The organism is Amycolatopsis sp. NBC_00345, assembly GCF_036116635.1.
Classification (GTDB): Bacteria; Actinomycetota; Actinomycetes; order Mycobacteriales; family Pseudonocardiaceae; genus Amycolatopsis.
Map to the genome: position 1 here is coordinate 9190027 of NZ_CP107995.1, position 112845 is coordinate 9302871.

Genomic DNA, 112845 nt, shown 5'->3' on the forward strand with positions numbered 1-112845 from the left:
CACGGGCTGCACCCGTACCGCGTACGGCACCTGCTCGACCGTTACGGCTCGCTGGTGCACGAGGTGCTGGCGCTCGCCAACGGCAGGCCGGAGCTGCTCAAGCCGATCGAGTCGGCGCCGGACTACCTCGGCGTCGAGGTCGTGTACGCGGCCACCCACGAGGGCGCGCTGCACCTCGAGGACGTGCTCGCCCGCCGGACGCGCATCTCCATCGAGTACGCCCACCGCGGCGTCGACTGCGCGAAGCAGGTCGCGCAGCTGGTCGGCGAGGTGCTCGGCTGGTCGGCGGAGACGATCGACCGCGAGGTCGAGGTCTACTCGGCCCGGGTGCAGGCGGAGAAGGAGTCGCAGTCGCAGGCCACGGACGACCTGGCCGACGCCCTGCGCGCCGCCGCGCCCGAGGCCAGGGCGGGCATCATCGAGCCCGTCAGCTGACGTCGTTCTCAGGCCCGCGGGGCCGCTGTCGTCCAGGTCCCTGAAGGCCACCTTCAGGGACCTGGATGCCCTCATGGTGGCCTTCAGGGACATCGGCGGTGCCGCGTCAGGCCTTGCGGATCCAGCGGATCAGGGGCTCGCCGGACGGCGACGGGTCGCGTTCCGGCCCGACGAGCGTGAAGCCGCACCGGGCCGCGACGGCCGCGGAGACGGCGTTGCTCTCCTCGTGCCGGTAGCTGATTTCCTGCAGGCCGAGCCCGCCGAACCCGTAGCGCAGGGCCGAGGCGAGCGCCGTCGCCGCGATGCCCTTGCCGCGCTCGGCGGGGTGCGTCCACACAGCCGCCTCGGCGGTGTCGAAGGTGAGGTCCAGCTCGCGCAGCCCGACTTCGCCGAGCAGCCGCCCCGTCGGCGGCTCCGCGACGGCCCACGAGCACCGCTCGTCGCACGCCCACTGCGCGGCGCGTAACGCGATGTACTCGGTGGCTTCGTCGAGCGTCCGCAGCCGGTAGTTCAGCAAGTACCGGCGGTGCGCCGGATCGGCGAACGCCTCCATCAGCGCGGCCCGGTCATCGAGGTGCCGGTCCGCCCGCAGCTGGCGCAGGTAGTACGCGCCCGCGTTGATTTCCACGGGTTCCACCCCACGAGCGTAACCGCGCGCGGCGGGTCAGAGGAGGCCTCGCCGGTAGGCCTCGGCCACAGCGGCCGCCCGGTCGTTCACGCCAAGCTTCGCGTAGAGGTGCAGCAGGTGCGTTTTCACGCTCGCCTCGCTGATGAACAGCCGTCGCGCGGCCGCCGCGTTGGTCGAGCCCTCCGCGACGAGGCGCAGGACTTCCCGCTCCCGCGGCGTAAGTTCACCCGCCGGGGTAAGGCGCAGCGGGGCCATCAGCCGGGCCGCGACGCTCGGCGCGAGCACGGACTCGCCGCGGGCGGCCGCGCGGACGGCGCGCAGCAGGTCCGCCACCGGCGCGTCCTTGAGCAGGTAACCGGTCGCGCCGGCCTCGATGGCGGGCAGCACGTCGGAATCGGAGTCGTACGTCGTGAGCACCAGCACCCGCACCGCCGGGTGCTCGACGGCCAGCCGCCGGATCGCGCCGACGCCGTCCAGCTCCGGCATCCGCAGGTCCATCAGGACGACGTCGGGGTGGTGGCGCGCGACGAAGGCCAGCGCCTCGGCGCCGGTCGCGGCCTCGCCGGCCACCTCGATGTCGGGCTCGCCTTCGAGCGCGCCGCGCAGGCCGTCGCGGACCACGGGGTGGTCGTCGGTGAGCAGGACGCGGATCACGAGTCCGCCGCCAGGGCGATCGCCGGGACCTGCACGTTCACCGCGGTGCCCTCTCCCGGCGCGGACTCGATCGCCAGCGTGCCCGCGACCCGGTGCACGCGCTGTCGCATCGCCTGCAGGCCGAAGCCCGTGCCGTCGCCGCGGGCGGGTTCGCCGGGGGTGAAGCCGGCGCCGTCGTCGCGGACGTCGAGCAGCACCACGTCGTCGGCGTAGGTCAGCGTGACGCCGATCCGCGACGCCCGCGCGTGCTTTTCCGCGTTCGCCAACGCTTCCTGCGCGACGCGGTACAGCGTCACTTCCAGCTCCGGCAACAGCTGCCGCGCTTCGCCGGAAGTCTCCGCTGACACGGCGACGCCGGACGTACCCGTGACGCGCCGCGCCAGGTCCGCCAGCGCCTCCGGCAGCCGCGAGTCCGTGAGGGGTTCGGGCCGCAGCGCCTGCACGGCGCGGCGCGCCTCGGTGAGACTGTCCTTCGCCAGCGTGTGGACCTGCGTCAGGTGCCGTTCTCGGGAGGCTTCGGAGGTGGCGCGGTCGGCGGCCTGCAGCTGCGTGACGATGCCGGTGAGGCCCTGCGCCAGCGTGTCGTGGATTTCGCGCGCCATGCGCTGGCGCTCGTCGAGCACCCCGGCTTCACGCGCCTGCGCCAGCAGCTGGGCCTGGAGCCCGGCGTTCTCCCCCAGCGCGGTCTCCAGCCGGGCGTTGGACTCGGCCAGTTCGGCGTTGGCGCGCTTGCGTTTGTCGTTCTCCACCCCCACGAACCAGGCGACGAAGAGCATCGGGCCGATCACCGACACCACGACCACCCAGGCCGGGGCGGTGGCGTCCGCGCTCCAGCCGCTGTGGACCACCACCGGGACCACCGCCGTCGCGGCGACCGCGAAGATGCTCCACCGGGCGCTGAAGAGCGAGAAGGCGATCGGGTAGCCGACGGACGCGAAGGCGGTGAACGTCTCCACCCGCGCGCCCAGTACCGCCGAACCGGCGAGCAGGCCGAGGAAGAAGACCACCGCGAGCCACGGCCGCCGATGCCGCCGCGGGAACACCGGGACAATTCCCAGGATCCACGCGGCGGTGACCGCGACGAACACCAGCGTGAGCCGCCACTGGGCGGGTTCGCCGTGCGGCAGCGAGGCGGCGATGGTCGTGCAGATGCCGAGTCCGACCAGGCCCACCCCGGCGAGGATCCGCCCGCCGAGCCGTTCGGCCCGCGGGTCGACCTCACCCGGCCGCAGACCCATCACGGGGAGATTCTTGCAGTCCGGGCTGCGCAGGGGAGTCCGTCGATCGACCGCGGCATCCACCGATCGGTGGATCAGCGCCGCCGCCAGCCCGTGATGAGCAGAACGGCCAGCGGCAGCGCGAAGACCAGGATCAGCCGCCCGCGCGAGAGCACGAAGACCGCGATGGCCAGCACCACGGCGATCGGCACCGCGCTGCGCATCGCCCACCGCGTCAACGGGCTCTCACCCACGGGCCGGCCCGGTGCGCGCGGCACCGGCGCGCCGTTGTCCCGTGTCGCGGTCAGCAGCGCGCTCGGCCGCGGCGACGGCAGGTCGTCGAACAGGGGGAACAGATCGCTGACATGTTTCGCGGCCGTCACCTTCGCCGAGCGGGTGCCGTACTCGTCGACGTCGAGCCGCCCGGTGCGGACGTGCTCGGTGAGGACGTCGAGGGCGTCCTGCCGCTCGTCGTCGCTCAGCCGCATGTCGGTCACGGCGGTCCTCAGCGGTCGAAACGGCGCTGGCGACGGAACTCGTCGCGCATCTCGCGACGCCGGTCACGGTGGTCGAGCCGGTGCTCGCGGTGGTCCATCCGGCGGTCGTCCTGGCGGTCGTCACGGTCGCGATCGTCGTCGTCCGAGCCGCGCCCCCACAGCGCCCGGCCGAAGATGGTGCACGCGATCGGCAGCGCGATCATCGGCCAGGCGGCGACCACACCGGTCGAGATGAGCACGATGGCCACCAGCCAGGCCAGCGGCACGATCGAGGCGGCCAGCCGCTGACCGCCGGACCAGCCGCGCGGCGCGGCCACGGCAGTCGACGGCTCCGGCTGGGGAGCCGGAGCCGAGTCCGCCGGTGGAGACGCGGCGACCGCCGTCCCGCCGTACGTCGGGTGCGGCTGGGGCAGGTCGGCGAACAGCTCGCCCAGCTCACCCCGCGTCTTGGCCGCGGTGATCCGGGCTGAGCGATCACCGTATTCGTCGATGTCGATCCGCCCGGCGGTCATGTGATCGCCGAGCGCGCTCAGTGCGGATTCCCGCTCCTGGTCGCTGATCCGCAGCTGCGGAGACGGAACCTCTGTCACGTCATCGATGGTATGCCGCCCAGCGGCCGCCGACCCACGACATTCGGCACAACTTCAGTCTTTGAGCTCCAGAAGCTGCGTTCCCTGCGTCACGGCGGCGCCGACCTCGACCGAAAGTCCGGTAACCGTGCCCGCTTTGTGTGCGGTGACCGGGTTTTCCATCTTCATCGCCTCGAGCACCACGATCAGCTCGCCGGCCTCGACCTGCTGGCCCTCTTCGACGGCGATCTTGACGATCGTGCCCTGCATCGGCGCCGTCACGGCGTCACCACTCACGGTGGCCTTCGCGCCGCCCGCACGCTTGCGCGGCTTGGACTTCGTTGCCGTGGCCGCGCCGCCTTCGAGGGCGAAGCCGCCCGGCAGCGAGACCTCGAGCCGACGTCCGCCGACCTCGACGACCACGTTCTGCCGCGGCGCCTCTTCTTCGGCGTCGGCTTCCGGCGCGGTGAACGGCTCGATCCGGTTGTCGAACTCGGTCTCGATCCAGTCGGTGTACACGCCGAAGCCGTTGTCGTCGCCGATGAACGCCGGATGGTCCACGATCACGCGGTCGAACGGCAGCACGGTCGCCATGCCCTCGACGACCATCTCGGCCAGCGCACGACGGCTGCGCTCCAGCGCGTTGTCGCGGTCGGAGCCGGTGACGATCAGCTTGGCGAGCATCGAGTCGAACTGGCCGCCGATCACGCTGCCGGACTCCACCCCGGAGTCGACGCGCACGCCGGGGCCGCTCGGCGCCACGAACTTCGTCACGGTGCCCGGCGCCGGCAGGAAGCCGCGCCCGGCGTCCTCGCCGTTGATGCGGAATTCGATCGAGTGGCCGCGCGGCTCGGGGTCTTCGGTGATCCGCAGCTTCTCGCCGCGCGCGATGCGGAACATCTCGCGCACCAGGTCCAGCCCGGTCGTCTCCTCGGAGACGGGGTGCTCCACCTGCAGCCGGGTGTTCACCTCGAGGAACGAGATGGTGCCGTCGGTGGCCACCAGGTACTCGACCGTGCCGGCGCCGTAGTAGCCGGCCTCCTGGCAGATCGCCTTGGCCGAGGAGTGGATCCGGGCGCGCTGGTCGTCGGTGAGGTACGGCGCGGGCGCCTCCTCCACCAGCTTCTGGTGGCGGCGCTGCAGCGAGCAGTCCCGCGTGCCGACCACGATGGCGTTGCCGTGCTGGTCGGCCAGCACCTGCGCCTCGACGTGCCGCGGCTTGTCCAGGTAGCGCTCCACAAAGCACTCGCCACGGCCGAACGCGGCGACGGCCTCGCGCGTGGCGGACTCGAACAGCTCGGGGATCTCTTCGCGTGTGCGCGCCACCTTGAGGCCGCGCCCGCCGCCGCCGAACGCCGCCTTGATCGCCACGGGCAGGCCGTGCTCGTCGGCGAACGCGATGATCTCGCTCGCGTCCTGCACCGGCTCCTTGGTGCCGGGCACAAGCGGGGCGCCGGCGCGCATCGCGATGTGCCGCGCGGTCACCTTGTCGCCGAGGTCGCGAATGGACTGTGGGCTCGGCCCGATCCACGTGAGGCCCGCGTCTAGCACGGCCTGGGCGAACTCGGCGTTCTCGGAAAGGAAGCCGTATCCCGGGTGGACGGAGTCCGCGCCGGCCCGCTTCGCGACGTCGAGCAGCTTGTCGATGGACAAGTAGCTCTCCGCGGCGGTGCTGCCGCCGAGCGCGAAGGCTTCGTCGGCCAGGCGCACATGGGGAGCGTCACGGTCGGGGTCGGCGTACACGGCGACACTCGTCAGCCCCGCGTCCTTCGCCGCCCTGATCACGCGGACCGCGATCTCACCCCGGTTGGCGACCAGGATCCTGGTCACCGGACCACCCGTGCTCGCGACGTCCTGCTCGGTCACCCCGTACCTCCCGTGTCACGTCAGCTCCACTGCTGGTAACCCGGGAGTCTACGGACCGCCGTACCGGCTGGGATGAGAGCTGGACCACCCGGCTCTTGTTATACCCGCGCGCCGTGGCGCAGCTCGACCGGGAGTTCGGAGTCCAGCACGATCACGTCGTAGGGGTTGGCCTGGTGGATCCGCGGCAGGTGCTCGGTGTTGATCATGATCCACGGCTGGTGCTCGCCGCAGCAGTCGACCAGCCGGTCGAGCGCGGTGAAGGCGACCAGCGCCACCCGCCCGTCCGGGGTGCGGCGCAGTTCGACGTTCGCGCCGGTGCCGCCGTCGGTGGTGCCGGAGACCGGACCAGTCGGGAGGTAAAGGGCCGGCGGAAGATTGGGGTTCGTCACCGGGACAACATAGACGGCCACTCAGCGCAAGGTCGCCTACAGTCTCGGATATGGGGACTTCGCCGAAGCGGACGCCACGATCGGCGCTGCTCACCGCGCTGCTCGCGGCCTTGGTGACAGCGGCGGCGCTTGTCGCGGTTGTCGTCCTGCGCTCGCACTCAGAGGCGGACTCGGTTGCGGGGGCGCCGCAGATCGCCGCGCCGGCACCGGACCAGTCGACGGCCACGACGTGTGGCACGGGGCCGTGCCGTGAGCTGGCGGCCATGACCGTCGGCGGCACCCCGGTCTCGTTGCTGGCCGACGCGACCGGCGGCTGGGGCCGGGTGCGCGTCGGCGCGAAGCCGGACACCGAGTTCGAGCTGGCGATCACCGGGATGGGGGCGAAGCTCGCGCCGAACTCGCTCCAGTGCATAGCCGGCACCACATCGGCCTGCCTCGTGCGCGGCGACGTCAGCGGTGGCGCTTTCGGTGAGCTGCTGATCGAGTCGGGCGGCGTCTGGCGCGACTTCGGCCAGCCCTACTTCGCCGACGCCGGCACCATCGTCCTCGACGACGTCGACCAGGACGGCCGCCCGGACCTGGTCCTCGTCCGCCACGAGTGTCCCGGCGCGACCCCGGGCACCACGACCTGCCAGGCCGCGCCCGTGCTCGCCGAGGTTTACCAGCTGAGCGGCGAAATCGTCGGCTGCACGCGCAAGGTGACGTCGCCGTCGCAGCTGCGCGGCTGGCCCGCGGTCCAGGTCCGGCGCAGCGAGCTTTCCGCCTGCCCCTCGTGAGTGGCTATGACGGTTCTAACCGGCATAGCCACTCACGAGTCCTTCACGCGGCGGTGGGCACCGCGTCTGCTTTCGCGTCGGCCGGGGCGTTGAGCACCTCGTCGTCCAGCAGGCCCTCGCTGCGCGCCACCACCGTCGGGACCACGATCTGGCCCGCGACGTTCGTGGCCGTGCGCATCATGTCCATGATCGGGTTCACGGAGTAGATCAGCGCGATGCCGAGCGCGACCTGCTTCGCGTCCAGGCCGATGAACGCCGTGGTCAGCGTGAGCGCGGTCAGCCAGCCGGTGGTGCCGGCCGTGGCGAGCGCGCCGAGGACCGCGACTCCGGCGATGCCCGCGTACTGTCCGATGCTCAGCTGCACCCCGGCCAGGTTCGCGATGAAGATGGCGCCGATGGCCGGGAAAACGGCCGCGCAACCGTCCATTTTGGTCGCACTGCCGAGCGGGGTGGCGAACGCCGCGTAGGCCGGGTCCACCCCGAGGTTCACCGCGGCCTGGCGGGTCAGCGGCAGCGTCGCGGACGAGGACTGCGAGGCGAACGCGAACTGGATCGCCGTGCCCGCCTTGGCGAAGAACTTCGCCGGGCTCACCTTCGCGACGAACCGCAGCAGGATCGGGTAGACGACGAACAGGACCACCAAGCAGCCCGCGTAGACCGCGAGCGTGGCCGACAGCAGCGGGCGGAACAGCGCGTCGCCGTAGTTCGACACCGCCGCGCCGATCAGGCCGATGATGCCGATCGGGGCGAGCCGGACGATCCAGCCGAGGTAGCGCTGGACGACCTCGAAGACACTCGTGGTGAAGTCCACGAACGGCTTCGCGCGATCACCGAGGCTGTAGGCCGCGGCGCCGATCACCACGGCGAGGAAGAGCACCTGCAGCGTGTTGCCGTCGGCGAAGGCGGAGAAGAAGTTCTCCGGCAGCAGGCCGTTCACGAACGAGTCCCACGAACCCCAGCCGCTCACGCTCTTCGCGGCCTTGTCGGCGTTCTTCGCGGTGGCGGCGATGCCGGCGCCCAGCCCGCCCGAGCCCGGGTCGAACAGCCGCCCGGCGGCGATGCCGATGAGCGAGGCGATCAGCGACGTGATGGCGAACCACAGCACGGTCTTGCCGCCGAGCCGCGCGGCTTTCCGGCCGCCGCCGAGGTTGCGCAGGCTGGTGATGCCGACCACGATCGCGGTGAAGACCAGCGGGATCACGGCGATCTGCAGCAGCGTGGTGAAGATCGTGCCGATCTGGTCCAGCAGATCGGTCAGCCAGCCGGCGCCCGTCGTCCGCGCGAGGACACCGAGTGCGGCGCCGACGACGAGCGAGCCGAGTACTGCGGCCGCGAAAACACGCGGTCGCGTGTACGTCCGGATGAGGGACACGAGGCCACCCCCAAGGTTCGAAAGTTCCCGTTATGGCCCGGTTTGGGCCGCAACGAACTCTTCCGGATCACTCGTTCGGGTGACAGTGCTCTCAGGATGTGGACGTCCGCCAGAGATCCACGACACTGACGCCGACCTCGCCCAGCAGCCGGCGCACCAGCGGCAGGCTGAGGCCGATCACGCTCGACGGGTCGCCCTCGATGCCCTCGACGAACCAGCCGCCCAGCGCGTCGAGGGTGAAGGCGCCCGCCACCTGCAGCGGCTCGCCGGTGGCGATGTAGGCCTCGACCTCCTCGTCGGTCGGGCGTCCGAAGTGGACGGTCGTATGCTGGCTGCCCTCGGCCTCCTTGACCCGCCGGCCGCCGTCGATGCGGATCAGGGCGTGGCCGGTGAGGAGCTCGCCGGACCGGCCGGCCATGTCCGCCCAGCGGCGGCGGGCGACCTCGGGCGTGCCGGGCTTGCCGACCATCTCGCCGCCGATCGACAGCATCGAGTCGCAGGCGACGATCACGGAGTCGGCGTGGGTGCCGGCGACGGTCCCGAACACCGCCTCGGCCTTGGCCTTGGCCAGCGCCGTGACCAGCTCCTCGGGGGCGGGGTCGGTGAGCGCGGCGGCCACCGCGTCTTCGTCGACGCCGGACACGACGACGCTCGGGTCGAGACCGGCGCTGCGCAGCAGCATGAGGCGGGCGGGGGACTGGGAAGCGAGAACGAGGCGCACGGGGGAAAGTTACCGCCCGCCCTCGTTGATGCCGAATTGTGACCCGCGACACCCGATCGTCGAGTTAGTTTGTTGTTGCTCGCAACATATCTGTTTGAGGGCTCCCGGAGGGGGAACGATGGCACACCTCCGCACCACACGCGTACGACCATCTTCGACGGCGTCAGCGCTGACGCCGGGAAGGGCACGACGGTGACCTATGACTGTGCGGGTTACGGAATCGGCTCGTTCCACCAGGTCGCGGTCGCTGTGGTGGGCGAAACACCGCACGCCGAAGGGCGTGGTGCCTGGCCCGGCGGACCCGGCCTCGGCCCCTAAGACCAGGGCCTTTGAGGCAGCAACACCGTCGCGAAGCTGAAGCCCGGCTTTCAGCCGGCCCGCTCCGCGGCCCACGAACTCGGTTACCCACGCTCGTCCCGGACGGCCACAGCAATGGCCACGGCCACGGCTTCGTGTCGCCGGCACTGACCTCTCTCCCGCGGTAAGCGTGACGGCCCCCGGCCCCGGTTCCCGCACCGGCGCCGGGGGCCGTCACGTGTTTTCCGGGCCGGCGGGCGGCGTGGTGGCCGCCCACCGGCCGCGGGTCAGGCCGCCGCGGGAGCCTCGGACTCCTGGGTGGGCGTGGGGGTGTGCTGACGGGGAGGCCTCGCGCGGCGCATGACCGCGGCCGAGACGACCCCCAGCAACAGGACGGCGATCGGCAGGATCAGCGTCGTGCGGGCGGCGTCGGTGAGTCCATTGTGGACGGCCTCGGTGGCCAGGCGGCCGGCCTGCGCGGCGAGGTCCGCGGGCAGGCCCGGGATCGGCGCGGGGCCCGAGGACGAGCCGAACTCCCCGGTGGACGCCGCGGCGTGCGCGATGCCCTCGGCGAACGGCGCGCGGTACGGCTCCGGCAGCTGCGCCGCCGCGGCGTTCGCCTCGTCCGCGATCGACGCGCTGATCCGCGCCTGCAGCAGCACGCCGATGGCCGCGCTGCCCAGCACGCCGCCGACCTGGCGGGCGGTGTTGAAGATGCCCGAGGCGGTGCCCGTGAGCCGCGGCTCGACCGCGCTCATCGTCAGGTTGCTCATCGGCGAGAAGATGCAGCCGATGCCGAGGCCGCACACCAGCAGCGCCGGGATCAGCGCCCACGGGCTCGTGTCCGGCCGGGCCTGCAGCGCGATGATGCCGATGCCCAGCGCGAGCAGCGACAGCCCGGCCATCACCAGGTACTTGCCGTTGACCTTGTCCGACGCGCGCCCCACGAACGGCGCCAATATCCCCGACACCAGCGACATCGGCGCGGTCAGCGCCCCGGCCAGGGTCGGGCTCAAGCCGAGCACGGTCTGGATGTAGATGATCAGCGGCAGGAACATGCCGGTCATCGTGAAGCCGACGGTGGCCGCGGTCAGGGTGCCCGCGGAGAAGTTCCGGTTCGCGAACACGTTCAGCGGCACCAGCGGTTCCTTGCGGTTGGCCCGCTGCCACCACACGAACGCGACCAGCAGCACCACCCCGGCGCCGATGATCTCGAACACGGTGATGCCGCCGGACACGGTGCCCCAGTCGTACTGCTGGCCGTTCTGCACGCCGAAGACGATGAGGAACAGCCCCGCCGCCGAGAGCAGGATCCCGAGCACGTCGAACGAGTGCGAGTTCTTCGGCTGCCAGTCCGGCACCAGTGCCATTACCAGCACGATCGCGATGACCCCGATCGGCACGTTGACGTAGAAGATCCACTCCCAGCCGAAGTGGTCCACCAGCACGCCGCCCAGCAGCGGGCCGGCGATCGTGGCCAGCCCGGCGACGCCGCCCCACATGCCCATGGCCGGGCCGCGCTTGGCCGGCGGGAACAGGTGCGTGATGAACGCCAGGGTCTGCGGCGTCATCAGCGCCGCGCCGAGGCCCTGCACCGCGCGGGCGGTGATGAGCATTTCGACGTTGCCGGACATGGCGCACCACAGCGAGGCCCCGGTGAACACCACGAGCCCGGCGAGGAACACCCGCTTCGGCCCGAACCGGTCGCCGAGCCGGCTGGTGAACAGCATCGGCACGGCGTAGGTGAGCAGGTAGACACTGATCACCCAGACGACCGCGTTCAGTCCCGCGTTGAGCTCCCGCAGCATGGCGGGGATCGCGATGGACACGATGGTGGTGTCCAGCAGGATCATGAAGAAGCCGAGGCACAGCGCGCTGAGCGCGGCCCAGGGATTAGCTTGTCTTGCGTTCATGACTTTCCTTGGTAACGAGGCTGAGTGTGTTCGTGGTGTCCTGGAACGGGATGCGGCCGGAGGACAGGTCGGCGAGCAGTTGTTCGGCCCACTCGAGCTCGAAGGCCCGCTGGGCGGCGAGGTAACGGAAGTCGAGCCAGTAGATCTCCGGGGTGCCGTCGTCCTGGATGCGCTTGAGGACCACCTGGTCGGAGGCGACGCCGGCCCGCAGCCGGGTGACGCGGTGCTCCAGCTCCGCCAGCGCGATGTCCGCGCCGAGGTCGTCGATCACGCCCAGCCCGCTGAGGAACTGCGGGTACTCCTGCACGACGTCGCCGAGCATTTCGCGGGCCCGCTGCTGGAAGGCGTCCTTGCCCGGCGTGGTCATCGCGTACACCGTCCGCTCCGGGCGGCGCCCGTCGCGCTGGGTGTTGACGACCTCGACGAATCCGTTCTGCTGCAAGCGTTCCACCGTGTGGTAGAGCGAGCCGGCCTTGAGCTTGACCCGGTTGTCGACGTACCGCTCGCGCATCAGCTGCGCCATCTCGTACGGGTGCATGGGCTTCTCGTGCAGAAGCTCCAGCACAGCGACGCCCATCGGGGTCAGTTTCGCCGCGGCCATGCTCGGTGATCCCTTCAGTTGGCCCAAGTCGGTTATTCCACGTGGACTATACGACTCAGAGTAGCCGTGGTCCAGTGTGATCTGCGCTGGTGAGCGCCCTGTCGCTGTCGGTGACAACAGCCGGTGATGATGGTGTCGAGAGTACGAGGGGGGACCGACAAAAACGGATCGCCGGCTGACGGGGTGGGTGACGACGGGCCGGACACGGAAAACCCCGCCGCGCCCGAGGAGGCGACGGCGGGGTTTCTGAACCGGCCGGAAAATCGGCCCGGAGTCAGTCCTTGGAACCAGCGGTCTCCGCGACCGGCTTGCGGGACCGGAGGCCGCGGAGCGAGTACCAGCCCGCGATGCCCGTGCCGACGGTCAGGGCCGCCGCGCTCAGGCCCAGTGACCAGTGCACGCCCACCGCCGCGCCGAGCAGGCCGACGGTGAAGCCGCTGCCCGCGCGCAGGCCGCTCGCGGAAACGTTGTAGACCCCGATGACGCGGCCGCGGTCGGCGGGTTTCGCGAGCAACTGCACGACGGTCTGGCCGATCGACATCGACGCCAGGTTGGCCACCCCGCCGATGACCAGCAGGGCCAGCGCGACCGGATAGCTGGCCGTCATCGCGAAGAACAGGCTCGACAGGCCGTAGACCGCGGTGCTCACCACGGCCGCCTTCACGCTCGGTTTGATCTTGCCGGTCGCTTCGAGCAGGATGCCGCCGATCACGCCGCCCGCGCCGTTCGCGAAGAGCAGGACGCCGTAGGCCGTGCCCGCGTTCCCCGCGCCGAGGTCCTGGGCGAAGATCGGCATCGAGGTCTGCAGCGAGGCGCCCACGAAAAACGCCCCGAGGCCCGCGAGCACGATCATGCCGATCATCGTCGGGTCGGCCTTGACCTCGCGCAGCACCCGGATCGAGTCGAGCAGCCCCACTCGCTGCCGTTTCACCCCGCCGTCGCGGGTGTGGCCGGTGAACTTGGTGCGGAACAGGAAGATCGTCAACGGCAGGTAGAACGCGACGTTCGCGAAGATCCCGGCCACCGGCCCCAGCCCGAGCAGCAGCGCCGAGCCGACCACCGGGCCGAACAGGATGCCGAGGCTGCGGAAGGTGGCGTTGAGCCGCACCGCGCTCGGCAGCTCCTCCGGGCCCACGAAGTCGTGCAGCATCAGCTGTTCGCCCGGTCCCCAGACCGCGCCCGCGCAGCCGTGCAGCACCAGCAGCACGCAGGCTTCCCACACTTGCAGTGAGCCGGTCAGGAAGAGCACGCCCCACGCCACCGAAACGGCCATGAACAGCACCTGCGCCGCCTGGATGATCCGGCGGCAGTCGTGCCGGTCGGCCAGCGAGCCGAAGTACACCGAGAACAGCAGGAACGGCACCCAGTGGCTGATCACCTCGAACCCGGCGAGCGCGGGCGAGTGGAACTTCTCCCACAGCACCCAGTAGGTGATGACGTGCTCGATGTTGTCGGCCATCATGGCCAGCGCGGTGCCGAACAGGTACGGACGGCAGTCCTTGTTGTAGAGCGCGGCGAATTTACGCGGCCGCGGTCCCGGCGCCGTTGCTGCCTCAACGGCCTCAGGCACGTGTCCGGGCACGCCGCAGGCGACACACACAGTTACCCCCTTCGCCGGCGCCGGGCGCCGGGACGGATTCGAAAGTACTTCCCCCGGGTAAACGCTAGACGAGACGTTGCGTCTTGTCTAGAAGTCAGTACACTTCCCCGGCGTGGGAGAGATCACGATTCCGGACGAACCGGCCCTCGGGCGCCGTCATCACGGCAACCGGCACGGGCGCAGCGAGCAGGCCCGGCACGCCGTGCTCAACGCGGCTGACGACCTGCTGGTGGAGCTCGGGTTCGCGGGCCTCACCATGGAGAAGATCGCGGTGCGGGCCGGCGTCGCCAAGCAGACCATCTACCGCTGGTGGCCGTCCAAAGTGGACATCCTGCTGGACGCGCTCGGCGGCGACCTGGCGCAGGAGCTCACGCCGCCGGACCACGGGGACCTGCGCCGTGACCTGCGGGAGCACCTCGCCGCCGTCGCGGAGTTCCTCGTCACCGCGGACGCGGGGGCGGTGCTGCGGGCCCTGCTCGGCCAGGCCCAGCACGACCCCGAGCTGGCCGACCGGCTGCGCGCCGGGCACCTGAGCGACCAGCGGGCGCGCGATCGCCTGCCCTTCGAACGCGCTGTGGCACGCGGCGAGCTTGCGCCCGGAACCGACCTGGACGACGCGGTGGAACGGCTGGTCGGGCCGGTCCACTACCGCGTGCTGGTGACCGGGGAGCCGGTGCCGGGCTCGTTCACCGACGCCCTCGTCGACCGGCTGCTGGCTAGTGCGGATTGCTCGCCTGTCGTGCCCTGAAGGCCACCATGAGGGACCTATATGCCCTCAAGGTGGCCTTCAGGGCACGCCGTGCTCGAACCGGGCCAGCCGCGCCAGAGTCACTGTGGCAGCGCCGAAGCGCGCCAAGCCCCTTCGCTGGGACTAAGCGGGGCACGGAGCTGCGCGGCGCGGTCGCCCCACCACGAGGTCCGGCGGGCCGGGGCGGGCGAAGCCGCGGCGGAGGAGGCGGCCGCGGCGGCCACCACAGCCGTCAGCGCCGCGAGTTCCACGTCGTCCGGGTGGCCTCGGACGACACGCAGCAGCGGGCGGTCGTCGGTCATCGGGGACTCCTCACAGCGGGATGTTGCCGTGCTTCTTCGGCGGCAGGGACTCGCGCTTGTTGCGCAGCAGCGAGAGCGCCTTCGCCACGTGGCCGCGGGTGTGCGCGGGCACGATGACCGAGTCGACGTAACCGCGTTCGGCCGCGGCGTACGGGTTCAGCAGTGTGTCCTCGTACTCCTGGATCAGCTCGGCGCGCAGCGCGTCGACGTCCTTACCCTCGGCCGCGGCGGCCGCCAGTGTCTTGCGGTGCACGATGTTCGCCGCGCCCTGCGCGCCCATCACCGCGACCTGCGCGGTCGGCCATGCCAGGTTGACGTCGGCGCCGAGGTGCTTCGAGCCCATCACGTCGTACGCGCCGCCGTACGCCTTGCGCGTGATGACAGTGATCAGCGGGACCGTCGCCTCCGCGTAGGCGTAGATCAGCTTCGCGCCGCGGCGGATGATGCCGTTCCACTCCTGGTCGGTGCCGGGCAGGAAGCCGGGCACGTCGACGAAGGTGAGCACCGGGATGTTGAACGCGTCGCAGGTCCGCACGAACCGCGCCGCCTTCTCCGACGCCGCGATGTCGAGGCAGCCCGCGAACTGCGTGGGCTGGTTCGCGACCACGCCGACGCTGCGGCCGTCCACCCGGCCGAAACCGACCAGGATGTTGGGCGCGAACAGCTCGTGGACCTCAAGGAACTCGCCGTCGTCGAGCACGCGCGTGACGACCTCGTGCATGTCGTACGGGGTGTTCGGCGAGTCCGGGATGATCGTGTCCAGCTCGCGGTCGGAGTCGGTGACGTCGTCGAAGAACCCCGCCGGCGCGTCGCCCGCCTCGAAGACCGGCGCCTCGGACAGGTTGTTCTGCGGCAGGTAGGAGAGCAGCTCCTTGACGTAGGCGATCGCGTCCTCGTCGTCGGAGCCGAGGTAGTGCGCGACGCCGGACTTGGTGTTGTGCGTGCGCCCGCCGCCCAGCTCCTCGAAGGTGACGTCCTCGCCGGTCACCGTCTTGACCACGTCCGGGCCGGTGATGAACATCTGCGAGGTCTCGTCCACCATCACGACGAAGTCGGTCAGCGCGGGGGAGTAGACGTGCCCGCCCGCGTTCGCGCCCATGATCAGCGAGATCTGCGGGATCACGCCGGAGGCGAGGGTGTTGCGGCGGAAGATCTCGCCGTAGAGGCCGAGCGAGACGACGCCTTCCTGGATGCGCGCGCCGCCGCCCTCGTTGATGCCGATGATCGGCTGGCCGGTCTTGATCGCCAGGTCCATCACCTTGACGATCTTCTCGCCGTACACCTCGCCGAGCGCGCCGCCGAAGACGGTGACGTCCTGGGAGAACACGCACACGCCACGGCCGTCGACGGTGCCGTACCCGGTCACCACGCCGTCGCCGTAGGGGCGGTTCTTCTCCAGCCCGAAGTTCGTCGAGCGGTGCCGCGCCAGCTCGTCGAGTTCGACGAACGAGCCCTCGTCGAGCAGCAGGTCGATCCGCTCGCGCGCCGTTTTCTTGCCCTTGGCGTGCTGCTTCTCGATCGCGCGCTCGGACCCGGCGTGGACCGCCTCGTCGTACCGGCGATAGAGGTCCGCGAGCTTGCCGGCCGTCGTGTGGATGTCCGGTTCTTCCTCGGGCGGGGTCCCGAGCGGCTGCGTCGCACTGCTCATGGATCCGCAGCCTAGCTACTGTCGGGTCGCCACGCGTGTGGCGTAGGCCTCGTCCCGGCCTAAGCTGGCGGCGTGCCGTTCGCCGTTCGCCCGATCGGGCCCGCCGACCTGTCCGCCTGCCTTGACCTGGCCGCCGCCCGCGGCTGGGCGCGCGATGTGCGCAAGTGGTCCGTGGTGCTCGACGTCGGCCGTGGGTTCGGCATCGACGCGCCGGACGGCGGCCTCGCCGCCACGGTTGTCGTCACCAAGACCGGCCCGCTCGCGTCGATCGCGATGATGCTGGTCGCGTCCCGCTTCGCCCGCCAGGGCATCGGCCGCCAGTTGATGACCCTTGTGCTGGCGGAGGCCGGCGACGCGACCGTGGTCCTGCACGCCACTGAGGCCGGGCGTCTCCTGTACGAGCCCATGGGCTTCATCGTCGACGGCGGCTGCCGGGGCCACGTCGGGTCCCTCGCCGACGACGGCGGCCCGGTGTCCAGGCCGATCGCGCCGCCCGACCTGGCCCGCGTGTACGAGCTGGACGCCGCGGTCATGGGCTTCGACCGCCGCGCGCTGCTCGAACGCCTGCTGTTCGAGGCCGAGCACGTCCACGTCACCGAAGCCGGGTACGCGCTGGGCACGGAGTCCGAGGGCCGCATCGTGATCGGCCCGGTCGTCGCGGCCGATGAGGAGCAGGCCCGCGCCCTGATCCGCGGGATCGCCCACGCCGCGGGCGGCGAGGTCCGCGTCGACGTTGACCTCGGGCACCCCGGCCTCGGCGAGTGGTGCAGCGCCCACGGGCTGGCGCCGGAGAACCCGGCACCGCGAATGTCACTGGGCGGCAAGCCCCTGCCCGGTGACGCCGCCCGCCGGTTCGCGGCGTACAACCGCGCACTCGGCTAGAACGGGTCAGGCCGCGACGCCGAACGCCGCGAGCAGCGACTCGGCGCCGTCGATCTCGTCGAGCACGCCCAGCAGGTCTCGGTTACCGCCTCCTGGCCTCCGACGAGGTCCTCGGCCACCCGAAGACCAAGCGCCGCACCGCTTTCGAGGAGTGGCTAGGCCGCCGGGGGGATCGGAGCACCTGGGCAGGTCGCGCTGGAGGTCTTGCCGGTGTCGAAGAACTCGACCGCTTTCGAAGCACACGGCAGGATCGACAGTGAGCCGTGCATGTCGTCCTCGACGGTGAGGAGTGAGCCGCCAATGTGGGCGCGCATGTCGTAGGCCCACGGTAGCGGGGTGACCGACTCGTAGGCGTGACCCACGAGCTGCAGTGGGCTCTTACCCGGCTTGAAATGCCACGTGGTGGCGGGCAGCGGCCAGCCGGCGCAGTGGCCGTCGTAGGAGCCGTGGCTGCCGGCGACCGGGAGTTCGGCGGACAGCGCGAGGTGGTTGCGCCAGCGCGTTTCGAAGTCGCGGGTGCCGCTCGATTCGTTGCAGATCAACGCATTCTGCTGGTCCAGGTTGAACGCCGGGTTCGGATCGTGCCAGTCGAAGCCGGTGCGGGTGGGCCCGGCCGCGCCGGGCACCTTGCCGCCGGAGCGGAGCTTCACCAGTTGCTGGGCCGAGTCCGGCCATTTGCGGCGGGCTCCGAGGAGCAGGCTGTCGACCGTGCTCCGGTCGGGGGCCTGCGCCCGCAGGTCCAGCAGAGCCAAGGTGGCCGCCTCCTTCGTGGCGCCGAAGTGGTAGACGCGGTCGTTGCCTGCCAGCCAGCCGGCGAAGTCATGGAACGAGTTCTCCAGCGCCGTCATCTGGTCGTGGTCGACCGCGGTGAGGTCGAAAGTGGACACCACGACCGAGTCGAGCAGCATCGCGGCGACGTGGTCGTCGAACAGCGTGCGGTATTCGGCGCCCAGCGCGGTGCCCCAGGAAATCCCGTAGTAGCCGATCTTTTCCTCGCCGAGAGCCTGCCGGATCCGGTCCATGTCGCGGGCGACGTTCGCGGTGGTCAGATTCGCCGTGAACTCCGGGTCCCGCGCCACGCAGTCCTGGTAGTGCCGGGCGTCGCGTTCGGACAGGAAACGGGCTTTTTCCTTGTCGGACAAGGAAGGATCCGGCGGAGTGCTGTCCTGCGGGCAGGACAGCCCGGCGCTGTAGCCGACTCCGCGCGGGGCGAAGCCGATGATGTCGTGGTGCACGCCGAGTCCCGCGGTCTTCGAGTCCAGCAGTCTCCGCGGCATGTCCATGCCGTACGCGCCGGGGCCGCCCGGGTTGGCCAGGATGACCCCGTCCCGGCTGCCAGTGGCCTTGATCCGGCTCACCGCCAGCTCGAATGTGCGCCCGTCCGGTTTCGCGTAGTCGACCGGCACCGTGATCATGGCGCATTCGGTGCGCTGGTCCTCCGCGGGCCAGCCGTCCGCGATGGTTCGGCACGGTTGCCAAGACAGGCCGTCCGCAGCCGCTGCCGTTCCCGGCGATAGCGGTACGAGCAGCAGGCCGACAAGGACCGGTCCAGCGAGTTTCTTGATCGACATTCGGCTCATGGTGGCCGCCCGCCGGGTCCGGGCCCATCGGCCGATCGGCCACCCCAGGGCGGCGATCGGCCGATTGCCGCGGCAGCTCACCGAGGAGGACGTCTTGGTCGAGGACAGTGGGGTCAGCATCCGGCTCGGCGACCCGCCATCCCCGGTGCCGCAACCCTTCGCTGGGGCCCGCTGACTGTTCCCTGGCCGCCGGCAGGCCGGCTCATGTCCCCGAAGACGCTCGAACAGAGTCTTCGACAGGTCGGGATTCCCGGTCTCCGCGGCCGGACCGCCGCGCTCTGGCAACTCGTCCTGTAAGCACCAGCACCCGTCGTCGCCAAGACGCTCGGCCACTCAACCGACCATACCGCCCGCCTGGTCACCGAGGCTGGATGAACCTGGGCTCGCTACGCCGCCGGTGATCACACCCGGTTACAAGATCGAAGAACACGCGACAGTTGTATTCCCTATTAGATCTGCGTGTTGATGCAGGTCGGATAGAGATGGTCGAGTGGCGAGTTGGCGTGTGTTTTGGGTTCCGCGGGCAGCAGCAGGTGGCGGGCTACGGCGACGGCTGTTGGCGGTTGGGAGGACCTGTCAGCCCGCGAGGCCGAGGTCGGAATCAAGGCAGGAGATCCGATCTTCTTGTCCCCGGATCGCCAGGTGGATCCTGGACTAGCGCTTGATGGGCAGGCGGCACGGTTTCGTCGGTACACCACGGAGACCCGCCGGAACTACGCGACAGACATCTGCCTGTTGCTGATGTTCTTGGGCAGCCGGGGCCGAGCGTGGACGCACGCGGTGGCGCGGGACTTGGAGGACTACGAGCATTGGCGCCGCTTCGCCGAGTCCAACCCCAGCCGGGTGTCCGGGGCCAAATGGGACCGGGAGCTGGCCGCGTTCGCCAGCCTCTACGGCTGGGCTGACAAAGCAGGTCGCGTCTCGCTGAACCCAGTGGCGATGAAGCAGGTGATGGGCCGCGACGGCGATGTGATCACGGTGCCTGAGGCCAGAGCCAAGGATGCCAGGCGCAGTAACGTGCACTGGTTGACGCCACGGACATGGCGGCGGTGGATCGATGTCGGGCTGCGTGGCCAGTCCCAGGATGGCGTGCCGGAACCGGGCTGGGCCGGGCGGCTGGAAGATCGAAATGTGGCCTTCGTGCGGTTACTGACCTCGTCGGGGCTGCGCCGGGCGGAGGGCGGGTCGATGCTGACGTTCGAGGTGCCGGTTGGGTGGTTGGACGGCGGCCGCTATTACCGAGGCAAGGTCGCCGCAGAAGTGACGCGATCGAAGAACCAAGCGCCTGGCCGTGCCCAAAGACCTCGCCGAGCGGCCGTGGGAAGACCTCGATTTCCTCGGCTGGCGAGACCCTGCCTCACCCGATCGCGCCTACCTGGTCGCCGAATCCGGCGACGGCTTCGTCGGCCTGGCGCTGCGACGGGCGACCCACACGGGGCAGCCCCGGCGCAGCATGTGCTCGCTGTGCCTGACCACGCACTCGGGAACCGGCGTTTCGCTGATGACCGCCCGCAAGGCCGGACCCGAGGGGCGGCAGGGCAACTCGGTCGGCTCCTACATCTGCGACGACCTGGCCTGCTCGCTCTACCTGCGCGGGAAGAAGGACGCCGGACCCGGCGGCCGGTTGCACGAGTCGCTCACGCTGGACGCGCAGGTCGAGCGGACCATGACCAACCTCGCCGGGTTCCTGGCCAAGGTGACCGGCTGACCGGGTGGCTACCTGAGCAGCCGATGCCCACACGGCTGTCGGCGAGCGCGGATGATTTGTTGGTGTTCATCGACAACGAACTGGGGCGGCGGGAGCGGTCCTGAGGTTTCCCGGGCCTCGTTCGCCGACCGGCCCGGGAGTCGGCGCCGAGGCGCCCGCGCACCGAAAGGTGCCTGGCGTCTTCCGCATTTGGCAAGTGAAAAAATCATGGCAGCGAGGGTGTAAAAGTGTACTTGTGAGCCATGTGCGTATTCGTGACACTGACACGCGGAAGTGAAAGTCAGAGTAGATCAGTCGCGTGTACTGCAATTTTCGGGAGGATTGGTCATGTTCTCACCTCGTCTCTCCAGAATCGCCTCCGCTGTCGGTATTGCTGCGGCACTTTTCGTCACCGTGGCCCCTGCGGCGAGCGCCAACAACAGAAGCCATTTGAACTGCCCGGCCGACTTCATTCTGGAGAGTGTCAAGCTGAGGGGTAGTGGAGGCTCAATCTCTACTGAATATGTTTGCCTCGGGCCGGGCGACGTGCGCACTACCCGATCAAAGCTGGGTAATCATACAGCCTATGTCTAGGCGACTCAGGTAAATGATCTGGCCGGAGTGCGGTGTCGCTGGTCGAAAAAGGTCCGACTGACCGCGCTCTCCGGCCAGAGACTTCCGAAAACCGGCCGCGACTGGCGACTTCCACCTCGAGGACGTCTGGGTTCCGCGCCTGCCCGGACGCGCTCGCCGGCCGCCGCGACCGGGCCATGCTGCTCATCGGCTTCCCCATCGCGGCCCGGTGCTCGGACCTGGCGAACCTGCTGGTCACCGACATCACGCAGGCCGGCGACCGCGGGCTCGAGGTCGCCGTGCGGCCCGGCATACGCCCGCCGCTGACGCCGGTGGGCTGCTCTTCACCATGGCCGGGCCCGAGCACGCACGGCTCCGGCGCATCGCCGCCAAGGCGTTGAGCCCCCGCAGGGTCGAACTGCTGCGTCCGTGGGTGGAAGAACTCGCGCAAGAACTGGCCGCGAAGCTGATCGCGCAGGGCCCGCCCGTCGATGTGCTGGAGGGGTACGCGATCCCGTTCGCCCTCTCGGTGCTCAACGAACTCCTCGGTGTCCCACCGACCGCCTGTGATGATCTGCGGAGGTGGGCGGACGGCATCGTCGCGGTGTTCACCGCACTGAGCTACGAGGAAATGGCGGACGCGGCCCAGAAACTTGGTGGCTACCTCGCCGAACTGGTCGAGATCAAGCGGCACGCGCCCGGGGATGACTGCCTGACCTGGCTGCTCCAGGCACGAGACGACAACGGCGACGCGCTGAGCCCGGAAGAAGTCACCCAGCTCGCCTTCGCGATCCTGCTGGGCGGATACGTCCCGCCCGCGAACGCGCTGGCCCAGGCCGTGCTGCGGCTGGCGATCGAACCGGACCTGCCTCGCGATCCCGCCTCGGTGCCCGCGCTGGTCGAGGAAATCCTGCGCCAGGACCAAGGTTCGGCCGCCGATCAGGGACGGGTGGCGCTCGAGGACGCCGACATCGGCGGGGTGCCGATCCGCGAGGGCGAGTTCGTGCTCGCGCCACTGCGCGCGGGCAATCACGACGCCAGGAGGTTCCCCGAACCGGCACTGGTCGATCTCGCCCGTGCGCCAGGACACCTCACGTTCGGCCACGGTCCGCACCACTGCCTCGGCGCGGCGCTGGCCCGGCTGGAGCTCCAGACCGGCTTGCGCGCGCTGCTGGCCGCCGCTCCACGGCTGCGCCTCGCGGTGCCGTTCGAGCAACTCGAGTGGCGGCGGATGTTCCTGACCCTCGAAGGCCCGGTCGCGGTGCCGATCGGTTGGTGGAATCGCCTCAATGGCGCGGCCTGTACTGAGCGGTCACCCGGCCTGAGCCCGAGTGTGGTGCGCCGGTCACGGACTCTCGACACGCAGACCTGACAGGGAAGTTGATTACGCGGTCTCACCAGTGCTGCACCCCTTCTACCGTCGGACGACGGTGCCAACCGTCGTGGCCAGGTGCCAGGTATCACGGCTCGTCACAGTGGGCAAAAGCTACGGGCGCCGGGACGCCTGAAGCCGCTCGGCGTAGTGCTTCGTGACCGCTTCCACCCGGTCGGCGGGCCACGGCTCCGGCTCGACGCCGAAGGTGCGGGCGAACAGCGCGGCCAGCTGCTCGTGCCGGGCGGTCAGCAGCTCGGGCAGCAGCGAGGACAGCTCGGCCGGCACGGTCTGCGTGAACTGCGCGCGGACGCCGTCGAGCGGGTCGAGCAGCAGCTCCCAGCGCACGCGTCCGGCCGGGTTTCCGTTGTGCAGCCAGGTGTATTCGAGCACGTCCGGCTCCACGGACTCGGTCACCTCGCCGTCGCCGGGGCCCGGCAGCAGCGGCCAGACGTCGGCGAGGGGCTTCCAGACCAGGTCGCGGCGGAAGCGGATCAGCTTGCCGCCGTCGAGGGCCGCACCCTCGTCGAGGCCGAATTCCTCGACGTACGAGGCCATCCGCTCGTGCCAGCCGTCCGGCGGGGTGGAGTCGCGGCCGTCGAGGCGGGCGCCGAGGGCGTCGAGGCAGGTGTCCCAGCCGGCGGCGGTTCGGCCGGCGGAGAGCTGGGCGATCGCGGGCTCGCCGCGGTTGAACGTGTGCGTGAACTCCAGCAGGCAGCCGTCGCCGTCAGGGGTGAGCTCGATGCGCAGGACGTCGGAGTTCCAGGAGAACTCGAACACCCGCGGCGGGTCGAAGGTGAGCACCTTGCCCTCACTGGACTCCGTCGCGCCCTCGAAGGTGAACCGGATCGTCGCGCCCGGCTCGAACTCGCCGCTCATCGCCGCGGGGAACCAGTGCTTCAGCTCGGCCGGGTCCGTGACCATGGGCCAGACCCGCTCGGGGCGGTGGCGCAGGCGGCGCTCCAGGCGGAGCACCGGCCGGTCGCCGACGGTCTCGAGTTGTGCGCGTGCGGGCACGACGTCCTCCTCGGGTAGTCAGTGCCCGCATATAACCATCGAGGCATATAAGTGTCAAGCCGACCGGATGGTGGCGACGGCCTCGGTCAGCGCGGGATCGGCGGCCGCCTGGTCGAGGGCCGCGGCGAGGATTTCGCGGTAGGTCGGCTCGGCCTCGGCATGGCGCGCGCGGCCGGCGTCGGTGATCACGGAGTAGACGCCGCGCCGGTCTCCCTCGCAGATGTCGCGGACGGTCAGTCCGCCGTCCTCCAGCCGCGCGACCATGCGGCTGACGGAGCTCTGGTTCAGCCCGACCGCCTCGGCCAGTTCCTGCATGCGCAGCCCGCTCTTGCGGGCGACGGCCAGCTTGCCGAGTGCGCGGTATTCCGAGAGGCCGAGCCCGTGCCTGCGGTGTAACGCCTTCGCCAGCTCCTGTTCGACGCGCGCGTGCAGGGCGAGCATCCGCCCCCAGGTCTCTTCGTCGGTGCTCATGCGTCGACCTCCTTGACGCGAGATTATATGCAGTGACAACATCTGCATGCACATACATATAACTAGCTGGGGAGAGACCCATGACGGATCGAAGCTTCCTGTTCCTGGTGGCGGCGGCGCGGGCCGAGGGCAACACCGAGCTGCTCGCGCGGCGGGCCGCGGAGGAGATCCCGCGCGGGACCGCGCAGACCTGGATCCGGCTGCCGGAGGTGCCACTGCCCGCGTTCGAGGACCGGCGGCACGGCGCCGGTGCCCACCCGGTCCCCGAAGGCAACGAAAAACTGTTGCTGGACGCCACTTTCGCGGCCACGGACCTGGTGATCGCCTCGCCCGTCTACTGGTACTCGGTGGCGGCGAGCGCGAAGCTGTACCTCGACTACTGGTCCGGCTGGATGCGCCGGCCGGAGGTGGAGTTCAAGGCCCGGATGAAGGGCAAGGCGCTGTGGGGCGTCAGCGTGCTGAGCGAGGGGCCGGAGCAGGCCGACCCGTTGGTGGGCACCCTGGAGAAGACCGCGGACTACCTGCGGATGCGGTGGGGCGGGGTGCTGCTGGGCAACGGCAGCCGGCCCGGCGACGTGCTCCGCGACGAAATCGCGATGAAGTCGGCGGGCACGTTTTTCGCCGGCTAGTGCCACCCCCCGCCTCGTGAGTGTTTATGACGGTTCTAACCGTCATAAACACTCACGAGTCCTCAGTGCTGGGGAGCCGGTTCGACGCCGCGCCGTCCGGCGATGTGCCGCATGTTGGTCTCGCCCCAATCGCCGAGCGGCAACAGCGCGGTGTTGAGCGCCTGGCCGCGCTCGGTCAGCGAGTACTCGACGCGCGGCGGGATTTCCGCGTGGGCTTCGCGGTGCACGATCTCGTCGTGCTCGAGTTCGCGCAGCGACTGGATGAGCATCTTCTCGCTGATCCCGCGGACGCTGCGCTTCAGCTCGCCGAAGCGCAGTGGTTTCTCGTGCAACGCCCAGAGGACCAGCGACTTCCAACGGCCGCCGATCACGTCGATGGCCGCGTCCAGGCCGCATCGGTAGCTGCGTGGCTGCATGCTCGATCCTTACCTTTTGGTGGGCACCCCACGGATTAGTAGGTACTTGTCCCCAGTAAAGCGGGGCAGCAGCATCGGTGCCATGGAAAAGATTCCGAAGCCGGTGAGTGTGCTGGGGCTGGGCCGGATGGGCTCGGCGCTCGCCGGGGTTCTGCTGGGGGCCGGACACGAGGTGACGGTGTGGAACCGTTCGCCGGGAAAGGCCGCCGCGCTCGCCGGGCGCGGCGCGAAGGTGGCGGACCGCGTGGCCGACGTCACCGGGCTCGTGCTCGCTTGTCTGTCCACATACGACGATCAACAGGAGGTGCTTGACCGGCTGCGGCCGGGAACGGTGCTGGTGAATCTCACATCCGGCACGCCCGAACAGGCGAGGGCGGCGGCCAAGTGGGCCGCCTCGCGTGACATCGCGTACATCGACGGCGTGATCATGGCTGTGCCGCAGGGTATCGGCGGCCCGTCGGCGAACATCCTCTACGGCGGCACGGAAGAGGTGCTCGCCGAACATCGGGCACTGCTGGAAACCCTTGGCGCCGTTACCTATCTCGGCGAAGACGCGGGTCTGCCCGCCCTCTACGACCTCGCGTTGCTCGGCATCATGTGGTCGACGATGAGCGGCTACCTGCACGCGCTCGCGCTCGTCGGGACCGAGGGCGTCACGGCCGAACGGTTCACGCCGCTGGCGCTCGGCTGGCTCGACGCGGTCAAGGGATTCTTGCCGCGCATGGGCGAGGAGACCGCCACCGGCGCGTACGAAACGGAAGTGTCCGCTTTGGACATCAACGCCAGCGGTCTCGCCCTTCTCGTCGAAGCCAGCCGCGCGCAGGGCATCAGCACCGCCGTGCCGGAGCCGATCCGCGAGTTGTTCGACCGGGCTGTGGCGCAAGGCCATGGCGCGCACGGTATTTCCAGCGTTTTCGAGGTGATCAAGCAGTCATGAGGTTCCTGGGGAAGAAGGCCGTCGTCACGGGCGGCACGCACGGCATGGGGCTCGCCGTCGTGCGCGCGTTGCTGGACGGCGGCGCCGAGGTGCTGCTGACCGGCCGCGACGAGAAGAACCTGGCCAACGCCCGTGCCGAGCTGTCCGGCAAGGTGCACGTGGTCGGGTCGGACGCCGCCGACGTCACCGAGGTGGCGAAGCTCGGCGAAACCGTGCGGCAGACGCTGGGCGAGGTGGACCTGGTGTTCGTCAACGTCGGCTTCGCGTCGCTCCAGCCGCTGCCGGACGTGACGCCGGAGGGCTACGACCGGACGTTCGCCATCAACACCCGCGGTGCCTACTTCACCGCGCAGCACCTGGCGCCGCTCGTCCGGCCCGGCGGCTCGTTCGTCTTCACGACGTCGGTCGCCACCGGCTCGGGCTACTCGGGCATGAGCGTCTACTCCGGCGCGAAGTCCGCCGTACGCGCCTTCGCTCGTGGCTTCGCGGCCGAGCTGGCGCCGCGCGGAGTGCGCGTGAACGTCGTCAGCCCGGGTTTCATCGACACGCCGTCGATGGGCGTCACCGGGCTGCCGGCCGAAGCGGTGCAGGCGTTCAAGGAGCAGGGCGACACTGTGACGCCGTTGAAGCGCCACGGCACGGTCGAAGAGGTCGCCGCCGCGGTGTTGTTCCTCGCCTTCGAGGCGACGTTCACCACCGGCTCCGAGCTGGCCGTCGACGGCGGCCTCGGGGAGCGCCTCACGGTGTGAGGCACTGATGCACGCCCATCCCGGCGCGGCCGGGGGCCAGTTCCGGGCGCAGGACGAAGTCGCGGTCGTAGTCACCGCCGTTCTGCGTCCGGAACGGCAGCGGGGCCGTGGTCGACAGGGTCCGCAAACGCTTGCGCAGCAGCTCGGCGGCCTCGGTGAACCCGTCTTGGGACAGGCGGTCGGCGCCGTAGACCGCCAGCGGCGGCAGCACGGACATCCCGGCGTAGAAGAGGGTGCCGTGCTGAAGCCCGAACAGCAGCTCGTCGAGCGGGCCGTTCACACCACGCGGCCCGAGGCTCGGTTCGCGGCCACCGGCCGTGACGACGACGAGCGCGCGTTTCCCGGCCAGCACGCCTTCGCCGTAGCGCAGTGTCCGGCCGTCTTCGCCGCGTACGTCATAGGCGTAGCCCTTCACGAAGACGCGGTCGAACCAGCCCTTCAGGATCGCGGGCGTGCCGTACCACCAGAGCGGGAACTGGACGACAACCGTGTCGGCCCACGCCAGCTTGTCCTGCTCCGCGCGGACGTCGGCCGGGGTGGTGCCGACCTGCTCGACCACCGGGTTCCAGCCCATGGCGTACAGGTCGGACTCGCGCACGTCGTGGCCGAGCGAGCGCAACGTGGCCAGGCCTTCGTCGCGCAACGCGCCGCCGAGCGACCGGGGTTCGGGGTGGGCGAAGATCCACAACACGTTCATACGGCCAGGTTCTCTCCGGGGCCGGACGCGAACCAGTGGCCTGATGGACGACCTGTGCAAGAATCGAGCCATGTCCGTCTTCCGCCATCCCGACCGGCACCACGTCGCCGTGCTGGTCCGGCCCGGCCTGCTCGTGATGGAGCTGGGCATCATCCACCGGCTCTTCGGCCAGGCGCGCTCGGCCGAGGGCGAGCCGCTGTACGAGGTCGTCACCTGCACTCCCGAGCCCGGTGAGCTGCGCACCGACTCCGACGTGCGGATCCCGGTCCTGGTCGGGCCGGAAGCGGTGGCCGAGGCCGACACGGTGGTCGTCCCGGCGTCCTCGATGGAGTACGAGCCGAACGCCCGCCGGATCACGCCGCCGGTCCAGCAGGCGATGGACCTGATCCGGCCCGGCACGCGGATCGCGTCGATCTGCACCGGCGCGTTCGTGCTCGCCGCCGTGGGCTTGCTCGACGGCCGGAGCGCGACCACGCACTGGAGCTCGGCGTGCGCGTTCCAGCTGGAGTACCCGCGGGTGCGGCTGAACCCGGACGTGCTCTACACCGAGGACGGCGACGTTTTCACCTCGGCCGGTGTCGCCTCCGGCATCGACCTCTGCCTGCACCTGATCCGGCGTGACTTCGGCGCGGCGGTGGCCAACGAGGTCGCGCGCGGCACCGTCGTGTCACCGCACCGCGAAGGCGGGCAGGCGCAGTTCATCCGACGCCCGGTGCCGGAGCCGCGGTCCTCCTCGACCAGCGCCGCGCGGGCGTGGGCGCTGGAGCACCTGCACCGGCCGTTGACGTTGCGGGAGCTGGCGGCGCGGGAGTCGATGAGCACCCGGACGTTCACTCGACGCTTCCGTGACGAGGTCGGGATTTCGGCGGTGCAGTGGCTCACGCAGCAGCGCGTGGAACGGGCGCGGCAGCTGCTGGAGGAGACGGAGCTGCCGATCGACCGCGTCGCGACGGAGTGCGGGTTCGGCACCGCGGCCTCGCTGCGGCAGCACCTGCAGAGCGCGCTCGGGGTGTCGCCCAGCGCGTACCGGAGCACTTTCCGCAGCGCTGTCTGAGGCCGGCGGTCCGTGGTGGCGCCTCGCCGAGAGACGCCGCCACGGACCGACCCCCAGAGAATCGCGGAAGACGGAGGAAGGGCGTCTTCTGCTTGGAAGCCGCTGTCCATCCTGGTCGGGGCGGGCGGGTGTTCGGTACCGGTCTGACAGATCTGACAGCGTCAGGGAACGACGGTGACCAGCACGTACACCGGGCGGCGGGTGGTGAAGAACTCCCGGCCCGCCGCGTCGACCATCTTCCAGCCGATCCAGCAGCGGCCCGGTTTGTCGGCGGCGGTGACGGGCACGCTGATCATCACGTGGTCGCCAGGCGGGGTGTCGCCGATCAGCACCCGGTCCGGCGTGCGGCAGGTGCCGGGCGCCGGCGGCTGGTCCATCCGCTGCAGGTAGCGCTCGTGCCAGGGGATCGAGCCGGCGTTCTCGATCTCCCACACCTTCAGCACGGTCACGCCGGCGCGCACGGTGGTGCCGTCGGGCACCGTCACGTCGCCGACGAACTTCGTGTTGTCGCCCTTGATGCGCGCGCCGACGTCGACCGCCGGGGCCGCCCCGTCGAGCTTGCCGGTCACCACCAGTGCGGCGACTGCGGCGAGCACCGCGATCACGGCACCGACGACGATCAGCGCGGTCCGCCGTTTCGGACGCCGCCCCGGCCCTTCGTGGGATGCGAGCTGGATGTCGTCGGCCGGGGGCTCGGGTGGCTGACCGGATTCGGCGACGTCCGGCTGGCCGAGGCTCGCCGGTTCGATGACGGCGGTGGTCACCCCGCCGGACGGGTGCCCGACAGCGTTCACTGGGGCCAGGACGGCGGGCGGGGTGAGGCCCTTCAGCTCTTCCCACCGCTGTCGCCACGGCGCCTCGTCCGCGTCGCACGCCTTCACGAACTCGCGGGTCGTCTCCCAGGACGGGAAGCGGATGCCCTTGACGGCCTCGTGCAGGGTGGTGTGGGAGATGCAGCCGGAGAGTTCGGCCATCTTGCGGAACGACGGGTTCCCGGCGCTCGCCCGCAGCGCGGCCAGCTCCGTGGCGAGCAGGTCGGCCCTGGCGGGCCGGCCGGACATCGGGCCGTCGTCTCCCATGGCCGCTCCCGGTTGTCAGATCCGCTGATTCTGACAATTCTGACATCTCCTGAGAGCGGCCCTTCGCCGCCCGTCCCGGGTCAGCCGGCGAGCCGCTGGAAGTCCATCGTCCAGTTCGTCTCCCAGGATTGGCCGCTGTCGGTGGAGTAGGCCTGCTCCCAGCGGGCGGTTGTCGCCGAGATGCCCGACCAGAGGTAACGGCAGCGGACCTTCTCGCCCTCGTGGTAGTCGTCGCCCTGGAACTCGCCGTGGCCGTCCGGGCCGAAGCGGCCGGTCACCGGCGGGGTGAGACGGCCGTCGGGGCTGGCGGCCCAGTTGAGGGACCACTCGTCGCGTTCGGGGTCGTAGAGGCGCAGGGTCAGGCCGCGGGTGCCCTTGGTCGGGAAGACGATCTCGTCGAGGTTCGCGCCGCCGTCGAAGATCCGGCCGGTGCAGATCGAGACACCGGGGAAGGTGTCCCATCCGGTGCGGCCGGTCAGCGGCGCGAGCAGCCGGCGGTTGGTCACTTCCCAGGTGCCGATGAGGAAGTCGAAATCGCCGTAGCCGGTGGTTTTCGTGGTCATGCCGGGACGTTAACCGGGCTTCACTGACAAGGACTGTCAGTGAAGCCCGGCGCGATCGGTCACCGGTCCAGCAGTTCCCGCAGCGCCTTGACCACTTCGGCCGGCGCCTCCTCGGCCATGAAATGCCCGCAGGTCACCGTCCGGTGGGCGAGGTCGGGCGCCCAGGGCCGCCACAGCGCGGTGGCGTCGTAGCCGAGGGCCGCGCCCCAGTCCTGCTGCAGCACCGTGACGGGCATGCGCAGGTGGTTGCCCGCTTCGCGGTCGGCGGTGTCGTGCTCGACGTCGATGGTCGCCGACGCCCGGTAGTCCGCGACGATCGAGGGGACGGCGTTCCGTGAGGCTTCGAGGTACGCGGCGCGGACGTCCGCCGGGATCGCCGCCGGGTCGTTGGCCCAGAGGTCGAGGAAGTAGCCGAAGAACGCGTCGGGCGCGGCGCCGATCAGCTGCTCGGGCAGGCCCGGCGGCTGCGCCATCAGGTAGAGGTGGAACGCGACGGCGGCGCTCGTGCCGTGCAGGACGTTCCACATGTCCAGCGTCGGCAGCACGTCGAGGATGGCGAGGTGGCTGACCGCTTCGGGGTGGTCGAGGCCGGCGCGGATCGCGACGAGCGCGCCGCGGTCGTGCCCGGCCAGCGCGAAGCGCTCATGCCCGAAGGCGCGGGCGAGGGCGACGACGTCGGATGCCATGGTGCGCTTGGAGTAGGCCTGCCCGTCGGTGTCGGCGGGCTTGTCGCTGTCGCCGTAGCCGCGGAGGTCGGGGCACAGGACGGTGTGGTCGGCGGCGAGGTCGGCCGCGACGTGCCGCCACATCAGGTGCGTCTGCGGGAAACCGTGCAGCAGCACGACGGGAGTTCCGCTGCCCGCGACGGCGACGTTCAGTGACACGTTTTCGGCGACGGGCACCCGTTGGAGGTCGAAGTTCATGGCCCCAGCCTGCGATCGGCCGATCAGCGTTCGATCAGCGTCGGCTGAGTGATTACAGTGCGAGACCGATGGACGTGTCGTTCGGGGTGCTCGGCCCGCTGGTGGCCGGGAACGGGCGGGGCCCGCTGGCGCTGCCCGGGCCCCGGCACCGCGCGGTCCTGGCCCGGCTGCTGGTCGCGCACGGCCGTGTCGTCCCGGTGGACGCGCTGGTCGACGCGTTGTGGCCGGAGCCGCGGCCCGGCGCGGTGGGCGCGCTCCAGACGTTCGTCGCCGCGTTGCGCCGGGTACTGGAGCCGGATCGCGCGCCGCGCACGCCCGCGCGCCTGCTCGTGACGGAGGCCCCCGGGTACGCGCTGCGCCTGCCCTCGGACGCCGTCGACGCCTGGCGGTTCGAGGCCGCCGTCCGGTCCGGCGAGGGCATCGAGGAGGCCCTGCGCTGGTGGCGAGGCCCGGCGTACGCGGAGTTCGCCGACGAGCCGTGGGCCCGTCCCGAGGCCGCGCGGCTGGAGGAGCTGCGCCTCGTGGCCGTGGAACGGCGCGCGGCGGGCTGGCTCGCCGAAGGCCGTGCCGCCGAGGCCGCCCCGGATCTGGAGTCCCATGTGGACGCTCACCCGTGGCGCGAGGAGGCCTGGCGGCTGCTCGCGCTGGCCCTCTACCGCACCGGCCGTCAGGGCGACGCCCTCGGCGCGCTGCGGCGGGCGCGGGCGGCGCTGGCTTCGGACCTGGGCGTGGACCCGGGGCCGGAGCTGCGGGCGCTGGAGAAGGACATCCTGGACCAGGCCCCGCATCTCACCCTCGTGAGTGTTTATGACGGTTCTAACCGTCATGAACACTCACGAGTCCTGGTCGGCCGCGCGGAGGAGCTGGCCCGCCTCACGGAGGCCGCCGCAGCCGTCGAGGCACGGGGGCGGCTCGGGCTGGTCCTGGTCTCCGGCGACGCGGGGGCCGGCAAGACCGCGCTGGCCGAGGCGTTCACCGACGACCTCGCCGCGCGCGGCTGGACCACGGCCTGGGGCACCAGCCCGGACCGTTCGGGGGTGCCCGCCGCCTGGCCGTGGACGCGGATTTTGGCTTCACTCGGCGGATCCGTGCCCGAGCCGGAGCCCGCGGGCGATCCGGCGGTCGCGCGGTTCCACTGGCACCGCGCCGTCGCCCGGCGGCTCGCGGACGGGCCGGGGCGGCGGCTGCTCGTCCTCGACGACCTGCACTGGGCGGGGGAGGAGACGCTCGCCCTGCTCGCCGCAGTGGTTACTGAATCGGTCGCGCGGCCGGTGCTCGTGGTCGCGACCTACCGGACCACGGACGTCTCCCCGGAGCTGACGGAACTGCTCGGCCGGGTCGCGCGCGCCGAGCCTGTCCGCGTGTACCTCGGCGGGCTGGCCGTCGAGGCGGTGGCGCAGCTGGTCGGCCCGGACGCCGCCGAGGTGGTTCACCGGCGGACCGGCGGGAACCCGTTTTTCGTCCGTGAGCTGGGCCGGGTCCTCGACGCCGAGGGCGGCCTGCCCGAGGGCGTGCGCGACGTCGTGCGCTACCGCGTCGCGCGGCTGCCCGAAGACGTCCGGACGGTCCTGCGCCGCGCCGCCGTGATCGGCACCGACGTGGACCTCGACCTGCTCGGCGACGACGACCGCACGCTCGACGCCGTGGAAACCGCCACAGAGCGCGGATTCCTGGCCGAACGCGGGCCACGCGCGTTCCGGTTCGCGCACGCGCTGGTCCGCGACGCCGTCTACGAAGATCTCTCCCGGTCCCGTCGCGCGCGCCTGCACGCCGACGTCGCGGAGGCCGTCGAGCGGCTGCGGCCGGACGACGTCGAAGCGCTGGCCCACCACTTCCTTCTGGCCGGTTCGCGTCGTGGCGTTCCCTACGCGCGCGCCGCCGCCGAGCGGGCCGAGCGCCGTTTCGCGCCGCACGAGGCCGCGCGCCTGTGGCGGGCCGCGCTCGACCTCGACGGTGACGACATCGGGCTCCACATGGGACTCGCCCGGTCGCTCGCCTTCGCCGGCGCCCTCGGCGAGGCCCGCCGCCACCGCGCCGAAGCACTGACGCTGGCGGGCGACGACCGCGAGCTGACCGTCCGGGTGCTCACGGCGTTCGACGTCCCCGGTATCTGGACCGAGAACGACGACCCGGAGCTGGCCCGCCGGGTCGCGGACGCCGTCGAGCGGGTCCTGCCGGGCACGGACCGGCCGACGCGGTGCCGCCTGCTGGCCACCCTCGCGCTGGAACTGCGCAACACCGGCGGCGGCCGCGCTCGTGCCGCCGCCCGCGAAGCCGAGGCGCTCGCGCGTGAACTGGCTGATCCGGCGCTGCTGGCGTTCGCCCTCAACGCACGGTGGATGCAGGCGTTCGACCGGGCCGGGCTGGCCCCGGAGCGGGCCGGACTCGGCGCCGAGCTGGTGGAGCTGGCCGCGCGGCACGGGCTGGTCACGTTCGAGGTGCTGGGGCACCTGATCCTGGTGCAGGCCCAGTCAGCCCTCGCCGATTTCACCGCCGCCGACACCCACGCCGCCGCGGCCGACCGGCTCGGCGAGGCTTACGACATTCCGCTCGTCGGCGTGTTCACGCAGTGGTACCGCGCATTGCGCACGGCGGTCACGGGCCCGTCCGCCGAAGCCGAAGCCGCGTACCGCTCCGCCGCGGCGCGCCTTTCCGGCACCGGAATGTCCGGTGTGGACAACGGAATCCTCCCGCTGGCCCTGCTCTGCCTCCGCCGTCTCCATGGTGAAGAGTCCGAAGTGGACGATGACTTCGGTGGCTATGCCCCGTGGTGCCGCCCGTCCGGCGAGATCCCGGACTCACCCCGTGACCTGCTCTTCGAGGCCCGCACCTGCTTGCACGCCGTCGCCGCCATCGCGGCGGGGGACCGGGCCGTCATGAAGCGGCTCTACGACGCCCTGTTGCCCGCGGCCCGCGAACTCGCGGGCGCGGGCAGCGGCCTGGTCACCCTCGGCCCGGTCGCCGGTTACCTGGCCGCGCTGGCCGAAACCCTCGGCCGGGACGCCGCCGTCCACCGTCGCGAGGCTGCGGAGGTCGAGGCCCGCGCCCGGTCGTGAGGTTCAGCCCGGCGCGACAACCCGTTGGACGCACTCGCGGAGCAGGGCCCGGCGTGACTCGTGCCGCTCCGGCGGCTCCTGGTCGGTGGCGGCGTAGACGTTGCTGACCGGCGACCACGCCATGGACATCGCGATCACCATGGCCATCAGGTCGAACGGGTCACCGGCCCGGACGGTCCCCGCGGCCTGCGCGTCGGTGATGGCGCGCAGTTTGGCCTCCTCGACGCGGTCGGCGTTTTCGACGAGGTGCCCGGAGGGGCGTCGTTCCAGGCGTACCCAGGTGGCCAGCCGGATCAGGTCGGGACGGCGGAGATACTCGTCGTACAGGCGGACGGCCCAGTCCGCGAGGTCGGCGGCGTCGATCGGGACGACGTTCATGATCCGTTCCAGCGAGCTGTGGAAGATCGCGTCGAACAGCGCTTCCTTGCTGCCGAAGTAGCCGTACAGCTGGGCCTTGTTGGTCCGGGCGGCAGCCACGATCCGCTCGACGCGCGCCCCGGCCAGTCCGTGCTCGGCGAACTCCTGCGTCGCCACGTCCACGATGCGCTGCCGGGTCGCGATGCCACGCGAGGTCAAGGGCGGGTCGGCCATGCCCGTCACGATAACAACTGACCAGTCTGTTTGCCGAATTCCCGGTGCTCGGCTACGGTTGAATAGACCGAACAGTCTGTTTGCTTGAGGAGTGGGTCATGAGGACAACCGTGGGCTGGCAGGCCGGCGCCGGGGACGTGCTGCGGCGAGTGCCGCTCCAGCGCCGGGAGCTGCGGGCGGACGACATCGCCGTGCGCGTGGACTACTGCGGGGTCTGCCACACCGACCTCCACGCGCTGCACGGCCGCACCGACCGGCCGCTGGTGCCCGGCCACGAGTTCACCGGCGTGGTGACCGAGGCGGGACCCGGCGTCACGCGATTCGCCGAGGGTGACGCCGTGGCCGTCGGCAACATCGTGGACTCGTGCGGGGTGTGCCGGATGTGCTTGCTGGGTCAGGAGAACTTCTGTTACGAGTTCCCGACCCTGACCTACGACGGCACCGACCGGCATGACGGGTCCACCACTCTGGGCGGCTACTCCCGCGAGTACGTCGTCCGCGAGGGGTTCGCCTACCCGCTGCCCGCTGGGCTCGATCCCGCGGGCGCGGCTCCGTTGCTGTGCGCGGGAGTCAGTGTCTGGGAACCGTTGCGGGCGCTGGGCGTCGGCCCCGGCACCCGGGTCGCGGTGGCCGGGCTCGGCGGGCTCGGGCACCTCGCGGTCAAGTTCGCCGTCGCGCTCGGGGCCGAGACCACGGTGATCAGCCGGACGCAGGACAAGGCCGAAGACGCCCGCCGGCTCGGCGCCCACAAACTGCTCGTGTCCACCGACGAGGCACAGCTGACGGCCGCCCGGGACCGGTTCGACGTGCTCATCGACACCATCGCCGTCGAGCACGACCTCGGCCCGTACCTGCTGCTGGTCGCGATGGACGGCACCCTCAGCCAGGTCGGGTACCTCGGCCCGGTCACGGTGGAGACGATGTCCCTGCTGGCCGGGCGCAAGAAGCTCAGCTCCGCGGGCAGTGGCGGCCGACCCGGGACCGCCGCGATGCTGGAGTTCTGCGCCGAGCACGGCATCACCGCCGACATCGAGCTGGTCCCGTCCGCGAAGGTCAACGAAGCCCTGGAACGCTTGGCCCGCAACGACGTCCGCTACCGCTTCGTGCTCGACCTGTCCGACCTCGCCGAGGCCGCATCGCGGTGATAAACGCGTTGGCCGGGCCGTCGCCGCACAGTTACCGTGCCCGTATGCGCACCAATCTGCGGCGTGCGCTCACGACAGCTATGAAGAACCGTGACCGCGCCGCCATCACCGCACTCCGTTCGGCTCTGGCTGCCATCGACAACGCCGAGTCGGTCCCCGCTGAGCACCTGCCGTCGAGCGCGGCCTCGAACGAACACGTCGCGGGCGCGGCGGTCGGCCTGGGCGCGGCGGAAGTGGAACGTCGTCACCTGACCGAAGCCGATGTCCGTTCGATCGTGGAAAAAGAGGCCGTCGACCGGGTTTCCGCCGCCGACGAGTACGAGCGGCTGGGCCGCGCCGACCTGGCCGCGAACCTCCGGGCCGAGGCCGAGGTGCTCGACCGGCAGCTGCACCCGGAATCCTGAGACCGGCCCACCGCGGTCAGTCCGTCGCCCAGACCGCTTTCAGGGCCTCGTCGGTCAGTTCGCCGCGCGGGCCGACGGCGTCGGCCACACCCAGGCAGGTGTGGTCGCGGAAGACGCCGAGTTCGTACTGCACGGAGTCGGCGTCAGCGGAGCGGACCGTGAGCCCGACCTCGTAGTCGCCCGGGTAGGTCACCTCGCCGAGGTACTGGATCCGGTACGACCGAGGGGGCAGGTCCGGCACCGGGCCCGCGGCACCCGGCCCGAGCGGGTGCGTGGTGAACGCGGCGACGGCCTCGTCGTACCAAGTGGCCAGTGCGATGAAGTTGACGTGCTGGTTGGAGTCGACGTCACCGATCCGGGAACGCAGCGGGGCCCAATACGCGTAGTGGGCGGGTTCCCGGCGCTCCGGGCCCGGGCGGCCGGCGGCCGGCGTTGCCGTCTCCGGCAGCTGCAGCTGCAGCTGCAGCTCGGCCAGGTCGGCGAGCAGCTCGTCGGGAAGCTGGAGCGGCCCCGAGCGGTCGGCCAGCACGACCGTGGCGTCGCCCGTTCCCACGCGCTGGTCCCCGGCCAGGATCACCTGCTCGTAGGTGAACGACGTGCGCCCGGCCCGGCGGATGCCGGTCCGCACCTGGACGCGGGCACCGGTCGGCCCGGCCGGAGCGAGCCGTTCGACCGCTTGGCCGACCAGCAGGATCTGGAACGGGCCGAACCCGCCCGCGCCCACCAGGCGTTCGAAGCGGGGCAGCCGCAGCCGGATCCGGGCGTCCTCCAGCCAGCGGGCCATACCGACCGTGCCGGCCGAGCCGTCCCGGCCGAGATCGGCCTGCCGGACCCGGAGGTCGAGCTGGGCGCCGAAGTCATCGTCCTTGAGGGAAGTCATCGAAGATCACCGTAGGACGGGATCGGCTCCGGGCCCAGCGTGTGCCGGGTGCGCGGCCCGAAAGTCCCTGGCCGGTCGGTTCAGGAACGGGCGGCTTCGACGGCCGGCTCGCTGTCCGCGTCGTCCGGCGACAGCTGCCGGGTGATCCGCGCGAGGAGCTCCGTCAACGGCTCGCCGACGGTCCGGCCGAACTCGGTCAGCCCGTAGGTGACCTGCGGCGGTGTCGTCGATTCGACGTTCCGCCAGACCAGGCTGTCCTTGACCAGCCCGCGCAGGGTCTGGGCGAGCATCTTCTCGCTGATGCCCTGGATGCTCTCGCGCAGCTCGTAGAACCGGAGGTCGTTGTGCTGCAGGGCGATGAGCACCCAGACGCCCCACCGGCTCGTCACGTGATCGATCACATCGCGGGCGGCGCACTCGGTGTGAAACACCTCATACCGCTGATCTGCCGGAGCTGACACGCTGCGCACCTTCCCTCGGGTTCTGGGCTTACCCAAGGGTACGTTCTTACCAAAAGTTAGCTTCGGCTCCTACCGTTCTGCCCACAGTGGATCACGGGAAAGAGGAGCAGATCATGATTGTGGTGACCGGGGCTACCGGAAACGTGGGCAGGCCGTTGGCGCAGGCGCTGGCGGACGCGGGCGAACAGGTGACGACGGTGTCGCGGCACCCCGCGACGGCACCGGAGGGTGGCCGTCACGTGGTGGCCGACCTGACCGGGCCGGCCGGCCTCGGCGATGCCTTGGCCGGGGCGAAGGCGATGTTCCTGCTGCTGTCCGGTGACATGCACGCCGCCGGGGCCGACCCGGCCGGGACCATCCGTGAGGCCGCGGCTCACGGCGTGCGCCGAATCGTTTTGCTCTCCTCGCAGGGAGTCGCGACCAGGCCGCACGGCACGACGCGCATCGCGGTGCGCGCGGTGGAGGACGCACTACGCGAGTCCGGCCTGGACTGGGCGATCCTGCGGCCCGGCGGTTTCGCTTCCAATGCCTTGGGCTGGGCCGAATCCGTGCGTCAGCAGGGGGTCGTCGCAGCACCCTTCGGTGACACCGGGGTGCCGGTCGTCGATCCGTCGGACATCGCCGAGATGGCCGCGGCCTGCCTGCTGGACGATCAGCACAACGGCGGCGTGTACGAGCTGACCGGGCCGGAAGTGATCACGCCGCGTCAGCAGGCCGAGGTCATCTCCGCCGCGCTGGGCTCGCCGGTGCGGTTCCAGGACCTGACCCGGGCCGAGGCCAAGGCCTTCATGGTCCAGCAGGTGCCGCCGGAACTCGCCGACGACACCCTGGACATCATCAGCTCGCCGATCCCGGCCGAGCTGCGCATCAGCCCGGACATCGAGCGGGTCCTCGGCCGCGCCCCGCGTTCCTTCGCCGACTGGACCGCCCGCAACATCGCGGCCTTCCGCTGAGCCCGGCCGGTCAGGCGGGCCGGCCCGCTCCGGCGTAGTCGTCGCCCGGGGAGTGGAAGGTGTGGATCTGGATGGCCTGGCCCTCGGTGGGCGCGTTGATCATCAGGCCGTTGCCCAGGTACAGCCCCACATGGTGGATGCGGGTGGCCGGGTTGCCGTAGAACACCAGGTCGCCCAGCTGCGGCTCCTGCGCGGCGGGGACCCGGGTGATGGCACGGAACTGGCTGTCCGCCGTACGCGGCAGCCCGACGCCCGCGCTGTCGTACGACGCCTTGGTCAGGCCGGAGCAGTCGAAGCCGGCCGCGCCCGCGTCGGGGCCGTTGCCGCCCCAGACGTAGGGGAGGCCGAGCTGGCCGAGGGCGAACCGGGTGGCGTGGACGGCCGGGCTGTCCGCCTTCGCCGGGTCGAGCGAGAGCGTGGCGTACAGCTGCGCGTTGCCGAGCACTTGCTGGCGGAACAGCTCCGCGTCCTTGCCGCCCTTGAACCCCGCCACCGACTTCCACCAGCCGGTGCCGCCGCTGAGGTCGGTGCCGCCCGCGCACAGGGCCCGGCCCGCGGCGACCGACGCCGAGTCCGGGTCGGTGATCGCGGGCTTGCTGACGCCGGTGATCTTCTCGCCGTACTTCGACCACTGCGCCGAGGACAGGCCCAGCGGGTTGGCGCCCTGACGCCCGTGGTCCGAGCCGGCCTCGCCGACGCCCGCGAGCGTCACCCAGGAAAGGTGGCAGCCGGGGTCCTCCGAGCGCAGGGTCAGCTCGCCGTTCGCGTAGCCGATCAGCGCCGCCGCGGGGATGCCGAGCGGGCCGCTGAGGTTGTCGGCCCACTGCTGCAGCGGGGACTTGCCGCCACCGCCGGACGCGCCCTGCCCAGGTGCCTGAGCCTGCACGGGCGCGCTGACCTCGAGCACCGACGGGCCGGACGCCGCGTCCGTCCGCGCGGTGTCGGCCGCCGCCGCGACGGGAGTCGGCGGGGCCGGTTCGTTGCCGTCCGCGACGAGCCAGCCCGCCGTCACCAGCCCGGCGACGAGCGGCAGCGCGACGAGGCCGCGGTGCAGCGCGCCACGGGCCCAGGAGTGCTTCGGGTCCTTGCCGGTGGCGGGTTCGGCGTCAGGTTCGGGCGGCGGCGTCACGGCATCCAATCTAGAAGAGCCCACTGCTGTGTAACGAGCGAGCGGCTTGCACGTTAGGGGGACTCTCATATTGTGGGCACATGCCTGGAATGGACGCAGTACTGCTGCGTGAGGGACTGGCCGGTCGCTACGCCAGGGTCGACGTCGTGGAGATCACCGGCTCCACTAACGCGGACCTGCGGGAAGCCGTTGTCGCGGGGGCCGCTGACCGCACCGTGCTGATCGCCGAGCAGCAGACCGCCGGGGTCGGCCGCCGGGCCCGTTCGTGGAGTTCGCCGAAGGGCGCCGGGCTGTACCTGAGCGTGGCGCTGCGTCCCTCCGGCGTGGCGTTCTCCGCGCTCGGCTCACTGTCCGTGGTGGCCGGGCTCGCGGTGCGTTCCGTCGCGTCGGAGCTGGGGGTGGACGCCGTGCTCAAGTGGCCGAACGACGTCCTCGCCGGACCGGACCGGGCCAAGTGCGCGGGCATCCTCGCGGAGGCGGTCGCGGGCCCGGAGCCGTCCGTGGTGCTCGGCATCGGGCTGAACGTGCTGCCGCTCGGCGAAAACGTGCCGGCCGGGCCGGGCGGCCTGCCCGCGACGTCGCTGGCCGAGCAGGGGGCCGTGGACCCGGACCGCACCGGCGTCGCGCTCGCCCTGCTCACCCGGTTCGACGACCTGGAACGCCGCTGGCGCCTCGCGGGCGGCGACCTCACCGAGGCCGGTCTGCTCGCCGACTACCGCGCGCACTGCGCCACGCTCGGCCAGGACGTCCGGGTGGAACTGCCCGACGGCGCGTCGCTCACCGGCCGCGCCGCCGACATCGACCCGGCCGGCCAGCTGCAGGTGGACGTCGAGGACGGGCGCCGGCTCACCGTCTTCGCCGGCGACGTCGTGCACGTGCGCCCGGCTTGAGCCGAATCACGGTGTCCTGGCGTCCATGACGCCTTCGCGCCGGTACGGTTGGTTCACCAGCGTCAGCACACACCAGGGGAGCGTCCGCCGTGGCCTATCCGGACGATTTGCTCAGCCAGCACGAGGAAGTCGTGGTGCACAGCCACCCGCACTTCAAGATGCTGATCTTCCCGTTCGTGGCGTTCGTGATCACGGTCGCCGCGGCCGTGTGGCTCCTCATGCTGGCGCCGGACGCGCCGGCGCCGTGGAACAACGTGGCCAGGATCGCCATCGCGGTGGTCGGGGTGGTGCTGGTCGTGTGGCTGTTCCTGGCGCCGGTGGTGCGCTGGCGGACCACGCACTTCATCGTCACCACCGACCGGCTGATCGCGCGCGAGGGCGTGCTGAAGCGCACCGGCATCGACATCCCGATGTCGCGGATCAACAGCGTGCAGTTCGAGCACGGCCTGCTGGACCGGGTGTTCGGCTGCGGCACGCTGATCATCGAGTCGGCTTCGCACGAGCCGCTGCGCTTCGACGACATCCCGCGCGTCGAGCGCGTGCACACGGTGATCTACCGCGAAGTCAACGACAACCCGTACGACGACTACACCGGCGCGCCGGGCCCGCAGCAGACCGAGCCGCTGCCGCCGCAACCGCCGCAGGGGCGCCAGCCGCGCGGACGGAGGCGCTGACGTGGGCGCGTTGGAGGTGGGCCTGCCGGAGCGGGTGCCGGCCGCCGGCCTGCCGTCACGCGTGGAGATCTGGGAGGTCGGCCCCCGCGACGGACTGCAGAACGAGGACACCGTCGTCCCGGTCGAGGTGAAGCTGGAGTTCCTGGACCGGCTGGCCGGCGCGGGCCTGACCACGCTGGAGGCGACCAGCTTCGTGCACCCGAAGTGGGTGCCGCAGCTCGCGGACGCGGAGCAGCTTCTCGCGGGCCTGGACCGGCACGAGGGCGTCCGGTATCCCGTGCTGGTGCCGAACGAACGGGGCCTGAATCGCGCGCTGGACGCGGGCGTCAACCACATCGCCGTGTTCGCCAGCGCCACCGAGACCTTCGCCAAGCGGAATCTGAACACGACGCTGGACGAGCAGTTCGCCATGTTCGAGCCGGTCGTGACCCGGGCCCGCGCCGAAGGCCTGGAGGTGCGCGGCTACCTGTCGATGTGCTTCGGCGACCCGTGGGAGGGCGTGGTGCCCGCGGCGCAGGTCGTCCGCGTGGGCAAGTGGCTGCTGGACACCGGCTGCTCGCAGCTTTCGCTGGGCGACACCATCGGCGTCGCGACGACGGGCCAGGTCACGAACCTGATCGGCTCGTTTGTCGCGGCGGGCGTCGGGACGGAGTCGCTGGCTGTGCACTTCCACGACACGTACGGCCAGGCGCTGGCGAACACCGAGGCCGCTCTGCGCTCTGGTGTGTCCACTGTGGACTCTTCGGCGGGCGGCCTCGGCGGCTGCCCCTACGCGGAGTCCGCCACGGGCAACCTCGCGACCGAGGACCTGGTCTGGCTGCTGGAGGGGCTGGGCATCGAGCACGGCGTCGACTTGGCCAAGCTGGTGGAGACGAGCGTCTGGATGGCGGGCCGGCTGGGGCGGCCCTCGCCGTCCCGTGTGGTGAACGCCTTGGCGGGGTAGCTCGGCTTTTGGTCGGGCGGCTTTGGCTCGGCGCCGATGTCGATGTCTGCGCCGTCGAGAGTCCCCCCGGCGAGCCCGACGGTCAACGCGCCGCCGGAGCGCCCGCGGCCGATAAGGTGGAATTGCCACCGCGCGTGCGGAATTCGCCCTATCGGGGAATTGCGCGCGGGCGACGGCAACCGGGTGGCCGGGGAAACGTCCTTCCCTGTGCCGGCGGAACCGACGGAGGGTGCCCGTGACCGAGCAGGCCGAACCGGCCGACACCGACGTCTCCACCGGACCGATCCGTCTCCCGGCCCAGTACAGCGGCCTCCTGGACAACGGCGGCTTCGACGACGTCCCGACCCCGCCGTCCGGCACCCGGCTCCCGCCCGTCCCGCACCGTGGCGGCGCACCCGGGCAGTCGTGGTCGCAGGGGGTGCCGGCGCCGTACCAGCCGGGGCAGTCGGCTCCGCGGCAAGCGCAACAGCATCAGGCGTACCGGCACCAGCAGCCGTCGCAGCAGTACCAGCAGCAGCGCCAATCGCCGGTGTCGCACCGGCCGGTCGCCGGGCCGCGCTACCCGTCGCAGCAGCAACCGCTGCAGTCGCCGCAACAGCAACCGCCGCACCAGCAGCACCCGCAACAACCGCAGCACCCGCAACGGCCGCCGATGGGATCCCCTCGGACCGAGCGGGAAAGCGTCCTCGCGCTCTTCCTGGTCCACATGTTCCCCCTCGGCCACCTGCCCGTCGCCGCCGCGCGGCCGGCTGAGCAACTGCCTATTCCCAACACAACCGGCAAAACGGACAGTGTGGGCCGCGCCCCGTTCGACCACCCGGACTCCGCGCTGCTCGACGACAGCGACGCCCTCTACTACGTCACCCGCGGTCTCCGGCGTACGCCCACGCCACCCGCCGCCGTCGGGCCGCCCGCCGAGTTGCTCGACGGGTACGAGCCCCAGTCCAGTCCAAAGCAGACCGGCCCGGAGCAGTCCAACCCGGATCAGACCAGACCAAAGCAGGCCAGCCCGATCTGGCCGCCCGCCACCCAGTTCCCCGAAGGTGGTCTGGACCAGCCCGAACCCGTTGTCCTGCCGAAGGACACGCTGCTCGACCGCTTCGGCGGTGAGCACGGCCGCGTCTTCGCCGCCGACGGCACGCCGTTCGCGCGGCGCTCGCTGCCACCGTCCGCCGTGGACGGCGGCTATCGGCGCTACCGCGTGGTGAAGCCCGTGCCGATGTGGCGCTCGACGTCGGCGGAGTGGTTCGGCCAGCCCGGCGGCGGGATCCGGTACCGTGCGGTGCTGGCCGCCGACGAGCTGGTCACGCTGGGGTTCCTGGCCGAAGTCACGGGGGAGAAGCGATGAACACCCAGTCGATCCACCGCTGGCTCGACGTGCTGGGCGTGCCCGCGGAAGTGGTCTCGGTGGGCGCCGAGGCCGACAACGCGTGGTGCCTGATGCCCGTCGAGGACAACGGCTGGGAAGTCTTCTGGCGTGAGCAGGGCAGCCGGTACGACTGGGCCCGCTTCAGCACCGAGCAGGTCGCCTGCCACTACCTCTTCGGCCGCCTGGCGTGGTCGCAGGTGGCGCGCGGCGCGGTCGGGGTCCTGCCCGGCGCCAACTGACCCCTCGTGAGTGCTCGGACCCGGGACCGGTCCCGGTGGAAGCGTGCTTCCCTGACCGGGTCATGTCGCCGGGCATGGGCGGGGAGCAGGGTGGATGGCTGCGGGCAAGACTCCGAAAAGGCAGGGCTCCCGTCCGGGCAAGCCCGTCGAGCCGCTGCTGGACGCGCTCACCAGATCAGGCATCGGCGGGTTCCCGATCGAGATCTGGCTCGCCATGGCCAACGCGATGGCACCGGCCGGTGTGCGATACCAAGACGCTGACGCCAAAGCATTGTGCCGCGCGCGTCCGGATCAGGTGTCCGCGCACCAGACCGCTGACGGCATGCGCTACCAGCTGGCAGTCGGCGCCGACGGTGCCGTGGGCCGTCTCCTCATGTCCGATCCGTCGATCGCCGCGGCGATGGAGGACACCTTCGGGCCCTTCACGGTCGAGGACAAAATTGCCGCCGCGCTGATCGAGCTGCTCGACACACCAGCGAGCGATCCGGGGGTTCGACGCTATCTGGAGCGGCATCTGCCCGCCCAATGCGCGGACGGCACCGGCAGCGGCATCGGCGCGCTGCGTGCCAGGGCCGGCGAGCGGGGCATCGACCTGTTGCTGGCCAAAGCACTCGATCGACGCGCCAGCCGGGTGTCATCGGCCGAGAAGGTGGCGATGCGCCGGGAAGCCGTCACATTGTTCGCCGCCGCGGGAGCGGTTGCCGAATCGGCCGAACTCCGCGGCGTGTTGTCTGCCGATCTGGCCGCGGCGGGTGACCTCGCCGCGGCGATCGAGGAGCTGGAGCTGGCCGCGGCGGACTATCGCCAAGAGGCAGCTCGCAACTCGTTCCAGCTGAAATTCGTCGCGCTGACGGAGCTCAACCTGGGCCGGCTCTACAGCCGGGCCGGTCGACGTGGCGATGCTCGTACCGCAACCAAGACCGCGGTCGCGCTGTTCGCATCGATCGCCGCGGAGGACCACCGCTTCGCCGATGAGGTGCAAGTCGCCAGACGGCAGCTCAAGCAGCTGCGCTGGCGGGGGACTGTCCGCTGACCAATCGGGAGCTGACGTAGAACATCAGCGCCCGAAACCCGGCCCTGACCCCTCAGCGCTCCAGCACGGCCAGCGCGTCGTCGTGCAGCAGGCCGTTGCTGGACAGCGCCGAGCCGCCCTCGTACGTCGCCGCGCCGGACAGGTCGCTGAAGCGTCCGCCCGCCTCCGTGACGATCACCTGCGCGGCCGCGACGTCCCAGGGGTTCACGACGCACTCCGCGGCCAGGTCCAGCGCGCCCTCCGCGACCAGGCAGTGCTGCCAGAAGTCGCCGAACGCGCGGCTCTCCCAGCAGGCTTCGGTGAGCTCCAGGTACTTCTCGCGGGAGTGGTACTCCGTCCAGGTGTTGAGGTCCGTCGTGGACAGATACGCGTCCGCCAGCGACGCCACCGAGGACACCGCGAGCTGCCGCCTCCCGGCCGCGTCGCGCAGGAACGCGCCGTCGCCGCGGGACGCCCACCAGCGCCGTTCCAGCAGCGGCGCGGAGATCATCCCGACCACCGGCGTGCCGTCCTCGACCAGCGCGATCAGCGTGGCCCAGACCGGCACGCCGCGCAGGAAGTTCTTGGTTCCGTCGATCGGGTCGACCACCCATGCGCGGCCCTTCGAGCCCGCCGTGCCGCCGCGTTCCTCGCCCGCCACGGCGTCGCCGGGACGCTCGGTGGCGAGGATCGCGCGGATCGCGTCCTCGACGGCGGTGTCGGCGTCCGTCACCGGCGTCCGGTCGGGTTTGCGGGAGACCGACAGGTCGAGCGCGCGGAAGCGCGACGTGGTGATCGAGTCGGCGGCATCAGCCAGCCGGGTGGCAAGCGTCAGATCATCCTCATAACCAGGCACGATCACGATGGTTTCACGCCGGTTCACCGTAAGGTTGGCGAGGTGAGCATGGTCCTACTTGCCGAAGACGATCCGGCTATCGCCGAGCCCCTGTCCCGCGCCCTGCAACGGGAGGGGTACGAGATCGAGGTCGTCACCGACGGTCCGTCGGTACTGGACGCGACGGCCGCCCACCGGGTCGACCTGCTTGTGCTCGACCTCGGCCTGCCCGGCATGGACGGGCTGGAGGTCTGCCGCCGGCTGCGCGCGAGCGGCACCGAGCTGCCCGTGCTGATGCTCACGGCGCGCACCGACGAGGTCGACTTCGTGGTCGGCCTCGACGCGGGCGCCGACGACTACGTGGCCAAGCCGTTCCGGCTCGCCGAGCTGCTCGCCCGCATCCGCGCGCTGCTGCGCCGCCGGGTGCCGGAGGTGCTGGAGGCCGGCGGGGTCCGGATGGACCTCGGCGCCCGGCTGGTCACCGTCGACCTGCACGAGGTGCAGCTGGCGAACAAGGAGTTCGAGCTGCTGCGGGTGCTGATGACCAGGGCCGGCCAGGTCGTCAGCCGCGACGAGATCCTCGCCGAGGTGTGGAACGACCTGGAGTCGAAGACCTCCAAGACGCTCGACATGCACATGTCGTGGCTGCGCCGGAAGCTCGCGATCGCGGCCGACGAGGCGGCGGGCCGTCCCGCGAAGTCCACGCACTCCGACGGCGAGCGGCGGATCGCGACCGTGCGCGGCGTTGGCTTCCGCTTCAACGTCGAATAGCGTCCGGTCCCATGAGCATGCGCCGCCGGATCCTGCTGGCGATCCTGCTCGCCGTCCTGGTCACGGCGGCGGTGCTGGGCATTCCGCTGGGCGTCACGGCCTGGCGGCTGGTGGAGAACCTGAACCGCGAGAGCCTGGCCGAGCGCGCGCGGAACATCGCGGCGACGGTGGACACGCAGGTCGCGAACGGCCAGGACATCGACATCGAGCAGTTCCGCGTCGGCGTCCCGCAGGGCGGCCTGCTCACGGTGCGCGGCGACGGCCTGATCGAGAAGCACCTCGGCGTCAACCCGGGCCCGGACCCGGTGGTCGAGTCCGTGCCGACGGCCCGCCACGGCTCCGTCATCCTGGCCATCCCGGGTGGTCCGGTGCGGACGAAGCAGACGCAGGTGACGCTGCTGGTGGTGCTGCTGGTCGTGCTGTCGGTCGGCACCGGCACGGTGGTGGCCACGGTGACGGCGCGAAGGCTCGCGAAGCCGCTTCGGCACGTCGCGGACCGCGCGTCCCGTCTCGGTGGCGGCGACTTCCGGCCTGACCCTGGCCGTTACCGCGTTGCCGAGCTGGACATGGTCGCGGAGGCACTGGACACGTCGGGCTCGGCGCTGGCGCAGCTCGTCCAACGGGAGCGCCAGCTCGTCGGCGACGTCTCGCACCAGCTGCGCAGCCGGCTCACGGCGCTGCAGCTGCGCCTGGAACCGCTGACCATGCACGGGGACCCCGACGTCGTCGAGGAGTCGCGCGCGGCGCAGGAGCAGGCCGACCGGCTGGCCGGGGCGCTCGACGAGCTGCTCGCCGCCGCCCGCGCGGCCCGCGAGGTGGACGCCGAGCCCGTGGACCTGCCCGCGACGTTGCCCAAGGTCGCGGAGGAGTGGCGGCAGCTGCTGCGCGTCGAGGGCCGGAACCTGCGGCTGAAGATCGCCGACGGCCTGATGGCGCGCGCCACGCCTGGGCGGCTGCGCGAGGTTATCGGGGTGCTGCTGGACAACGCGCTGCGCCACGGCGCCGGCACCGTCACGCTCGCCGCCCGGCGCGGTGACGCCGACGGCACGGTGGTGATCGAGGTCGGGGACACCGGCTCCGGCGTCCCGGACGGGCTCGCCCCGCACATCTTCGAACGCGGCTTCTCCGGCGGTGGCTCCACCGGCGTCGGCCTGGCGCTGGCCCGCGCGCTGGTGGAAGCCGACGGCGGCCGGCTGGAGCTGTCCAACAAACGCCCGGCGATCTTCAGCCTGTTCCTCAAGGTGCCGCGCCCTGACGACGTCGGCCAGGTGCGCTGGCCCGCGGAGCCCGTGCCCCGCTGAGGATGCCCTGAAGGTGGCCTTCAGGGCATGTAGGTGGTGTAACGGCGGATCAGGCGCGCTGCTCGCGGGCCCAATCGGCGAACGTCAGCGGTGGGCGGCCGAGTAGCCGGGCCACCGTGTCGAACACGACGTCCTCGTTGCCCGCCGACTGGCGCTTCAGTTCGAAGGAGCCGTCGACGGCCGCGGCGGGCCAGCCCTGGGCGAGCATGCGGGCGCGCGCCGCGTCGTGCGGTTCCTCGATGTAGCGGACCGGACGCCCGAGCGCTTCGCCGAGGATGGCGACCTGCTGCTCGGCCGTGAGGGCCTCGCCGCCGGTCAGCTCGTACGTCGCGCCTTCGTGGCCGGACGTGGTGAGCACAAGCGTCGCGACGGCCGCGATGTCGCGGACGTGCACGAGCGCGGACGCCGGGTCGCCTTCGGGCCCGTACACCGCGCCGACGGCCCGGATCGACTGCAGCCAGCCGCGCCGGTTGTCCATGAACGCGCCGGGACGCAGGATCGTCCACGCCGGACCGGCTTCGCGGATCGCCCGCTCGGCGCGCGCGTGGCCGGTGCTGATCGGGTCCGTCTGTCCGAAGTAGACGCCCGTGGTGGACAGCTTCACCAGGTGCGCCGCGCCGGCTTTCGCCGCAGCGGTGGCCAAAGCGGCTTCCTGTGCCGCGCCGTCGGAGCCGTGGCCGGAGGTGAGCACGAAAACGCGCTCGACGCCGTCGAGCAGGCGGGGCAGCGACGCGGTGTCGTCGAGGTCGCCGCGCACCACCTGGGCCCGCGGGTCGATCCGGGCCCGGGACGGGTCGCGGGTCAGCGCGCGGACTTCGGCGCCGGCGTCGAGCAGAGCGGGAACGAGGGAGCGGCCGATCTTGCCGGTCGCGCCGAGAACGAGAATCACTGAAAACTCCTTGTGCAGGAACGAGAACGCACACACGAGGGCGTGCGGGGGCCACGAGGGTGAAAAGGTTCCAACCGTCGCCCGGCTACGGGGCGCGGTCCTCTTCGCTCTCGGGAACCACCTCGAATCGTCCCGCCGGCCCCGGTCGAACCCGGGCGGCGTCGCTGTCACAGGAGTAGCTGCGGGGCCGACCCTAAACAGGGCCGGGCAACGCGGGCAAGCGCTTTTCGGGCACTACCGGGGCAGGTGGGTGACCTGTTCGCGCCGGCGCTCGCCGAGGTCGTCCGGGAAGACCCACTTCTTGAAGCCCCAGAACCGGAACACCATCGCGAGCAGCATGCCGATGATCGAGCCGCTGGCGAAGTCCGCGACCTCCTGCACCAGCCTGGTCACGTGCGGCACCTCCAGGTGCAGCGCGTAGCGCGACAGGTACAGCGGAATCAGGTTGACCACCACGGCGATGCCGCTGATCACGAAGAACAGCGTCGCCTCGTGCGTGCGCTCGCGCCCGCCGCGGGTGCGGAACGACCATTCGCGGTTCAGCACGTACGAGACGATCGTGGCCACGATGATCGCGATGGCCTTCGCGGTGGTCGGCTTCGACTCCAGCACGCTGAGCTTGAGCAGGTACCAGACGCCGTTGTCGACGATGAACGTCGTGGCGCCGACCAGCGCGAACTTCAGCATCTCCCGGTGCTTGATCAGCACCGCGCGCAGTGGCTCCGGCGTGCGGGACAGCACGGTTTCGACAACGGTCACACCAGGCAGTCTAGAGAATCCGAGGTCACCGGCGGCCTCAGGCGGCCTTCCTGCCGGTAATGTCCGGATCCCCCGACTGGTCGCCGGAAACCGTCTTCAGCCGCGCGCCCTCGGTCGGGAAGACCCACTTCTTGAACGCCCACCAGCGGAACAGCGTGCCCAGCAGCGTCCCCAGGATCATGCCGCTGACGAAGTCCGCGACCTCCTGGCCCAGCAGGGTCAGGTGCGGCTCCTGCAGGTCCAGCATGTAGCGCGAGACCCACTGCGGCAGCGCGTTCAGGCCCAGCGCGACGCCGCTGATGAGGAAGAACAGCGCGGCCTCGTGCGCGCGCTCGCGCCCGCCGCGCGTGCGGAAGGACCATTCGCGGTTGGCGACGTAGGAGAAGATCGTCGCGACCAGCACCCCGACGATCAGCGCGGTCACGGGGTGTGTCCGGAGCACGGTGAACTTCAGCGCGTACGTGATGGCCGTGGTGATCAGGAAACTGATGCCGCCGACCACGGCGAACCGCAGCAGCTCACGGTGCTTCGTCAGTAACTCGCGCAGGATCCGCACCTGCGCGACGCTACCCCCTCAGCCAGTCGAAAAAGCCGCGGGGCTCGATCGTCGGCGGGGTCTGGCCCGGTTTGCCGGAGTTGCCCGAACCGGGGTCCGGCGGCGCACTCGTGCTGGTGGAGGGCGTGCCGGGCGCGGCGGTGGTCGTCGGGTCCGCCGGCTGCGCGGGCGGCGTGCTGCTCGGGCTCGGGTGCTTCTTCGGCTTCGACGGGCTCGTGCTGGTGCCAGGCGAATTCGTCGGTTTCTCCGACGGCTCCGGGCTCCCGGTGGTCGGGTACGGGACGTCGCAGATGCCCAGCCAGCAGCCGAAGAACAGCTGTACCGGCTTGGCCTCGGCCTTGCCGAGGGTGGCACTCACGGTGACCGGGGTGTCGCGCGTGGGCCGGCCGTCCAGCCGCACCCACAGGTTCACGTGCTGGTCCGGCGCGAGCGAGCCGCGGGTGGTGCAGGTGGCGCTCGAACCCGTCGACTCGCAGGGGAAGCCGCTGAGGCTCCACGACTGGTAGATCGCGTGGTCGAAGGTGACCGTGACGGGCTTCGTGGTCTCGCCGGTGTTGCGCACGCGGACGTAGACGAGCGGGTTGCGCGTCCAGGGGAACGCCGAAAGCCCGTCGGTGTCCGCCTGCAGCAGCACGGCGTCCGGCGGAGGGGTCTTCACCGTGACCTTCACGCTCACCGTGACCTTCAGCGCCGTGCCCGCGGTGACCGAGCCGGTGACGGTGCCGCCCTTCGCGCTCTCGTCGGCGAGCAGCCGGAAGGTGAGCACCGCCGTCTGGCCGGGCTGCAGGCCGGAGCCGGTCTTACAGGTCACGGTGCCGGTGCCGCCGGGGCAGTTGACGGCCAGCGGGGCGGCCTGGGTTTGGGCGCCTGCGCTGTCCGCGCGGAAGGCGCTCACCGCGCCACCACCGCCGACCGGGACCGCGGAGACACCCGCCGGCAGGTTCAGCGCCACCTGCACGGGGTCGGACAGGCTGCCGCCGTCGTTGCGGACGGTGATGGGCAGGTTCACCGGGCCCGCGCCCGGCTGCAGTTCGAGATCGCCGGACGGCGTGGTCGCGGACATCTTCGCCGGTGCGGGCGCGGCCGGGGGCGGCGGTGCCGGCTGCGCGGGCGCGGCCGGCGGCGGGACCGGCGGCGGCGCGGGCTGGGCCGCCGGGGGCGCCGGCGGGGCGGGCACGGCGGGCGCGGCCGGGGGAGCGGGCTTCGGCGGCGGGGCCGCAGGCGCCGCGGCGGGCGGCGGGACCTGGGCCGCCACCGGGATCTCCTGCGATCCGCTCGAGGCCAGCGCTATGGCGACGGCGGCGACGATGGCCGCGCCCGAGACCGCGACCCCGGCGAACTGGCGAGGCGCGGACGCCGCGGCGGCGGCACCCGCCTTCGCGCCACCGGCGGCGGCCGCACCGGAAGTGACGGCCGCGGCACCGGCCGTCGCCGCGGTGGCGGCGCCCGCCTTGGCCGCGCCGATCGTCGCGAGGTAGCCCAGCGCGGCACCGCCCAGCACGATCGGGGCGATGATCGCGCGCAGGCCGCCGTTGACGTCGGCCAGCTCCGCGGCCAGCGCCCGGCAGGCCTCGCACTCGTCGAGGTGGTTCTCGACCTGGGAGCGCTCGCGTTTGGACAGTCCGTCCCGGGTCCACGCGCCCAGCCGGTCGGCCGCCGCGCGGCACCGGTCGGCGTTGTTCTCCTGCAGGTGGACCTGGAGGTAGGCCTGCCGGAGGCCCTCACGGGCGCGGTAGGCGAGCGCGGACACGCCGTTGGCGGTCAGCCCCAGCAGCGGCGCGACCTCGGCCGGGCTCTGCTGCTCGATCTCGGTGTGCCACAGCACGGCCTGCCAGCGCTCCGGCAGCCGCGCGAACGCCTTCGCCGCCATCGTCCGCTCGAGGCCGGCCACGGCGGTGTCGGAGAACGGCACGGTGAGCGCCTCGCCGATGGCCCCGCCGGCGTCGCTCATGTCCTCGTTCAGGTCGACGCGGCGGTCGCGGCGGGTCTTGTCGTACGCGGTGTGCCGCAGCGCGGTGAGCAGGTACGCGCGAAAGGCGGTGTCCGGCCCCTTGCCGCCACGGAGCGTGTCGAGGACCTTGGCGAAGGCCTCGGAGACGAGGTCGTCGGCCTCGGCGCTGGAGCGCGCGAGCTGCCGGGCGAGGTTGTACGCCGCTCCGCTGTGACGCTCGAACAGCGTCCCGTAGGAGGCGATCTCCCCGGCGCGCACCTCGGCGATCAGCTCGGCGTCACTCTTACCGGACAGGTCGGCGGGAACGGTGGACACGGGGCTCCTTCTTCTGCGCGCACGCGGCCAGACCAGCCACGATCTACCTCTCTAACGCGTGCCCAAGTGTGACGGACGCGGCGACACTCGTCACGTCGTGGTCGGGGTACTGCCACCGATGGCCCAACGAGTTCACCCGTGACCTCACGGTCGGCGAGGAAAAAGGCCCCGGAACGTCGTCACGCGGACGGGGTGGTGCAGTCCCTCTGGTGTAGCGGGACAAGATCGACAAGATCCGGACGAAAGGAGCGGTGGCCAGTGGACGTACCGGCGACCGGGGCCCGGTCCGGAGCCGCCGACGGGCAGGAGGCGCGCACCCGTTTCGACCGGGACCGCACCCTTCGCGCGTTGCGGGCCCGCTGGCGCACCGCCAGCCTCGCCGCGGGGTGGCGTTTCCCCAGCGACTGGGCCCTGCCGGAGGTCGACGCGGTGTGTGCCGCCGTCGTCCGGCACGGGGCCATCGGGGCCGAGACGGCGCTGGCCGGATTGGGCCGTGCGCGGGCCGCCGCCGGCGCCGGGCTGGCCGAGACGCTGTCGGACCTGGCCGCCCTCCACGCCGTGCTCGCGGACCCCGACGCCGTCGACGGCTTCGTGTCCCCGGACGTGGACGCGACGCCCGCCCGGATACTCAGGGTGACGGCGTTGGCGTGGGCCGACGTCGCGACCGACCAGCTCGTGCACACCGAGGTCACCGACCCGCTGACCGGCCTGCCGTCCTCGGCCTACCTGCGCACCCGCCTCGCCGAGCTGTACCGCGGCGGCGGGTGGGAGGAGAAGGTGCTGCTGGTGGTCTCCATGGACCTCTCCGCCGTCTCTGGCTGGCCGCGGCTGACCGGCATGATCCTGGCCGCGGACGCCGTCCGCTCCGTCTTCGACGCGGGCGAGAGCTACGCGACGCTCGGCCCGTCCACCGTCGCCGTGCTGGCCCACCGTGACGACCGGCTCGCCTCCCACGGCGTGGCCCTGCGGCGGGCGCTCAACGACCGGCTGTCGGTCGATGACCAGCTGTGCGAGGTCAGCCATCCGCGCGTTTCGGCGCTGCGGCTGCCGCCGACGCACGAGCGTGCCTGCGGTCTGCTCGCGGAGCTGTCCCGGTCGTAGCCGGGCACGCGGGACGAACGGGCACGCCGGACAACTCCGGCGTCGCCACAGAATCCGTCCTACCCTTCTGGACCAGCTCGACGCCGGTCATGCTTTCCTGATGGGGTGACCAGGACCGCACCCTCCGCCGTCGAAGGCGAAGCTCCGGCGAGAGCTGGCTTACCTCGCCTGGCCCTGCGCAAGTCGCTGGCCCGCCTCTCCGTCCGCCCACGGTCGATCCTGATTCTCTCGGTGATCCCGCTGGTCGCGATCGGGTTCGGCGTCTGGGGCTGGACGCACGAATGGGTGCTGGGCGTCGACAGCGCGGTCTACCGCGCCGGCGCGCTCACCCTGTTGCACGGGCACTCGCTCTACGACGCGAACACGCTCGACCCGGAGCCGTGGTGGGCGATGCTGCCGTTCACCTACCCGCCGACGGCCGCGCTGCTGTTCGTCCCGCTCGCGGTCGTGCCGACGCAGGTGGCGTGGGGCTTCCTGACGGCCGTTTCGCTGGGTGCGATGGCGCTGTCCATCCGCATCGCGATCGGCGCCCTGCCGCGCCCGGCCGACGACGGCCCGCGCTGGTGGGCCTCGCCCGCCCGTTCGACGATCGTGTTCTTCCTGGTCTTCCTCGGCCTGGAACCGGTGTGGCGCACCATTTTCCTCGGCCAGATCAACCTGATCCTGATGGCCATGGTCCTGCTGGACATGCTGGTGATCGGCGCGCGCGGCAGCCGCTGGGGCGGCGTGCTGGTGGGCGTCGCGGCGGCGATCAAGCTGACGCCGATCGTGTTCCTGGGGCACCTGTTCATCACCGGCCGCCGCAAGGACGCGCTGCGCGGGCTCGCCACGTTTGTCCTCATGCAGGCGCTGATGTTCCTGGTCAACCCGCACGACGCGTTCCGCTACTGGACCTCGACGCTGCCGGACACCGGCCGTATCGGCCCGGTGCACTGGGCGGGCAACCAGTCGCTGAACGCGCTGATGAACCGCGCCACCGACCTCGCGCCGTGGGCGTCGAAGGCCGCGATGGGGATCGGCCTCCTGCTCGCGATCCCGGCGCTGTGGCTGGTGATCCGGTTCCACCGCCGCGGGCAGGCGCTCGCCTCGCTGCTCGTCACGGCGTTCTGGATCCTGCTGATCTCGCCGATCTCCTGGACCCACCACTGGGTGTGGGTGGTGCCGCTGATCGTGTTGCTCGTTTCGCGCTTGCCTAAAACCACTCCGGCGACAGCGTGGAAACGCTGGGTCGGGACGGGTTTGGTGGCGTTCGTGTTCGTCAGCTGCGTGCTGCTGATCCTGCCGAACGGCCGCAACGTGGAGCTGCACTGGAAGGTGTGGCAGAACGTGCTCGGCGACGCCTACATCCTGATGCCGGTGGTGCTCGCCCTCGCGCTGATCTTCAGGTGGGGCCTGCAGCGCCGGGCGCGCGGCCGCCGCGCGTCGGAGGAGGCCGCGCAGTATGCCGACGTCACGCCAGGCGACTGATTCTCGTCCGCCTGCTGTCCCGCGGTTACGGCATTCGCGACGCTTGAGTTCGTGGCCTTCGCCTTCGCTGCTTTCGTACCTCCTGCTCGGCGTTCTGCTGCTGCTGGTCGCGGCGCTGGGGGTCGTGGTGTGGCTGTCCGGGTGGCACGTGGGCGCGGACAGCGCGGTCTACCGCGCGGGCGGCCTGACGCTGCTCAAGGGCGAGCCGCTGTACACGGCGTCGGACCTCACGACGCTTCCTGACTGGGTACGGCTGCCGTTCACCTACACCCCGGCCGCGGCGGCGCTGTTCGTGCCGCTCGTGCTGGTGCCGTCGGGCCTGGTCTGGGGCGTGATCGCGGTTTTGTCGGTGGTCTCCCTTACTGTCGTGATCGCGGTGGTGGCGCGGCCGTCCGGGGTCTGGTTGCCGGCGGGCACGGCCATCGTTCTGGTGCTGGAACCGGTGTGGAAAACGCTGTTCCTGGGCCAGATCAACTTGATACTGATGGCGTTGGTGGTCTTCGACGTGCTGGTGCTGTCGGGGCGCGGTGCGGGCTTGGGGCGCTTGGCTGGGTCGAGAAGCGCGGCTGGGTCGGTGGAGGCCGGTGGGTCGGTCGGCGCTGTGGGTTCGGCGGGCGCTGTGGGCTTGGCGGGTGCGGCTGGCCCGGCGGGCGCTGTGGGCTTGGCGGGTTCGCTGGATGCGGCGGGCTCGCGAGGCTTGGCGGGCGTCGGCGGCTCAGCGAGTTCGGCGGGTTCGCTGGATGCGGCGGGCGCCGGCGGCTCGGCGGGTGCGGTAGGGGAGCGTGCGTGGGGCAGCCGGTGGGCGGGTGTGCTGGTCGGCGTGGCGGCGGCGGTCAAGCTGACCCCGTTGATCTTCGTCCCGCACCTGTTCTTCATCGGCCGGTGGAAGGACGGGCTGCGCGCGCTGGGCACGTTCGTGGCCTTGGAGGCGGTGATGTTCGCCGTCATCCCAGGCGACGCGTGGCTCTTCTGGACGAAGTCGGTCACCGATCCCAGCCGGGTGGGCTCGGTGCACTGGATCTTCAACCAGTCGCTGAACGGCCTGGTCAACCGCGCGTCGTCGCTCGCGCCGTGGTCGATGGCGGTGGCTGTCGCGGTGGCCGCGGTGCTGGCCGTGCCCGCGGTGTGGCTGGTCGTCCGCTGGCACCGCCGGGGTGAGCGTGCGGCCGCGCTGCTGGTGACGGCGTTCTACGCGCTGCTGGTCTCCCCGGTGTCGTGGTCGCACCACTGGGTGTGGGCGGTGCCGCTGGTGTGCCTGCTGGTGGTCAAGGGCCGGCGGTGGTGGGCGCTGCTGGTGGTCGTGCTGTTCGCCTCGCAGATCGTGATGCTGGTCCCGAACGGCGGCAACACCGAGTTCACCTGGGGCCCGGGCTGGTCCCTGCTCGGCAACGCCTACGTCCTCGCCGCCGCCGGAGCCATCCTCGGCCTGGCCGCCCGCGAACTCCGGCTACGCGCTCGTACAGCTGCGCGAGCGGTGCAGCCGGGGCCCGCCGAATAGACGGTGCAGCCGGAGCCGGCCGAATAGACAGATGGCCCGCGCTCTCGTACGTGGTCCGTGCCGGGGTCGACGTTCTCGTGCTTGGTCGACGGGCGAGCGGGAGCTTGGCGTCCACGCGCCGTGCGGCCCGGCGAGCCCCGACTCGGGGACAACCCGGCCCGCAGGGTGGGTGAGCTGCGTCAACAGCGCCAGGTACCCGCAGGTCGGCCGGGGAGCGCCCAGTAACCTGGGCGGCGTTATGGACAAACGTACCGGTCTTCCCGTCGTGGGGATGGTGGGCGGCGGACAGCTCGCCCGGATGACGCACCAGGCGGCGATCTCGCTCGGACAGTCGCTGCGGGTGCTCGCGGTGAGCGAGGGCGATTCCGCCGCATTGGTGGCCAGTGACGTGGTGCTCGGGCATCACACGGACCTCGACGCGCTGCGCTCCTTCGCCGCCGGGGTCGACGTGCTCACCTTCGATCACGAGCACGTTCCGGGCGAGCACCTGCTGACGCTCGCCATGGAGGGCTTTGTCATCCGGCCCGCGCCGTCGGCGCTCGGGTTCGCGCAGAACAAGCTCGTCATGCGCGAGATGATGGCGGGCCTCGGTGTGCCCGGCCCGGCGTTCGCCGAAGTGTCCACTGTGGACGACGTGGTGAAGTTCGGCGACGAGCACGGCTGGCCGGTTGTCCTCAAGGCCTCGAGCGGCGGGTACGACGGCCGCGGCGTCTGGATGCTCGACACCGCCCGGCAGGCGCGCGAGACCGTGCCCGAGCTGCTCGACGCGGGCACCGCGCTCCTGGTCGAGGAGAAAGTGGCCATGAAACGCGAGCTGGCCGCGCTGGTCGCGCGCTCGCCGTTCGGGCAGGGCGCGGCGTACCCCGTGGTCGAGACCGTGCAGACCGGCGGCATCAACACCGAGGTGCTCGCACCGGCGCCGGGGCTGAGCGAGTCGCGGGTGCACGAGGCGCAGGACCTCGCGCTGCGGATCGCGGCGACGCTCGACGTCACCGGGCTGCTGGCCGTCGAGCTGTTCGAGACCGACACCGGCCTGCTGGTCAACGAGCTCGCCATGCGCCCGCACAACTCGGGGCACTGGACGATGGACGGCTCCCGCACGTCGCAGTTCGAGCAGCACCTGCGCGGCGTGCTCGACTACCCGCTGGGCCGCACGGACCTGATCGAGCCCGCGTGCGTGATGGCGAACGTGCTCGGCGCCGAGGTCACCCCCGGGATGAGCACCGACGAGCGCGTCCACCACCTCTTCGCGCGTTACCCCGAGGTGAAGATCCACCTCTACGGCAAGGAGGACCGGCCCGGCCGCAAGCTCGGGCACGTCAACTTCGCCGGGGAACGCATGGAGGACCTGCGCAACCGCGCGCTGCTGTCCGCGCACTGGCTGTCCCACGCCGTCTGGCTCGACGGCTACGAGATCCACTGAAAGGGAGCACTATGGCGCCGCAAGTGGGCGTGATCATGGGCAGCGACTCGGACTGGCCGGTGCTCGAGGCCGCCGGGCAGGCGCTCGCCGAGTTCGGCGTGGAGTACGAGGTCGGCGTCTACTCGGCGCACCGGACCCCGCAGCGCATGCTGGACTACGCCACGTCCGCGGCCTCGCGCGGCCTGCGCGTGATCATCGCGGGCGCGGGCGGCGCCGCGCACCTGCCGGGCATGGTCGCCTCGGGCACCGTGCTGCCGGTGATCGGCGTCCCGGTGCCGCTGAAGTACCTCGACGGCCTCGACTCGCTCCTGTCGATCGTCCAGATGCCGGCCGGCATCCCGGTGGCCACGGTGTCCGTCGGGGGCGCGCGCAACGCCGGCCTCCTCGCGGTCCGCATCCTGGCCGCCGCGGACCCCGGCCTGCAGGCCCGCATCACCCAGTTCCAGGCCGACCTGGAGCAACTGGTCCTCGACAAGGACGCCGCCCTCCGCGAGAAGGCCGGCAAGTAGCGCACTGGGAAGCCGGGGCGGGCGAGGTCAGCTGAACTCGGGGAGCTGTTTCCGCAGTTCCCGTTTCAGCACCTTCCCCGCCGCGGACACCGGGATGTCGTCCACGAAGTGCAGCTCGCGCAAGCGCTTGTAGGGCAACACTTTCTCGTTCACCATCGCGATGAGCTGGTCGGCGTCGGGGGTCTCGGAGGGTTTGCGGACGACGAAGGCGACGGGGAGCTCGCCGACGTCGGCGCGGGGGCGGCCGACCACGGCGGCCGTGCGGACGCCCGGCAGGGTGATCAGCAGCTCTTCCAGCTCGCGCGGGAAAACGTTGTACCCCTTGTACAGCAGCATGTCCTTCTTGCGATCCACAATGGACAGGTAGCCGTCCTCGTCGATCACGCCGATGTCGCCGGTGTGCAGCCAGCCGTCGACCAGCGCGGCGGCGTTGTCCTCCGGGCGGTTGCGGTAGCCGCGCATCATCTGCGGGCCGCGCAGGCAGACCTCGCCCTCCTGTCCGGACGGCAGTGGCTCTTCGCTGTCCGGGCCGACGACCTTCAGCTCGGTGTCGAAGACCGGCCGCCCGACCGAGCCCACCTTGCGCAGGCCCGAGCGGTACGACGGGGAGACGACCGCGCCCATCGTCATCTCCGTCAGGCCGTAGCCCTCGGCGATGATGATCCCGGGGAAGCGTTTTTGCAGCGCGCGGATCATCTCGTGGTTCATCGGCGCCGCGCCGGAGCCGATGCCGCGCACGGACGACAGGTCGGCGGTGTGGAACGACGGCGTCGCCAGCAGCGCGGCGAACAGCGCGGGCGCGCCCCCGAGGGACGTGACGCGCAGGCGCTCGGCGTCGGCGACGTAGGCCACCGGATTGAAGCGCGAGTGCAGCACGATCGTCGTGCCGCCGAGCAGGGCGGAGTTCAGCCCGGCGATCACGCCCATCGCGTGGAACCACGGCGTCAGATTGATCGAGATGCCCGTGCCGAGCCGTGACGAGAACTCGTCCTCGTCGGCGATCTGGTCGAGGACGACGTCACCGTTCGCATCGAGGGCCGGTACCGAGCCACTGTTCCAGCAGGCGCTCTGGAGGCTGTTGACCACGATGTTGCGGTGCGTGAGCTGCACGCCCTTCGACCGGCCGGTGGTGCCGCCGGTGTACGCGAGGTGCGCCAGGTCCTCGTCGACGTCGATGGTCACGTCCGGCCTGGTGTCCGGCTGACCGGCCAGGAAAGCCTGGAACTCGACGGTGTCCGATTCAAGACCGTTCGACTCAAGACCGTTCGATTCAGGCCCACCCTCGGGTGCCACGACGATCGTCAGCCGCGACGGGATCCGGTCGGCGACGGCGGCGAGCGTCCCCGCCACCGGCCCGAACGTGACCACCGCGGCCGCCTCGCAGTCGGTGAGCTGGAACGCCAGGTCGTCGGGCGGGAGCAGCGGGTTCGTGGGGCTGAAGGTGGCCCCGGCCAGCAGGATGCCGTAGTAGGCGACGGGGTAGGCCAGGCAGTTCGGCAGGTGGATGGCGACCACATCGCCGTGGCCGATGCCGCGGGCGTGCAACGCGTTGGCGAAGCGGCACGCGGCTGAGTAGGTCTCGGCGAAGGAGAGGCTCTCGTCGCCCATCACGAAGGCCGGACGGTCGCCGTAGCGGGTGGCGGCGCCGGCGAGTATCGAACCCGTCGGCACATCGGGGTAATCGAGCGAACGGGGCAATCCGGGCGGCGGCGTCGACGCGGTGATGGCCATCACCCGACCTTACGAATTCTGCGGCCAAAGACACAAGGACGAACCCGGCTCCCGACGTGAACGAGCGCTAACATCGACGGAACTCTCCCAACGCTGCAGAAGAGGTGACGGAAGTGGCCGATGGCCTGTACCAGCTTGCCGAGGAGCACGAGGAGCTGCGGGCGGCTGTCCGGGCTCTGGCCGAGAAGGAGATCGCGCCGTACGCCGCGGAGGTCGACGAGCAGGAGCGCTACCCGGTCGAGGCGTACAACGCGCTGGTGAAGTCCGGCTTCAACGCCGTGCACATCGGCGAGGCCTACGACGGTCAGGGCGCGGACGCCGTGGGCGCGTGCATCGTGATCGAGGAGGTCGCGCGCGTGGACGCGTCGGCTTCGCTGATCCCGGCGGTGAACAAGCTGGGCACGCAGCCGATCATCCTGTCGGCGTCGGAGGACCTGAAGAAGCTGGTGCTGCCCGCGATCGCGTCGGGCGAGGCTTCGGCTTCGTACGCGCTGTCCGAGCGCGAGGCCGGGTCGGACACCGCGGCGATGCGGACCCGTGCGCGGCTGGACGGCGACCACTGGGTGCTCAACGGCACGAAGTGCTGGATCACCAACGCCGGCGAGTCGTCCTGGTACACGGTGATGGCGGTGACGGACCCGGAGGCGGAGAAGAAGGCCAACGGGATCTCGGCGTTCGCGGTGCACAAGGACGACCCGGGCTTCTCGGTGGGGCCGAAGGAGCGCAAGCTCGGCATCAAGGGCTCCCCGACGCGCGAGATCTACTTCGAGAACTGCACCATCCCCGCGGACCGCATCATCGGCGAGCCGGGCACGGGCCTGAAGACCGCGCTGCGGACGCTGGACCACACCCGTCCCACGATCGGCGCGCAGGCGCTCGGCATCGCGCAGGGCGCGCTGGACGCGGCGGTGGCGTACGTGAAGGACCGCCGCCAGTTCGGCAAGACGATCGCGGAGTTCCAGGGCGTGCAGTTCATGCTCGCGGAAATGGGCACGAAGATCGAGGCCGCCCGCCACCTCGTCTACGCCTCCGCAGCGGCCACCGAACGCGGCGACAAGCGCGCGGGCTTCATGGCCTCCGCAGCGAAGACCTTCGCGTCCGACACAGCCATGGAGGTCACCACCGACGCCGTCCAACTCTTCGGCGGCGCCGGCTACACCCGCGACTTCCCAGTCGAGCGCATGATGCGCGACGCGAAGATCACGCAGATTTACGAAGGCACGAACCAGATCCAGAAGGTCGTCATGGCCCGGGCCCTGCTCAAGGGCTGACCCGCAGCAAGGTAAACGATCCCCGCTCGCCAACACCGGCGAGCGGGGATCGTTGCGGTAACAGGAAACCTAACTGTCCGAAGTAGCCGGTTCCGCCCAGCTGGCCAGCAGCCGCACGCGTTCCGCCGAAGGGGAGCCCGGTTCCACGGTCCAGATGCCGAGGGTTTGTTCCGGGTCGTCGGCGGGGGCGAAAGCCTCGTAGCCCAGCACGAGTTCGCCGACGAGCGGGTGGTGGAAGTGCTTGACGCCGTGGGTGCGTTCGAAGACGTCGTGGTCGGCCCACCAGCGGCGGAAGTCCTGGTCTCGCACGGAGAGTTCGCCGACGAGTTCCGCCAGGGCCGGGTCGTGCGGGTTGCGGCCGGCGTAGAGGTGCAGGGACGCGACGATGCCGCGCGCGGCGCCTTCCCAGTCCGCGTACACCGAGCGGATGGCGTCGTCCAGGAAGATCAGGCGGGCCATGTTGCGGGAGCGAGGCGGCAGGGCGTCGAAGTCCAGGTAGAGGGCGCGGGCCAGGCGGTTGGCGGCCAGCACGTCCAGACGGCGGCCGAGGACCAGCGCCGGCACGTCCGTGAGGCTCTCCAGGACCAGCCGCAGGCCGGGGCGCACGCGCTGCGGCGGCAGGGCGCGCGGGCGGCCGCGGCGGGGCTTCGCGAGGGTGAACAGGTGTGAGCGCTCCAGGTCGTTCAGCCGCAGCGCCCGCGCGACGGCGTCCAGCACCGATTCCGAGACGTTCAGGTTGCGGCCGCGCTCCAGCCGTACGTAGTAGTCGACGCTGACGCCCGCGAGCTGGGCGACCTCCTCACGCCGCAGACCCGGGACGCGCCGCGCGCCGAGGTACGGCGGCAGGCCCGCCTCCTCGGGGGTGACCTTCGCCCGGCGTGAGCGCAGGAACTCCCGCAGGTCCGCGTTCGGCTCGCTCATGAGTCCAGCGTAGAGCGGTTTCGGGCCCGGTCGTAACCACGAAAGGGGGTCTGCTGGACCCCCGGTACGAGCGGCTCTCCCATCCCGCCGCCCACCGGTGCTTGGCTGGGTCCAGCGACCAGGAAAGGACAGCGATGCAACGCAGGATTCTCGGCGGCACGGGCATTTCGGTCAGTGAGTACGCGCTCGGCACCATGATGTTCGGCGCCATGGGCAACACCAGCCACGACGAGTCGGTCCGCATGATCCACACGGCGCTCGACGGCGGCATCAACTTCGTCGACACCGCCGACGTCTACTCGGGCGGCGAGTCGGAGGTGATTGTCGGCAAAGCGCTCAAGGGACGCCGTGACGACGTTGTGCTCGCCACGAAGTTCGCGCTCCCCATGAGCGAGGACGCCAACCACGGCGGCGGCTCGCCCCGCTGGGTCAAGCGCGCGGCGGAGGACAGCCTGCGCCGCCTCGACACCGACTACATCGACCTCTACCAGATGCACCGCCCGGACCACGACACCCCGATCGACGAGACCCTCGGCGCGCTGTCGGACCTTGTGCGCGAGGGCAAGGTGCGCGCGATCGGCAGCTCGTTCTTCTCGCCGGAGGAGACCGTCGAGGCGCAGTGGACGGCCGAGCGCCGCGGCCACCACCGCTTCCGCACCGAGCAGCCGCCGTACTCGATCCTGACCCGCGGCATCGAGAACCGCGTGCTGCCGACGGCCCAGCGCTACGGCCTGGGCGTGCTGACGTTCGGCCCGCTCAATTCCGGCTGGCTCTCCGGCCGCGCGGACCCGACCGCCGGGCACCGAAACGCGGGAATCGGCGCTCAGATGTTCGACCTGTCGCGGCCGGGCGTCCAGGCGAAGGCCGAAGCGGTCGAGAAACTGACCAAGGTGGCCGCCGACGCGGGCATGCCGCTTTCGCACCTGGCCATCGCGTTCGTGCGCGCGCACCCGGCGGTGACGTCGGTGCTGATCGGCCCGCGCCGCCCCGAGCACCTCGCCGACCTGCTGGCCGGCGCCGACATCGAGCTGGACGGCGACGTGCTGGACCGGATCGACGAGATCGTCCCGCCCGGTGTCGACGTCCACTCGGGTGACTTCTACATCAGCCCGGTCCCGGCGATCCTGGACAAGCGCCTGCGCCGCCGTTAACGCCCCGCTTGCCAAAGCGTTCGCCGCGTGAGAGAAGGTTTCCTACCTGTCTCTACACGGAGGTATCGGATGGCTACGGTGACCGTGAACGGTGGGCAGCAGGTCCACTTCGTCGACTACGGCGGTGACGGTCCGGCGGTCGTGCTGCTGCACAGCTTCCTGATGGACGTGGACATGTGGGAGCCGCAGGTCGAGGCGTTCGGCGCGGACCACCGGCTGATCGCGATCGACGAACGCGGCCACGGCGGCACGCCCGCCGAAGCGGACTTCGACTACTGGGACGTCGCGCGCGACTCCTTCGGCGTGCTGGACCATCTCGGCATCGAGCGGGCCGCCGTCGTCGGCACGAGCCAGGGCGGTTTCATCGGGCTGCGGATGGCGTTGCTCGAGCCCGAGCGGGTCACCGCGCTCGCAGTGCTGGGCACGTCCGCCGAGCCGGAGGCCGAGGGGACCGCCGCGGTCTACCGGCAGCTCATCGGGGCCTGGTCGGAAACCGGGCCGGAGCCGCTGGTCGACGGAGTGGCCACGTTCTGCCTCGGCGAGTACGACGCGTCCTCGTGGAAGGCGAAGTGGCGTCAGCGCAGTGGTGAGGACTTCCGGCGAATCATGGAGACGCTCGTCAGCCGGGACAGCGTGCTCGAGCGGGTCGGCGAAATCCAGGCGCCCGTGCTCGTGCTGCACGGCAGCGCCGACAGCGAGTACCCGATGGCGCGGGCCGAGTCGCTCGTGGCCGCGCTGCCGAACGCCGAACCGCTGGTCACGGTGGTGAACGGCGCGCACTTCCTCAGCCTCTCGCACGCCTCGGACGTCAACCCGCACCTGAAGGAGTTCCTCGCGGCGCACGCGGCCGGAAAGTAACCCACCCGGGTGCGTTTCCCTTCACCTACTCGTGCGTTAAGTGACCAGGTGACACTGGTCACCATCGGCTCACAGAGAGGTGAAGCGGATGGGCGTGCGCGCGTTCGGGCGTCGAGTGGTGGTTCTGCTGGCCGTGGCCGGGGCGTTCGCGCTCAGTACCGGCACCGCGGACGCGGCGGTGAAGGAGCCGACCGGGCCACTACAGCCGAACATCATCGCGGCGGCGGTGTATTCGGTGCTGCAGCCGACCATCGCCCCGCCGGGCGCGAACGACTGGAACTGCAAGCCCAGTGCCGAGCACCCGAACCCGGTCCTGCTGTCCAACGGCACCACGGCCAACGCCTACGAGAACTGGGCGAACCTCTCGCAGAAGCTCGCCGACGCCGGCTACTGCGTGTTCGCCGGCAACTTCGGCGGCGCGCCCGGCAGCTTCCTGCAGACCGTCGGGCCGGTCGCGGACACCACGGCGCAGCTCGCCGCCTTCGGGGACAAGGTGCTGGCCGCCACGGGCGCGTCGAAGCTGGACGTCGTGGGCCACTCGCAGGGCGGCATGAACCCGCGCTACTGGATCAAGTACCTCGGCGGCGCCTCGAAGATCGGCAAGCTGATCGGCCTTTCGCCGTCGAACTACGGCACCAGCCTGTTCGGCCTGCTCTCGGCCGTCCAGGTGATCCCGCCGGTGCGTGACCTGGTCGGCTTCGCCTGCGCCTCGTGCAACGAGCAGGCCACCGGCTCCGCGTTCCTGACCGACCTGAACGCCGGCGGCGACACCGTGGCGGGCATCGACTACACCGTGATCCAGACGAAGTACGACGACGTGGTCACCCCTTACACCAACGCTTTCCTCAAGCCCGCCGCGAACGTCAAGAACCTCGTGCTGCAGGACGTCTGCGCGCAGGACTTCACCGACCACCTCGGCATCACCTACGACCCGATCGCGGAGCGCGAGGTGCTCAACGCGCTGGACCCGGCGCACGCCAAGGCCCCGCAGTGCGTGTTCGTGCCCCCGGTGATCAGCTGAGGAACTGGTGCATGACGTGCAGTCCCACGTAACCGTGCCGCGGGTGGTGGAACGCCTCGGGCACCGTGCCGATCACGGTGAACCCCAATGACTTCCACAGGGTTACCGCGCGGGTGTTGGTCTCGACGACGGAGTTGAACTGCATCGCGCGGTAGCCCTCGGCGCGGGCCCACTCCAGCACGTGCTCGCCGAGGGCCCGGCCGACGCCCCGCCCCGCCTGGCCCGGGTCGACCATGAAGCTCGCGCTCGCGACGTGCGCCCCGGGACCCTCGCGGTTGGGGTTCATCTTCGCCGAGCCGAGCACGGTCCCGGCATCGTCGACGGCGACCACCGTGCGACCCGGCGGGGTGAGCAGCCACATCTCCTTCGCGGCCGGTTCGTCCAGGTCGAGAGGCAGGGGGTAGGTCTCGCCGGCGGCGACGATGGTGTGCAGGAACGGCCAGATGGCGGGCCAGTCGGCCGCGTCGGCGTCACGGATGATCACCATCGCGAGTATCGCCGAAGCCAGGCTCGGAGGCCAGGCCGGAGCGGGTGCGGGGACCAGGGCCGAGCGGGCAGGGGCGGCGGGGTAAAAACGCGAACTTTTTCGGGTCGGGTGGGCGGTTCTGGTTGTGCTTTCCGAGCCGTGGATGTCACAGTCGACAGCATGTTATGGCCGGTCCCGGACACCTGGAAGCCGAGTGACGACGCCGAGCTGGTCGCCGGCTGGCGTCTGTGGCTCGAGCTGAGCGACCGCGCTTGGCCGAGCGCGGCGTGGGACGGCACTCCCGCCCACGCCGTCAGCCAGTTGCGCGAGCTGCTCGACGCGGTCGACGACATCGAGACCGGCTACCGCGCCGTGACCGCCGAGCCGTCGGAGGAGTTCGTCCGGCTGCTCCAGGCCCTCGTGCTCTGCGCGAGCGCCGTGATCGGCCTGTGGTGGGACGACCACGCCCCGCTGGACTTCGAGCGCGCCCGCACCCTCCACGACGACCTGCGGCGGTTCGCGAACCACGCCGAGCAGGTCCTCACGCTCCTGGCCCGGCACGGCGGCTGGGCCGAACTCGACTCGGCCCGCCGCCGCCCCGTCTGAGGGCCCGTGCCCTGAAGGTGGCCTTCAGGGCACATAGGTCCCTCATGGTGGCCTTCAGGGCGCCGGCTCAGCGCGGCCGGTATTCGCCGAACTCGCTGACGAACACCCCCTCGCCCTGCGTCAGCGCGGGCAGCGCCTGCTCCAGCTCGTGCACCGAGGCGGCCGGGATGGTCCCGGCCACCGTGCACACCGCGCCGCGGACGATGGGCTCACCCGGCACCGCGCGCAGCTCCACGAGTTTGCGCAGCACCGCGCTCACCGCGGCCGTGGGGACCTCGGCCTCGAACGCGTTCACCGGCTCGTGGACACGGGTCCCGGCCCGGCGCACCGCCTCCCGCAGCACGATCGACGTCATCCCGCGGAAGTCGCCCGCGGTGCTGAGCGGCGGGTAGAACCTGGTGTGCGTGAGCGTGACGAGGCAGTCGATCACCTCCCAGCCGCGCGGGCCGTGGCGCAGCGTTTCGTACACGGTCTCCTCGATCGCCCGGTGGAACGCCAGCGGCAGCGAACCCAGCTCCACGGCCAGCGCGTAGCCGACGCCGGAGCCGGGCGCCGCGGGCTCGACCCGAAGGCCGACCGTCGCCCAGAAGTAGACCCGCTCGTCCGGCGCCGGGTTTCGCATGGCCGTGCCGATGCCGGAAAGACGCTCGACGTACAGCGTCCGTGATTCTTCGAACCGAACGTCCACACCGAACTCCTCCGCCAGCGTCGAGCGGACGACCTCCTTCTGCACTTCGCCGTAGAGGCGCACGGAAACCTCGTGCCCGCGCCGTCGGATGCCGATGAACGGGTCCTGTTCGGACAGTCGTTCCAGCGCCGCGTACAGCGCGACGCCCTGGTCCGGGTCCACTGGGTGGACCACTGTCTCCAGGCTGGGCGGCGCGAAGAACCCGCGGGCGGGCAGGTGCTCGGGTGAGCCGAGCTGGTCGCCGATGCGGACGTCCTTCAATCCCCACACCCGGGCGACATCACCGGCCAGCGCCGTGCCTTCGACCGGCGTCGCGCCGTGCTCGTAGACGCGTACGGCCGAAGCGCGGCCGGCCAGATCGACCACGGTTCCGTCGTTTTCCCGTCGGTAGAAGGGAAACGGCCGCCGCGGGCCCAGCGAGCCCGAGCGCACCCGGGTGTACGCGACTTTCTCGCCCGCGCGGCCGCGTTCGATCTTGAACACCGTGGCGTCCAACGGCCCGGCGTCGTCGCGGGTACGGGCCGGGAACAGCTCCCGCACGGCCGTGACGAGTTCGCCGACGCCGGCGCCCGTGATCGCGGAGCCGAACAGCACCGGGTGGACGGTGCCCAATCCGACCTGCCGGACGAGCGCGCCGCGATAGTCCTCTTCGGACACTTCGCCGGCCACGTAGGCGGTGAGGAAGCGGTCGTCGTCCGCCAGCGCCTCGGCCAGCTCTTCGCCGAACGGCAGCGGTGACGGCTTCGCCTGCGCGGTGCCCAGCCCGGTCACGGTGCTGAGCGCGACGCAACGCGGCGAGAGTTTCGCGCGCAGGGCGTCGAGCAGCGGGCCTTCTTGCGCGCCCATCCGGTCGATCTTGTTCACGAACACCAGCACGGGGATGCCGAGCCGGGTCAGCGTGCGCATCAGGATCCGGGTCTGCGCCTGGATTCCTTCGACGGCCGAGACGACGAGCACGGCGCCGTCGAGCACCCGCAGCGCGCGCTCGACCTCCGCGATGAAGTCCGAGTGGCCGGGGGTGTCGACGAGCGTGACGCGGCGCCCGCCCGTGGTGAACGCCACGACGGCGGACTTGATGGTGATGCCGCGGCGGCGTTCCAGCTCCATCGAGTCGGTTTGGGTGTCGCCGCCGTCGACGCTGCCGAGGTGGCCGATCACGCCCGCTTCGAAGAGCAGGCGCTCGGTCAGGCTGGTCTTACCGGCGTCGACATGCGCGAGAATTCCGATGGTCAGGGTCAGCATGGAGGTCCTCGAGGGATGCGGTGGACAGGCCGAACTGGGGTCGGTCGGACTGTCGGCGCATCGGGGGCTCCTCGCTGTCGTGAGCACTGGCTTCGACCAGGGCGTCCGGCACGGTACCGCGCGGTGCCGGGCGCGTACACCGACTTCTGTGCTTGTAGATGCCAAACCGACGAGCTTCTTGTCATTGGTCGTGCCTGTCGGTTTCCTGTCGATCACTCGCCGAAGCCTGGTGATCGCCGACAGGTGCCCTACCGTGGATTCAGTACGTTGAACATTCACCCATCGGGGAGCTCTGACCTTTATGTTCGCTCGAGTCAAGGACGTCGCGCTGCTGCTCGGCCGGATCGGCATCGCTGTGGTGTTCTTCGCCCACGGCGTGCAGAAGTGGAACGCCGGGGTCACCGCCACCGGGACCATGTTCGATCAGATGGGCATCCCGCTGCCGACCATCGCGGCGGTCTTCGTGATCATCCTGGAGGTGCTCGGGTCCATCGCGTTCGTCGCGGGCTTCCTGCTGCCGCTGATCGCGGTGGGCTACGCCGTGGACATGGCCGGCGCGCTGATTTCCGTGCACGCGCAGAACGGCCTGACCGGCAACGGCGGTTACGAGCTGGTGCTGGTGCTCGGCCTGGCCGCGCTCGCACTGGGCTTCAACGGCGGGCGGCTCTCGCTGGACCACGTGCTGTTCTGGCGCAAGCGTGAGGCGCGGATCTCGGCGCGGGAACTCGAGACCGTCTGACGCAAGCGCGCGATGGCCCTCTTCCACTGGGATTCCAGTGGGAGAGGGCCATCGTCGTGTTCAGGAGAGGTCGGCGGTGGTGCGCTCGACCTCGCGGCGGGCGTCGAGTTTCGCCGGGTCCGCGTTGGTCACCTGGACCAGGTGGGCGCTCGCGGCCAGTGGCACCAGTAGGCCGTCGAGCACTCCCTCGGGCACGGACCAGTCCAGTGTGGACAGAACACGGTCGGCGGCCGTGAGCCCGAGCTTCCCGGCCCGGTTTCGGGCTTCGGTCAGTATTTCGTCCACTGTGGACTCGCCGAGCGCCGGGGTGTCGCCGGGGATGGGGGACAGGGGACTGAACTGGTCGCCGGACAGCCGGGCCTCGCTGAGGTAGTCGAGCGCGGAGCCGCCGGGCGGCTGGCTGAGGCCGCGGCCCATCGGGTCGAGCGAGACGACGGCCACCGCGGGCGCGTCCAGCTCCTCGTCCGGGCCGACGAACACCACCCGCGCCCCGGCCGGCTCGGCGACCACGCGCGCGCCGCACCACCACGCGCCGAGCAGCACGCCCGCGGTCTGCCAGTGTGGGGGCAGGCGCACCGCGACATCGTCACCCGGCTCGACGTCGAACTCGTCGACCAGCCAGTTCGCCGTTTTCGCGGCCCAGTTCACCGTGGTCGCCACGGACAGCTCGACGCGGCTGCCGAGCCGGTCGTCGTAATGCGTGATCAGCGGTTTCGCCGGCGACGCCAGGAGCGGGCGCAGCAGCTGCTCGGTGAGACTCATGCGTCCAGGCTAGTCAGCGCGCGGTTGACGCGTAGCCACGTCCGTCGTTAGATTGCATTGCAAAGCAAATGTATTTTGCGATCTGGGGGTTCCATGACCATCTTGGTGACCGGCGCGCGCGGAAACGTTGGCGGCGCGCTGTTCTCGCAGTTGATTTCCGCCGGTCAGGACGTGATCGCCGGGGCGAGGGACGCCTCGGTGCTGGACGTCGCGGGCCCGGCCGTCAGCCTGGACCTCGAACGGCCGGAGACCTTGGACGGTGTGCTCGACGGCGTTGACGCCGTGTTCCTGTACACCCGGCCGCAGGGGATCGAGGGGTTCATCGCGGCGGCGCGGAAGGCGGGTGTGCGCCGCGTCGTGCAGCTGTCCTCGATCGCCGTGCTGGAGCCACATTCGCAGACGAGCCGGATCGCTTCGCTGCATCGAGCCGTCGAACAGGCGCTGGCCGCCTCGGGCCTCGACGTGACCGTGCTGCACCCCGGCGCGCACCTTCCGCCAGTGGGCGGAGGAGCACCGCGCGGACTTCGCCTGACCCAGGACTCGTGAGTGTTTATGACGGTTCTAACCGTCATAAACACTCACGAGTCAGTCCACGCAGGGCACGCCCGGGATGCCGGAGTCCAGCGTGAGCGCGGGCGCTCCCGCGGCAGCGCCGCCGCCCGCGGGGGCACCGGCCGCGGCACCGCCGCCACCGGCCGGGGCGCCGCGGCCGACGAGCCCGGCCACGAAGGACTGCACCGCCGCCGGGTCGATCTGCACGATGCTCTGGCCGTCGGCGCTGCGGCCGTTGGCCGTGATCACCGGGATGGTGGTGAAGTTCAGGTCGCCGGACGCGATGCCCTTCACCTGCTGCGCGAAGGTCAGCACGTCGAGGCCGTCGTCCACCACGATGGAGCGGTGAACCGCGTCCATCAGGCCGCTCATCGTCGACGGGCTGGCCAGCGTGCCCGCGGAGAGCACCTGGTGCAGCGCGGAGGACAGGAACGCCTGCTGCCGCACGATCCGGTCCAGGTCGCCGTTCGGCAGGTTCTTGCGCTGGCGCACGAAGGACAGCGCCTCACCGCCCGAGACGGTCTGGACGCCGCGGCGGAAGTCCGCGCCCGAGTCCTTGTCCGTGGTCGCGTGGTTCAGGCAGACCTTGACCCCGCCGAGCGCCTCGGTGAGCAGGTAGAAGCCCAGCAGGCTGACCTCGGCGTAGTGGTCGATCCGGACCTTCGTCAGGTCCTGCACGGTCTGGACCAGCATACGGCGGCCCTCGCCGTCGGAGTCACGCTCGATCTTCGCCTGGTCTTTCTCGCCCTTCGCGCGCTCGTCGGCGGCGAACGCGCCCTTCGCGACGCCGTACGCCGAGTTGATCTTCGACTGGCCGCGGCCGGGGATGTCGACCCAGCTGTCCCGCGGGATGGAGACGCCCGAGGGCTTGCCGCCGTCCTTCGGGAACCGCAGCAGGATGATCGTGTCGGTGTTGATCCCGGCCTTCTCCTCGGTGCGCAGCGACTTCAGCATGCTCGTCGGCAGCGGGTTGCCCTGCATGTCGGTGCGGGCGTCGCTGCCCACCAGGAGGATGTCGGTGGCGCCGTCGTCGGCGGGCGGCGCGGGCGGCTCACCCGCGCGCGGCGTCAGCACGTCAGTGGTGGGCACGTTATCCTGGACCTGGTTCGTGGTGACGTACGCGTAGCCGGTGCCGCCCAGCGCCAGCATCGACACCAGCCCGATCGCGATCCGGCCCGTCACCCGTCCCGCGCGGCCCACGCGACGGCGGCGAGTGACCGCCACCGGTGCGGGACTGGGCGTACGGGGGTAAGGCGACGGCTTCCAGACCGGCTTCTCGTCACTTTCCGTGTCCGCGTCCGGCCGCTTGGTCGGTTGCGGCAGGTCGATGACCGGCTTCGGCGCGCTCTCGGCCGTCTCCGTCGCACTCTCCGCCGAAGCGGCCTCCACATCGGCAGGTTCCGACGTCGGCTCGGCTTCGTCCGCGCTCTCCGGCTTGCCCTCGTTCTCGTGCACCCCATGCACCTCCCCGGTCCCCACCTTAAAGGCGCGCGGCCAGGGCACTCCCGGCCGCCACGCTCAGTGCCCGACTTTAGTTGACGCAGGGCACCCCGCCCGCCGTGATCGGCGGCGCGGTCGGTGTGACGGGCGCGACCGAAGTCTTCGGCGCGGCGGAGGTGGAGGGACTGGAGGAGGACGAATCCGGCGTCAGCTTCCCGCGCAGGTCCTTGCCGAGCAACACCCGCACGTGCCCGGCGGTGACGTCGGAGTCCGGCTCGGCCTCGACCTCGGTGCCGAGCGCCTGGCGCACCAGCGCGAGCGCGGACTCGTCCGCCGGGTTGTAGCGGATCACGCTGCTGGACCGGAGGGACAGCTTGGCGTCGCTCGCGAGCTTGAACCCCTTGCCCTGCAACAGGGTGTGCGCCTGGGTCGCGACGCCGGCGCCGGTGCCGTCGAACAGCTCCACCGTGACGGCGTCCGCGCCCGGCAGCGTGGTCGAGGCGGGTTTGTCCTGCGGTGCGCCGCCGTCGGAGGCCAGCCGGCTGACCTCGGCCTGCACCTGGGCCGGGTCGACGCGCAGCACGTCGGCGCCGCCGATCGTCGCGTTGCCCTGCGTGGGGATGGTGTGGAACTCGACGTTGCCGCCGGTGAGCCCGCGCATCTGCTCGGCGAACTCGTTGAGGTCCCAGCCCGCCGAAAGCACCACGGACTTCTTCACGGCGCTGATCAGCTGCGCGATCTTCACCGGGTTGGCCAGCACGTCCGACGACAGGACCTTGTTGGCCAGCCCGGAGAGGAACGCCTGCTGGCGGCCGATGCGGTCGAGGTCGCCGTTGGGCAGCCCGTAGCGCTGCCGGACGAACGCCAGCGCCTGCACGCCCTCGATGCTCTGCTGCCCGGCCGGCAGGTCGACGCCGGACTTCTTCTCCTTCACGGCGTTGTTGAGGCACACCTCGACGCCGCCGATGGCGTTGGTGATCTCGTAGAAGCTGGCCAGATTCACTTCGGCGTAACGGTCGATCATGCCCGGTTTGCCCATGAACTTCTCGAGGGTGGCGACCAGGTTCTTGCGGCCGGCGACCTTCGACTTCTCGTCGACGTCCTTCAGGTCGGCGTCGCCGTGCGCCTGAAGTGTCTTGAACGTGTCGTTGTAGGCGTACACGTACGCGCTGTTGAGCTTGTGCTTGCCGAACCCGCCGGTGATGTCGACGTAGGAGTCGCGCGGGAACGAGATGGCGACGGCGTGCTGCCCGTTCTGCGGGATGTGCACGAGGATCATCGTGTCGGTCTGGCGCTCGCCGTCGGAGACGCCGGCGTGCAGCATGTCCAGCACCTCGCGCGGCAACGGGTTGCCCTGCGCGTCGGTGCGGCTGTCCTGGCCGACCAGGAGGATGTCGATCGCGCCGTCGAGCGGCTTCGCGTGCGACTGCGCCTGGTCGAAGATCTCGGTGGTGGTGAACCCCGTCTGCGGGTCGCCGATGAACTGCCAGCCGTACCAGGTCAGCGCCAGGATGACGATCGACAGCACGGACATGAGGACCTTGCCGCCGCGCCGGAACACGACCAGCACGCCGCGACCACGGCGGGCCGGCAGAGGTGACCCAGGCCACTCGGTCACGTGTTCCTCCCCCGCCCCAAGATGAACCACGAAGAACCCCCAGGCCACCATCGTGGCATCAGCTGACTCTACCGAGTCTCCAGGGCGAGATCCGTAGGCTGGTGCTTTCATTGCCCGGTCGGGCAGAAGAGACGGGCAGGAAGGGTGCAGAAATGCGGGTATTGGTCACCGGCGGTGCCGGCTTCATCGGATCGCACTACGTGCGGCAGGTGCTGACGGGTGCCTACCCGACGCTGGGTGACGCCGAGGTGGTGGTGCTGGACAAGCTCACCTACGCGGGCAACCAGGCGAACCTCGACCCCGTGGCCGCTGACCAGCGGCTTCGCTTCGTCCAGGGCGACATCTGCGACACGGCGCTGGTCACCGACCTGATGCGCGGCGTCGACCTGGTGGTGCACTTCGCCGCGGAGTCCCATGTGGACCGTTCGATCCTCGGCTCGGCCGACTTCGTGCTGACCAACGTGCTCGGCACCCAGACCCTGTTGCAGGCGGCACTGGAGGCGGGCGTCGGCAGGTTCGTGCACGTGTCGACGGACGAGGTGTACGGGTCCATCGCGGACGGTTCGTGGTCGGAAGAACACATACTGGAGCCGAATTCGCCGTATTCGGCGTCGAAGGCGTCCTCCGATCTGATCGCGCGCTCGTTCTTCCGCACGCACGGGCTGCCGGTCTGTGTCACGCGGTGCTCGAACAACTACGGGCCGTACCAGTTCCCGGAGAAGGTGATCCCGCTCTTCGTCACGAACCTGCTCGACGGCCGCAAGGTCCCGCTGTACGGCGACGGCCTCAACGTCCGTGACTGGTTGCATGTGGACGACCACTGCCACGGCATCCAGCTCGTCGCCGACGGCGGCCGCGCCGGCGAGATCTACAACATCGGCGGCGGCACCGAGCTGACCAACCGCGAGCTGACCGGACGGCTGCTGGACGCGGCCGGGGTGGGCTGGGAGATGGTCGAGCCGGCGGCCGACCGCAAGGGCCACGACCGGCGGTACTCCGTCGACATCACGAAGATCAGCGGCGAGCTCGGTTACGCTCCGCGGGTGTCCTTCGAGGACGGTCTGGCGGGTACGGTGCGCTGGTACGCGGACAACCGCGCGTGGTGGGAGCCGCTGAAGGCCCGTGCCGCGCTCGGCGCGTCCTGATCGTCAGAGTTCGTTGTGGGAGGTAAGCGGTGCGGCTAGCTCTGCTCGTGCCCGGCGGGTCCGGCCAGCTCGGCCGTGACCTGGCCGCGAAGGCCGGTCCGGAGGTGGATGTCCTCGCGCCGTCCTCGGCCGAGCTGAACCTGACGTCGGTGGGCGACGTGCTGTCCGCGGTGGGCGCCCTGGCCTCGCGGGCCGCGGCCTCGGGCGCCTTCCCGGTGGTGCTGAACGCCGCGGCTTACACGGCGGTGGACGCCGCGGAGAAGGACGAGAAGCGCGCGTTCGCGGTGAACGTCGACGGTCCTCGGGTGCTGGCGGCGGCGTGCGCGTCCCGCCGGGTCCCGTTGGTGCACGTGTCGACGGACTACGTGTTTCCCGGCGACGCCTCCCGTCCTTATGAGGTCACGGACGCTCTCGGCCCGCACACCGCGTACGGCCGCACGAAGGCCGCGGGCGAGGACGCGGTGCTGGGCTCGGGCGCGCGGTCGTGGGTGGTGCGCACGAGCTGGGTGTATGGCAAGTCCGGCAAGAACTTCGTGAAGACCATGGCGCGGTTGGAGCAGGAGAAAGACACTCTGTCCGTTGTGGACGATCAGGTCGGATCGCCCACGTGGTCGGCCGATCTGGCCGCGGGGCTGGTGGAGCTGGCGGGGTTCTTGGCGGAGGACCGTGGGCCTGCTTCACCCGTCCTGCACTGCACGGGTGCAGGCGAGGTTTCGTGGTGCGGGTTCGCGAAGGCGATCTTCACCGAGCTGGGGGCCGATCCGGGGCGGGTCAAGCCTTGTACAACGGCGGACTACCCCCTCCCAGCGCCGAGGCCCGCGTATTCGGTGCTGTCGAACGCTTCCTGGCGTGAGGCCGGGTTGACGCCCGTGCGTTCCTGGGAGGACGCGCTGAAGGCCTACTTCGCTGGGGCTTAGCTTTCCATGGCCTTCTTGTAGGCGCCGACGGTCAGGTCCGCGCATTTCCGCCAGGTGAAGTTCGCGGCGTGCGTCCTCCGGGCGGTGGACGTCGCGGTGGCATGGGGATCCGTGACGGCGGTGCGCAGGGCTTCGGCCAAGGCGTCCACGTCGTCGTAGGGGACCAGGGTGGCGCACTCGCCCGCGACTTCGCGCAGGGCGGGGATGTCGGTGCAGACCACGGGGACGTCGGAGGCCATGGCTTCCAGCACGGGCAGGCCGAAACCCTCGTCGCGAGAAGGCAAAACCAGTGCGGCGGCGCCGGCGACGACGGTGCGCAGGTCCACATCGGACAGATAACCGGTCTGGCCGGAGCGGGGAAGCCGTTCGAACGGGCCCGGGCCCGCGAAGACCAGCGGCGGCAGGTCGGGGGCCGAGGCGTGGGTGCGGGCCAGCCAGTCCAGGCCCTTGCGCGGTCCGGCGGCGCCGGCGAACAGCAGGTACTTGTCCGGCAGGCGGAGCTTCGCGCGCTGGCCGTCGTCCGGCGGGCGGGCGGTGAACCACGCCGGGTTGACGCCCAGCGGAGTCACCACGATCTTGTCCCGGTCCACGTCGAGGCGGGCCGCCACGGCGTCGGCGACGGCGGCCGTCGGGGTGCAGATCACGTTCGCGCGGTCGACGCCGCGGCGGACCAGTTCCGGCAGGTCGCGGTCCGACGGCGCCAGCTCCGCGGGCGCGTCCAGGAACGCCAGGTCGTGGATGGTCAGCACGCCCGCGGCCCGCAGCCGGCCGGGCAGGACGAAATTGGTCCCGTGCACCACATCCGTCGAGCCCGCGAACAGCTCCACCGGCGGCAGCTCCGAGCGCAGCCAGGTCTGGCGCAGCAGCCGCGCGGACACCGGCATGCCGCGCGCCTGCACGCCGTGTGGCAGCACGTGACGCAGCTTTCGCCAGCCCCGCAAGGTGAACGCCACCGCGCGCAGGTCCACATCGGACATCGACGCCAGTTCCTCGCTCAGCGCGGCGGTGTACCGGCCGATGCCGGTCCGCGAGCCGAGCAGGGGAGTGCCGTCGATCAGCACCCGCAAGGGGCGGTCAGCCACGGCGCAGCCGTTGGCGTGCGACCTTCACGACCCGCCCGCCGACACGCCGCGCCAGCTCCGACGGCCCGCCCGCGGTCAGGTACTCCCGGACCAGGTCGACGTCGCGCCGCACCATCTCGCGGCCGCGCACCGGCGGCGTGGTGGTGAGGTCCGCGGTGCCGGGCAGCCGGTCGGCCGCCGGCCGCGGGTCGCGGCAGAACTCCACCAGCGGCTTCAGCGCCTCCGGCCACGCGTACCGCCGCGCGACCTCGGTGATGCGCGAGACGCAGCCGGCCGCGAACTCCTCGTCGTACAACGACTTCTCCAGCGCCGCCGCCAGCGCGACGGCGTCCTCCGCCGGCACCACGACGCCGAGCCGCTCGGCCCGCACCAGGTCGGCGAACGCGTCGCCGTCCGTGGTGACGATCGGCAGGCCCGCCCACAGGTAGTCCAGCACCCGCGTGCGGAACGCGAACGTGGTCTCCACGTGCTCGTAGTGCGTGGTGACGCCGGCGTTCGCGTCCAGCAGCCAGTTCTGCCGGTCGGAGAAGGGCACCCAGTGCTCGTTGAAGAACACGTGCTTGTCGGTGAGCCCCAGCGAATCGGCCAGCCGCACGGTCCGTGCGCCGATGTCCATCTCGGCGACCTCGGGGTTCGGGTGCTTCATGCCGAGGAACACCAGCCGGGCGTCGTCGCGGCGCTCGCGCAGCAGGTCGAACGCGCGGATCAGCGTGAGCGGGTCGAACCAGCTGTACACCCCGCCCGCCCACAGCACCACGTGGTCGGACTCGCCGATGCCGAGCGTCGCGCGCAGGCCCGGCCCGGTCCGCACCGGCGCCTGCGGCGACAGTCCGAACGGGACCACCGCGAGCAGCGACTGCGTGGTCGGGTCCGCGTCGTAGAGCCGCGGCGAGAGCCGGCCCAGCGCGGCCAGGTGGCCCAGCCAGAAGTGCCGCTGCCGCTCGGAGGCGCACAGGAAGAAGTCCGCGCGCTCCAGCTGCGCGTCCAGCACCCGCGTCACCCCGGCGAGGTCCAGCGCGCGCTGGTCGTCGGCCACGCCCTTGCCCTGCTCCAGCAGCTCCAGGTGCATCGGGTCGTAGACGTCGGCGACCACGATCTTGTTCTCGTGCTGCTTCTTCAGCGACGGCGCCAGCTCCAGCACGTGGCCCTGCAGGATCACCACGTCGGCCCACTCGATCGGCGCGTCCAGGTCGCGGTGCTTGCCGGAGCTGACGCGGAACGCCGAGGGCGGCGGCGAGACCAGCGGGTTCGTGGTGATCAGGTGCACGTCGTGCTCGGCGGCCAGCGTCGAGGCGATGTTCCAGGCCCGGATCGCCGGCCCGGCCATCCGCTCGGTGATCGAGTCGCCGGTCAGCACGAGGATCTTGCGCCGGTGCCTGAACACGGCCTCGATGCCGAACGCCTCGACCAGGATCTCGTGCGCGCGCAGGTAGTCCGGCAGCGGGTACGCGGGCTCCAAAGCCTTGCGAAGCAAGGGAAGCAGGTCCGCGTCCGTGCGCACCCGCGCGGCCTGCTCAACGGCGCGCGACTCGGCCAGCGACGGCAGCAGCTCCACGAACCGGTCGACGGCCAGCACTCCGGCCAGCGTCGTCCGCGGCACCGCGATGTCGCCCGTTTCGACCGGTCCGACGCCCTTTTCCAGGTCCAGCTGGTCCGGGTCCAGGCCACCGCGGGCGGTCGCGCGGCGGACGGCCAGCGCGAGCGCGGCGGGCAGCGCGCGGGCCAGCGACTCGTCGGACAGGTTCTTGTACAGCGCGGCCAGCGCGTTGCGCTCCAGCAGGAAGGTCTCGCGGCCGGTCTCCGGCGCGTCGACGGCCGACATCGTGCCGTGGTGCCGGTGGAACGCCAGCGACTCCGGCAGGTAACGCACCCGCCAGCCACGCAGGTTCAGCCGCCAGCCGAGGTCGACGTCCTCGTAGAACATGAAGAACCGCTCGTCGAACCCGCCCAGCTCGGCGAACACCGACGCGCGCACGAACATCGCCGAGCCGGTGCCGAAGAGCACGTCCTTGGCCAGCTCGTGCTCGGCCTCGGGGACGTCGGCCAGCGGGCTGCCCGCGTGCCGCTTGTAACCCATGCCGAACCAGGTCAGGCCCGCGTCGACGAAGTCGGTGCCGGTGCCCTCCCAGTCCACGACCTTGCTGGCCACGGCGGCCACAGTCGGCTGCGCCCGCAGCTCGGCGACAGCGGCGGAGACCCAGCGCGGCGCCGGGCGGGCGTCGTTGTTGAGGAAGCCGAGCACGGTGCCCTTGGCCTGCTTCGCGCCGAGGTTGCAGCCGCCGGCGAACCCGGTGTTCACGGGCGACTCGACGAGCTTCACCGCCGGTACCGCGGCCCGGATGCGGGCGGCGTCGTCACCGCCCGAGGCGTTGTCGACGCAGATCAGCTCGACGTTCGCGTAGTCCAGCTCGGTGCTGAGCGCCCGCAGACAGGTGATCGTGTCGTCGGCGCCGCGGTAGTTCACCACGATCACCGAGACAAGTGGTAACGGGTCCCCCTGCGTCAAGACGAGCTCCTGTCCGTGATGTCGGGCCTCGCCCAGCGTACTGTGCCGGTCGTTACTGATCCGACGGCAGTCACGGCGGAAAGGGTTACTACGAGCAGGTCGGCTGCGGACCGTTCCGCCTTCTTCCGGTCGGATCAGTAATGGTCAGCCCATGCTTCCCAGATCGCGCCTCGGCCGAGCGTCGTGATCCGGGTGACGCGGCGGCGCGCCAGCAACGTCGCCGGGAGCCGCGCGGCGACCTCGGCGAGCACCCGCACTCGGAGCCTTGGGTCGAAGTTCGCCGCGGTGGGTTCTTGCTTTATTCGGTGCAGGGCCTGGCGCAGCGGCAGCACCGCCGTGAGCGCGGCGAACCGGGCCAGCTCCCGCACGGCGACCCCCGCCGGGGCACAGCGCAGCAGCATGAGCAGCCGGTTCCGCTCGTTCCAGCGGTGGAACAGCGGCGAGCCGGGTCTGGTGCTGGCGCCGTGCAGATGCTGAACGCGGGCCCGGCCCGCCGCGACGACGTGCCAGCCCGCGAGCCGCAGCCGCCACGCCGTGTCGGTGTCCTCGTAGTAGCAGAAGAAGCTCGCCGGGACGCCGCCCACGGCGCGCACGGCGTCCGCGCGCAGCAGTGCGGCGCCGCCGCAGAAGCCGAAGACCTCATCGGCCGGCTCGGTGAGGTCCGCGCCGTGGCCGTCGGCGGTCAGGCGGACGCCCGTGGACTGCGTCGTGCCGTCCGCCAGCTCCAGCCGCGACGTGACGGCGGCGGCCAGCGGCTGCTCGTCGAGGGTGTCCTCCAGCACGGCGAGCCAGCCGGGATCGGGGGCCGCGTCGTCGTTCAGCCAGGCCACGAGCGGGGTGTCGACGTGCTTCAGCGCCGTCGCCATCGCGCCCGCGTAACCGGTGTTGCGGTGCAGCCGGAGGACCCGCGGCCGCGACGGGTGCGCGGCCAGGAGGCCGGCCGTTCCGTCGTCGGAGGCGTTGTCGATGACCAGCGTCCGATGTGGACGGGTCTGGGCGGCGAGGGCGTCGAGGCAGGCCGTGACGTGGGCCGCGCCCCGCCAGGTGACCACGACGACGGTGGTGCTGGAGTCCGCGCTGGTCACCTGGGTGAGAATAGCGGCGTGCCCGAACTGGTAGTGCTCGCCGAGCAGCTGCTCGCCCCCGTCCCGGGTGGTACGGGCCGGTACACCGCCGAACTGCTCCCCGCGCTGGCGCGCACCGCGCCACCGGGGTGGACGGTGTCGAGCGTGGTCGCGCGCCACGCTGATGTCACGGCCGCCCAGGTCGAGGGCATCGACGGCCCGCGCGTGCTGAAATTGCCGCCCCGCGGCCTGATCGGCCTCTGGCAGCTCGGCGTGCCGTGGTGGCCGGGCGGCGACGCCGTGCACGCGCCCACGCCGTTCGCCCCGCCGCGCGCGCCCGCCGGGCGGACACTCACCGTGACCGTGCACGACACCGTGCCGTGGACGCATCCGGAGACGCTCACCGCGCGCGGTGTCAGCTGGCACCGGTCGATGATCGCGCGGGCGGCGCGGCGGTCGTCCGGGCTGATCGTGCCGACCCGGGCCGTCGCCGACGAGCTGGCGGTGCTGGTGGACGTGACCGTGCCGGTGCGCGTGGTGCCGCACGGCGTGACCGTGCCGGCGGAGGCGGCGCCGCTGGACCTGCCGGAGCGGTACGTGCTGGCCGTCGGGACGATCGAGCCGCGCAAGGGCATGGACGTGCTGGTGGACGCCGTCGCGCAGCTCGGCGACGTCGCGCTGGTTATCGCCGGCCAGCCCGGCTGGGGCGGCATCGACCCGGTGCGCCTGGCGGCCGACCGGGGCCTGTCCGACGTGCGGGTGCTGGGAAAGGTGACCGACGCCGAGCTGGCCACCGCCCTGCGCGGCGCGAGCGTGCTGGCCGTGCCGAGCCTCGCGGAGGGCTTCGGCCTGCCGCTGCTGGAGGCGATGGCCGCGGGCGTCCCGGTGGTGCACACCGACGTCCCGGCCCTGGTCGAGGTCGCCGGCGGCGCGGGCGTGGTGGTGCCGCGCGGTGACGTCCCGGCCCTGGCCGCCGGGCTGCGTTCGGTGCTGGCGTCTCCGGACCGCGCGGCGGAACTGGCGCGGCTCGGCCGTGAGCGGGCCCGCGCGTTCACCTGGCGCGCCGCCGCGGAAGCCGTGTGGGCCGCCCACCGGCGGCGGGCCTGAGATCGGGCTCGTGAGTGTTTATGACGGTTCTAACCGTCCTAAACACTCACGAGCATTCCCAGGCGAGGAGCAGTTTGTCGGTTCCTCACCATCGCACGCTGTCACGGTCGTACTCTGCTCAAGTGACCGGTGATCCCCGAGTGCTGATCGACGCGACCGCGGTGCCCGCGGACCGGGGTGGCGTCGGCCGGTACGTGGACTCGCTCGTCGCGGCGCTCGACCAGGACGGCGCCCGGCTCACGGTGGTCTGCCAGCCGCGTGACCTGCCGCTGTACGACCGGCTCGCGCCCAGTGCGCGGGTGGTGCCCGCGTCGCCGTCGACGTCGACCCGCACGGCCCGGCTGACCTGGGAACAGGCGACGTTGCCGAGGCTGGTGCGCAAGCTCGCCGCCGACGTCGTCCACTCGCCGCACTACACGATGCCGCTGGCCAGCGGCGCCGCTTCGGTGGTCACGCTGCACGACGCGACGTTCTTCACCGACGCCGTGCTGCACTCGTCCGTGAAGGCCCGGTTCTTCCGCGCGTGGACGTCGGCCGCGCTGCGCCGCGCGACGATGTGCGTCGTCCCGAGCCAGGCCACGGCCGACGAGCTGGCGCGCGTGAGCCCCGTGCGGCACGCGGAGCTGGAGATCATCCACCACGGCGTGGACACGGACCGCTTCCACCCGCCGTCCCCGGACGAGATCGCGGCGGCCCGCGCGGCGATGGGGATCGGGCGGACGCCGTACATCGCGTTCCTCGGGGCGCTGGAGCCGCGCAAGAACGTGCCGGCGCTGATCCGCGGGTACGCGCGCGCCGTCGCCGGCCGCGCCGACGCGCCCGCGCTGGTGCTCGCCGGCCAGCCGGGCTGGGACACGCAGGTGGAGCGCGCCCTCGACGGCGTGCCGCACCGGCTGCGCGTGATCCGCGCGGGCTATCTCCCGTTCGGCACGCTGGCGGGCTTCCTCGGCGGCGCGGAGCTGGTGGCCTACCCGAGCCTCGGCGAGGGCTTCGGCCTCCCGGTCCTGGAGGCGATGGCCTGCGGCGCCGCCGTACTGACCACCCGCCGCCTCTCCCTCCCCGAGGTCGGCGGCGACGCGGTGGCCTACTGCGGCGTCGGCGCCGGCGATGTGGCCGCCGCGATCACCGAACTGCTCGCCGACCCCTCCCGCCGCGCCGAGCTCGCCGCGGCGGCCCAGCAGCGCGCGAAGGAGTTCTCCTGGGCCACCACGGCGGAGCGCCATCGTGAGGCTTATGCCAAGGCTTGGGCGCGGCACTTGCACAACCGCTGAGGGCAGGGGTTCGTTACAAAGCGTGCTAGTCTCATAAGCGCGAGGCCCCCGTGGGGCCGAGTATGAAAGCCTGTGATGCGTCCGGACGGTCGTCTCGCAGGCTTTTCGCTTTCCAGCCGCTTTTCACAATCGCGCTTTCACCACCGTGCCTTTCACAGCCGAATGTGTTCCTCGACGAGGCAGGCTGAGCGCCGGGCCCAATCGCCGCCCGCTCCGAAGCACCACGCGACGGCATCCGAAATCCAGAGCAGCGGTTCGAGCGTCGAGTCGAGGTGCTCGTAGGTCAGCTCGCTCTTCGACGGCAAAGACCCCAACGAGCGCTGGAGCGTTCGGCGGTCGTGCTCATCACGCTCGTTTCGGGTGTCGAGCACCAACCGGCGCGCGCCCATACCGAGCAGGTCTTCAACCGCTTGGGCAAGACACCTCTGCCGAGCGGCTTCTTCGGTCTTTGGCATGCACGAAGCCGTGTACACCCGCGTGGTGACGAACATCTTGCCCATGCGGTCGATGAGTTGCCTTCGCCTGGGTTCTTTCTCCTTCTTGAAGTGGAGTTCCCGCGCGCCGCGCAGCAGCAGGCCCGCGAGGGTGCGCCGGGTCGACGCCAGGTGCGCGGGCTCCACCAGCGTCATGCACAAGAGAAACTGACGATTGCGGGCCGACTCGTCGACGAAGGCGTGCACGGTCATCAGAGAATCTTGGCCGGTCGACGGTCACCCTCGGTAGGCGGGTTGGTCCGTCTGCGTCGCGGTGGGTGACCGGGGGACAATGGCGCGGTGACTGAGCACCCCAGCTACGGCGACGGGCTCGCCGTCGTGACCGTGACGTACTTCCCCGGCGAGACCCTCGAGAAGTTCCTCGACACGCTCGAAAAGGCGACCGACCGCGAGGTCAAGGTCGTCGTCGCCGACAACGCGTCCACGGACGGCGCGCCGGAGCGGGCGGCGGAGCGCGAGAACGTGCAGCTGGTCAGCATCGGCGAGAACGTCGGCTACGGGACGGCCGCCAACCGCGGCGTCGCGGCGCTCGACGACAGCTACGGCTGGATCGTCGTCGTGAACCCGGACCTCGAGTGGGAGCCCGGATCGCTCGACGCGCTGCTGGAGGTCGCGAAGCGGTGGCCGCGCGGGGGCGCGTTCGGGCCGCTCATCCACGACCTCGACGGCACCGTCTACCCGTCCGCGCGGCTGCTGCCGTCGTTCGGCCGCGGGATCGGGCACGCCGTGTTCGCGAAGGTCTGGCCGGGCAACCCCTGGACGCGCCAGTACCGCCAGGAGACCGGCACCCCCGTCGAGCGCACGTCCGGCTGGCTGTCCGGCTCGTGCCAGCTGCTCCGGCGCGAGGCGTTCGACTCCGTCGGGGGCTTCGACACGCGCTACTTCATGTACTTCGAGGACGTCGACCTCGGCGACCGCCTCACGAAGGCCGGCTGGCTGAACGTCTACGCGCCGTCCTCCAGCGTGATGCACATCGGCGGCCACTCCACGGCGCGCGCGTCCGCGAAGATGCTGCGCGCGCACCACGCCAGCGCCTACCGCTACCTCGCCGACCGGCACCAGGGCTTGCGCTGGAAGCCGGTGCTGGCCGCGGTGAAGCTGGGCCTGGCCCTGCGCGTCAAGCTGGAGACCCGCAAGGGCTGACGGTCACCACGACTCGGCGATCACGGGGCCGGTTCGCATTCGGCGGGGTCAAGCGGCTCGGTGAGCACCGAGCCGCTTGACCCCGAGCACACGCGGGCCAAGCCGATCACCGTTCTGCCCGGCCGAAATCAAGTCTGACGATCACCGGGCCGGAGCGTGTCCGGCTGAAATCAAGTCCGGCAATCGCCGGGCCGGAGCGTGTCCGGCCCGGCGAGGTGGCCGGCTTGCTTTCTACCCGTCGGGCCGAGCGAGCGGCCGTCTTTGCTTTCGGCCGGGCGGGCCGAGTGAAGCGGCCGGGTTTGCTTTCGGCCCGTCAGGCCGGGTGAGGGTGGCTGGGCCGGCTCACAGCCCGTCGAGGCGGCGGGACAGGTTCGAGCGGCCGTTGTTCTGCTTGACCGTCGGGACCAGCCCGGTCAGCTCCTCCTCGGTCGGCTCGCGGAGCGGGCTGGGGACAGGCCTGGCCTGCGGCCGCGGCACCAGCGGCGTGGTGACCTGCTGCGCCGCCACCGGCTGCGGCTTGGTGTCCTGCTCGGCGGAGCCGCCCGGCACTTCCAGCGGTGTGGTCGGGTTGTAGCCGGACAGCGGGTGGTCGTTCTCCTCGATCAGCGACGCCGGCAGCTGCGTCGTCGTGTCGGGGTCCTGCTGGTCCAGCCCGGCGACCACGGCTCTGGCGATCTGCTGGGTATTGGAGGCGTCCATCGGTGACGTCATGTTGTCCGGCGTCACCACGAAGGCGCCGCGGGAACGAGCACGTGCGAGCAAGGCGTCCGCGCGATCGCGGGGGTCCATCCCCTCGGCCTCCCGACTGACCCGGGGCCCTCTGGGGAAAGGCCCACCTGTTTCCTGTCTAGGGTAGGCCCTCGGAGCCCGAGCCGTCAGGGTTTCCCACGGCTTGTCGCTGAGCGGCGCGTGATAAAAGAGGAGTTTTCTGTGACGTCCGAGCTCGAAGTCGACGCCGTCGTGCTGGTCGGGGGCAAGGGCACCCGCCTGCGGCCGCTCACCCTGTCCGCGCCGAAGCCGATGCTGCCGACGGCAGGGGCCCCCTACCTGAGTCACCTGTTCTCGCGTATCCGCGCGGCCGGGATCCGCCACGTCGTGCTCGGCACGTCGTACCGCGCCGAGGTGTTCGAGGAGTACTTCGGCGACGGGTCCGCCCTCGGCCTGGAGCTGGAGTACGTCGTCGAGGACGAGCCGCTGGACACCGGTGGCGCGATCCGCAACGTCTACGACCGGCTCCGCGCCGAGCACGCGATCATCTTCAACGGCGACATCCTGTCCGGCGCCGATCTGCGCGAACAGCTGCAGACCCATGTGGACTCCGGCGCCGACGTCACCCTGCACCTGCAGCGAGTGCCCGACCCCAGCCGGTTCGGCTCGGTGCCCACCGACGCCGACGGCCGCGTCCAGGCCTTCCTGGAGAAGACGCCGAACCCGCCGACCGACCAGATCAACGCCGGCTGCTACGTGTTCCGCCGCTCAGTGGTCGAGACCATTCCGACGGGACGGCGCGTCTCCGTGGAGCGCGAGACATTCCCAGGCCTGCTCTCGGACGGCGCCCACCTGCACGGTTTCGTCGACTCGTCGTACTGGCTCGACGTCGGCACACCCGATGCGTTCGTGCGGGGCAGCGCCGACCTGGTGCGCGGCATCGCGCCGACGTCCGCGCTGCCCGGCCCGATCGGCGAGTCGCTGGTACTGGACGGCGCGCGGGTCGCGGACACGGCCGTCGTCTCGGGCGGCTCGACGATCGGCGCGAAGGCCGTGGTGGCTTCGGGCGCGACGGTGACCGGCTCGGTGCTGTTCGACGACGCCGTGGTCGCGGAAGGGGCCACTGTGGAGCGTTCGGTGCTGGGCCGCGGCGCGCGCGTCGGCGAGGGCGCAGTGCTGCGCGGCGTGGTACTCGGCGACGGCGCGACGGTCGGCGCGGGCTGCGAACTGCTCGACGGCGCCCGCGTCTGGCCCGGCATCACCCTGCCCGACGGCGGCATCCGCTTCTCGAGCGACGCCTAACCATGCTGTGGCGGCCGCCTTTCACGCTGGACCCGGGCTCCGTGCTCGGGCCGCTCAGCCGTGGGCGCGGCTCGCTGAACTTCCAGCGCGACCGTGGCGTGTGGTGGCTGGCGGCGAACACGCCCGCCGGCCCGGGCACGCTCGCGCTGCTGCACCGCCCGGACGGCGACATCGATGCCGAGGCCTGGGGCGACGGCGCGGATTTCCTGCTCGACGGCGTCCCGTCCCTGCTCGGCGCCGACGATGACGACACGGGTTTCGTCGCGCACCACGAGGTGGTCGCCGAGGCCCGCCGCCGTTCCCCGGGCCTGCGCCTCGGCGCGACGGGCCGGGTGTGGGACTCGCTGGTTCTTGCGGTGCTGGAGCAGAAGGTGACGAGCCCGGAGGCCCTGCGCTCGTGGTCCGAGCTGTGCCGGTGGTTCGGCACGCGCGCGCCGGGCCCGGGGCCGGACCGCCTGCGCGTGCCGCCGACCCCGGTCGCGATCCGGTCCATCGTGGACTGGAACTGGCACCGCATCGGCGTGGACCTGAAACGCCGCACGGCGCTGATCAACGCCGCGCGCGTGGCACCCCGGCTGGAGGAAGCGGTGGCGCTGCGGGGCGCCGCCGGGCGGGCGCTGCTGCGGAAGGTCCCGGGCATCGGCGTCTGGACCGCGTCGGAGATCGCGCAACGCGCCTGGGGCGACCCGGACGCGGTCAGCTTCGGCGACTACAACATCTCGTCGGTGGTCGGCCACACCCTGATCGGCCGGAAGACCGACGACGCTGGCATGGCGGAACTGCTGGCGCCCTACGCGCCGCAACGCCAGCGCGCCATCCGCTACTTGGAGGCCACCGGCGCGCGCAAACCCCGCTTCGGCCCGCGCATCGAACTCCGCGACTACCGCGCGATGTGAGCCTCCGCGCTGGGTTTGGCGCTTGGTCATTGGCGGTTGACGACGGTGCTTAGCGTTTAGCGCACGGTGCTTGGCGCTTGGCGCTTGGCGAACGTCGCTTGGTGCTTGGTGCTTGGTGCTTGGTGAACGATGCTCGGCACTCGGCACTCGGCACTCGGCACTCGGCACTCGGCGCGTGGTTCGTGGTGCTTGGCGAACGGTGCTTGCAGATTGGTGCTTGGCGAACGGGCGCTTGATGCTCGGTGATTCGGTGGCTCAGCGGGGTTGCCGGCGCCTGACCCAGTGGGGTTGTTGCTGGTCGGCTCAGTGGGGCTGCTGTGGGGAGTGCGGCCCTTGGTCCGGGGGCGGGAATTGCTGGTGACCCGGCTGCGGGGCTTGCGGCTGACCGGGCTGTTGGCCCGGCAATGGGGCCTGCGGCTGGCCGGGCTGTTGGCCTGGCTGTGGGGCCTGCGACTGACCTGGCTGCTGGCCCGGCTGCGAGGCCTGTGGCTGCCCGGGCTGCTGGCCCGGCTGGAAGGCCTGCGGCTGGTTGGGCTGCTGGCCTGATTGTGCGGATTGTTGTTGGCCTGGCTGCGGGGGCTGCTGCTGGCCGGGCTGCGGTTGGCCGTATTGCTGCGACCCGGCCGGCGGTTGGCCGAACTGTTGTTGCCCGCCCTGTGGCTGAGGGAACTGCTGCTGTCCGCCGGGGGCTTGGCCGTACTGCGGTGGCTGACCGGGCTGCGCATACTGCTGCGGCTGACCGGACGGCGGCTGGCCCGGGTACTGCTGCTGCCCCGGGTATTGCTGCTGCGGGGGATAACCGGGCTGCGAACCGGGGTACTGCTGAGGAGGGAGCGGCGGCTGCGGGGTCGATTTGTTTGCCTTGACGATCCTCAGCACCACGACAATCGCCAGCGCGATCACCGCCAGGGCTGGAACGACAACAATAACGAGATGGCCCAAAGCCATGACTCCTCTTCTCACTTCCCGGAAACGAACGGGGACTGCGGTGGGGTGTTGATACTCAGGCTGCACCGTTTGCCGACTTGGTGCCTGTCGGCCCGACGGTGGCTGATCAGTTGCCTATTGCCCTGGCGGTTGCTGACCGGATGGCGGCTGGTCCGCTGTCTGCTGATCCGGGCCCGGTGCCGTCGGGTAGCCCGGCATGCCTTGTTGTTGCGGCCAGAACGGCTGCTGCGGCGGAAACGGCTGTTGCGAAGGAAAGGGCTGCTGTGGCGGAACGGGTTGTTGCGGTGGGAACCCTTGCTGTCCCGGGAACCCTTGTTGCCCCGGAGGCCCTTGCGGCGGGCTGAAGCCTTGCGGCGGTGGGAATCCCTGCGGCGGAGGAAACCCTTGTGGCGGTGGAAACCCCTGTGATGGTGGAGACCCTTGTGGCGCCGAACCAAACCCCGGCTGCCCAGTCGGGCCGCCGGGTGGTGGTGGGTATCCGGGCCCGCCCTGCCACGGCGGGCCCGGGTGGCGCCGGCGGGCGGATTTCCGCGTTGCCACCACGACCGCCGTCACGATGCCGGCCACGGCCAGCAGGAGTAGCAGGACCAGCACGTGCCCCGGCTGAATCGCGTTCACGGAATGAGCACCTCATCTCCCCGAGAGGCCCATCGTAGGGGCCTCAGCCCAGTGCCGCCTTCGCGATGGCCAAGGCTTCGGCCGGGGAGAGGCCGAGGCGGCGGGTCACGGCGGCGTACTCCTGGGCCGCTTCGCGGGCGCGGGAGCGGGTTTCGTCGCCCGTCGAGCCGACGAAACTGCCTGCGCGGCCACGGGTTTCGATCAGGCCTGCCTCTTCCAGCTCACGGTAGGCGCGGGCGACGGTGTTGGGCGCGACGCCCAGGTCGGCCGCCAGCCGGCGCACCGTGGGCAGCTTGGTGCCGACCGGCAGGGTCCGGTCGTTGATCTGAGTGGCGAGCGACGAGCGCACCTGCTCGTACGGCGGCACCGGCGAAGCGCTGTCGAAGCTGACGGTCACCGAGCCCACCTTAGCGGCGCCGCTGCTTGCGCAGCCGGATCACGATCGCCACGATCAGCGCCAGGAACGCCAGCCCGAACCCGGCCAGCACCACCCACAGGCTGACGTAACCGCCGTCGCCGGTGTGGATGTGCGGACGGGTCAGGAACAGGTCCATGCCATTCAGTCTAACCGGACGAAACGGCCGCCCTCAGCAGTTCGCCCAGATCCTCCGAGCCCGCTGGCAGAGCGTCCAACGGCCACCAGCGCAGGTCGTCCGACTCGTCGCTGCGCACGGGCTCCGCGCCGGCCGGCGCGCGCACCACGTACCGCACGTCGAAGTGCCGCGTCGGCAGGCCGAGCGAGCAGGTGACCGGGTGGACGTCCAGGTGCACCGGCCCCGCGTTGATACGCAGGCCCGTCATCCCGGATTCCTCCGTGGCCTCGCGCAGCGCGGCGCCGACCAGCGACACGTCCGACGGCTCGCAGTGCCCGCCCAGCTGCAGCCACCGCCCGACGCGCGGGTGCAGCGTCAGCAGCACCCGGGTCCCCGTCGAGTCCAGGACCACGGCCGATGCCGTCAGGTGCCCCGCTTCGCACGAACGCCGACAACTGTCGTCGCGCGACGCGAGGAAGCCGAGGAACGCCTGCCGCAACGTCTCCTGCGACCTCGACGACGGCGCCCAGGACGTCAGCGCCGCCACGGCATCGGAGTGCACAGCATCCGAAAGCACCGCAGCGCGGTGCGCAACATCCGACAGAGCAGCGTCTGACTGCACAGGATCTGACTGCACAGCATCTGATTGCACAGCGTCGGCCCGCCCGTTCACAGCTCGACCAGCCCGTCACCGGCCGGACGAGGCTCCCGCGCCGGCGGCGGACCACCGGCCGGGTGGCCGACCGCGACCGCGCCCAGCGGCTCCCATCGCTCGTCCAGGCCCAGCGTGGACCGTACGAGGTCGGCCGCGAAGATCGTCGAACCGATCCAGCACGAGCCCAGGTCCTCGGCTGCCAGCGCGACCAACAGGCCCTGCACTGCGGCGCCCGCGGCGACCGTGAACATCGTGTGCTCACAATCGTTCCGGCGCTGGTCGCGGTAGGTGTGCGCGCCCTCGGGCACCAGGAACGGGATGACCACCTCGGGCGCGTTGTACAGGATGTCGCCGCGCGAGAGTCGCTTCGCGATCTGCTCCTCGGTGAACTCGTCGTCGCCCAGGTCGCCGCGCCAGGAGTCGCGCATCGCGTCCAGCAGCTTCTTGCGCAGCCCGGCGTCGCGCAGCCAGACGAACCGCACCGGGTGCGTGTGGTGCGGCGCGGGCGCGGTCAGCGCGGACGCGACGGCGCCGCGCAGCACCTCGGGATCCACCGGCTCGTCACTGAACGAGCGCACCGACCGCCGGTGCGGCACGGCCTCGCGCCGGCCCTGCGCCAGCGCCTCGTTTGTGCCCAGCCGGAACAGGTCCTCGTCGACGGGCCGGATCAGGTTCCGCGCGGTGGAGCCGTCGTCGGTGAGCGTCAGTCCGCGCACCACGGCCACCGGCAGACTGCCGAGCTTGCCCTTCACCAGGTCCGCCGCCGCGGCCAGCTCGTCGGCCACGGCGATCTCCGTGACGGCCAGCTCGTTGCCCTGCGAGTCGATCTGCCCGGCGTACGCGTGCAGCACGCGCAGCCCGGACGAACCGATCGCCGCGTCCGTCTGCCCGACGCGCCACGCCCGGCCCATCGTGTCCGTGATGACCACGGCCACCTCGACGCCCAGCCGCTCGCGCAGACCGTTCCGCAGCGCCAGCGCGGACGCGTCCGGCTCGGCGGGCAGCAGCGCGACCTCGTCGCCCCGCACGTTCGACGCGTCGATGCCCGACGCCGCCTGCACGATGCCCAGCGGGTTCTCGGTGATCAGCGTGCGCGCCACCCGCGCGACTACCCGCACGGACTCCTGCTCGATCAGCTCGCGGCGCGCGGCGTCGCGGGCTTCGGGGTCGCTCGGCACCCGCACGAGCCTGCCCTCGATCTTCGACACGACCTTCGAGGTGACCACCACGACGTCGCCCGAGCGCAGCCACGGGGCCGCCGCGACGATCGCGCCGGTGAGGTCGTCGCCGGGCCGGAACTCCGGCAGCCCGGGCACCGGCAGGATCTCGACCTTCGCCGAGGCGTGGTCGGTGAACTCGGACCCGGTGAACTCAGTCAAGGGAAACTCCCGCAACGTCGAAGGCCGCGCGCGCCATCGCCGCGGTCGCGTCCACATCGGACATCAGCAGTGGCACCGCGCGGACGGTCACCCCTGGCACGGTCACGTCGTGGTCCTCCTCGGCGACGAGCCAGCCGTCCAGCACGCCGCCGTCCTTCCGTGCGCCGTAGTGCCGGCCCACCGCCTCGGCCGAGGTCTCGACACCGATCGCGGTCAGGCACGCGTCGGCCATGCCGCGCAGCGCCTTGCCTCCGATGATCGGGGAGACGCCCACGACTTTGGCCCGCGACTTCACCAGCGCCTCGCGCACGCCCGGCACACCCAGCGTCGTGCCCACCGACACCACCGGGTTCGACGGCGCGAACAGCACCAGGTCCGCCTCTCCGATCGCCTCCAGCACCCCCGGCCCCGGCTTCGCCTCGTCGTTGCCGACCGAGACGATCGAGTGCGCCGGCGGCCCAGCCTTGTAGCGCACCCACCACTCCTGGAAGTGCACGGCCTTCTGCTGGTCCGGCTGCTCCGGGTCGTCGATCACGACGTGGGTCTCGACCCGGTCGTCCGACATCGGCAGCAGGCGCACGCCGGGCTGCCACCGGTCGCACAGCGCCTCCGTGACGGCCGAGAGCGGATAGCCCGCGCGCAGCATCCGCGACCGGATCAGGTGCGTGGCGATGTCCTTGTCGCCCAGCCCGAACCAGGTCGGCTCGGCGCCGTACGCGGCGAGCTCCTCCTTCACCACCCAGGTCTCGCCCGAGTGGCCCCAGCCGCGCTCGGCGTCGATGCCGCCGCCGAGGGTGTACATGCAGGTGTCGAGGTCCGGGCAGATGCGCAGCCCGTGCATCCACACGTCGTCACCCGTGTTCACCAGCGCGGTCACTTCGTGGGGCGACGGCGGCTCGGCCGGGCCGATCGCGGGCATTCCCAGTGCGGTCTTCACCCCGAGCAGGAACCGGGCGCCGCCCACCCCGCCCACCAATACGACGATCTTCACGACTGCGGATCCTCGCACGCGCCGGGGCCCGGGCCCCAATACCGGTACCTGTGGTGCTCCGTACAGCCCAAGCCGGAATACAGCGCGAGTGCGCCGGCGTTGCCCACCGCCACTTGCAGGACCCACTGTGTGGCCCCGTGCCCGCGTCCCCACACGGCCAGCGTGCGCATCAGCGCCGACGCCAGCCCGCGGCGGCGGAAGTCCGGCTGCACAGCCAGCCGTGACACGTGCAGCCAGCCGTCCACCACGGCGCCGCGCACGGCCCCGGCGGTGACGCCGTCGACCTCCAGCACGCCGTAGCCCACCTTCCCGGTGGTCAGCACGTGCCGCTCGGCGTCGCTCGGCTCCCGGCCGTCCACGGTCAGCTCCCACCAGCCCGGCGTCGGCTCGTCGAGCACCTCGCCATCCGGCACCGCACTGCCTGGCACCGCACTGTCCGGCAGCGGCCCGGTGAGCACGGAGACCCGATGGCCCGCGGCGTGCTCGGTCCACTCGACCCAGCCCGCGCCGGCCACCGCGCGCTCGGCCTCGGCGTTCTCGATCACCTGGACGACCGGCGGGATCGCCTGATCGTGGGCGAAGTCACACACGGCTTTCAGCGCCTCGGAGACGCCGATCCCGGGGTCGCCGACGGCGAGTGCGCTGTTCGCGCGGCCGGTGAAGCCATCGGCCCACCGCAGCCGCCACTGCCCGAGCGGCCGCTCCACGACCGGCGGCCAAGCCCGCGCGCAGACGATCTCAAGCTTTTCGGAGGCGTTCACGGTTAGATTGTGACTGAGACTCCGGCCCGATTACCGCAGGAGAACCGATGAGCTTGGCGCGCAAGGACGACCGGCACAACGAGGACCTGGTCGAAGAGATCGCCGACGGCTTCAAGCGAACGCTGAAGGAGCCCGAGGACGAGGGGAAGCCGAAGAGCCCCGGCTTCGTCATCACGGGTGACGCCCGGTCCGCGCCGAAGCCCCGGCGCAGGGACCGCTGAACGGTCCATCTCCGGCCATACCAGGGGTATGGATAAGGGTTGCCTAATCACCACCAGGGGTGCGGGAAGCGCGTAATGTCCGCAGCGACTGGCAAAGCAGAGAAAAGCAGGAGTACGCAGTGACCTACGTGATCGCCGAGCCCTGCGTCGACGTGCTCGACAAGGCGTGTATCGACGAATGCCCCGTGGACTGCATCTACGAGGGCGACCGGATGCTGTACATCCACCCGGACGAGTGTGTCGACTGCGGTGCCTGCGAACCGGTCTGCCCGGTCGAGGCCATCTACTACGAGGACGACGTCCCCGACAACTGGTCGGACTACACCAAGGCGAACGTCGACTTCTTCAACGAGCTCGGCTCGCCCGGCGGCGCTTCGAAGGTGGGCAAGACCAGCCACGATCCCGCCTTCATCAAGGCGCTTCCCCCGCAGGGCGAATGACCGCGACGAAGCTGCCCGACTTCCCCTGGGACTCGCTCGCCGGCTTCAAGGCCCGCGCGCAGGAACACCCCGGGGGAATCGTCGATCTCTCCGTCGGCACCCCCGTGGACCCGGTTCCCGCCGGGATCCGTGACGCGCTGGCGTCGGTGTCGGACATCCCGGGCTACCCGGCCACCCACGGCACCCCCGCGCTGCGGGCCGCGGCCATCGAGGCGCTCGGCCGCCGTCACGGCATCGAGGGCGTCGAGCCCGACGCCGTGCTGCCGACGATCGGTTCGAAGGAAGCCGTGGCCTGGCTGCCGCGGCTGCTCGGCTTCGGGCCGGGCGACCTGGTCGTGATCCCGGAGCTGGCCTACCCGACGTACGAGGTCGGTGCGCTGCTCGCGGGCGCCGAGGTGGCCCGCGCCGACGGTCTCACCCAGCTCGGCCCGCGGCGTCCCGCGATGATCTGGCTGAACTCGCCGTCCAACCCCACCGGTCGTGTGCTCGGCCCCGACCACCTGCGCAAGGTGGTGGAGTGGGCGCGCGAGCGCGACGTCATCGTGGTGTCGGACGAGTGTTACCTCTCGCTCGGCTGGGAGGCCGAGCCCGTGTCGGTGCTGCACCCGTCTGTCCACGGTGGACGGCTCGACGGGCTGCTGGCCGTGCACTCACTGTCGAAGTCGGCGAACCTCGCGAGCTACCGCGCGGGCTTCGTCACCGGCGACCCGAAGCTGGTCAAGGACCTGCTGGAGGTGCGCAAGCACGCCGGCATGATCGTGCCGCGCCCGGTCCAGGAGGCCATGGTCGCCGCCCTGACCGACGACGAGGCGCTGGCCGCCCAGCGGGAGCGTTACCTCCGTCGCCGGGTAGTGCTGCGCAAAGCGTTGCAGGACAACGGTTTCGAGATCTCGCACTCCGAGGCGGGCCTGTACCTGTGGTCCACCCGCGGCGAAGACTCGCTGACCACCGTCGGCTGGCTCGCCGACCGCGGCATCCTCGTGGCGCCGGGCACCTTCTACGGCCCGACGGGCGGCAAGCACGTCCGCGTCGCCCTGACCGCCACCGACGAACGCATCGACGCGGCCGCCGAGCGACTCGCCTCCTGAACCGGGTCTGACGCTCCTCAACGGGCCTGAAAACCGGGGTCCGTTGTCCGGGGTGGGCGCCCTATGGTCTTTTTACTCCACTTGTAGTGGTCTGAATCCAGACCACTACAAGTGGAGTAAAAAAGGCATAGGGGCGCCGACAGGAGTAGGGGCCTCAGGTTTTGGGGCCGGGAGCGGCGCGTGGTGAGTCCCCGGGCTTCCGGGGCTGCGCTGGGTGTGGACGCTCTGCGGGCAGGAGGTCGTGGCCCGGTTGCTGTGGCTGGTGCGGTCGTGGTCGGTTTGTGGGGCTGCGGCGGGAGAGTCGCGGCCGGTTTTCGGGGGCCGCGGCGTTCAGCGCTCGCTGTCGCCGCGCTGCAGTGAGGCGCGTCGGGTCAGTAGCTGCAGCCGGTCCTCAGGCCGCACAAGGACGTCGACCGGCGGTCGCTGTTGCTCCTGTACGTGGAGCGTGCCGGTCAGTAATCGCGGCCGGTGAAGCCGCGGTAGATGAAACGGGTGAGCGCCTCGATGGCCTCGTCGTCGGTGGGGGCGGTCCAGCCCTCGGGTTCCGGGGCGAGCAGCCACATCTGCGCGTATCCGTCGATCAGCTGGTACATCATCGCGATGCTGACCTGGGTCGTCGCGGGCAGCCGGTGGCCGGCGGCGGTGACGTGGTCGAGGTGGTCCGCGATGTCGGCGGCCTGGGCCACGCCGAAGCTGGCGAACGTCCGCGCGAAGGCCTCGTTGACCATCGACGCCTGGCGCAGGGCCTGCATGGTGGCCGCGTTGACGCGGTAGAAGTCCCAGTACTGGCGCACGTGCCAGCGGACGGCCGTCGGATCGCTGAAGTCGGACAGGTGGCCCTCTTCGGCCGCCTGCTCGTCGCCCGACGCGGCCAGGTCGCCGAGTAGCGCTTCGAGCAGCTCTTCCTTGCCTGCGAAGTGGTTGTAGAACGAGCCCGCGGCGCGGCCGGCCTCCGTCGTGATGTCCGTGATCTTCGTGTTCAGGTAGCCCTTGCGCGCGAACACGCGCTTGGCCGCCTCCTTCAGTGCCGTCTCGGTTTCGGCGGCTTTTTCCTTGCGGCTGGTCGCCGTCATGCGGCACCTCCCTTGACAGGAACGCTAGCAGCGAGCATCCTGAATTCAGATTCACTGAATCATAGTTCACTGGAGGGGATATGGCCACCGATATGGACACCACAGTGCTGATCGCGGGGGCGGGGCCGACCGGGCTGACGCTCGCCATCGAGCTGGCGCGGCGCGACGTCGACGTCCGGTTGGTCGAGAAGGCCAACACCTACTTCGCCGGCTCGCGCGGGGACGGGCTGCAGCCGCGCACACTGGAGGTTTTCGACGACCTCGGCGTGCTGGACGCGGTGCTCGCGGCCGGTTCGCCGCAGTACCCGACGAAGGTCTACCTGGATGGCGAGTTCGTCACCGAGCGCTGGATGAGCGAGCACATCGAGCCGACGCCCGCCGTGCCGTATCCGAACATCTGGTTCCTGGGCCAGTCGCAGACCGAGGGCATTCTGCGGGCGCGGCTGGCGGAGTTCGGCGTGCGAGTGGAGCTGGGGACGGCGCTGACCGGTTTCACGCAGGACGAACTCGGCGTGACCGCGGTGCTCTCGCGCGGCGGCGTGGAGGAGACGGTGCGCGCGGCTTACCTGGTCGGGGCGGACGGTGGGAAGAGCGTCGTGCGCAAGACGCTGGGGATCGCGTTCGAGGGGAGCACGGACGAGTCGATCCGGATGCTGCTCGGCGACGTGCAGGCCGAAGGTCTGGACCGCAGGGCGGCGTACTGGTTCGCGCCCGCGGCGAATCCCATGGAAGGGGTCATTTTCACGCCGCTGGCCGGCACGCCGCACTTCCAGTTCGGCGCGCCGCTGGGTGACGGTGACCTGGAGGCCGAGGCGTCGCTGGCGGCGTTGCAGGCCCGGCTCGACTCGGTTTCCGGCGGCGGGGTCCGGCTGCACGACCTGGCGTGGTCCACGGTGTGGCGGCCGAACATCCGGCTGGCCGAGTCGTTCCGGCGGGGGCGCGTCTTCCTCGCGGGCGACGCCGCGCACGTCCACCCGCCGACCGGCGGCCAGGGGCTGAACACGGGCGTGCAGGACGCGTACAACCTGGGCTGGAAGCTCGCTGACGGCTCACCTGAGCTGCTGGACAGCTACGAGCCGGAGCGCCGGACGGTCGCCGCTCGTGTGCTCGGGGTGTCGACGGCACTGATGGACAAGTACGCCGACGGCGACGAGGAAGCCCACCGCCGCGGCCCCGAAACCCAGCAGCTGGACATCACCTACCGTGGCGGCCCGCTGTCCGCGCCCGCCACCGGCGACCTGCGCCCCGGCGACCGCGCCCCGGACGCCCCGCTCGCCGACGCGAACGGCAAGCAACTGCGACTGTTCGAGCTCTTCCGCGGCCCGCACGCGACCGAACTGGTCTTCGGCGACGGCCCGGTGGACGCCGGTTTCCCGGGGTACCGCATCCTGCCTGCCGGCGTGGCCGCGACGGGCACGGATCTGGTCGACGTGGGCGGGCACGCGTATGCCGCCTACGGAGCCACTTCCGGCCGTCGTGTGGTGGTGCGGCCGGATGGGTATGTCTGGTCGATCGCCTGAGCTTGGTCCGGCTGCTGACGTCGCGGTGGTGGCGGGGCTGGTGAGCTGGTGGGGCGGCTGGGTTGGGCGGCGGGTCTGGTGGTGCTGGGGTTGGCCGGGTTGTGGGGGATACGCGCAGGCCGGGGGCCGGGAGCGGTGTTCGGGGCGCCCGGGTAGTGCGGCAGGTCAGGTGGCGCTTGGGCGGTGGGCGCGGCGGTCTGGCAGTGCCGGGACAGTCGTGTTGTGGGGACGCGCAGGCGGAGCGTCCGGAGTGGTGCTGGGCATCGGACGTGGGGTGGGTGCGGTTCGGCAGGTCTTGCGGGCGCTGCTGGGCCGTCGTGCCGGGCTGGGCTGGCAGCTGGCGGGCGCTGTTGGGTGTCGCGCCGGGCAGGGCTGGCGGCCGGGGGTCCGGCGGGCGCTGTTGGGTCGTTGCGCCGGGCTGGGCTGACAGCTAGGGGTCCGGCGCCGGTGGGTCACCGCGCCGAGCCGGACCGGGCAGCCAGAAAGGCCGCCGCGACCATCCTTTATGGACTAACCCGGCGTAACGGCAGGCGCGGCCCGCTGGATTCGCGCCCAGACCGCGGGCCAGGCGGCGCGGGCCTCGGTGCGTTTGCGGAGTTCGTGTTCGGCTATGCGGCCCGCGACGAAGCCGAGTTCGGCGTCCGCGGTGGGCAGGAGGGCTCGGACGCGGTCGGTGGCCACGACGGCGTCCTGGTGGTCGCCGAGGACGGTTTGGAGTTTGCGGGTCGCTTTCACCAGCGCGGCGAGCTTGGCGGCCTGCTTTTTCTTCGCCGACGAGCGGGCCAGCTCGGCGTTGTAGCGGAGCTTCTTGCCGTGGATGCGCAGGGCGTGCAGGTCGTCGTCCGGTGGGTCGGCGGGGAGGGCGCGCACGGCTTTCGCCAGGCGGCGGTACGGCTTGCGCACGTCGGCGACCAGGTCGCGGTCGGCGGATGGGGTCTCGTCGATCTCGTGGTCCGGGGTGCGGGTGAGCTGGGCGACGCTCTGCAACAGAATCGCGTAGCGGGAGCTGGACAGGGCGCGGGTGAGGCGCATGCGGGCGGCGGCGCGTTCGGTGACGAAGGCGGACACCAGACGGCGGCCGGCGGGCTGGTCGCGGACCTCGAACGTCGCGATCACCTCGCGCAGGTGGCCGATCAGCACGTCGTAGTCCCGGACCTCGCCGAGTGACTGGCCCAGCCAGCCGAGTTCGGCGCGCGCCCGCTCGGCGCCCGGGCCGACCAGCGCGCCGGACGTCTTCAGCACGCTGCGCATGCGCCGCAGCGCGACGCGCATCTGGTGCAGGTCCTCGGGGTCGGCGCCGGCGCGGGTGCCCGGCTCGCGGGCGAGCAGTTCGCGCAGTTCGTGGTCGAGCTTCGCGCGGATGTGGGTCGCTGCCGGGTCACGCGGTTCGGCCTTCGCGGGTTCGTCGGGCAGGCCCAGCTCGGCGGGGGTCGTCGGCTTCGGGGCGCGGCGGCGGGCCGGCGTCGCGGGGGCTGCTTCGGCGGTCACCACCTGAATGGTAGGTGAACAAGTCGCCTGCCGGAACGACGAAGGTCACGCTCTCGCTTGGGGAATGCGGTCTGGGCCAGGTGAATGGCGGGTGAACAAAAACGACGAAGGGCGCGCTCCCCGCCCGGGGAACGCGCCCTTCAGGAGCCGGATTCAGTTCGCGTGCAGGGCCGCGTTCAGCTCGATGCCCACGCCCGTGCGGGCCACGACCTCGACGGCGCCGGTGGCCGAGTTGCGGCGGAACACCGCGCCCGAGATGCCGGAGATCTCCCGCGCCTTCACGGTCTTGCCCTCGACGACGACCTTGGTGCCCGCCGTCACGTACAGGCCGGCCTCGATGACCGAGTCGTCGCCGAGCGAGATGCCGACGCCGCCGTTCGCGCCGATCAGGCAGCGCTCGCCGATCGAGATCACCTCGGTGCCGCCGCCCGAGAGCGTGCCCATGATGGACGCGCCGCCGCCGACGTCGCTGCCGTCGCCCACGACCACGCCGGCCGAGATGCGGCCCTCGACCATCGAGGCGCCGAGCGTGCCGGCGTTGTAGTTGACGAAGCCCTCGTGCATCACGGTCGTGCCGGACGCGAGGTGGGCGCCGAGGCGTGCGCGGTCGGCGTCGGCGATGCGCACGCCGGTGGGCAGCACGTAGTCGACCATTCGCGGGAACTTGTCCACGCCGTACACGGTCACTGCGCCGCGAGAACGCAGCCGCAGCCGCGTCTGCTCGAAGCCCTCGACGGGGCACGGGCCGTGGTTGGTCCACACGACGTTGGACAGCAGTCCGAAGATGCCGTCGAGGCTCTGGCCGCGCGGCTGGACCAGCCGGTGCGACAACAGGTGCAGCCGCAGGTAGACGTCGTGGGTGTCGGCGGGGGCCGCGGCCAGGCGGTCGACCGTCACGCGCACCGCGACGACCTCGACACCACGGTCGGTGTCCGGGCCCAGCAGGGTGGCGGCGGCGTCGCCGAGCAGCTCGGCGGTCTCGGCGGCGGACAGCCGCTCGGTGCCGCTCGTGCCCGCGTCGGTCAGCTTCGGGTGCGGGTACCAGGTGTCCAGCACCGTCCCGTCGGAGGTGACGGTGGCCAGCCCGACGCCGACGGCGCCGGTCGTTTCGGGGTCAGGGGTCTGCTCGCTCACGCTGGTCACGGTAGCCGAGCGACGCGCCTCAACCCGTGGTGGCCTGCTGGTTCACGAGGTTCTTGATCGACGTCAGCACCTCGGAGATGTCCGTGAGCGCCTTCGTGCAGGCGCCGCCGGGGGTCGGCACGGTGGTGCAGCCCGCCGCGCGGAACGAGCTGACCGCCTGGTCCAGGCCGGTGGCCTCGCCGTCGAGCGGCCGGTCGACGGTCTTGCCCTGCTGCGCGCGCTGGTGCACGGTGCCCGCGGTGCCGCCGACCTCCGTGACGTATTTCTCGCAGCCCTTCGGCAGCTGGGTCTCCGGGCTGGTGTAGCAGGCGTCGGCGGACAGCGCGTCGAGCTTGATCGGCAGCGCGTCCGGGCCGGGGGTGCCGGGGTTCGGACCGGGGGTGGGGCCTGCCTCGTTGCCGCAGCCGGCGAGAGCCAAGGCCAGGATGCCGCTCAGGGCGACCAGGGAGCTTCGCGTGCGCACGTCCCTCACGTTAGCCCTCGCGCCGACTCGGTACGGTGCCGGTATGACCTCCCTCGAGCTGCGCGCCGATCCCGCCGACTTGACCGCCGCCCTCGTGGACGTGTTCAGCGTCTCCGGGCAGGAGGCCGAGCTGGCGGACGCGGTGGAGGCCGCGCTGCGCGAGCAGGCGCCGCACCTCGAGGTGATCCGCAACGGCGACGCCGTGCTCGCGCGCACGAACCTCGGCCGCGCGTCGCGGATCGTGCTCGCCGGGCACCTCGACACGGTGCCGCTGAACGACAATCTGCCGTCCCGGCGCTCGGGCACCGGTGACGAGGAGACGCTGCACGGCCTCGGCTCGGTCGACATGAAGGGCGGCGACGCCGTCTTCCTGCACCTCGCCGCGACGCTGGTGGAGCCGAAGCACGACATCACGTTCGTCTTCTACGACAACGAGGAGGTCGAGGCCGTGAAGAACGGCCTCGGGCGGATCGAGCGCGAGCTGCCGGAGTGGCTGGTGGGCGACCTGGCGATCGTCGGGGAGCCGTCGAACGGCGTGATCGAGGCCGGTTGCCAGGGCACCCTGCGCGTCGAGGTCCGCAAGAGCGGGACGCGTGCGCACACCGCGCGGGCGTGGATGGGGGAGAACGCCATCCACGCGCTTTCCGAGCCGCTGCGCCGGCTGGCCGAGTACAGCCCCCGCGTAGTCGACATCGACGGCCTGACCTACCGCGAGGGCCTGCAGGCCACGAACATCTCCGGTGGGGTGGCCGGCAACGTGGTCCCGGACGCCGCCGTGCTGACCGTCAACCACCGCTTCGCGCCCGACCGCAGCCCCGCGCAGGCTGAGGCCCACGTGCGCGAGGTGTTCGACGGGCACGATGTGTCCCTTGTGGACATGTCGCCGGGCGCGCTGCCGGGCCTGTCCGCGCCGGCCGCCGCGGAGCTGGTGACCGCCGCGGGCGGTCGCGCTGCCGCCAAGCTGGGCTGGACGGACGTCGCGCGGTTCGCGGCGCTGGGCATGCCGGCGGTCAACTTCGGTCCCGGCAATCCGACCCTGGCGCACACCCAGCAGGAGAACGTCCGGCTCGCGGAGATCCGGCAGGTCACGGACGTGCTCCGCAAGTTCCTGGGGTAACGGCGGGTTCCGCGGCGGGGAACGCGCGTGGCGGCGGGTTCCGGTGGGGCTGAGGGGTTGCGGCGGGTTTCGGTGGGCCAGGGGTAGTAGCGGGTTCCGGCGAAATCAAGGCGTGGCAACGGGTTCCGGCTAGGTGAGCGCAGTCTGCGTGCGAAGCCCCATGCCGAACGATGCCGGTTGTCGGCCGGGCTATCGATGCCCGGCCCGTAGTGGCTCGGTGCGCGTGCGGCAGACGAGCCGACCCATGAGCGGATCCTCCCGGTAGCTGCGGAAGTGCTCGGGCATAAGGGATACTACCGCGCCGTGACTCAAAACCGGCGGCTCAAAACTGTGGCTCAGAACCGCGGCTCAATCCCGGGTGCCGGCCGACAGGTCCGCAGCCGTGGCGGTCACCGCCTTCACGATTGCCTTCAACCCGTCCTGTGTCAGCCGGAAGCTGGGCACCGATACGTTCACCGCAGCCAGTGGGGTGCCGCGGAAGTCGAGCACCGGGGCCGCGACTGCGGTGAGGCCGATCTCGTGCTCCTCCGCTGCGATGACGTGGCCCGCTGCTCGCTCCTGGCGAAGCCGCTTCAGCACCGCAGCGATCGTTCGCGGGGCGTGGCGGGTGCCGGGCCACTCGCCTGGCCGGGTCGAGAGCAGGGTGGTGATTTCGTCGTCGTCCAGGCCGAACAGCAGGGCCCGCCCGCTGGAGGTGCAGTTCAGCGGTGTGGCCCGGCCGATCCACTCGCGGGCCTGGACACTGCGGCCGGCTTGTTCGCTCAGGACAGTCAGGGCCGCGTCACCCTCCCGGACGGTCAGGTACGCCGCCTCGCCCAGATCCCGGACCAGCACGCGGAGCGCCCTGGGCGCGTCCAGGCGGAGCCGGCTGTCCCCGGCCGCCCCGGCCAGCGCGTAGAGCCGCCAGCCGAGGCGGTACTCCAGTGACTTCGGATCACGCTCGGCGAAACCCTCCTCGAGCAGCACCTTCAGCGTCCGCGAGATCTGGGTCTTCTCGGCATCCAGGGCTTCGGCGACCGCTTGGACGCCCAGCGGTCCCGAACCGAGCGCCCGCAGCACGTCGAGAGCCCGGTGAACGCTGGTCAGACTGTCATTCGCCATCAGCCCAGTGTCCGGCGTCCGTGCGCGGGGCGCAACTGGCGTTGTTATCCACGCACGGACCGGCCTAGCGTGGGCGTCATGTGCGGAATAGTGGCGTGGTACACCCCGTCCTCCGAAGCAGTCACCTCCGACGTACTGGCCACCGGCCCGGCCATGCTTGCCCGGCTGGCCCATCGCGGCCCCGACGACACCGGCCAGGCCCGCGTCGGTGAGCGGGCCTGGCTTGGGCACAACCGGTTGTCGATCGTCGGCCCCGCCAACGGGCGGCAACCTCTCGGCGAAACCGGGCCGTGGTCGATGGTCTGCAACGGCGAGATCTACAACGACGCCGAACTGCGCGAAAGCCTGCCCGGCCATCGCTTCACCACGGCCTCGGACAACGAGTCGGCCCTCGCGTTGCTGGCCGGCCAGGGGCCTCGGGCGCTCGACCGGCTGGAGGGGATGTGGGCGCTGTGCGCGGCGACTCCGGACGGGCGGTTCGTCGCGGCCCGCGACCGCCTCGGCATCAAGCCTCTCTACTGGGCGCGGGCCGATGGCTTGTACTACTTCGCGTCCGAGATGCGCGCGTTCCCGCTCGCGGTCCAGCGCGCGGTGGAGATGTTCCCGCCCGGCTGCTGGTGGACGCCGGATGACGGCCTGGTCCGGTTCGCCGACGCCGTCACCGCCGCTCCCGTTCAGGACGGCCTCACCGCGGCGGAGCTGGAGAGCCGGACGCGCGGCGTGCTCGTCGACTCGGTTCGCCGGCATCTGATGGCCGACGTCGAGGTCGGGGTTTTCCTCTCCGGTGGGCTCGATTCCAGCATCGTCGCCGCCGTCGCCGCGGCTGAGTACGCGCGCGAAGGCAGGCGGTTGAAGACGTTCGCCGTCGGGGTCGACGGCTCGCCCGACCTGCGCGCGGCCCGTGAGGTCGCCGGATTTCTCGGTACGGACCACCACGAAACGGTCTTCGACGCGGCGCAGGCCGTGGCTGCGCTCGACGACGTGATCGCCTCCGTCGAGTCGTTCGACGCCGGCCTCATCCGCAGCGCGGTGCCGAACTGGTTCCTCGCCGAGCTGGCCTCACACCACGTCAAGGCGGTGCTGACCGGCGAGGGCGCCGACGAACTCTTCGCCGGGTACGGCTACTACCACGATCGTCACCACGACCCGGCGACGCTGCACTGCGAGCTGCAGCGCACCATCGAGTTGCTCCACGGCCTCAACCTCCAGCGTTGCGACCGCGTCACGATGGCGCACGGGCTCGAGGCGCGGGTGCCCTTCCTCGACTCCCGGGTGGTCGACCACGCGATGTCCTTGCCGGACGCGGTGAAGTCACTTGACGCCGACGGGCTCGAAAAGGGCCACCTCCGCCGGGCGTTCACGGGCTGGCTCCCCGACCGGTTGCTCTGGCGGCCCAAACTGGAGTTCGGCACCGGCAGTGGCGCCGCCGACCTGCTGACCCCGTACTGGAACCAGCACATCGGTGACGCCGAACTGGCCGAGCGGCGCGACGACCCGGTCACCGAGTTGCGGTCCAAAGAGGAACTCGCCTACTACCGCGCGTTCCGCCGGGCACTGCCCGAGGTCCGGCCGGCTGCGGTGCTGACCCGCTTCGCCGTCGCCTGAGCCGCACGGTCCTTCACAGCCTGGTACTTCGACTCGACTCCACCCGCGCCCTGGTCCTCGTGCTGCGTGGCGACCAGGGCTCCGGGACGTCGGCACCGACGTCCCGGAGCGGGGGAGTCAGCGGCCTTCGAGGGACTTGACGTTGTTGCCGAAGGTCCAGCCTTTGGAGCCGTCCCAGTTGAGGGACCAGGTCATCAGGCCCTTGACGCCGGAGACCGAGCCGTAGGCCTGCGAGACGAGGCCCGGGTCCATGTAGCCGCCGCCCGCGCCGGGCTGGGCGGGCAGGCCGGGGACCTGCTTGTCGTACGGGACCTTGACCGTCGTGCCCTGCACGGTGAGGCCGTTGTTGAGGCACTGGGTCTGCTTGGTGAAGCCTGTGACGGTGCCGGCCTCGTAGCTGTCGCCGGAGCAGCCGTACATGCTGCCGTTGTAGTACTGCATGTTCAGCCACCACAGGCGGCCGTTGTCGGCGTACTTCTTGATGATCGGCAGGTAGGAGCCCCAGATCGAGCCGTAGGTGATGCTGCCGCCGGTGACGTACGCGGTTTCCGGCGCCATCGTGAGGCCGAAGTTCGACGGCATCTGCGCCAGCACGCCGTCGATGATCCGGATCAGGTTCGACTGCGAGGCGGACAGGGTGTTGATGTCGCCGCTGCCGGTGAGGCCGGTCTCGATGTCGATGTCGATCCCGTCGAAGTTGTACTGCTTGAGGATCGGCACGATGGTGCTGACGAACTTGTCGGCCACCGTTGACGAGCTCAGGTCGATGCCCGCCGTCGCGCCGCCGATGGACATCAGGATCGTGGAGCCGGCGTCCTTCGCGGCGCACATCTCGGCCGGGGTCGCGACCTTCACGCCGGTGTCCATGCCGTCCTGCCACAGCACGGTGCCGTCGGACTGGATCACCGGGAACGCGGCGTTGAGCACGTTGTAGCCGTGGCCCGCGATGTCCGGGTTGGTGATCGGGGTCCAGCCGAGGCCGGGGTGCACGCCGTTCGCGGCGCCGTCCCAGTTCTCCCAGTAGCCCTGCAGGACCTTGCCCGATGGCCGCGACTTCACGGCACAGGTGTCGCCCTGCGCGGACGCCCCGGCGGGCGCGGCCCACGCGATCGGGACGGCGAGCAGCGCCGCCAGCGCGGCGCCGAAGACACGTGACTTCCGACCGAACATACCGGCTCCCGTCTCGAGAACTGCCCTCCGCTGTGCTGGTGGATACCAAACCGACCGGAAGTAAGCAGCTGGTGCGGGTACGTCGCCTTTGCCGGTCGGCTTACTTCCGCTCTTTTTGGTATGACACGGCGTTCCCGAGAACGGTAGGCGCCCCGCTCGGCGGTTGACTACCTACGAACGGGTGGTCTAGACAACTTGGCGGGGTGGCGACTCCACGTCACCACCCCGCCAAGTTCGCTCGCCTCAGGCGGCCGGGCGGCTCACGTTGTCGCGAGCTTCCAGACCGCGTAGCCGATCGCGTCGCTGTTGCGCTCCAGCGGCGCGTCCGGGATGTTCGAAACGGTGTCGCACGAGCGGTGGTAGCAGTTGTCGAACGCGGCGCCCGCCGTGCCGCCCCACTTCCGCTGCTGGGCGGTGGTCTTCACGTCACCCGCGCCGGTGGCCAGGCCGCCGACCGGGATGCCCGCGCTCTTGAACGACGCGTGGTCCGAGCGGCCGTCACCCTCGCTGTCGCCCTCGGTCTGGATGCCGATGGACGTGAAGTACTCGTCGAACACCGCCTTCACCGAGGCCACGTCGTCGTAGACGAAGTAGCCCCAGTTCTTCGAGCCGATCATGTCGAAGTTCAAGTAGGTCTTGATCTTCGTGCGGTCGGCCGAGGACAGGCTGCTGACGTAGAACCGCGAACCGCGCATGCCCGACTCCTCGTCGGCCCACCACGCGAAGCGCACGCGCTTGGCCATCGCCGGGTCGGTGCGCGCCAGCGTCAGCGCGACTTCGAGGATTGACGCGCTGCCGGAGCCGTTGTCGTTGATGCCCGGCCCGGCGCTCACGCTGTCGAGGTGCGCGCCCAGCATGAGCACCTGGTTCGCGTCGCCCTTCGGCCACTCCGCGATCAGGTTCTGCGTGCGGCCCGCGCAGCTCGTGCAGGTCTGCCGCGTGACGGTGTAGCCGGCGGCCTGCAGCTTCTGCTCCACATAGGACACTGATGCCGCGTAACCACCGCTGGCGGAGCGGTTCCCGCCGTTCTGCTGGGCGATGGTCTGCAGCTGGTTCAGGTGCCCCTTGATGTTCGCGAGCGAGATGTCCGGGGCGACGGCGGCGGGCCGGACGGCAGTCGGCCGGGCGGCGGACTGAGCGACGGCGGGCGTCATCACGCCCAGCGCCAATGTCAACCCGGTCAGGCCCGCCACGGCCTTGCTCTTCCATTCCATGGGGTTTCCCTTTCCGGTCAGTTGGCGGGGCGTCCGGCGGCGACGGTGCAGCTGGTCGGCTCACCGCTGGCGGCGGACACGCTGACCGCGTTCCACGCGGCCTTCACGGTGTTGAACTCCGTGCAGCTGTTCGGGTACAGCGCCAGCGCGGCCTGGAGCGTCGCCTTGCGGGCGGCCTTGTGGTTCCACGACGAGGTCTTCTTCAGCAGGCCGTTGTAGAAGATCTTGCCGGCCTTCTGGATGCCGAGGCCGGTCACGGCGCTGTTGTTGCAGGTCGGGCTGGCGGGCTTGCCGGCGCCGGCGGAACCCTCGGCGAGCAGGTAGAACCAGTGGTTCTGCGGGCCCGCGGCGGCGTGCACCTCGGTGCTCGGGATCGACGAGGAGTAGCAGTTCGGGTCGCCGACCAGCGAGGGGTTGTACATGTACCGGATCGGGCCCTGGCCGACCAGGTTCACGCCCTCGCCGACCTGGTAGTCCGGGGTGTCCTTGGCGTTGTTCGCGTACGCCTCGGTGAGCGCGCCGAAGATGTCGCCGGTGGACTCGTTCATCCCGCCGTTCTCGTTGCCGCCGCCGGCGCCGCCCGGGGTGGTCTGGAAGACGCCGTGGCCGAACTCGTGCCCGACGACGTCCATCGACGTGGCCTGGCGCTTGTTGTCCTGCGAGTGGCCGAAGTGGGTGGACGAGCCGTTCCAGTAGGCGTTCACGTCGTTGAGGCCGACCGACGCGGGGTAGCCGCCGCCGGAGCCGTTGATGCCGTTGCGGCCCAGCCAGTCGCGCAGCATGTTCCATTCGGTCTGGACGCTGAACAGGGTGTCGACGCAGGCCGTCTCGAGGTCGGTACCGCTGGCGTTGCCCCAGGCGTTGTCGGTGCCGGTGTACACCGAGCCGCCCTCGCGGCCGCAGCTGAGGCCGCTGCGGCCCGGGTCGCGCATCGAGAACGAGCTGCCGGAGCCGGTCGTGTCGATGCTGACCTTGCCCACGTAGTAGCTGTTGCCGGTGCCGGCGAGCGCGCTGTCCTGCGTCTGCGCGTTCCCGATGGTTTCGGGGGCGTCGGCCTTCACGTCGTCGCGCTGGTCGAGGACGGCGCCGGTGGCCGCGTCGACGAACACGTGCAGATTGCTGGGCGCCTTCGCGGTACGCCCCGCGACGACGACCTCGTACGCCAGCTTCGGTGCCGAGCCCGCCAGCACGACCAGGTCCGGCTTGCCGACACTGTCCACAGTGGGCAGTTGGGCGCGGGCGATGGAGGCGGCGCGGGCGGCGTCGAAGGTCGCGGTGGTCGCGAGGCCGATCGGCGCGGTCTCGGCGGCCGCGGTGTCGCGGACGCGGCCGGCGCCGTCGGCGACGACCACCGCGTCACCGCCCACGACCTTCAGGCCGCGGTAGGTGCGCTCGTAGGAGCTGTAGAACAGCCCGGCGTCGCCCGGGGTGGTGCCGAGGCGGCGGAACGCCTCGTCCGCGCCCTTGCGCAGCTGGTCGAGGCCGGCCGCGGCGGCCTGGTCGGAGGCGGTGGCCGCGAGGGCCAGTGGGTCGGCGGCGGGTTGGGCCGGGGCCGCGACGGCCGGGGTCACCGGCAGTGCGAGCAGGGAGAGCGCCAAACCGGCGGCGGTGGCCACTGCGGCGGTGCGCACTTTTCTGACGGTCATTCGGGGTCCTCTCGGGTGCCTGACCGCGTCCGGACGCACCGGCGGTGGGGACAGTGCTGGTCTTCGAGACTGCCGGGCACGGGTTCACGGTGAGCGGAACGGGGCTGTTGTTGCCTTCGAGCTGGGGAGACTCTGTTCAGATCCGCGGACACCGTGAGTAAACGAGCGGTCACCGGGTCGGTCAATGCGCCGAATGGCCCAGCGAAGTATTACTTCGGCATTAATCAACCGGAAAAAACCCTTGAACATCAGGGCTTTTGCGCCGCGCGGTGGTGCGTCAAGACTTTCGTAGGGATTTGTCCGGTACACCCCGTTCGTAGGGGTGTGCCGGTGATCCACGCCGGGGGCGTCATCCAGGGGTCACCGGCGCCGTGGCACAGGGGCGATGCTGGGGTTCTGCCAGGTTGGCCGGGCCGTAGGCTGGGATGGGTGAGCGAACAGTCTGAGTTTCCCGACGGCCAGTACCCGGAGCGCCCGGTGGAGCGCCACAAGGGCCCGGTGGTGCTGCGGCGCGACCGTCGTGACCAGGGCAGCACCACTGATCAGCGGCTGCTGGACGCGCGCGGGCCGAGCGACTGGGTGCACACGGACCCGTGGCGGGTGCTGCGCATCCAGGCCGAGTTCGTGGAGGGCTTCGGCGCGCTGGCGGAGGTGCCGCGCGCGGTGACCGTGTTCGGGTCCGCGCGGACCAAGCGGGACCACCCCGAGTACGAGCTGGGCCGCAAGATCGGCGGGGCGCTGGCCGCGGCCGGCTTCGCGGTGATGACCGGCGGCGGGCCGGGCGCGATGGAGGCGGTGAACCGCGGCGCGGCCGAGGCCGGCGGGTTCTCGGTCGGCCTCGGCATCGAGCTGCCGTTCGAGCAGGGCCTGAACCCGTGGGTCGACCTCGGGGTGAACTTCCGCTACTTCTTCGCGCGGAAGACGATGTTCATCAAGTACTCGCAGGCGTTCATCTGCCTGCCGGGCGGCTTCGGCACGCTGGACGAGCTGTTCGAGGCGCTGACGCTGGTCCAGACCAAGAAGGTGACCAAGTTCCCGGTCGTGCTGTTCGGCACCGAGTACTGGGGCGGGCTGTACGACTGGATCGAGAAGTCCGTGCTGGGCGGCGGGAAGATCGGGGAGAAGGACCTCAGCCTGCTGCACCTGACCGACGACATCGACGACGCCGTGCAGGTGGTGCAGGACTCGTACCAGGCCTGGGAGGATTCGCACTGATGCGGGTTTGTGTGTTCTGCGGCTCTTCGATGGGCCTTTCGCCGGTGTACGCGGAGGCGGCGTCCGCGCTGGGCAAGCTGCTGGCGCAGCGCGGGATCGGGCTGGTGTACGGCGGCGCGAGCGTCGGCACCATGGGCGCGGTGGCCGACGCCGCGCTCGCCGCGGGCGGCGAGGTGATCGGGGTGATCCCGGAGGCGCTGTCCCGGGTGGAGATCGCGCACGCCGGGCTGACCGAGCTGCACGTCGTCGCCGACATGCACCAGCGCAAGGCGAAGATGGCCGCGCTGTCCGACGCGTTCCTCGCGCTGCCGGGCGGGGCGGGCACGCTGGAGGAGCTGTTCGAGGTCTGGACCTGGGCGCAGCTGGGCCTGCACGGTAAGCCGATCGGGCTGGTCGACGTCGCCGGGTACTACGCGCCGCTGATGTCGTTCGCCGAGCACATGGTGACCGAGGGCTTCCTCGGCGCCGACTACCGCGACCTCCTCACGATCGACGCCGACGCCGCGAAGCTGCTGGACCGCTTCGGGATGGGCGCCTGACCTCGTCGCGCGGCTTTGCCTTGCCGTGTCGGGAGAACCGTCTCGCTGACCGGGACGGCGGGCGTCAGGCCGGCCAGGTGACCTCGGCCAGCACGGGGTAGTGGTCGCTGGCGGCCCGGCCGGACGCGAACGGGATCGTGGCCGTCGTGATCCGGGGGACGGGCCGCCGTCCGCTCTCGTCGAGGTACCCGACGTAGTCCAGCACGTTGCGGTAGCCGGGTGGTGTCACCAGCGGGTTTCCCGTGCCGTCGAAGGTGGGGGCGTGCATCGGGCCGTCGGGTGTCAGCCGTCCGCCGACCGCGGCGGCGGCCGCCACCGGGTCGGGGCCGGGCGCACCGTCCACATCGGACTGGTAGTACTCGACGTTGAGGTCACCCGCGAGCAGTACCGCCCGGTCGGGCGGCACCACGGCGGAGACGACCTCGCGGACCTCGGCGAGCTGGCGCAGCCGGACGTCGTGGGTGGCCCGCACCGCGGTCGGCGGTTCGTCGGCCTGCAGGTGCGTCGCGGCCAGCCACACTGGGCTACCCGGCGCATCGCGACAACCCGGCACGTCGAGTTCGACCAGTGCGACGCCCTTCGCGGACCACGCGTCCTGCGTGCGGCGCCGGTAAGCGCGGTAGACGTGCTGGTGCTGCCGGAGGATCCGGTGCCGGCTCAGCACCCGGACACCGCCCCCGACCAGCCGTCGCACGAGCGAGTCCGGTTCGGCCCGGCTGTCCCAGCCCGCCCGTCCGCTCAGCCCGCCGACCGGCGGAGTCGTGTGGTAGCCGAGGCGGGTCAGCCGCGAGACGATGCGCCCGGCCGCGGACAGCCCGAAGGCCTCGTTGAGCACCACGACGTCAGGGGAGAGGTCGCCGATCAGCTCGGCGGCCAGGCCCGCGCGGCGGATCCCGGCCGGCCCGGCCGAGACGACCGGGAGCTGTAGCACGTTGAAGGTCATCACCCGAGGCAACGCTGGTTCTCCGATCCTGGCGACGGGGCCGATCAGCGGGCTCGGGCTGGGCGCGTGAATACTGTGCCGTTCGTCACCAATCCGACTGCAGTTACGGCGGAAACGGGTTCCTACGAGCAGATCGGCTGCAGTCCGTGTCCGCCTACTTTCGGTCGGATTATTGACGAAGCCCACCGCAGGTACGATGCGAAAATACTTCGAGTTCCAGTCGGCCGGAAGGTGGGGACACCTTCACCCACCTCGCTGTGACGAGTCGTGTTCGGTGGGTTACCCCAGGTCTTCGCGGTGGGCCTTGCCGCGGTCGCCTCGGCGCCGGTCGTTAAAGTCGAACTGTCCCGCCGACTGAGCGCACGGAATGAGGTTCGACGGTGGCGGTCCTACTGGTGTTGCTCGCCGCCGCCGTCAGCGGACTGGGCCTTGTGCTGCTGCGCAAGGCGAACCAGGCCGAACCGGAGCGGCCCGGGTTCTCGTGGGCGCGGCTGTGGCTGATGATCCGCCATCGCCCGCTCTGGCTGGCCGGCATCGTCACCATGCTCGCCGAGTTCGGGCTGCACGCGCTCGCCCTGTCGCAGAGCACGGTCACGACGGTGCAGCTGCTGGTGGTGATGGAGCTGCCGTTCACCCTCATCCTGTCCCAGCTGATCCTCGGCGGGCGCCTGAAGTACCGGGAATGGGCGGCGATCGCCTCGATGACGCTCGGCATCGTCGTCCTGCTACTGGCCTTGTCGCCGCACGGCGGTCACGCGGACGAGGTCCCGCTGGGCACCTGGCTGATCGGGCTCACCGTGACGGTCGCGGCGGTCGCCGGGATCCTCCTGGCCTCGCGGTGGGCCGGGCGGGTGGCCAGGACGGCGCTGGCCGGGATCGCCGCCGGCATGGGGGCCGGCCTGATCGCCGTGGTGGTCAAACCGGTCACGGCGGCGGTGGGGCATGGCGTGGGGGCGCTGGTCACCACCTGGCAGACCTGGGCCCTGATCCTCGTCAGCGCCGCGGCGTTCGTGCTGTTGCAGAACGCGCTGCAGGCCGGGCGGCTGGTCGCCTCGCAGCCGGGCATCACCCTCGCCAACCCCGTGGTGGCCGTCCTCTGGGGCGTTCTCGTGTTCCACGAACAGGTCAGGGGCGGGTGGTGGCTGCTCGGCGCGGCGCTGGGAGCCGTGCTGCTCGCGGTCGGCGCGGCGCTGTTGTCGGGTTCCCCGCTGCTGGACGGTTACCAGGAAGCGCCCGGCGACGAGGAACCGCGGACGTCCTCTCCGGTGCCGACTGCCGGTGAAGAGGACCCGAACACGCCGGACGACCTGGACGTTTCACGGAGCTATGCATGAAGGCGGCCTCTGCGTACCGCTCCGGTGCGCACTGACATTGAAGAGGAATCCCTGATGTCGCAGGCGATCGGCTGGAACAACTTCGTTGACACCGAGGCGCAGGCGGAGCATCGGCGCCTGCTCTTGCTGGAACAGGTCTTCGACCCGTTCAGCCTCCGGCAGCTCGACGACCTCGGGGTGAAGCCGGGCTGGAAGTGCCTTGAGGTCGGCGCCGGGGCGGGGTCGGTGGCCAGGCGGATGGCCGAGCTGGCCGGGCCGGGGAACGTGGTGGCGACGGACCTCAGCCTCAAGTTCCTCGGGCCGCTGGCCGAGCTGGGCGTGACGGTGCTGCACCACGATGTCACGACCGATGACGCGCCCGGGGAGTTCGACCTCATCCACACCCGGTTCGTGCTCGACCACCTGCCCGCGCGCGAGGCCGTGATCAAGCGGATGGCGTCGTGGCTCAAGCCCGGCGGGTGGTTGCTGATCGAGATCGGCACGACGATGCCCGAACTGGCCTCGCACCCGGCGACCCGCCGGTCCATGGCGGTGCTGACCCAGGTCATGACCGAACGCGTCGGGACCGCCGCGGACTGGGCCCGCACCCTGCCGGTCCCGCTGGAGGCGGCCGGGCTGGCCGACTGCGCGGCGGAGGGGTCGATCCTGCCGGCCAGGGGCGGGGAACCGCTGGCGCAGTGGCTCAAGAACACCACGAAGCTGGTCGAGGAGCACGCGCTGACCACGGGCTTGATCACGCGTGAAGAACTCGACGAGGCGTTCGCGATGTACGAGACACCGTCGTTGGTGGACTACACCTGGATGACCGTGGCGGCTCGCGGGCGCCGGGACTGAGCCCAGGAACGCCGTTAAGGCCTCCTTACCCGCGTCGGACGCGGGTAAGGAGGCCTTAACGGCTTTCAGCCCAGTGATCAGCGGGCGGGGGTCAGGCGCACCGGCAGGTGCCGGACGCCCCA

General features: G+C 71.1%; 111 protein-coding genes and 1 pseudogene (2 of these 112 cut by a window edge). 53 read left to right on the forward strand and 59 right to left on the reverse strand.

Annotated elements, in window-relative coordinates; translation table 11 throughout:
- Positions 1-435 carry the final stretch of a glycerol-3-phosphate dehydrogenase/oxidase gene (locus OG943_RS41925; protein ID WP_328606421.1) on the forward strand. 1305 nt of this gene lie to the left of the window's left edge, so only the last 435 of its 1740 coding nucleotides appear in the window; its start codon lies beyond the left edge, outside the window; its stop codon occupies positions 433-435.
- 106 nt (positions 436-541) lie between these two features.
- On the opposite strand, the gene OG943_RS41930 is transcribed toward OG943_RS41925, so the two are convergent.
- The 7 genes from OG943_RS41930 to OG943_RS41960 all read right to left on the reverse strand — a co-directional run bounded on the left by OG943_RS41930 (position 542) and on the right by OG943_RS41960 (position 6255).
- Positions 542-1072, reverse strand: coding sequence for a GNAT family N-acetyltransferase (locus OG943_RS41930; RefSeq protein ID WP_328606422.1), 531 nt, complete (start codon positions 1070-1072; stop codon positions 542-544).
- Positions 1073-1099: 27 nt separating this feature from the next.
- Positions 1100-1717, reverse strand: a complete 618-nt coding sequence (locus OG943_RS41935; protein WP_328606423.1) for a response regulator transcription factor — start codon at positions 1715-1717, stop codon at positions 1100-1102.
- On the reverse strand, positions 1714-2955 hold the full coding sequence (locus OG943_RS41940) for a sensor histidine kinase (protein WP_328612309.1): 1242 nt from the start codon (positions 2953-2955) through the stop codon (positions 1714-1716). The genes OG943_RS41935 and OG943_RS41940 overlap by 4 nt, the downstream gene beginning before the upstream one ends.
- 74 nt (positions 2956-3029) lie before the next feature.
- A complete protein-coding gene (locus tag OG943_RS41945) occupies positions 3030-3422 on the reverse strand; it encodes a DUF1707 SHOCT-like domain-containing protein (RefSeq protein ID WP_328612310.1) in 393 nt (130 codons plus the stop codon).
- A 17-nt stretch (positions 3423-3439) separates the two neighbouring features.
- Positions 3440-4021: a DUF1707 SHOCT-like domain-containing protein gene (locus OG943_RS41950; protein WP_328606424.1), complete on the reverse strand. Its 582-nt coding sequence runs from the start codon at positions 4019-4021 to the stop codon at positions 3440-3442.
- 54 nt (positions 4022-4075) lie between these two features.
- Positions 4076-5866, reverse strand: a complete 1791-nt coding sequence (locus OG943_RS41955; protein ID WP_328606425.1) for an acetyl/propionyl/methylcrotonyl-CoA carboxylase subunit alpha — start codon at positions 5864-5866, stop codon at positions 4076-4078.
- A gap of 98 nt (positions 5867-5964) precedes the next feature.
- Positions 5965-6255, reverse strand: coding sequence for an SAV_915 family protein (locus OG943_RS41960; RefSeq protein ID WP_328606426.1), 291 nt, complete (start codon positions 6253-6255; stop codon positions 5965-5967).
- A gap of 50 nt (positions 6256-6305) precedes the next feature.
- Here OG943_RS41960 and OG943_RS41965 point away from each other — a divergent pair, with 50 nt between their 5' ends.
- On the forward strand, positions 6306-7031 hold the full coding sequence (locus tag OG943_RS41965) for a hypothetical protein (protein WP_328606427.1): 726 nt from the start codon (positions 6306-6308) through the stop codon (positions 7029-7031).
- Positions 7032-7074: 43 nt separating this feature from the next.
- On the opposite strand, the gene OG943_RS41970 is transcribed toward OG943_RS41965, so the two are convergent.
- From OG943_RS41970 to OG943_RS41990, 5 genes are all read right to left on the reverse strand, one after another.
- Positions 7075-8403 carry a dicarboxylate/amino acid:cation symporter gene (locus tag OG943_RS41970; protein WP_328606428.1) on the reverse strand — a complete coding sequence of 443 codons (1329 nt, stop codon included), beginning with the start codon at positions 8401-8403 and terminating at the stop codon, positions 7075-7077.
- 91 nt (positions 8404-8494) lie between these two features.
- Positions 8495-9124: a Maf family protein gene (locus OG943_RS41975; protein ID WP_328606429.1), complete on the reverse strand. Its 630-nt coding sequence runs from the start codon at positions 9122-9124 to the stop codon at positions 8495-8497.
- Positions 9125-9708: 584 nt separating this feature from the next.
- Positions 9709-11334: a DHA2 family efflux MFS transporter permease subunit gene (locus OG943_RS41980; protein WP_328606430.1), complete on the reverse strand. Its 1626-nt coding sequence runs from the start codon at positions 11332-11334 to the stop codon at positions 9709-9711.
- A complete protein-coding gene (locus tag OG943_RS41985) occupies positions 11315-11935 on the reverse strand; it encodes a PadR family transcriptional regulator (protein ID WP_328606431.1) in 621 nt (206 codons plus the stop codon). Before OG943_RS41985 ends, OG943_RS41980 begins: the two co-directional genes overlap by 20 nt.
- Before the next feature lie 274 nt (positions 11936-12209).
- Positions 12210-13505 carry an MFS transporter gene (locus OG943_RS41990; RefSeq protein ID WP_328606432.1) on the reverse strand — a complete coding sequence of 432 codons (1296 nt, stop codon included), beginning with the start codon at positions 13503-13505 and terminating at the stop codon, positions 12210-12212.
- Positions 13506-13647: 142 nt separating this feature from the next.
- On the opposite strand from OG943_RS41990, the gene OG943_RS41995 reads away from it, so the two are divergent.
- Positions 13648-14283, forward strand: coding sequence for a TetR/AcrR family transcriptional regulator (locus OG943_RS41995; RefSeq protein ID WP_328606433.1), 636 nt, complete (start codon positions 13648-13650; stop codon positions 14281-14283).
- A gap of 80 nt (positions 14284-14363) precedes the next feature.
- Here OG943_RS41995 and OG943_RS42000 read toward each other — a convergent pair whose 3' ends face one another.
- Both OG943_RS42000 and OG943_RS42005 read right to left on the reverse strand, forming a co-directional pair.
- Positions 14364-14585 (reverse strand): acyl-CoA carboxylase subunit epsilon, encoded by a 222-nt coding sequence (locus OG943_RS42000; RefSeq protein WP_328606434.1) that lies wholly within the window; start codon positions 14583-14585, stop codon positions 14364-14366.
- A 10-nt stretch (positions 14586-14595) separates the two neighbouring features.
- A complete protein-coding gene (locus tag OG943_RS42005; RefSeq protein ID WP_328606435.1) occupies positions 14596-16233 on the reverse strand; it encodes an acyl-CoA carboxylase subunit beta in 1638 nt (545 codons plus the stop codon).
- 72 nt (positions 16234-16305) lie between these two features.
- On the opposite strand from OG943_RS42005, the gene OG943_RS42010 reads away from it, so the two are divergent.
- Positions 16306-17115 (forward strand): GNAT family N-acetyltransferase, encoded by an 810-nt coding sequence (locus OG943_RS42010; RefSeq protein WP_328606436.1) that lies wholly within the window; start codon positions 16306-16308, stop codon positions 17113-17115.
- 155 nt (positions 17116-17270) lie between these two features.
- Here OG943_RS42010 and OG943_RS42015 read toward each other — a convergent pair whose 3' ends face one another.
- Positions 17271-18686: an alpha/beta fold hydrolase gene (locus OG943_RS42015; RefSeq protein ID WP_328606437.1), complete on the reverse strand. Its 1416-nt coding sequence runs from the start codon at positions 18684-18686 to the stop codon at positions 17271-17273.
- Between the two features lie 1294 nt (positions 18687-19980).
- Between OG943_RS42015 and OG943_RS42020 the strand changes: the two genes are divergently transcribed.
- A complete protein-coding gene (locus tag OG943_RS42020; protein WP_442874840.1) occupies positions 19981-20403 on the forward strand; it encodes an FBP domain-containing protein in 423 nt (140 codons plus the stop codon).
- A gap of 901 nt (positions 20404-21304) precedes the next feature.
- Positions 21305-22327 carry a cytochrome P450 gene (locus tag OG943_RS42025; protein WP_328606438.1) on the forward strand — a complete coding sequence of 341 codons (1023 nt, stop codon included), beginning with the start codon at positions 21305-21307 and terminating at the stop codon, positions 22325-22327.
- A 114-nt stretch (positions 22328-22441) separates the two neighbouring features.
- On the opposite strand, the gene OG943_RS42030 is transcribed toward OG943_RS42025, so the two are convergent.
- Positions 22442-23344 (reverse strand): SRPBCC family protein, encoded by a 903-nt coding sequence (locus OG943_RS42030; RefSeq protein WP_328606439.1) that lies wholly within the window; start codon positions 23342-23344, stop codon positions 22442-22444.
- A 54-nt stretch (positions 23345-23398) separates the two neighbouring features.
- Positions 23399-23815: a MarR family winged helix-turn-helix transcriptional regulator gene (locus tag OG943_RS42035; protein WP_328606440.1), complete on the reverse strand. Its 417-nt coding sequence runs from the start codon at positions 23813-23815 to the stop codon at positions 23399-23401.
- Between the two features lie 80 nt (positions 23816-23895).
- On the opposite strand from OG943_RS42035, the gene OG943_RS42040 reads away from it, so the two are divergent.
- Positions 23896-24444, forward strand: a complete 549-nt coding sequence (locus OG943_RS42040) for a flavodoxin family protein (protein ID WP_328606441.1) — start codon at positions 23896-23898, stop codon at positions 24442-24444.
- A 62-nt stretch (positions 24445-24506) separates the two neighbouring features.
- Here OG943_RS42040 and OG943_RS42045 read toward each other — a convergent pair whose 3' ends face one another.
- On the reverse strand, positions 24507-24860 hold the full coding sequence (locus OG943_RS42045) for a winged helix-turn-helix transcriptional regulator (protein WP_328606442.1): 354 nt from the start codon (positions 24858-24860) through the stop codon (positions 24507-24509).
- 103 nt (positions 24861-24963) lie between these two features.
- Here OG943_RS42045 and OG943_RS42050 point away from each other — a divergent pair, with 103 nt between their 5' ends.
- Together OG943_RS42050 and OG943_RS42055 are read left to right on the forward strand one after the other, a co-directional pair.
- Positions 24964-25797: an NAD(P)-dependent oxidoreductase gene (locus OG943_RS42050; protein WP_328606443.1), complete on the forward strand. Its 834-nt coding sequence runs from the start codon at positions 24964-24966 to the stop codon at positions 25795-25797.
- Positions 25794-26546 (forward strand): SDR family oxidoreductase, encoded by a 753-nt coding sequence (locus OG943_RS42055; protein ID WP_328606444.1) that lies wholly within the window; start codon positions 25794-25796, stop codon positions 26544-26546. Before OG943_RS42050 ends, OG943_RS42055 begins: the two co-directional genes overlap by 4 nt.
- Here the strand turns inward: OG943_RS42055 and OG943_RS42060 are convergent.
- The gene (locus OG943_RS42060) at positions 26536-27243 is read right to left on the reverse strand and encodes an NAD(P)H-dependent oxidoreductase (protein WP_328606445.1); all 708 of its coding nucleotides are present in this window, start codon (positions 27241-27243) and stop codon (positions 26536-26538) included. The two genes, OG943_RS42055 and OG943_RS42060, sit on opposite strands and share 11 nt — an antisense overlap.
- Before the next feature lie 70 nt (positions 27244-27313).
- Between OG943_RS42060 and OG943_RS42065 the strand changes: the two genes are divergently transcribed.
- Positions 27314-28297, forward strand: coding sequence for a GlxA family transcriptional regulator (locus tag OG943_RS42065; RefSeq protein WP_328606446.1), 984 nt, complete (start codon positions 27314-27316; stop codon positions 28295-28297).
- A gap of 161 nt (positions 28298-28458) precedes the next feature.
- Here the strand turns inward: OG943_RS42065 and OG943_RS42070 are convergent, their stop codons facing one another.
- The 3 genes from OG943_RS42070 to OG943_RS42080 form a co-directional block, all read right to left on the reverse strand.
- Positions 28459-29376 (reverse strand): NBR1-Ig-like domain-containing protein, encoded by a 918-nt coding sequence (locus tag OG943_RS42070; protein ID WP_328606447.1) that lies wholly within the window; start codon positions 29374-29376, stop codon positions 28459-28461.
- Between the two features lie 80 nt (positions 29377-29456).
- On the reverse strand, positions 29457-29939 hold the full coding sequence (locus OG943_RS42075) for a hypothetical protein (RefSeq protein WP_328606448.1): 483 nt from the start codon (positions 29937-29939) through the stop codon (positions 29457-29459).
- A gap of 59 nt (positions 29940-29998) precedes the next feature.
- The gene (locus OG943_RS42080; RefSeq protein WP_328606449.1) at positions 29999-30862 is read right to left on the reverse strand and encodes an alpha/beta fold hydrolase; all 864 of its coding nucleotides are present in this window, start codon (positions 30860-30862) and stop codon (positions 29999-30001) included.
- A 68-nt stretch (positions 30863-30930) separates the two neighbouring features.
- Between OG943_RS42080 and OG943_RS42085 the strand changes: the two genes are divergently transcribed.
- Positions 30931-33918 (forward strand): BTAD domain-containing putative transcriptional regulator, encoded by a 2988-nt coding sequence (locus OG943_RS42085; RefSeq protein ID WP_328606450.1) that lies wholly within the window; start codon positions 30931-30933, stop codon positions 33916-33918.
- A gap of 3 nt (positions 33919-33921) precedes the next feature.
- On the opposite strand, the gene OG943_RS42090 is transcribed toward OG943_RS42085, so the two are convergent.
- Positions 33922-34509, reverse strand: a complete 588-nt coding sequence (locus OG943_RS42090; RefSeq protein ID WP_328606451.1) for a TetR family transcriptional regulator — start codon at positions 34507-34509, stop codon at positions 33922-33924.
- A 98-nt stretch (positions 34510-34607) separates the two neighbouring features.
- Here OG943_RS42090 and OG943_RS42095 point away from each other — a divergent pair, with 98 nt between their 5' ends.
- Both OG943_RS42095 and OG943_RS42100 read left to right on the forward strand, forming a co-directional pair.
- Positions 34608-35654 carry an NAD(P)-dependent alcohol dehydrogenase gene (locus OG943_RS42095; RefSeq protein WP_328606452.1) on the forward strand — a complete coding sequence of 349 codons (1047 nt, stop codon included), beginning with the start codon at positions 34608-34610 and terminating at the stop codon, positions 35652-35654.
- Positions 35655-35698: 44 nt separating this feature from the next.
- Entirely contained in the window at positions 35699-36058 is a 360-nt protein-coding gene (locus tag OG943_RS42100; RefSeq protein WP_328606453.1) for a GatB/YqeY domain-containing protein, read from the forward strand.
- A 16-nt stretch (positions 36059-36074) separates the two neighbouring features.
- On the opposite strand, the gene OG943_RS42105 is transcribed toward OG943_RS42100, so the two are convergent.
- Together OG943_RS42105 and OG943_RS42110 are read right to left on the reverse strand one after the other, a co-directional pair.
- Positions 36075-36938 (reverse strand): hypothetical protein, encoded by an 864-nt coding sequence (locus tag OG943_RS42105; RefSeq protein ID WP_328606454.1) that lies wholly within the window; start codon positions 36936-36938, stop codon positions 36075-36077.
- 80 nt (positions 36939-37018) lie between these two features.
- The gene (locus OG943_RS42110) at positions 37019-37327 is read right to left on the reverse strand and encodes a winged helix-turn-helix transcriptional regulator (RefSeq protein ID WP_328606455.1); all 309 of its coding nucleotides are present in this window, start codon (positions 37325-37327) and stop codon (positions 37019-37021) included.
- A gap of 185 nt (positions 37328-37512) precedes the next feature.
- Between OG943_RS42110 and OG943_RS42115 the strand changes: the two genes are divergently transcribed.
- Positions 37513-38352: an SDR family oxidoreductase gene (locus tag OG943_RS42115; protein WP_328606456.1), complete on the forward strand. Its 840-nt coding sequence runs from the start codon at positions 37513-37515 to the stop codon at positions 38350-38352.
- A 10-nt stretch (positions 38353-38362) separates the two neighbouring features.
- Here OG943_RS42115 and OG943_RS42120 read toward each other — a convergent pair whose 3' ends face one another.
- On the reverse strand, positions 38363-39481 hold the full coding sequence (locus OG943_RS42120) for a C40 family peptidase (protein WP_328606457.1): 1119 nt from the start codon (positions 39479-39481) through the stop codon (positions 38363-38365).
- A gap of 80 nt (positions 39482-39561) precedes the next feature.
- Between OG943_RS42120 and OG943_RS42125 the strand changes: the two genes are divergently transcribed.
- The 6 genes from OG943_RS42125 to OG943_RS42150 all read left to right on the forward strand — a co-directional run bounded on the left by OG943_RS42125 (position 39562) and on the right by OG943_RS42150 (position 44629).
- The gene (locus tag OG943_RS42125; protein ID WP_328606458.1) at positions 39562-40371 is read left to right on the forward strand and encodes a biotin--[acetyl-CoA-carboxylase] ligase; all 810 of its coding nucleotides are present in this window, start codon (positions 39562-39564) and stop codon (positions 40369-40371) included.
- Positions 40372-40460: 89 nt separating this feature from the next.
- Positions 40461-41045, forward strand: coding sequence for a PH domain-containing protein (locus OG943_RS42130; RefSeq protein ID WP_328606459.1), 585 nt, complete (start codon positions 40461-40463; stop codon positions 41043-41045).
- A gap of 1 nt (position 41046) precedes the next feature.
- Entirely contained in the window at positions 41047-41988 is a 942-nt protein-coding gene (locus OG943_RS42135) for a hydroxymethylglutaryl-CoA lyase (protein WP_328606460.1), read from the forward strand.
- 235 nt (positions 41989-42223) lie between these two features.
- Entirely contained in the window at positions 42224-43336 is a 1113-nt protein-coding gene (locus OG943_RS42140) for a TNT domain-containing protein (RefSeq protein WP_328606461.1), read from the forward strand.
- The gene (locus tag OG943_RS42145; RefSeq protein ID WP_328606462.1) at positions 43333-43596 is read left to right on the forward strand and encodes a hypothetical protein; all 264 of its coding nucleotides are present in this window, start codon (positions 43333-43335) and stop codon (positions 43594-43596) included. Before OG943_RS42140 ends, OG943_RS42145 begins: the two co-directional genes overlap by 4 nt.
- A 94-nt stretch (positions 43597-43690) precedes the next feature.
- Positions 43691-44629 (forward strand): hypothetical protein, encoded by a 939-nt coding sequence (locus tag OG943_RS42150; RefSeq protein ID WP_328606463.1) that lies wholly within the window; start codon positions 43691-43693, stop codon positions 44627-44629.
- A 52-nt stretch (positions 44630-44681) separates the two neighbouring features.
- Here the strand turns inward: OG943_RS42150 and hisN are convergent, their stop codons facing one another.
- The gene (gene hisN, locus OG943_RS42155) at positions 44682-45470 is read right to left on the reverse strand and encodes a histidinol-phosphatase (protein WP_328612311.1); all 789 of its coding nucleotides are present in this window, start codon (positions 45468-45470) and stop codon (positions 44682-44684) included.
- Between the two features lie 42 nt (positions 45471-45512).
- Here hisN and OG943_RS42160 point away from each other — a divergent pair, with 42 nt between their 5' ends.
- On the forward strand, positions 45513-46214 hold the full coding sequence (locus OG943_RS42160; protein WP_328612312.1) for a response regulator transcription factor: 702 nt from the start codon (positions 45513-45515) through the stop codon (positions 46212-46214).
- Between the two features lie 17 nt (positions 46215-46231).
- Complete coding sequence (locus OG943_RS42165) at positions 46232-47515, forward strand: ATP-binding protein (protein ID WP_328612313.1); 1284 nt, start codon at positions 46232-46234, stop codon at positions 47513-47515.
- 49 nt (positions 47516-47564) lie between these two features.
- Here OG943_RS42165 and OG943_RS42170 read toward each other — a convergent pair whose 3' ends face one another.
- The 4 genes from OG943_RS42170 to OG943_RS42185 form a co-directional block, all read right to left on the reverse strand.
- Positions 47565-48404, reverse strand: a complete 840-nt coding sequence (locus tag OG943_RS42170) for an NAD(P)H-binding protein (RefSeq protein ID WP_328606464.1) — start codon at positions 48402-48404, stop codon at positions 47565-47567.
- A 234-nt stretch (positions 48405-48638) separates the two neighbouring features.
- A complete protein-coding gene (locus OG943_RS42175) occupies positions 48639-49163 on the reverse strand; it encodes a GtrA family protein (RefSeq protein WP_328606465.1) in 525 nt (174 codons plus the stop codon).
- A gap of 37 nt (positions 49164-49200) precedes the next feature.
- A complete protein-coding gene (locus tag OG943_RS42180; protein WP_328612314.1) occupies positions 49201-49710 on the reverse strand; it encodes a GtrA family protein in 510 nt (169 codons plus the stop codon).
- Between the two features lie 19 nt (positions 49711-49729).
- Complete coding sequence (locus OG943_RS42185) at positions 49730-51985, reverse strand: sigma-70 family RNA polymerase sigma factor (RefSeq protein WP_328606466.1); 2256 nt, start codon at positions 51983-51985, stop codon at positions 49730-49732.
- A gap of 258 nt (positions 51986-52243) precedes the next feature.
- On the opposite strand from OG943_RS42185, the gene OG943_RS42190 reads away from it, so the two are divergent.
- The 5 genes from OG943_RS42190 (at position 52244) to purE (ending at position 57983) form a co-directional block, all read left to right on the forward strand.
- Complete coding sequence (locus OG943_RS42190; protein ID WP_328606467.1) at positions 52244-53086, forward strand: GGDEF domain-containing protein; 843 nt, start codon at positions 52244-52246, stop codon at positions 53084-53086.
- Positions 53087-53191: 105 nt separating this feature from the next.
- Positions 53192-54553, forward strand: a complete 1362-nt coding sequence (locus OG943_RS42195; protein ID WP_328606468.1) for a glycosyltransferase 87 family protein — start codon at positions 53192-53194, stop codon at positions 54551-54553.
- Positions 54554-54596: 43 nt separating this feature from the next.
- Positions 54597-56051: a glycosyltransferase 87 family protein gene (locus OG943_RS42200; RefSeq protein WP_328606469.1), complete on the forward strand. Its 1455-nt coding sequence runs from the start codon at positions 54597-54599 to the stop codon at positions 56049-56051.
- Positions 56052-56289: 238 nt separating this feature from the next.
- Positions 56290-57474, forward strand: coding sequence for a 5-(carboxyamino)imidazole ribonucleotide synthase (locus OG943_RS42205; protein ID WP_328606470.1), 1185 nt, complete (start codon positions 56290-56292; stop codon positions 57472-57474).
- A gap of 11 nt (positions 57475-57485) precedes the next feature.
- Positions 57486-57983: a 5-(carboxyamino)imidazole ribonucleotide mutase gene (purE, locus tag OG943_RS42210; RefSeq protein WP_328606471.1), complete on the forward strand. Its 498-nt coding sequence runs from the start codon at positions 57486-57488 to the stop codon at positions 57981-57983.
- A 27-nt stretch (positions 57984-58010) separates the two neighbouring features.
- Here the strand turns inward: purE and OG943_RS42215 are convergent, their stop codons facing one another.
- The gene (locus OG943_RS42215) at positions 58011-59714 is read right to left on the reverse strand and encodes a class I adenylate-forming enzyme family protein (protein ID WP_328606472.1); all 1704 of its coding nucleotides are present in this window, start codon (positions 59712-59714) and stop codon (positions 58011-58013) included.
- Between the two features lie 104 nt (positions 59715-59818).
- Here OG943_RS42215 and OG943_RS42220 point away from each other — a divergent pair, with 104 nt between their 5' ends.
- Complete coding sequence (locus tag OG943_RS42220) at positions 59819-60985, forward strand: acyl-CoA dehydrogenase family protein (RefSeq protein WP_328606473.1); 1167 nt, start codon at positions 59819-59821, stop codon at positions 60983-60985.
- A 69-nt stretch (positions 60986-61054) separates the two neighbouring features.
- On the opposite strand, the gene OG943_RS42225 is transcribed toward OG943_RS42220, so the two are convergent.
- The gene (locus OG943_RS42225; protein ID WP_328606474.1) at positions 61055-61906 is read right to left on the reverse strand and encodes a helix-turn-helix domain-containing protein; all 852 of its coding nucleotides are present in this window, start codon (positions 61904-61906) and stop codon (positions 61055-61057) included.
- 134 nt (positions 61907-62040) lie between these two features.
- On the opposite strand from OG943_RS42225, the gene OG943_RS42230 reads away from it, so the two are divergent.
- The 3 genes from OG943_RS42230 to OG943_RS42240 all read left to right on the forward strand — a co-directional run bounded on the left by OG943_RS42230 (position 62041) and on the right by OG943_RS42240 (position 64936).
- Positions 62041-63057, forward strand: a complete 1017-nt coding sequence (locus tag OG943_RS42230) for an aldo/keto reductase (protein ID WP_328606475.1) — start codon at positions 62041-62043, stop codon at positions 63055-63057.
- A 69-nt stretch (positions 63058-63126) separates the two neighbouring features.
- Complete coding sequence (locus OG943_RS42235; RefSeq protein ID WP_328606476.1) at positions 63127-63915, forward strand: alpha/beta fold hydrolase; 789 nt, start codon at positions 63127-63129, stop codon at positions 63913-63915.
- Between the two features lie 88 nt (positions 63916-64003).
- Positions 64004-64936: an esterase/lipase family protein gene (locus OG943_RS42240; protein WP_328606477.1), complete on the forward strand. Its 933-nt coding sequence runs from the start codon at positions 64004-64006 to the stop codon at positions 64934-64936.
- On the opposite strand, the gene OG943_RS42245 is transcribed toward OG943_RS42240, so the two are convergent.
- Complete coding sequence (locus tag OG943_RS42245) at positions 64929-65423, reverse strand: GNAT family N-acetyltransferase (RefSeq protein ID WP_328606478.1); 495 nt, start codon at positions 65421-65423, stop codon at positions 64929-64931. The two genes, OG943_RS42240 and OG943_RS42245, sit on opposite strands and share 8 nt — an antisense overlap.
- A 159-nt stretch (positions 65424-65582) precedes the next feature.
- Between OG943_RS42245 and OG943_RS42250 the strand changes: the two genes are divergently transcribed.
- A complete protein-coding gene (locus OG943_RS42250) occupies positions 65583-66008 on the forward strand; it encodes a hypothetical protein (RefSeq protein WP_328606479.1) in 426 nt (141 codons plus the stop codon).
- 67 nt (positions 66009-66075) lie between these two features.
- Here OG943_RS42250 and OG943_RS42255 read toward each other — a convergent pair whose 3' ends face one another.
- Positions 66076-67938 (reverse strand): translation factor GTPase family protein, encoded by a 1863-nt coding sequence (locus OG943_RS42255; RefSeq protein WP_328606480.1) that lies wholly within the window; start codon positions 67936-67938, stop codon positions 66076-66078.
- A gap of 301 nt (positions 67939-68239) precedes the next feature.
- Between OG943_RS42255 and OG943_RS42260 the strand changes: the two genes are divergently transcribed.
- Positions 68240-68677 carry a DoxX family protein gene (locus tag OG943_RS42260; protein WP_328606481.1) on the forward strand — a complete coding sequence of 146 codons (438 nt, stop codon included), beginning with the start codon at positions 68240-68242 and terminating at the stop codon, positions 68675-68677.
- A gap of 60 nt (positions 68678-68737) precedes the next feature.
- Here OG943_RS42260 and OG943_RS42265 read toward each other — a convergent pair whose 3' ends face one another.
- Positions 68738-69439, reverse strand: coding sequence for a TIGR03089 family protein (locus tag OG943_RS42265; RefSeq protein ID WP_328606482.1), 702 nt, complete (start codon positions 69437-69439; stop codon positions 68738-68740).
- Positions 69440-69532: 93 nt separating this feature from the next.
- Here OG943_RS42265 and OG943_RS42270 point away from each other — a divergent pair, with 93 nt between their 5' ends.
- The gene (locus tag OG943_RS42270; protein WP_328606483.1) at positions 69533-69985 is read left to right on the forward strand and encodes an SDR family oxidoreductase; all 453 of its coding nucleotides are present in this window, start codon (positions 69533-69535) and stop codon (positions 69983-69985) included.
- Positions 69986-70024: 39 nt separating this feature from the next.
- On the opposite strand, the gene OG943_RS42275 is transcribed toward OG943_RS42270, so the two are convergent.
- Positions 70025-71446 carry an LCP family protein gene (locus tag OG943_RS42275; RefSeq protein WP_328606484.1) on the reverse strand — a complete coding sequence of 474 codons (1422 nt, stop codon included), beginning with the start codon at positions 71444-71446 and terminating at the stop codon, positions 70025-70027.
- Positions 71447-71522: 76 nt separating this feature from the next.
- On the reverse strand, positions 71523-73049 hold the full coding sequence (locus tag OG943_RS42280; RefSeq protein WP_328606485.1) for an LCP family protein: 1527 nt from the start codon (positions 73047-73049) through the stop codon (positions 71523-71525).
- A 152-nt stretch (positions 73050-73201) separates the two neighbouring features.
- Here OG943_RS42280 and rfbB point away from each other — a divergent pair, with 152 nt between their 5' ends.
- Together rfbB and rfbD are read left to right on the forward strand one after the other, a co-directional pair.
- Entirely contained in the window at positions 73202-74194 is a 993-nt protein-coding gene (rfbB, locus tag OG943_RS42285) for a dTDP-glucose 4,6-dehydratase (protein ID WP_328606486.1), read from the forward strand.
- Positions 74195-74223: 29 nt separating this feature from the next.
- Positions 74224-75111, forward strand: a complete 888-nt coding sequence (rfbD, locus tag OG943_RS42290) for a dTDP-4-dehydrorhamnose reductase (protein WP_328606487.1) — start codon at positions 74224-74226, stop codon at positions 75109-75111.
- On the opposite strand, the gene OG943_RS42295 is transcribed toward rfbD, so the two are convergent.
- The 3 genes from OG943_RS42295 to OG943_RS42305 all read right to left on the reverse strand — a co-directional run bounded on the left by OG943_RS42295 (position 75108) and on the right by OG943_RS42305 (position 79784).
- Entirely contained in the window at positions 75108-76193 is a 1086-nt protein-coding gene (locus OG943_RS42295; RefSeq protein ID WP_328606488.1) for a glycosyltransferase family 4 protein, read from the reverse strand. The two genes, rfbD and OG943_RS42295, sit on opposite strands and share 4 nt — an antisense overlap.
- The gene (locus OG943_RS42300) at positions 76186-78699 is read right to left on the reverse strand and encodes a glycosyltransferase (RefSeq protein ID WP_328606489.1); all 2514 of its coding nucleotides are present in this window, start codon (positions 78697-78699) and stop codon (positions 76186-76188) included. The genes OG943_RS42295 and OG943_RS42300 overlap by 8 nt, the downstream gene beginning before the upstream one ends.
- A gap of 134 nt (positions 78700-78833) precedes the next feature.
- On the reverse strand, positions 78834-79784 hold the full coding sequence (locus OG943_RS42305) for a glycosyltransferase family 2 protein (protein ID WP_328606490.1): 951 nt from the start codon (positions 79782-79784) through the stop codon (positions 78834-78836).
- An 18-nt stretch (positions 79785-79802) separates the two neighbouring features.
- On the opposite strand from OG943_RS42305, the gene OG943_RS42310 reads away from it, so the two are divergent.
- Both OG943_RS42310 and OG943_RS42315 read left to right on the forward strand, forming a co-directional pair.
- Entirely contained in the window at positions 79803-80870 is a 1068-nt protein-coding gene (locus OG943_RS42310; RefSeq protein ID WP_328606491.1) for a glycosyltransferase family 4 protein, read from the forward strand.
- 140 nt (positions 80871-81010) lie between these two features.
- Complete coding sequence (locus tag OG943_RS42315) at positions 81011-82141, forward strand: glycosyltransferase family 4 protein (RefSeq protein WP_328612315.1); 1131 nt, start codon at positions 81011-81013, stop codon at positions 82139-82141.
- A gap of 152 nt (positions 82142-82293) precedes the next feature.
- Here OG943_RS42315 and OG943_RS42320 read toward each other — a convergent pair whose 3' ends face one another.
- Complete coding sequence (locus OG943_RS42320; protein WP_328606492.1) at positions 82294-82827, reverse strand: hypothetical protein; 534 nt, start codon at positions 82825-82827, stop codon at positions 82294-82296.
- Positions 82828-82914: 87 nt separating this feature from the next.
- On the opposite strand from OG943_RS42320, the gene OG943_RS42325 reads away from it, so the two are divergent.
- Positions 82915-83778: a glycosyltransferase family 2 protein gene (locus tag OG943_RS42325; RefSeq protein ID WP_328606493.1), complete on the forward strand. Its 864-nt coding sequence runs from the start codon at positions 82915-82917 to the stop codon at positions 83776-83778.
- A gap of 342 nt (positions 83779-84120) precedes the next feature.
- Here OG943_RS42325 and OG943_RS42330 read toward each other — a convergent pair whose 3' ends face one another.
- Entirely contained in the window at positions 84121-84567 is a 447-nt protein-coding gene (locus OG943_RS42330; protein WP_328606494.1) for a hypothetical protein, read from the reverse strand.
- Positions 84568-84708: 141 nt separating this feature from the next.
- On the opposite strand from OG943_RS42330, the gene OG943_RS42335 reads away from it, so the two are divergent.
- The 4 genes from OG943_RS42335 to OG943_RS42350 all read left to right on the forward strand — a co-directional run bounded on the left by OG943_RS42335 (position 84709) and on the right by OG943_RS42350 (position 88040).
- A complete protein-coding gene (locus tag OG943_RS42335; RefSeq protein ID WP_328606495.1) occupies positions 84709-85788 on the forward strand; it encodes an NDP-sugar synthase in 1080 nt (359 codons plus the stop codon).
- Positions 85789-85790: 2 nt separating this feature from the next.
- A complete protein-coding gene (locus tag OG943_RS42340) occupies positions 85791-86684 on the forward strand; it encodes a DNA-3-methyladenine glycosylase family protein (protein WP_328606496.1) in 894 nt (297 codons plus the stop codon).
- Positions 86685-86966: 282 nt separating this feature from the next.
- Entirely contained in the window at positions 86967-87230 is a 264-nt protein-coding gene (locus OG943_RS42345; protein ID WP_328606497.1) for a hypothetical protein, read from the forward strand.
- Positions 87231-87245: 15 nt separating this feature from the next.
- Entirely contained in the window at positions 87246-88040 is a 795-nt protein-coding gene (locus OG943_RS42350) for a hypothetical protein (protein WP_328606498.1), read from the forward strand.
- A gap of 253 nt (positions 88041-88293) precedes the next feature.
- Here the strand turns inward: OG943_RS42350 and OG943_RS42355 are convergent, their stop codons facing one another.
- From OG943_RS42355 to OG943_RS42380, 6 genes are all read right to left on the reverse strand, one after another.
- Entirely contained in the window at positions 88294-88647 is a 354-nt protein-coding gene (locus OG943_RS42355; protein ID WP_328606499.1) for a GntR family transcriptional regulator, read from the reverse strand.
- A gap of 10 nt (positions 88648-88657) precedes the next feature.
- Positions 88658-88804 (reverse strand): hypothetical protein, encoded by a 147-nt coding sequence (locus OG943_RS42360; RefSeq protein ID WP_328606500.1) that lies wholly within the window; start codon positions 88802-88804, stop codon positions 88658-88660.
- Between the two features lie 10 nt (positions 88805-88814).
- Positions 88815-89330 carry an NUDIX hydrolase gene (locus OG943_RS42365; RefSeq protein WP_328606501.1) on the reverse strand — a complete coding sequence of 172 codons (516 nt, stop codon included), beginning with the start codon at positions 89328-89330 and terminating at the stop codon, positions 88815-88817.
- Between the two features lie 122 nt (positions 89331-89452).
- Positions 89453-90874: a coenzyme F420-0:L-glutamate ligase gene (locus OG943_RS42370; RefSeq protein WP_328606502.1), complete on the reverse strand. Its 1422-nt coding sequence runs from the start codon at positions 90872-90874 to the stop codon at positions 89453-89455.
- Positions 90810-91808: a 2-phospho-L-lactate transferase gene (cofD, locus tag OG943_RS42375; protein WP_328606503.1), complete on the reverse strand. Its 999-nt coding sequence runs from the start codon at positions 91806-91808 to the stop codon at positions 90810-90812. The genes OG943_RS42370 and cofD overlap by 65 nt, the downstream gene beginning before the upstream one ends.
- Positions 91805-92569: a GNAT family N-acetyltransferase gene (locus OG943_RS42380; RefSeq protein ID WP_328606504.1), complete on the reverse strand. Its 765-nt coding sequence runs from the start codon at positions 92567-92569 to the stop codon at positions 91805-91807. Before OG943_RS42380 ends, cofD begins: the two co-directional genes overlap by 4 nt.
- 47 nt (positions 92570-92616) lie before the next feature.
- On the opposite strand from OG943_RS42380, the gene OG943_RS42385 reads away from it, so the two are divergent.
- The 3 genes from OG943_RS42385 to dapC all read left to right on the forward strand — a co-directional run bounded on the left by OG943_RS42385 (position 92617) and on the right by dapC (position 94318).
- Complete coding sequence (locus tag OG943_RS42385; protein ID WP_091626301.1) at positions 92617-92790, forward strand: hypothetical protein; 174 nt, start codon at positions 92617-92619, stop codon at positions 92788-92790.
- Between the two features lie 119 nt (positions 92791-92909).
- Complete coding sequence (gene fdxA, locus OG943_RS42390) at positions 92910-93230, forward strand: ferredoxin (RefSeq protein ID WP_328606505.1); 321 nt, start codon at positions 92910-92912, stop codon at positions 93228-93230.
- Positions 93227-94318: a succinyldiaminopimelate transaminase gene (dapC, locus tag OG943_RS42395; RefSeq protein WP_328606506.1), complete on the forward strand. Its 1092-nt coding sequence runs from the start codon at positions 93227-93229 to the stop codon at positions 94316-94318. The genes fdxA and dapC overlap by 4 nt, the downstream gene beginning before the upstream one ends.
- 452 nt (positions 94319-94770) lie before the next feature.
- Here dapC and OG943_RS42400 read toward each other — a convergent pair whose 3' ends face one another.
- On the reverse strand, positions 94771-95391 hold the full coding sequence (locus tag OG943_RS42400) for a TetR/AcrR family transcriptional regulator (protein ID WP_328606507.1): 621 nt from the start codon (positions 95389-95391) through the stop codon (positions 94771-94773).
- Positions 95392-95483: 92 nt separating this feature from the next.
- Here OG943_RS42400 and OG943_RS42405 point away from each other — a divergent pair, with 92 nt between their 5' ends.
- Complete coding sequence (locus tag OG943_RS42405; RefSeq protein ID WP_328612316.1) at positions 95484-96911, forward strand: FAD-dependent monooxygenase; 1428 nt, start codon at positions 95484-95486, stop codon at positions 96909-96911.
- 510 nt (positions 96912-97421) lie between these two features.
- Here OG943_RS42405 and OG943_RS42410 read toward each other — a convergent pair.
- The 3 genes from OG943_RS42410 to OG943_RS42420 all read right to left on the reverse strand — a co-directional run bounded on the left by OG943_RS42410 (position 97422) and on the right by OG943_RS42420 (position 100005).
- Complete coding sequence (locus OG943_RS42410; RefSeq protein WP_328606508.1) at positions 97422-98399, reverse strand: CHAD domain-containing protein; 978 nt, start codon at positions 98397-98399, stop codon at positions 97422-97424.
- Between the two features lie 153 nt (positions 98400-98552).
- Positions 98553-99533: a 2,3,4,5-tetrahydropyridine-2,6-dicarboxylate N-succinyltransferase gene (gene dapD / locus OG943_RS42415; RefSeq protein ID WP_328606509.1), complete on the reverse strand. Its 981-nt coding sequence runs from the start codon at positions 99531-99533 to the stop codon at positions 98553-98555.
- Between the two features lie 28 nt (positions 99534-99561).
- Complete coding sequence (locus tag OG943_RS42420) at positions 99562-100005, reverse strand: hypothetical protein (RefSeq protein ID WP_328606510.1); 444 nt, start codon at positions 100003-100005, stop codon at positions 99562-99564.
- Between the two features lie 43 nt (positions 100006-100048).
- Here OG943_RS42420 and dapE point away from each other — a divergent pair, with 43 nt between their 5' ends.
- Entirely contained in the window at positions 100049-101122 is a 1074-nt protein-coding gene (dapE, locus tag OG943_RS42425; RefSeq protein WP_328606511.1) for a succinyl-diaminopimelate desuccinylase, read from the forward strand.
- Positions 101123-101470: 348 nt separating this feature from the next.
- Here the strand turns inward: dapE and OG943_RS42430 are convergent, their stop codons facing one another.
- The gene (locus OG943_RS42430; protein ID WP_328606512.1) at positions 101471-102223 is read right to left on the reverse strand and encodes an IclR family transcriptional regulator; all 753 of its coding nucleotides are present in this window, start codon (positions 102221-102223) and stop codon (positions 101471-101473) included.
- 78 nt (positions 102224-102301) lie between these two features.
- On the opposite strand from OG943_RS42430, the gene asnB reads away from it, so the two are divergent.
- Positions 102302-103828, forward strand: coding sequence for an asparagine synthase (glutamine-hydrolyzing) (gene asnB, locus OG943_RS42435; protein ID WP_328606513.1), 1527 nt, complete (start codon positions 102302-102304; stop codon positions 103826-103828).
- A gap of 117 nt (positions 103829-103945) precedes the next feature.
- Here the strand turns inward: asnB and OG943_RS42440 are convergent, their stop codons facing one another.
- The 3 genes and pseudogenes from OG943_RS42440 to OG943_RS42450 all read right to left on the reverse strand — a co-directional run.
- On the reverse strand, positions 103946-104998 hold the full coding sequence (locus tag OG943_RS42440; RefSeq protein ID WP_328606514.1) for a chitinase: 1053 nt from the start codon (positions 104996-104998) through the stop codon (positions 103946-103948).
- A gap of 260 nt (positions 104999-105258) precedes the next feature.
- Complete coding sequence (locus OG943_RS42445) at positions 105259-106212, reverse strand: M28 family metallopeptidase (protein WP_328606515.1); 954 nt, start codon at positions 106210-106212, stop codon at positions 105259-105261.
- A gap of 44 nt (positions 106213-106256) precedes the next feature.
- Positions 106257-107858 (reverse strand): annotated as a pseudogene (locus OG943_RS42450) (M4 family metallopeptidase); the annotation flags it as partial.
- 429 nt (positions 107859-108287) lie between these two features.
- Here OG943_RS42450 and OG943_RS42455 point away from each other — a divergent pair.
- Positions 108288-109073: a TIGR00730 family Rossman fold protein gene (locus OG943_RS42455; RefSeq protein WP_328606516.1), complete on the forward strand. Its 786-nt coding sequence runs from the start codon at positions 108288-108290 to the stop codon at positions 109071-109073.
- The gene (locus OG943_RS42460) at positions 109073-109612 is read left to right on the forward strand and encodes a TIGR00730 family Rossman fold protein (RefSeq protein WP_328606517.1); all 540 of its coding nucleotides are present in this window, start codon (positions 109073-109075) and stop codon (positions 109610-109612) included. The genes OG943_RS42455 and OG943_RS42460 overlap by 1 nt, the downstream gene beginning before the upstream one ends.
- Before the next feature lie 64 nt (positions 109613-109676).
- Here the strand turns inward: OG943_RS42460 and OG943_RS42465 are convergent, their stop codons facing one another.
- Complete coding sequence (locus tag OG943_RS42465; RefSeq protein WP_328606518.1) at positions 109677-110555, reverse strand: endonuclease/exonuclease/phosphatase family protein; 879 nt, start codon at positions 110553-110555, stop codon at positions 109677-109679.
- 380 nt (positions 110556-110935) lie between these two features.
- On the opposite strand from OG943_RS42465, the gene OG943_RS42470 reads away from it, so the two are divergent.
- Positions 110936-111889 (forward strand): DMT family transporter, encoded by a 954-nt coding sequence (locus OG943_RS42470; RefSeq protein WP_328606519.1) that lies wholly within the window; start codon positions 110936-110938, stop codon positions 111887-111889.
- A 54-nt stretch (positions 111890-111943) separates the two neighbouring features.
- Positions 111944-112723: a class I SAM-dependent methyltransferase gene (locus tag OG943_RS42475; RefSeq protein WP_328606520.1), complete on the forward strand. Its 780-nt coding sequence runs from the start codon at positions 111944-111946 to the stop codon at positions 112721-112723.
- A 77-nt stretch (positions 112724-112800) separates the two neighbouring features.
- Here the strand turns inward: OG943_RS42475 and OG943_RS42480 are convergent, their stop codons facing one another.
- Positions 112801-112845 carry the final stretch of a cytochrome P450 gene (locus OG943_RS42480; RefSeq protein WP_328606521.1) on the reverse strand. 1152 nt of this gene lie beyond the right edge of the window, so only the last 45 of its 1197 coding nucleotides appear in the window; its start codon lies off the right edge, out of view; its stop codon occupies positions 112801-112803.

What these genes read in the sequence shown, in the direction of transcription:
- OG943_RS41940 (WP_328612309.1), bottom strand. Translation starts at nt 2,955, where the DNA reads ATGGGTCTGCGGCCGGGTGAGGTCGACCCGCGGGCCGAACGGCTCGGC.
- OG943_RS41945 (WP_328612310.1), bottom strand. Translation starts at nt 3,422, where the DNA reads ATGCGGCTGAGCGACGACGAGCGGCAGGACGCCCTCGACGTCCTCACC.
- OG943_RS41965 (WP_328606427.1), top strand. Translation starts at nt 6,306, where the DNA reads ATGGGGACTTCGCCGAAGCGGACGCCACGATCGGCGCTGCTCACCGCG.
- OG943_RS41980 (WP_328606430.1), bottom strand. Translation starts at nt 11,334, where the DNA reads ATGAACGCAAGACAAGCTAATCCCTGGGCCGCGCTCAGCGCGCTGTGC.
- OG943_RS41985 (WP_328606431.1), bottom strand. Translation starts at nt 11,935, where the DNA reads ATGGCCGCGGCGAAACTGACCCCGATGGGCGTCGCTGTGCTGGAGCTT.
- OG943_RS42000 (WP_328606434.1), bottom strand. Translation starts at nt 14,585, where the DNA reads ATGACCGACGACCGCCCGCTGCTGCGTGTCGTCCGAGGCCACCCGGAC.
- OG943_RS42005 (WP_328606435.1), bottom strand. Translation starts at nt 16,233, where the DNA reads ATGAGCAGTGCGACGCAGCCGCTCGGGACCCCGCCCGAGGAAGAACCG.
- OG943_RS42015 (WP_328606437.1), bottom strand. Translation starts at nt 18,686, where the DNA reads ATGTCGATCAAGAAACTCGCTGGACCGGTCCTTGTCGGCCTGCTGCTC.
- OG943_RS42025 (WP_328606438.1), top strand. Translation starts at nt 21,305, where the DNA reads ATGGCCGGGCCCGAGCACGCACGGCTCCGGCGCATCGCCGCCAAGGCG.
- OG943_RS42035 (WP_328606440.1), bottom strand. Translation starts at nt 23,815, where the DNA reads ATGAGCACCGACGAAGAGACCTGGGGGCGGATGCTCGCCCTGCACGCG.
- OG943_RS42040 (WP_328606441.1), top strand. Translation starts at nt 23,896, where the DNA reads ATGACGGATCGAAGCTTCCTGTTCCTGGTGGCGGCGGCGCGGGCCGAG.
- OG943_RS42045 (WP_328606442.1), bottom strand. Translation starts at nt 24,860, where the DNA reads ATGCAGCCACGCAGCTACCGATGCGGCCTGGACGCGGCCATCGACGTG.
- OG943_RS42055 (WP_328606444.1), top strand. Translation starts at nt 25,794, where the DNA reads ATGAGGTTCCTGGGGAAGAAGGCCGTCGTCACGGGCGGCACGCACGGC.
- OG943_RS42060 (WP_328606445.1), bottom strand. Translation starts at nt 27,243, where the DNA reads ATGAACGTGTTGTGGATCTTCGCCCACCCCGAACCCCGGTCGCTCGGC.
- OG943_RS42065 (WP_328606446.1), top strand. Translation starts at nt 27,314, where the DNA reads ATGTCCGTCTTCCGCCATCCCGACCGGCACCACGTCGCCGTGCTGGTC.
- OG943_RS42070 (WP_328606447.1), bottom strand. Translation starts at nt 29,376, where the DNA reads ATGGGAGACGACGGCCCGATGTCCGGCCGGCCCGCCAGGGCCGACCTG.
- OG943_RS42075 (WP_328606448.1), bottom strand. Translation starts at nt 29,939, where the DNA reads ATGACCACGAAAACCACCGGCTACGGCGATTTCGACTTCCTCATCGGC.
- OG943_RS42080 (WP_328606449.1), bottom strand. Translation starts at nt 30,862, where the DNA reads ATGAACTTCGACCTCCAACGGGTGCCCGTCGCCGAAAACGTGTCACTG.
- OG943_RS42085 (WP_328606450.1), top strand. Translation starts at nt 30,931, where the DNA reads ATGGACGTGTCGTTCGGGGTGCTCGGCCCGCTGGTGGCCGGGAACGGG.
- OG943_RS42090 (WP_328606451.1), bottom strand. Translation starts at nt 34,509, where the DNA reads ATGGCCGACCCGCCCTTGACCTCGCGTGGCATCGCGACCCGGCAGCGC.
- OG943_RS42095 (WP_328606452.1), top strand. Translation starts at nt 34,608, where the DNA reads ATGAGGACAACCGTGGGCTGGCAGGCCGGCGCCGGGGACGTGCTGCGG.
- OG943_RS42100 (WP_328606453.1), top strand. Translation starts at nt 35,699, where the DNA reads ATGCGCACCAATCTGCGGCGTGCGCTCACGACAGCTATGAAGAACCGT.
- OG943_RS42105 (WP_328606454.1), bottom strand. Translation starts at nt 36,938, where the DNA reads ATGACTTCCCTCAAGGACGATGACTTCGGCGCCCAGCTCGACCTCCGG.
- OG943_RS42115 (WP_328606456.1), top strand. Translation starts at nt 37,513, where the DNA reads ATGATTGTGGTGACCGGGGCTACCGGAAACGTGGGCAGGCCGTTGGCG.
- OG943_RS42125 (WP_328606458.1), top strand. Translation starts at nt 39,562, where the DNA reads ATGCCTGGAATGGACGCAGTACTGCTGCGTGAGGGACTGGCCGGTCGC.
- OG943_RS42145 (WP_328606462.1), top strand. Translation starts at nt 43,333, where the DNA reads ATGAACACCCAGTCGATCCACCGCTGGCTCGACGTGCTGGGCGTGCCC.
- OG943_RS42150 (WP_328606463.1), top strand. Translation starts at nt 43,691, where the DNA reads ATGGCTGCGGGCAAGACTCCGAAAAGGCAGGGCTCCCGTCCGGGCAAG.
- OG943_RS42160 (WP_328612312.1), top strand. Translation starts at nt 45,513, where the DNA reads ATGGTCCTACTTGCCGAAGACGATCCGGCTATCGCCGAGCCCCTGTCC.
- OG943_RS42165 (WP_328612313.1), top strand. Translation starts at nt 46,232, where the DNA reads ATGCGCCGCCGGATCCTGCTGGCGATCCTGCTCGCCGTCCTGGTCACG.
- OG943_RS42205 (WP_328606470.1), top strand. Translation starts at nt 56,290, where the DNA reads ATGGACAAACGTACCGGTCTTCCCGTCGTGGGGATGGTGGGCGGCGGA.
- purE (WP_328606471.1), top strand. Translation starts at nt 57,486, where the DNA reads ATGGCGCCGCAAGTGGGCGTGATCATGGGCAGCGACTCGGACTGGCCG.
- OG943_RS42215 (WP_328606472.1), bottom strand. Translation starts at nt 59,714, where the DNA reads ATGGCCATCACCGCGTCGACGCCGCCGCCCGGATTGCCCCGTTCGCTC.
- OG943_RS42225 (WP_328606474.1), bottom strand. Translation starts at nt 61,906, where the DNA reads ATGAGCGAGCCGAACGCGGACCTGCGGGAGTTCCTGCGCTCACGCCGG.
- OG943_RS42230 (WP_328606475.1), top strand. Translation starts at nt 62,041, where the DNA reads ATGCAACGCAGGATTCTCGGCGGCACGGGCATTTCGGTCAGTGAGTAC.
- OG943_RS42235 (WP_328606476.1), top strand. Translation starts at nt 63,127, where the DNA reads ATGGCTACGGTGACCGTGAACGGTGGGCAGCAGGTCCACTTCGTCGAC.
- OG943_RS42240 (WP_328606477.1), top strand. Translation starts at nt 64,004, where the DNA reads ATGGGCGTGCGCGCGTTCGGGCGTCGAGTGGTGGTTCTGCTGGCCGTG.
- OG943_RS42245 (WP_328606478.1), bottom strand. Translation starts at nt 65,423, where the DNA reads ATGGTGATCATCCGTGACGCCGACGCGGCCGACTGGCCCGCCATCTGG.
- OG943_RS42250 (WP_328606479.1), top strand. Translation starts at nt 65,583, where the DNA reads ATGTTATGGCCGGTCCCGGACACCTGGAAGCCGAGTGACGACGCCGAG.
- OG943_RS42255 (WP_328606480.1), bottom strand. Translation starts at nt 67,938, where the DNA reads ATGCTGACCCTGACCATCGGAATTCTCGCGCATGTCGACGCCGGTAAG.
- OG943_RS42260 (WP_328606481.1), top strand. Translation starts at nt 68,240, where the DNA reads ATGTTCGCTCGAGTCAAGGACGTCGCGCTGCTGCTCGGCCGGATCGGC.
- OG943_RS42265 (WP_328606482.1), bottom strand. Translation starts at nt 69,439, where the DNA reads ATGAGTCTCACCGAGCAGCTGCTGCGCCCGCTCCTGGCGTCGCCGGCG.
- OG943_RS42270 (WP_328606483.1), top strand. Translation starts at nt 69,533, where the DNA reads ATGACCATCTTGGTGACCGGCGCGCGCGGAAACGTTGGCGGCGCGCTG.
- rfbB (WP_328606486.1), top strand. Translation starts at nt 73,202, where the DNA reads ATGCGGGTATTGGTCACCGGCGGTGCCGGCTTCATCGGATCGCACTAC.
- OG943_RS42320 (WP_328606492.1), bottom strand. Translation starts at nt 82,827, where the DNA reads ATGACCGTGCACGCCTTCGTCGACGAGTCGGCCCGCAATCGTCAGTTT.
- OG943_RS42330 (WP_328606494.1), bottom strand. Translation starts at nt 84,567, where the DNA reads ATGGACCCCCGCGATCGCGCGGACGCCTTGCTCGCACGTGCTCGTTCC.
- OG943_RS42340 (WP_328606496.1), top strand. Translation starts at nt 85,791, where the DNA reads ATGCTGTGGCGGCCGCCTTTCACGCTGGACCCGGGCTCCGTGCTCGGG.
- OG943_RS42360 (WP_328606500.1), bottom strand. Translation starts at nt 88,804, where the DNA reads ATGGACCTGTTCCTGACCCGTCCGCACATCCACACCGGCGACGGCGGT.
- OG943_RS42370 (WP_328606502.1), bottom strand. Translation starts at nt 90,874, where the DNA reads ATGTGGACGCGACCGCGGCGATGGCGCGCGCGGCCTTCGACGTTGCGG.
- OG943_RS42385 (WP_091626301.1), top strand. Translation starts at nt 92,617, where the DNA reads ATGAGCTTGGCGCGCAAGGACGACCGGCACAACGAGGACCTGGTCGAA.
- dapC (WP_328606506.1), top strand. Translation starts at nt 93,227, where the DNA reads ATGACCGCGACGAAGCTGCCCGACTTCCCCTGGGACTCGCTCGCCGGC.
- OG943_RS42400 (WP_328606507.1), bottom strand. Translation starts at nt 95,391, where the DNA reads ATGACGGCGACCAGCCGCAAGGAAAAAGCCGCCGAAACCGAGACGGCA.
- OG943_RS42405 (WP_328612316.1), top strand. Translation starts at nt 95,484, where the DNA reads ATGGACACCACAGTGCTGATCGCGGGGGCGGGGCCGACCGGGCTGACG.
- dapE (WP_328606511.1), top strand. Translation starts at nt 100,049, where the DNA reads ATGACCTCCCTCGAGCTGCGCGCCGATCCCGCCGACTTGACCGCCGCC.
- OG943_RS42430 (WP_328606512.1), bottom strand. Translation starts at nt 102,223, where the DNA reads ATGGCGAATGACAGTCTGACCAGCGTTCACCGGGCTCTCGACGTGCTG.
- asnB (WP_328606513.1), top strand. Translation starts at nt 102,302, where the DNA reads ATGTGCGGAATAGTGGCGTGGTACACCCCGTCCTCCGAAGCAGTCACC.
- OG943_RS42440 (WP_328606514.1), bottom strand. Translation starts at nt 104,998, where the DNA reads ATGTTCGGTCGGAAGTCACGTGTCTTCGGCGCCGCGCTGGCGGCGCTG.
- OG943_RS42445 (WP_328606515.1), bottom strand. Translation starts at nt 106,212, where the DNA reads ATGGAATGGAAGAGCAAGGCCGTGGCGGGCCTGACCGGGTTGACATTG.
- OG943_RS42460 (WP_328606517.1), top strand. Translation starts at nt 109,073, where the DNA reads ATGCGGGTTTGTGTGTTCTGCGGCTCTTCGATGGGCCTTTCGCCGGTG.
- OG943_RS42465 (WP_328606518.1), bottom strand. Translation starts at nt 110,555, where the DNA reads ATGACCTTCAACGTGCTACAGCTCCCGGTCGTCTCGGCCGGGCCGGCC.
- OG943_RS42475 (WP_328606520.1), top strand. Translation starts at nt 111,944, where the DNA reads ATGTCGCAGGCGATCGGCTGGAACAACTTCGTTGACACCGAGGCGCAG.